General features: G+C 44.1%; 106 protein-coding genes and 2 other annotated features (2 of these 108 only partly in view). Of the genes, 95 read left to right on the top strand and 11 right to left on the bottom strand.

The annotated features are described in order from the left end of the window. From WCV65_RS14670 to yihA, 10 genes are all read left to right on the top strand, one after another. A protein-coding gene (locus WCV65_RS14670; protein WP_338777466.1) for a 2-isopropylmalate synthase crosses the window boundary here: on the top strand, nucleotides 1-298 show its 3' portion. Its footprint begins 1,247 nt before the window's first position; 298 of the gene's 1,545 nt are visible here — the last part of the coding sequence; its start codon lies beyond the left edge, outside the window; it ends in the stop codon at nucleotides 296-298. 19 nt (nucleotides 299-317) lie between these two features. Next, complete coding sequence (gene leuB / locus WCV65_RS14665) at nucleotides 318-1,430, top strand: 3-isopropylmalate dehydrogenase (RefSeq protein WP_338777464.1); 1,113 nt, start codon at nucleotides 318-320, stop codon at nucleotides 1,428-1,430. 25 nt (nucleotides 1,431-1,455) lie between these two features. Beyond that, the gene (gene leuC / locus WCV65_RS14660) at nucleotides 1,456-2,898 is read left to right on the top strand and encodes a 3-isopropylmalate dehydratase large subunit (protein WP_338777462.1); all 1,443 of its coding nucleotides are present in this window, start codon (nucleotides 1,456-1,458) and stop codon (nucleotides 2,896-2,898) included. Further along, nucleotides 2,873-3,463 (top strand): 3-isopropylmalate dehydratase small subunit, encoded by a 591-nt coding sequence (gene leuD / locus WCV65_RS14655; RefSeq protein ID WP_338777460.1) that lies wholly within the window; start codon nucleotides 2,873-2,875, stop codon nucleotides 3,461-3,463. The genes leuC and leuD overlap by 26 nt, the downstream gene beginning before the upstream one ends. Before the next feature lie 132 nt (nucleotides 3,464-3,595). Continuing rightward, nucleotides 3,596-4,627, top strand: coding sequence for a tetratricopeptide repeat protein (locus WCV65_RS14650; RefSeq protein ID WP_035410762.1), 1,032 nt, complete (start codon nucleotides 3,596-3,598; stop codon nucleotides 4,625-4,627). Between the two features lie 173 nt (nucleotides 4,628-4,800). Next, nucleotides 4,801-6,087 carry a trigger factor gene (gene tig / locus WCV65_RS14645; RefSeq protein WP_338777455.1) on the top strand — a complete coding sequence of 429 codons (1,287 nt, stop codon included), beginning with the start codon at nucleotides 4,801-4,803 and terminating at the stop codon, nucleotides 6,085-6,087. Nucleotides 6,088-6,530: 443 nt separating this feature from the next. Next, entirely contained in the window at nucleotides 6,531-7,796 is a 1,266-nt protein-coding gene (gene clpX / locus WCV65_RS14640) for an ATP-dependent protease ATP-binding subunit ClpX (protein ID WP_035410756.1), read from the top strand. Between the two features lie 258 nt (nucleotides 7,797-8,054). After that, nucleotides 8,055-9,701, top strand: coding sequence for an ATP-dependent protease LonB (lonB, locus tag WCV65_RS14635; protein ID WP_035410753.1), 1,647 nt, complete (start codon nucleotides 8,055-8,057; stop codon nucleotides 9,699-9,701). 183 nt (nucleotides 9,702-9,884) lie between these two features. Next, nucleotides 9,885-12,209, top strand: a complete 2,325-nt coding sequence (gene lon, locus WCV65_RS14630) for an endopeptidase La (RefSeq protein WP_035410752.1) — start codon at nucleotides 9,885-9,887, stop codon at nucleotides 12,207-12,209. Beyond that, nucleotides 12,206-12,796, top strand: coding sequence for a ribosome biogenesis GTP-binding protein YihA/YsxC (yihA, locus tag WCV65_RS14625; RefSeq protein WP_338777449.1), 591 nt, complete (start codon nucleotides 12,206-12,208; stop codon nucleotides 12,794-12,796). Before lon ends, yihA begins: the two co-directional genes overlap by 4 nt. Nucleotides 12,797-13,182: 386 nt before the next feature. Here yihA and WCV65_RS14620 read toward each other — a convergent pair whose 3' ends face one another. Continuing rightward, the gene (locus tag WCV65_RS14620; protein WP_338777447.1) at nucleotides 13,183-13,665 is read right to left on the bottom strand and encodes a DUF5668 domain-containing protein; all 483 of its coding nucleotides are present in this window, start codon (nucleotides 13,663-13,665) and stop codon (nucleotides 13,183-13,185) included. A gap of 247 nt (nucleotides 13,666-13,912) precedes the next feature. On the opposite strand from WCV65_RS14620, the gene hemA reads away from it, so the two are divergent. The 8 genes from hemA (at nucleotide 13,913) to ysxE (ending at nucleotide 22,533) form a co-directional block, all read left to right on the top strand. Beyond that, nucleotides 13,913-15,265 carry a glutamyl-tRNA reductase gene (hemA, locus tag WCV65_RS14615; RefSeq protein WP_338782310.1) on the top strand — a complete coding sequence of 451 codons (1,353 nt, stop codon included), beginning with the start codon at nucleotides 13,913-13,915 and terminating at the stop codon, nucleotides 15,263-15,265. A gap of 15 nt (nucleotides 15,266-15,280) precedes the next feature. Beyond that, nucleotides 15,281-16,111 (top strand): cytochrome c biogenesis protein CcsA, encoded by an 831-nt coding sequence (ccsA, locus tag WCV65_RS14610; RefSeq protein ID WP_035405355.1) that lies wholly within the window; start codon nucleotides 15,281-15,283, stop codon nucleotides 16,109-16,111. Nucleotides 16,112-16,141: 30 nt separating this feature from the next. Further along, complete coding sequence (gene hemC, locus WCV65_RS14605; protein WP_338777443.1) at nucleotides 16,142-17,077, top strand: hydroxymethylbilane synthase; 936 nt, start codon at nucleotides 16,142-16,144, stop codon at nucleotides 17,075-17,077. Next, entirely contained in the window at nucleotides 17,074-17,847 is a 774-nt protein-coding gene (locus WCV65_RS14600; protein ID WP_338777441.1) for a uroporphyrinogen-III synthase, read from the top strand. The genes hemC and WCV65_RS14600 overlap by 4 nt, the downstream gene beginning before the upstream one ends. Nucleotide 17,848: 1 nt before the next feature. Beyond that, nucleotides 17,849-18,826, top strand: a complete 978-nt coding sequence (gene hemB / locus WCV65_RS14595; RefSeq protein WP_035405352.1) for a porphobilinogen synthase — start codon at nucleotides 17,849-17,851, stop codon at nucleotides 18,824-18,826. Between the two features lie 25 nt (nucleotides 18,827-18,851). Next, nucleotides 18,852-20,138 carry a glutamate-1-semialdehyde 2,1-aminomutase gene (gene hemL, locus WCV65_RS14590; protein ID WP_035405351.1) on the top strand — a complete coding sequence of 429 codons (1,287 nt, stop codon included), beginning with the start codon at nucleotides 18,852-18,854 and terminating at the stop codon, nucleotides 20,136-20,138. A 297-nt stretch (nucleotides 20,139-20,435) separates the two neighbouring features. After that, nucleotides 20,436-21,452, top strand: a complete 1,017-nt coding sequence (gene spoVID / locus WCV65_RS14585; RefSeq protein ID WP_338777437.1) for a stage VI sporulation protein D — start codon at nucleotides 20,436-20,438, stop codon at nucleotides 21,450-21,452. 64 nt (nucleotides 21,453-21,516) lie between these two features. After that, nucleotides 21,517-22,533 (top strand): spore coat protein YsxE, encoded by a 1,017-nt coding sequence (ysxE, locus tag WCV65_RS14580; RefSeq protein ID WP_338777435.1) that lies wholly within the window; start codon nucleotides 21,517-21,519, stop codon nucleotides 22,531-22,533. A gap of 21 nt (nucleotides 22,534-22,554) precedes the next feature. On the opposite strand, the gene WCV65_RS14575 is transcribed toward ysxE, so the two are convergent. Continuing rightward, nucleotides 22,555-22,746, bottom strand: a complete 192-nt coding sequence (locus WCV65_RS14575; protein ID WP_035405347.1) for a hypothetical protein — start codon at nucleotides 22,744-22,746, stop codon at nucleotides 22,555-22,557. A gap of 161 nt (nucleotides 22,747-22,907) precedes the next feature. Beyond that, nucleotides 22,908-23,141, top strand: a binding site (T-box leader). Between the two features lie 45 nt (nucleotides 23,142-23,186). Between WCV65_RS14575 and WCV65_RS14570 the strand changes: the two genes are divergently transcribed. The 4 genes from WCV65_RS14570 to WCV65_RS14555 all read left to right on the top strand — a co-directional run bounded on the left by WCV65_RS14570 (nucleotide 23,187) and on the right by WCV65_RS14555 (nucleotide 30,825). Then, nucleotides 23,187-25,832: a valine--tRNA ligase gene (locus WCV65_RS14570; protein ID WP_338777433.1), complete on the top strand. Its 2,646-nt coding sequence runs from the start codon at nucleotides 23,187-23,189 to the stop codon at nucleotides 25,830-25,832. A 62-nt stretch (nucleotides 25,833-25,894) separates the two neighbouring features. Continuing rightward, complete coding sequence (locus tag WCV65_RS14565; RefSeq protein WP_338777432.1) at nucleotides 25,895-27,214, top strand: folylpolyglutamate synthase/dihydrofolate synthase family protein; 1,320 nt, start codon at nucleotides 25,895-25,897, stop codon at nucleotides 27,212-27,214. A gap of 78 nt (nucleotides 27,215-27,292) precedes the next feature. Continuing rightward, entirely contained in the window at nucleotides 27,293-29,002 is a 1,710-nt protein-coding gene (locus WCV65_RS14560) for a sensor domain-containing diguanylate cyclase (RefSeq protein ID WP_338777431.1), read from the top strand. Nucleotides 29,003-29,160: 158 nt separating this feature from the next. Then, a complete protein-coding gene (locus WCV65_RS14555; RefSeq protein WP_338777430.1) occupies nucleotides 29,161-30,825 on the top strand; it encodes a vWA domain-containing protein in 1,665 nt (554 codons plus the stop codon). Nucleotides 30,826-30,871: 46 nt separating this feature from the next. Here the strand turns inward: WCV65_RS14555 and WCV65_RS14550 are convergent, their stop codons facing one another. The 3 genes from WCV65_RS14550 to WCV65_RS14540 are packed head-to-tail and all read right to left on the bottom strand — an operon-like array spanning nucleotide 30,872 to nucleotide 33,760. Next, entirely contained in the window at nucleotides 30,872-32,617 is a 1,746-nt protein-coding gene (locus WCV65_RS14550; RefSeq protein WP_338777429.1) for a hypothetical protein, read from the bottom strand. 17 nt (nucleotides 32,618-32,634) lie between these two features. Beyond that, nucleotides 32,635-33,252 carry a prepilin-type N-terminal cleavage/methylation domain-containing protein gene (locus WCV65_RS14545; RefSeq protein WP_338777428.1) on the bottom strand — a complete coding sequence of 206 codons (618 nt, stop codon included), beginning with the start codon at nucleotides 33,250-33,252 and terminating at the stop codon, nucleotides 32,635-32,637. Next, nucleotides 33,236-33,760 (bottom strand): prepilin-type N-terminal cleavage/methylation domain-containing protein, encoded by a 525-nt coding sequence (locus WCV65_RS14540; RefSeq protein WP_338777426.1) that lies wholly within the window; start codon nucleotides 33,758-33,760, stop codon nucleotides 33,236-33,238. Before WCV65_RS14540 ends, WCV65_RS14545 begins: the two co-directional genes overlap by 17 nt. Nucleotides 33,761-33,897: 137 nt before the next feature. Between WCV65_RS14540 and WCV65_RS14535 the strand changes: the two genes are divergently transcribed. The 33 genes from WCV65_RS14535 (at nucleotide 33,898) to pheA (ending at nucleotide 64,941) form a co-directional block, all read left to right on the top strand. Then, nucleotides 33,898-35,427: a hypothetical protein gene (locus WCV65_RS14535; RefSeq protein ID WP_338777424.1), complete on the top strand. Its 1,530-nt coding sequence runs from the start codon at nucleotides 33,898-33,900 to the stop codon at nucleotides 35,425-35,427. A 29-nt stretch (nucleotides 35,428-35,456) separates the two neighbouring features. After that, a complete protein-coding gene (locus tag WCV65_RS14530; RefSeq protein WP_338782308.1) occupies nucleotides 35,457-36,281 on the top strand; it encodes a PRC-barrel domain-containing protein in 825 nt (274 codons plus the stop codon). 14 nt (nucleotides 36,282-36,295) lie between these two features. Beyond that, nucleotides 36,296-37,684, top strand: coding sequence for a VanW family protein (locus WCV65_RS14525; protein ID WP_338777422.1), 1,389 nt, complete (start codon nucleotides 36,296-36,298; stop codon nucleotides 37,682-37,684). A gap of 15 nt (nucleotides 37,685-37,699) precedes the next feature. Then, nucleotides 37,700-39,367, top strand: coding sequence for an ATPase, T2SS/T4P/T4SS family (locus WCV65_RS14520; RefSeq protein ID WP_338777420.1), 1,668 nt, complete (start codon nucleotides 37,700-37,702; stop codon nucleotides 39,365-39,367). Nucleotides 39,368-39,382: 15 nt separating this feature from the next. Then, nucleotides 39,383-40,423 (top strand): type IV pilus twitching motility protein PilT, encoded by a 1,041-nt coding sequence (locus WCV65_RS14515; protein WP_035405334.1) that lies wholly within the window; start codon nucleotides 39,383-39,385, stop codon nucleotides 40,421-40,423. Then, complete coding sequence (locus tag WCV65_RS14510) at nucleotides 40,423-41,628, top strand: type II secretion system F family protein (protein WP_338777418.1); 1,206 nt, start codon at nucleotides 40,423-40,425, stop codon at nucleotides 41,626-41,628. The genes WCV65_RS14515 and WCV65_RS14510 overlap by 1 nt, the downstream gene beginning before the upstream one ends. A gap of 104 nt (nucleotides 41,629-41,732) precedes the next feature. Further along, a complete protein-coding gene (locus WCV65_RS14505) occupies nucleotides 41,733-42,176 on the top strand; it encodes a prepilin-type N-terminal cleavage/methylation domain-containing protein (RefSeq protein ID WP_338777417.1) in 444 nt (147 codons plus the stop codon). A gap of 86 nt (nucleotides 42,177-42,262) precedes the next feature. After that, nucleotides 42,263-43,030 (top strand): prepilin peptidase, encoded by a 768-nt coding sequence (locus WCV65_RS14500; protein WP_338777415.1) that lies wholly within the window; start codon nucleotides 42,263-42,265, stop codon nucleotides 43,028-43,030. Between the two features lie 44 nt (nucleotides 43,031-43,074). After that, nucleotides 43,075-44,082, top strand: a complete 1,008-nt coding sequence (gene pilM, locus WCV65_RS14495) for a pilus assembly protein PilM (RefSeq protein ID WP_338777413.1) — start codon at nucleotides 43,075-43,077, stop codon at nucleotides 44,080-44,082. A 1-nt stretch (nucleotide 44,083) separates the two neighbouring features. Further along, nucleotides 44,084-44,707, top strand: coding sequence for a hypothetical protein (locus WCV65_RS14490; RefSeq protein WP_338777411.1), 624 nt, complete (start codon nucleotides 44,084-44,086; stop codon nucleotides 44,705-44,707). Then, nucleotides 44,691-45,509, top strand: a complete 819-nt coding sequence (locus WCV65_RS14485) for a hypothetical protein (RefSeq protein WP_338777409.1) — start codon at nucleotides 44,691-44,693, stop codon at nucleotides 45,507-45,509. The genes WCV65_RS14490 and WCV65_RS14485 overlap by 17 nt, the downstream gene beginning before the upstream one ends. A 100-nt stretch (nucleotides 45,510-45,609) precedes the next feature. Continuing rightward, complete coding sequence (locus tag WCV65_RS14480) at nucleotides 45,610-46,590, top strand: SPOR domain-containing protein (RefSeq protein WP_338777407.1); 981 nt, start codon at nucleotides 45,610-45,612, stop codon at nucleotides 46,588-46,590. Nucleotides 46,591-46,719: 129 nt separating this feature from the next. Beyond that, entirely contained in the window at nucleotides 46,720-48,243 is a 1,524-nt protein-coding gene (locus WCV65_RS14475) for a spore germination protein (RefSeq protein ID WP_338777405.1), read from the top strand. Continuing rightward, nucleotides 48,240-49,433, top strand: a complete 1,194-nt coding sequence (locus tag WCV65_RS14470; protein ID WP_338777403.1) for a Ger(x)C family spore germination protein — start codon at nucleotides 48,240-48,242, stop codon at nucleotides 49,431-49,433. Before WCV65_RS14475 ends, WCV65_RS14470 begins: the two co-directional genes overlap by 4 nt. Further along, entirely contained in the window at nucleotides 49,423-49,581 is a 159-nt protein-coding gene (locus WCV65_RS14465) for a hypothetical protein (RefSeq protein WP_338777401.1), read from the top strand. Before WCV65_RS14470 ends, WCV65_RS14465 begins: the two co-directional genes overlap by 11 nt. A gap of 5 nt (nucleotides 49,582-49,586) precedes the next feature. Further along, the gene (locus WCV65_RS14460) at nucleotides 49,587-50,687 is read left to right on the top strand and encodes an endospore germination permease (protein ID WP_338777399.1); all 1,101 of its coding nucleotides are present in this window, start codon (nucleotides 49,587-49,589) and stop codon (nucleotides 50,685-50,687) included. Between the two features lie 109 nt (nucleotides 50,688-50,796). Further along, entirely contained in the window at nucleotides 50,797-51,378 is a 582-nt protein-coding gene (locus WCV65_RS14455; RefSeq protein ID WP_338777397.1) for a Maf family protein, read from the top strand. A gap of 33 nt (nucleotides 51,379-51,411) precedes the next feature. Further along, nucleotides 51,412-52,101: a DNA repair protein RadC gene (gene radC / locus WCV65_RS14450; RefSeq protein ID WP_035405317.1), complete on the top strand. Its 690-nt coding sequence runs from the start codon at nucleotides 51,412-51,414 to the stop codon at nucleotides 52,099-52,101. 115 nt (nucleotides 52,102-52,216) lie between these two features. Further along, a complete protein-coding gene (locus WCV65_RS14445) occupies nucleotides 52,217-53,239 on the top strand; it encodes a rod shape-determining protein (RefSeq protein WP_035405315.1) in 1,023 nt (340 codons plus the stop codon). Nucleotides 53,240-53,460: 221 nt separating this feature from the next. Further along, nucleotides 53,461-54,348, top strand: coding sequence for a rod shape-determining protein MreC (gene mreC / locus WCV65_RS14440; protein ID WP_338777393.1), 888 nt, complete (start codon nucleotides 53,461-53,463; stop codon nucleotides 54,346-54,348). Continuing rightward, a complete protein-coding gene (gene mreD / locus WCV65_RS14435; protein ID WP_035405311.1) occupies nucleotides 54,345-54,860 on the top strand; it encodes a rod shape-determining protein MreD in 516 nt (171 codons plus the stop codon). Before mreC ends, mreD begins: the two co-directional genes overlap by 4 nt. A gap of 67 nt (nucleotides 54,861-54,927) precedes the next feature. Then, nucleotides 54,928-55,611: a septum site-determining protein MinC gene (gene minC / locus WCV65_RS14430; protein WP_338777391.1), complete on the top strand. Its 684-nt coding sequence runs from the start codon at nucleotides 54,928-54,930 to the stop codon at nucleotides 55,609-55,611. Nucleotides 55,612-55,613: 2 nt separating this feature from the next. After that, nucleotides 55,614-56,417 (top strand): septum site-determining protein MinD, encoded by an 804-nt coding sequence (gene minD, locus WCV65_RS14425; protein WP_338777389.1) that lies wholly within the window; start codon nucleotides 55,614-55,616, stop codon nucleotides 56,415-56,417. A gap of 501 nt (nucleotides 56,418-56,918) precedes the next feature. After that, nucleotides 56,919-57,704: a M23 family metallopeptidase gene (locus WCV65_RS14420; RefSeq protein ID WP_338777387.1), complete on the top strand. Its 786-nt coding sequence runs from the start codon at nucleotides 56,919-56,921 to the stop codon at nucleotides 57,702-57,704. Then, nucleotides 57,697-58,563, top strand: a complete 867-nt coding sequence (locus WCV65_RS14415) for a M50 family metallopeptidase (protein ID WP_338777385.1) — start codon at nucleotides 57,697-57,699, stop codon at nucleotides 58,561-58,563. The genes WCV65_RS14420 and WCV65_RS14415 overlap by 8 nt, the downstream gene beginning before the upstream one ends. Nucleotides 58,564-58,621: 58 nt before the next feature. Continuing rightward, nucleotides 58,622-60,082: an Rne/Rng family ribonuclease gene (locus tag WCV65_RS14410; RefSeq protein ID WP_338777383.1), complete on the top strand. Its 1,461-nt coding sequence runs from the start codon at nucleotides 58,622-58,624 to the stop codon at nucleotides 60,080-60,082. 42 nt (nucleotides 60,083-60,124) lie between these two features. Continuing rightward, nucleotides 60,125-60,215: a sequence feature (ribosomal protein L21 leader region), on the top strand. Nucleotides 60,216-60,231: 16 nt separating this feature from the next. Then, the gene (rplU, locus tag WCV65_RS14405) at nucleotides 60,232-60,540 is read left to right on the top strand and encodes a 50S ribosomal protein L21 (protein ID WP_035405301.1); all 309 of its coding nucleotides are present in this window, start codon (nucleotides 60,232-60,234) and stop codon (nucleotides 60,538-60,540) included. An 11-nt stretch (nucleotides 60,541-60,551) separates the two neighbouring features. Then, a complete protein-coding gene (locus WCV65_RS14400) occupies nucleotides 60,552-60,890 on the top strand; it encodes a ribosomal-processing cysteine protease Prp (RefSeq protein WP_035405300.1) in 339 nt (112 codons plus the stop codon). A gap of 12 nt (nucleotides 60,891-60,902) precedes the next feature. After that, nucleotides 60,903-61,196, top strand: coding sequence for a 50S ribosomal protein L27 (gene rpmA, locus WCV65_RS14395; protein WP_035405299.1), 294 nt, complete (start codon nucleotides 60,903-60,905; stop codon nucleotides 61,194-61,196). Nucleotides 61,197-61,592: 396 nt separating this feature from the next. Next, nucleotides 61,593-62,141 (top strand): Spo0B C-terminal domain-containing protein, encoded by a 549-nt coding sequence (locus WCV65_RS14390; protein ID WP_035405297.1) that lies wholly within the window; start codon nucleotides 61,593-61,595, stop codon nucleotides 62,139-62,141. Nucleotides 62,142-62,171: 30 nt separating this feature from the next. After that, nucleotides 62,172-63,461, top strand: coding sequence for a GTPase ObgE (obgE, locus tag WCV65_RS14385; protein WP_338777377.1), 1,290 nt, complete (start codon nucleotides 62,172-62,174; stop codon nucleotides 63,459-63,461). A gap of 160 nt (nucleotides 63,462-63,621) precedes the next feature. Further along, the gene (locus tag WCV65_RS14380) at nucleotides 63,622-64,065 is read left to right on the top strand and encodes an ACT domain-containing protein (protein ID WP_211562402.1); all 444 of its coding nucleotides are present in this window, start codon (nucleotides 63,622-63,624) and stop codon (nucleotides 64,063-64,065) included. 15 nt (nucleotides 64,066-64,080) lie between these two features. Further along, on the top strand, nucleotides 64,081-64,941 hold the full coding sequence (gene pheA / locus WCV65_RS14375; RefSeq protein WP_338777375.1) for a prephenate dehydratase: 861 nt from the start codon (nucleotides 64,081-64,083) through the stop codon (nucleotides 64,939-64,941). A gap of 256 nt (nucleotides 64,942-65,197) precedes the next feature. Here pheA and WCV65_RS14370 read toward each other — a convergent pair whose 3' ends face one another. Further along, nucleotides 65,198-65,734 (bottom strand): transcription repressor NadR, encoded by a 537-nt coding sequence (locus tag WCV65_RS14370; protein WP_338777372.1) that lies wholly within the window; start codon nucleotides 65,732-65,734, stop codon nucleotides 65,198-65,200. After that, complete coding sequence (locus tag WCV65_RS14365; protein WP_338777370.1) at nucleotides 65,731-66,882, bottom strand: IscS subfamily cysteine desulfurase; 1,152 nt, start codon at nucleotides 66,880-66,882, stop codon at nucleotides 65,731-65,733. The genes WCV65_RS14370 and WCV65_RS14365 overlap by 4 nt, the downstream gene beginning before the upstream one ends. Before the next feature lie 91 nt (nucleotides 66,883-66,973). Between WCV65_RS14365 and nadB the strand changes: the two genes are divergently transcribed. The 14 genes from nadB to WCV65_RS14295 all read left to right on the top strand — a co-directional run bounded on the left by nadB (nucleotide 66,974) and on the right by WCV65_RS14295 (nucleotide 79,483). Further along, nucleotides 66,974-68,503 carry an L-aspartate oxidase gene (gene nadB, locus WCV65_RS14360; protein ID WP_338777367.1) on the top strand — a complete coding sequence of 510 codons (1,530 nt, stop codon included), beginning with the start codon at nucleotides 66,974-66,976 and terminating at the stop codon, nucleotides 68,501-68,503. Continuing rightward, on the top strand, nucleotides 68,500-69,345 hold the full coding sequence (nadC, locus tag WCV65_RS14355) for a carboxylating nicotinate-nucleotide diphosphorylase (RefSeq protein WP_338777365.1): 846 nt from the start codon (nucleotides 68,500-68,502) through the stop codon (nucleotides 69,343-69,345). Before nadB ends, nadC begins: the two co-directional genes overlap by 4 nt. After that, on the top strand, nucleotides 69,342-70,442 hold the full coding sequence (gene nadA / locus WCV65_RS14350; protein WP_338777363.1) for a quinolinate synthase NadA: 1,101 nt from the start codon (nucleotides 69,342-69,344) through the stop codon (nucleotides 70,440-70,442). The genes nadC and nadA overlap by 4 nt, the downstream gene beginning before the upstream one ends. A 480-nt stretch (nucleotides 70,443-70,922) precedes the next feature. Further along, complete coding sequence (gene safA / locus WCV65_RS14345; RefSeq protein ID WP_338777361.1) at nucleotides 70,923-72,455, top strand: SafA/ExsA family spore coat assembly protein; 1,533 nt, start codon at nucleotides 70,923-70,925, stop codon at nucleotides 72,453-72,455. 258 nt (nucleotides 72,456-72,713) lie between these two features. After that, nucleotides 72,714-73,313, top strand: a complete 600-nt coding sequence (locus WCV65_RS14340) for a YhcN/YlaJ family sporulation lipoprotein (RefSeq protein ID WP_338777359.1) — start codon at nucleotides 72,714-72,716, stop codon at nucleotides 73,311-73,313. 149 nt (nucleotides 73,314-73,462) lie between these two features. Next, nucleotides 73,463-73,993, top strand: a complete 531-nt coding sequence (locus tag WCV65_RS14335) for a BofC C-terminal domain-containing protein (RefSeq protein WP_338777356.1) — start codon at nucleotides 73,463-73,465, stop codon at nucleotides 73,991-73,993. 129 nt (nucleotides 73,994-74,122) lie between these two features. After that, the gene (ruvA, locus tag WCV65_RS14330; RefSeq protein ID WP_338777354.1) at nucleotides 74,123-74,725 is read left to right on the top strand and encodes a Holliday junction branch migration protein RuvA; all 603 of its coding nucleotides are present in this window, start codon (nucleotides 74,123-74,125) and stop codon (nucleotides 74,723-74,725) included. Between the two features lie 10 nt (nucleotides 74,726-74,735). After that, entirely contained in the window at nucleotides 74,736-75,740 is a 1,005-nt protein-coding gene (gene ruvB / locus WCV65_RS14325; RefSeq protein WP_338777351.1) for a Holliday junction branch migration DNA helicase RuvB, read from the top strand. After that, the gene (locus tag WCV65_RS14320) at nucleotides 75,733-75,933 is read left to right on the top strand and encodes a DUF2905 domain-containing protein (protein ID WP_035405285.1); all 201 of its coding nucleotides are present in this window, start codon (nucleotides 75,733-75,735) and stop codon (nucleotides 75,931-75,933) included. The genes ruvB and WCV65_RS14320 overlap by 8 nt, the downstream gene beginning before the upstream one ends. A gap of 22 nt (nucleotides 75,934-75,955) precedes the next feature. Then, on the top strand, nucleotides 75,956-76,984 hold the full coding sequence (gene queA / locus WCV65_RS14315) for a tRNA preQ1(34) S-adenosylmethionine ribosyltransferase-isomerase QueA (RefSeq protein WP_338777350.1): 1,029 nt from the start codon (nucleotides 75,956-75,958) through the stop codon (nucleotides 76,982-76,984). A gap of 54 nt (nucleotides 76,985-77,038) precedes the next feature. Then, nucleotides 77,039-78,190: a tRNA guanosine(34) transglycosylase Tgt gene (gene tgt / locus WCV65_RS14310; RefSeq protein ID WP_338777347.1), complete on the top strand. Its 1,152-nt coding sequence runs from the start codon at nucleotides 77,039-77,041 to the stop codon at nucleotides 78,188-78,190. Between the two features lie 37 nt (nucleotides 78,191-78,227). Continuing rightward, the gene (gene yajC, locus WCV65_RS14305; RefSeq protein ID WP_338777345.1) at nucleotides 78,228-78,506 is read left to right on the top strand and encodes a preprotein translocase subunit YajC; all 279 of its coding nucleotides are present in this window, start codon (nucleotides 78,228-78,230) and stop codon (nucleotides 78,504-78,506) included. After that, entirely contained in the window at nucleotides 78,506-78,742 is a 237-nt protein-coding gene (locus WCV65_RS14300; RefSeq protein WP_338777342.1) for a hypothetical protein, read from the top strand. Before yajC ends, WCV65_RS14300 begins: the two co-directional genes overlap by 1 nt. 9 nt (nucleotides 78,743-78,751) lie before the next feature. After that, nucleotides 78,752-79,483 carry a hypothetical protein gene (locus WCV65_RS14295; protein ID WP_338777340.1) on the top strand — a complete coding sequence of 244 codons (732 nt, stop codon included), beginning with the start codon at nucleotides 78,752-78,754 and terminating at the stop codon, nucleotides 79,481-79,483. Here WCV65_RS14295 and WCV65_RS14290 read toward each other — a convergent pair. Next, nucleotides 79,464-79,838, bottom strand: a complete 375-nt coding sequence (locus WCV65_RS14290; protein WP_035405276.1) for a TIGR04086 family membrane protein — start codon at nucleotides 79,836-79,838, stop codon at nucleotides 79,464-79,466. The two genes, WCV65_RS14295 and WCV65_RS14290, sit on opposite strands and share 20 nt — an antisense overlap. A 165-nt stretch (nucleotides 79,839-80,003) precedes the next feature. Here WCV65_RS14290 and WCV65_RS14285 point away from each other — a divergent pair, with 165 nt between their 5' ends. Continuing rightward, a complete protein-coding gene (locus WCV65_RS14285; RefSeq protein ID WP_035405274.1) occupies nucleotides 80,004-80,651 on the top strand; it encodes a DUF421 domain-containing protein in 648 nt (215 codons plus the stop codon). Between the two features lie 2 nt (nucleotides 80,652-80,653). Here the strand turns inward: WCV65_RS14285 and spoVB are convergent, their stop codons facing one another. Further along, on the bottom strand, nucleotides 80,654-82,228 hold the full coding sequence (gene spoVB, locus WCV65_RS14280; protein ID WP_035405273.1) for a stage V sporulation protein B: 1,575 nt from the start codon (nucleotides 82,226-82,228) through the stop codon (nucleotides 80,654-80,656). Between the two features lie 142 nt (nucleotides 82,229-82,370). Here spoVB and WCV65_RS14275 point away from each other — a divergent pair, with 142 nt between their 5' ends. Together WCV65_RS14275 and secDF are read left to right on the top strand one after the other, a co-directional pair. Continuing rightward, the gene (locus WCV65_RS14275; RefSeq protein ID WP_338777338.1) at nucleotides 82,371-82,664 is read left to right on the top strand and encodes a post-transcriptional regulator; all 294 of its coding nucleotides are present in this window, start codon (nucleotides 82,371-82,373) and stop codon (nucleotides 82,662-82,664) included. A 36-nt stretch (nucleotides 82,665-82,700) separates the two neighbouring features. Then, nucleotides 82,701-84,947, top strand: coding sequence for a protein translocase subunit SecDF (gene secDF, locus WCV65_RS14270; protein ID WP_338782306.1), 2,247 nt, complete (start codon nucleotides 82,701-82,703; stop codon nucleotides 84,945-84,947). 36 nt (nucleotides 84,948-84,983) lie between these two features. On the opposite strand, the gene WCV65_RS14265 is transcribed toward secDF, so the two are convergent. Continuing rightward, on the bottom strand, nucleotides 84,984-85,109 hold the full coding sequence (locus tag WCV65_RS14265; RefSeq protein WP_035405269.1) for a DUF4023 family protein: 126 nt from the start codon (nucleotides 85,107-85,109) through the stop codon (nucleotides 84,984-84,986). A gap of 153 nt (nucleotides 85,110-85,262) precedes the next feature. Between WCV65_RS14265 and WCV65_RS14260 the strand changes: the two genes are divergently transcribed. From WCV65_RS14260 to dtd, 23 genes are all read left to right on the top strand, one after another. Beyond that, on the top strand, nucleotides 85,263-86,174 hold the full coding sequence (locus WCV65_RS14260) for a cation diffusion facilitator family transporter (RefSeq protein ID WP_338777335.1): 912 nt from the start codon (nucleotides 85,263-85,265) through the stop codon (nucleotides 86,172-86,174). After that, nucleotides 86,171-86,518, top strand: a complete 348-nt coding sequence (locus tag WCV65_RS14255) for a lipopolysaccharide assembly LapA domain-containing protein (protein WP_338777333.1) — start codon at nucleotides 86,171-86,173, stop codon at nucleotides 86,516-86,518. Before WCV65_RS14260 ends, WCV65_RS14255 begins: the two co-directional genes overlap by 4 nt. Before the next feature lie 173 nt (nucleotides 86,519-86,691). Beyond that, nucleotides 86,692-88,407, top strand: coding sequence for a hypothetical protein (locus WCV65_RS14250; RefSeq protein WP_338777331.1), 1,716 nt, complete (start codon nucleotides 86,692-86,694; stop codon nucleotides 88,405-88,407). Continuing rightward, nucleotides 88,401-89,399, top strand: coding sequence for a dienelactone hydrolase family protein (locus WCV65_RS14245; RefSeq protein WP_338777330.1), 999 nt, complete (start codon nucleotides 88,401-88,403; stop codon nucleotides 89,397-89,399). The genes WCV65_RS14250 and WCV65_RS14245 overlap by 7 nt, the downstream gene beginning before the upstream one ends. A gap of 11 nt (nucleotides 89,400-89,410) precedes the next feature. Beyond that, entirely contained in the window at nucleotides 89,411-90,841 is a 1,431-nt protein-coding gene (locus WCV65_RS14240) for an extracellular solute-binding protein (protein ID WP_338777329.1), read from the top strand. 121 nt (nucleotides 90,842-90,962) lie between these two features. Next, a complete protein-coding gene (locus tag WCV65_RS14235) occupies nucleotides 90,963-93,860 on the top strand; it encodes an Ig-like domain-containing protein (RefSeq protein WP_338777328.1) in 2,898 nt (965 codons plus the stop codon). A gap of 261 nt (nucleotides 93,861-94,121) precedes the next feature. Next, nucleotides 94,122-96,263 (top strand): heparinase II/III family protein, encoded by a 2,142-nt coding sequence (locus WCV65_RS14230; protein ID WP_338777327.1) that lies wholly within the window; start codon nucleotides 94,122-94,124, stop codon nucleotides 96,261-96,263. 59 nt (nucleotides 96,264-96,322) lie between these two features. After that, a complete protein-coding gene (locus WCV65_RS14225; RefSeq protein ID WP_338777326.1) occupies nucleotides 96,323-96,937 on the top strand; it encodes a DUF624 domain-containing protein in 615 nt (204 codons plus the stop codon). Nucleotides 96,938-96,993: 56 nt separating this feature from the next. After that, on the top strand, nucleotides 96,994-97,971 hold the full coding sequence (locus WCV65_RS14220) for an ABC transporter permease subunit (RefSeq protein ID WP_338777325.1): 978 nt from the start codon (nucleotides 96,994-96,996) through the stop codon (nucleotides 97,969-97,971). Nucleotides 97,972-97,993: 22 nt separating this feature from the next. Next, on the top strand, nucleotides 97,994-98,869 hold the full coding sequence (locus WCV65_RS14215) for a carbohydrate ABC transporter permease (protein ID WP_338777324.1): 876 nt from the start codon (nucleotides 97,994-97,996) through the stop codon (nucleotides 98,867-98,869). A gap of 58 nt (nucleotides 98,870-98,927) precedes the next feature. Next, nucleotides 98,928-100,481, top strand: a complete 1,554-nt coding sequence (locus tag WCV65_RS14210; RefSeq protein ID WP_338777323.1) for an extracellular solute-binding protein — start codon at nucleotides 98,928-98,930, stop codon at nucleotides 100,479-100,481. A 134-nt stretch (nucleotides 100,482-100,615) separates the two neighbouring features. Next, entirely contained in the window at nucleotides 100,616-101,554 is a 939-nt protein-coding gene (locus WCV65_RS14205; RefSeq protein WP_338777322.1) for a Gfo/Idh/MocA family oxidoreductase, read from the top strand. After that, nucleotides 101,551-103,251, top strand: a complete 1,701-nt coding sequence (locus WCV65_RS14200; protein ID WP_338777320.1) for a hypothetical protein — start codon at nucleotides 101,551-101,553, stop codon at nucleotides 103,249-103,251. The genes WCV65_RS14205 and WCV65_RS14200 overlap by 4 nt, the downstream gene beginning before the upstream one ends. A gap of 12 nt (nucleotides 103,252-103,263) precedes the next feature. After that, nucleotides 103,264-104,505 carry a DegT/DnrJ/EryC1/StrS family aminotransferase gene (locus WCV65_RS14195; RefSeq protein WP_338777319.1) on the top strand — a complete coding sequence of 414 codons (1,242 nt, stop codon included), beginning with the start codon at nucleotides 103,264-103,266 and terminating at the stop codon, nucleotides 104,503-104,505. 21 nt (nucleotides 104,506-104,526) lie between these two features. Continuing rightward, a complete protein-coding gene (locus WCV65_RS14190; RefSeq protein ID WP_338777318.1) occupies nucleotides 104,527-105,381 on the top strand; it encodes a class II fructose-bisphosphate aldolase in 855 nt (284 codons plus the stop codon). Next, nucleotides 105,381-106,322, top strand: a complete 942-nt coding sequence (locus tag WCV65_RS14185; protein ID WP_338777317.1) for a 1-phosphofructokinase family hexose kinase — start codon at nucleotides 105,381-105,383, stop codon at nucleotides 106,320-106,322. The genes WCV65_RS14190 and WCV65_RS14185 overlap by 1 nt, the downstream gene beginning before the upstream one ends. 27 nt (nucleotides 106,323-106,349) lie before the next feature. Beyond that, nucleotides 106,350-107,384, top strand: a complete 1,035-nt coding sequence (locus tag WCV65_RS14180) for an SIS domain-containing protein (RefSeq protein ID WP_338777316.1) — start codon at nucleotides 106,350-106,352, stop codon at nucleotides 107,382-107,384. Nucleotides 107,385-107,400: 16 nt separating this feature from the next. Continuing rightward, nucleotides 107,401-108,306, top strand: coding sequence for an ROK family protein (locus WCV65_RS14175; protein ID WP_338777314.1), 906 nt, complete (start codon nucleotides 107,401-107,403; stop codon nucleotides 108,304-108,306). A 119-nt stretch (nucleotides 108,307-108,425) separates the two neighbouring features. Further along, entirely contained in the window at nucleotides 108,426-108,977 is a 552-nt protein-coding gene (locus WCV65_RS14170; RefSeq protein ID WP_338777312.1) for a histidine phosphatase family protein, read from the top strand. A gap of 294 nt (nucleotides 108,978-109,271) precedes the next feature. Beyond that, a complete protein-coding gene (gene recJ, locus WCV65_RS14165; RefSeq protein ID WP_338777310.1) occupies nucleotides 109,272-111,626 on the top strand; it encodes a single-stranded-DNA-specific exonuclease RecJ in 2,355 nt (784 codons plus the stop codon). Between the two features lie 16 nt (nucleotides 111,627-111,642). Continuing rightward, nucleotides 111,643-112,155, top strand: a complete 513-nt coding sequence (locus tag WCV65_RS14160; RefSeq protein ID WP_035405241.1) for an adenine phosphoribosyltransferase — start codon at nucleotides 111,643-111,645, stop codon at nucleotides 112,153-112,155. 259 nt (nucleotides 112,156-112,414) lie between these two features. Next, nucleotides 112,415-114,613 carry a bifunctional (p)ppGpp synthetase/guanosine-3',5'-bis(diphosphate) 3'-pyrophosphohydrolase gene (locus tag WCV65_RS14155; protein ID WP_035405240.1) on the top strand — a complete coding sequence of 733 codons (2,199 nt, stop codon included), beginning with the start codon at nucleotides 112,415-112,417 and terminating at the stop codon, nucleotides 114,611-114,613. Between the two features lie 17 nt (nucleotides 114,614-114,630). Next, on the top strand, nucleotides 114,631-115,086 hold the full coding sequence (gene dtd, locus WCV65_RS14150; RefSeq protein ID WP_035405239.1) for a D-aminoacyl-tRNA deacylase: 456 nt from the start codon (nucleotides 114,631-114,633) through the stop codon (nucleotides 115,084-115,086). Between the two features lie 54 nt (nucleotides 115,087-115,140). On the opposite strand, the gene WCV65_RS14145 is transcribed toward dtd, so the two are convergent. After that, nucleotides 115,141-115,343, bottom strand: partial view of an SH3 domain-containing protein gene (locus WCV65_RS14145; protein ID WP_338777304.1) — the end only. It continues 1,513 nt past the right edge of the window; only the last 203 of its 1,716 coding nucleotides appear in the window; its start codon lies off the right edge, out of view; the stop codon is at nucleotides 115,141-115,143.

Raw genomic sequence — 115,343 nt, 5'->3', positions numbered from 1 at the left:
GACCGTCATTCAGGAAGCCGCCACCGGGGCAGGAAGTGTAGAAGCGATTTACAACACGCTGGAACGCTGTATTGGTGCACCGGTCCATTTGAAGGACTACCGCATTCAATCGAACAGCAGCGGCAGAGACGCACTTGCAGAGGTTTATGTGAAAGTTGAATTTAAAGGAATTGAAACGAGTGGACGCGGAATGGCGCAGGATGTACTGGAAGCGTCGGCGCGTGCTTATGTAAATGCTGTGAACCGGGTGCTTTTGTTCAGTCAGGAAGAGCAGGAAGCCATCAAGATGCCAGTCTAAACGAAATGGGGGATGAATCATGAAGAAAACAATCGCAATGCTGCCGGGAGATGGAATCGGAAAAGAAGTGATGCAGGGTGCACAGGAAGTCTTGACCGTCATTGCCGAACAGTTTGGCCATGAATTTATCTTTACATCCGGATTAATTGGCGGTTCCGCCATTGATCAGCGGGGAATTCCGCTTCCTCCTGAAACCCTTGAGCTTTGCCGGAACGCGGACGCTCTTATGCTTGGCGCAGTAGGGGGACCGAAATGGGACGGGGAGCCTCCGGAAAACAGACCGGAGAGAGGATTGCTTGCGCTTCGCAAAGAGCTTGGCCTATATGCTAATATCCGGCCTGTGAAAGCATATGAGTGTCTGACGGATCACAGCCCCTTTAAAAAATCGGTGCTGGATGGAGTGGATTTCGTTATTGTCCGGGAATTAACCGGCGGTTTGTATTTCGGGAAACCGAGTGAACGTTCCGGAAAGGGCGGAGCGGAATCAGCGGTGGACACTCTTTTTTACACGAAGGAAGAAGTCAGACGGATTTTAACAGCTGCATTTGAAATGGCAGCCAGCCGAAGGAACAAGGTCACGTCCGTAGACAAGGCCAATGTGCTGGAATCGAGCAGAATGTGGAGAGAAACCGCTGAAGAAGTGAAGGCGGGCTATCCGGATGTCGAGCTTGAACATATGCTGGTCGACAATGCTGCCATGCAGCTTATTAAAAATCCTGCTCAATTTGATGTTCTCGTGACGGAAAATATGTTTGGCGATATTTTAAGCGATGAGGCTTCCGTATTAACAGGATCGCTCGGGATGCTTCCTTCTTCAAGCTTATCGCTGAACGGCCTCCATCTATATGAGCCGGTACATGGATCCGCTCCTGATATAGCCGGGGAAAATAAAGCCAATCCGCTCGCGATGATCTTATCGGCTGCCATGATGCTTCGCACTTCCTTCGGTATGGAGGAGGAAGCAAATGCGGTTGAACGCGCCGTCCAGCTTGTTTTGGATGCGGGAAAACGAACCGGAGATCTGGCATTTGAGAACGATCATCCGCTTACTACAGATGAAATGATTGCTGAAATTAAAGAAGGACTGGCCGATGATAATGCCATTCTTCATATTATGGAAGCTTACGCTTAAAAGCTGAAAAAGGAGGAGGAGAAACATGAAACGAAGAACGCTTTTTGAAAAACTGTGGGATCAGCATGTTGTCTATAAAGAAGAGGGGAAACCAGATCTTCTCTACATTGACCTGCATCTCATTCATGAAGTAACCTCTCCGCAGGCATTCGAAGGACTTCGGACAAAAAACAGGAAGGTTAGAAGACCGGATCTGACCTTTGCTACCATGGACCATAATATTCCTACCGTCAATCGGACCGTTATCAAGGATGAAACTGCAAGAAATCAAATTAGTGCTCTGGAAAGGAATTGCCGGGAGTTCGGAGTGGAGCTTGCCGATATGGAAAGTGAAGATCAGGGGATTGTTCATGTCATTGGACCTGAGCTCGGATTGACTCTTCCCGGGAAAACAATTGTATGCGGAGACAGCCACACTTCAACACACGGTGCATTTGGGGCGTTGGCATTTGGAATTGGAACGAGTGAAGTGGAGCACGTTTTTGCAACCCAGACGCTTTGGCAGCAAAAGCCAAAAACCCTGAACATTCAAATTGACGGGGAACTGGGAGAAGGGGTTACGGCAAAAGACGTAATCCTTTATATCATCGGGAAATACGGGGTGCGTTTCGGAACGGGGTATGTCATTGAATACAGCGGAAGTGTTATCTACAGCCTTTCAATGGATGAGCGGATGACCATTTGCAACATGTCCATTGAAGCAGGTGCCAGAGCTGGATTGATTGCTCCTGATGAAACGACTTTTTCTTATATAAAAGGCAGAAAGTACGCGCCTAAAGGCGAAGCGTTTGAACGGGCAGTCGAACAATGGAAGCAGCTTGCCTCAGATGAAAGAGCTGTTTACGATAAAACAGCCGTCATTCATGGAGATGATATCGGACCGATGATCACATGGGGGACGAACCCGGGAATGGCTTTATCTGTTGACAAGCGTGTTCCGGTGCTTGATTCCTATTTAACAAAGGAAGAAAAGCGGGAAGCAGAGCGCGCCTATTTTTATATGGATCTCACTCCGGGCCAGCCGCTTGAAAATCTTCCCGTTCAGCACGTTTTCATCGGTTCCTGCACAAACTCCCGTATTCATGATCTTAGGGAAGCTGCGGCCTTTGTACAGGGAAAAAAAGTAGCCTCAACGGTTAGGGCTATGGTCGTCCCGGGTTCTGAAGCAGTCAAGCGCAAGGCGGAAGAAGAGGGACTTGATGCCATATTCACAGCAGCAGGCTTTGAATGGAGGCATTCAGGCTGCAGCATGTGCTTAAGTATGAACGATGATGCAGTTCCAGAAGGAGAACGGTGCGCATCTACGTCCAACAGGAATTTTGAAGGACGTCAGGGAAAAGGGGCACGCACTCATTTAGTAAGTCCGATTATGGCCGCTGCGGCAGCGGTTTACGGGCAGTTCACAGATATACGGAAAATATCGGATAAGGAGGGAGATCACCATGCTTCAGCCGTTTCTTCTTCATAAAGGAAAAGTTGCAGTTCTCGATCGAGACAACGTCGATACAGATCAGATTATTCCGAAACAGTTTTTAAAACGGACTGAAAGAACGGGCTATGGCAGATTTGCCTTCTATGACTGGCGCTATAAAGGGGATTATGAGCCAAATCCTGATTTTGAATTAAACAGGCCTGAATTTGCGGGAGCGACGATTTTGGCTGCCGGAGAAAATTTCGGGTGCGGATCCTCGAGGGAGCATGCGCCATGGGCCTTAGGCGATTACGGCTTCAAAGTCATCATTGCCCCGTCCTTTGCAGATATTTTCCATCAGAACTGCCTGAAAAACGGCATTCTTCCGATTCGACTGGAAAAAGAAAAAATTACGGAATTTATGGAAAAAGCGAATAGCGTGGGAGTGGAGCTCACCGTTAATTTGGCCGACCAGATAATCTGGGCGGATACAGGATTGGCAGCCGCCTTCGAAATCGATCCCCACTGGAAGGATATGCTGATCAATGGAAGAGACGAAATCGCTTATACACTCATCCATGAGGACAGAATTCGCCAATTTGAAGAAAGCCGGATTGTATAATGGGAGATAGGTGCAAAGCAGTTACTGCTTTGCACCTTTTTGCTGGCTGCAGCCGAGACTCCTTGCTGCTTGTGTTCCGTTCACCACATTGGTAAACTTGTAACAAAAATGAACGCGGAGTTGGTCTGATTCATGAGTGAAGACAAAAAATCAAAGATCATTCCATTTCCAAACCTGAAGGAGCGCCTCGTCGACAAGGGGATGGAAGCTTTGAAAAAGAAACAGTTCCAGGATGCACTGGAATTTTTCTCGGAAGCAAGAAATATGGATGAAGATCAGGCTGAAATACAGCTTGGAATTGCTTTGTGCCTTATGGAAATGGGGGAGCTGCACGAAGCAGGCAAAGTATGCAAAAAAATGCTGAATGAAGACATCGGCCAGTATTTTACTGTGCTGCAGGTATATTTGACGATTCTAATTCAGCTGAGGGAATATAACGAAGTCCAAACGACAATCGAAGCCGTTTTACAGGAGAATCAGCTTCCGGCAGAAAGTGCAGAGCAATTTTACAGATTGCTTGATTTTAGCCGCCGGATGAGCGGCTCTGAGCAGGATGCCGGATTGGAAGAAGAGGAGTCTTTCAGCTACGAGCCTGATGATTGGACAGAATCAGAAACATTTATGGCGGATCCCTCCCGGCAGATTGAATATATTCAATCGATCCGTGACCGGAACGTAGCAAAGCATATGCCTACACTGAGATCTCTTTTGGAGCATACTCATGCACACCCGGTCATTAAAACAATGATTCTGCAGGTGCTCATGGAGCATGAGGTGGAAAAAAGCGTTACGATTGAGAAGTTTGAGGATGTGCTGACCGTTGTGCCTGCTTCTTTGTCAGACCTATCTGATACACCTTTTGCCAAAAAGGTGCTAATTTTACTTGATGATGTACTTGGAGCTGAAAACCCGGCTCTATTTGAAGCGGTAAAAGAGCTGTGGATCCGTCACCTGTTTGTTCTGTTCCCTTTCCTGCCAAAGCCTGCTGATGCTTCCCTTTGGGCTGCAGCTCTTCATAAGGCTGGTTATGAAATGCATGGAATCGATATTGATGAAGAGGAGATTGGAAATATGTATCGCATTCCTCCTTTTCAGCTGGCAGATGCTTGCAGCAGGATCTTTCAGATTGAAAAAATGTCATATCTGGATCATGGGCCTGTCTAATTTAGAAAAATATTGGAATAGGTTGAAACCAAGTCATTCTGTGTTATAATGAAATGGTTTCATATCGTGATGTGGAGCGGAAAACGCTCGATTTACATAATGCAGCTGATGTTGCTGCTGATTTAATGAATCATGAAACTAACCACATACTATAGATTTTTGGAGGGAAACGCATGTCTGCTAAATGGGAAAAACTTGAAGGTAATCAAGGGATTTTGACTGTTGAAGTGGATGCTGAAACTTTCGACAACGCTTTGGACGAAGCATTTAAAAAAGTCGTACAGCAAGTATCCATTCCTGGCTTCCGCAAAGGGAAAGTTCCGCGCAGCCTGTTTGAACAACGTTTTGGAGTAGAATCATTGTATCAGGACGCACTCGATATTCTTCTTCCGGTTGAATACGGAAAAGCAATTGACGAGACTGCAATCGAACCAATCGACCGCCCTGAAATCGACATCGATTCAATGGGTAAAGGTGAAACACTTACTTTCACAGCAAAAGTAACAGTGAAGCCTGAAGTGAAACTTGGGGATTACAAAGGCCTTGAAGTTGACAAGGACGATGCTGAGGTAACAGACGAAGATGTAGATCAGGAATTAAAGCAGCTTCAAGAGCGCCAAGCTGAGCTTGTTGTGAAAGAAGATGGCAAGATTGAAGATGGAGACACAGTTGTAATGGACTTCGAAGGCTTCGTAGATGGTGAAGCATTTGAAGGCGGACAAGCGGACAACTATTCTCTTGAAATTGGATCCGGTTCTTTCATTCCAGGTTTCGAAGAGCAGCTTGTAGGACTTGAGACAGGTGCTGAGAAAGATGTGGAAGTAACATTCCCGGAAGAATACCACGCTGAAGAGCTGGCTGGAAAAGCGGCTACATTCAAAGTGAAAATTCATGAAATCAAAGCGAAGGAACTTCCAGAGCTTGACGATGAATTCGCTAAAGATGTTGATGAAGAAGTAGAAACACTTGAAGCGCTAAAAGCTAAAACGAAAGAGCGCCTTCAGGAAACACGCAAAACTGAAGCTGAAAACAAGCTTCGTGACGCACTTGTAGAAAAAGCTGCTGAAAATGCAGAAGTAGAAATTCCGCAAGTGATGATCGACAGCGAAGTAGAGCGCATGATGAAAGAATTCGAACAGCGCCTTCAAATGCAAGGGATGAACCTTGAACTGTACTTCCAATTCTCCGGTCAGGATGAAGAAGCACTGAAACAGCAAATGAACGAAGATGCTGCGAAACGTGTGAAATTCAACCTTACTCTTGAAGCGGTAGCTGCAGCAGAAAACCTTGAAGTAACGGATGCCGAAGTGGATGAAGAGCTTTCTAAAATGGCTGAAATGTATAACATGCCTGTAGAAAGCATCAAACAAGCCCTTGGTTCAACCGACGCTGTGAAAGAGGATCTTAAAATCCGCAAAGCCATTGATTTCCTAGTGGAAAACAGCAAAAACGCTGCATAATATATATTAGCTGACAGGGCGCGATTAGATCGTGCCCTGTTTTCTAAACAAAAGCTTTTGCAGAAAATGGCGACACATACTTAGAAGCAGGATCATTCCTAATTAATTGAAAACATGCTAAAATACATATACATACATCATTACATATCCCTTTCAGGGAACTCCGTGATTTACCTGCCGCATAAGTATGCAAAAGATGTTTTTTCTTCAAAATTTAGGGTAGGATATAGGAAAGCATACATAGCAGCAATTGATCTTCAAACATCTTAATATCCATCACCGCAGTGTTTATGTTAAAATGCAGTACATACTTGATTGACTTGCGATTCCTATACCTTATCGGAGAACAGCCCTCACGGATTATCTCTGTAAATGTACCATTTGTATTCGCTGATGGACGGGGTTTTGATCGTATGAAGAGATAAAGAATAAGGGGTGAAATAATGTTTAAATTTAATGATGAAAAAGGACAGCTTAAATGTTCATTCTGCGGAAAGACACAGGATCAAGTACGCAAGCTGGTAGCTGGACCGGGTGTTTATATATGTGACGAATGCATCGAGCTCTGCACGGAAATCGTTGAAGAAGAGCTTGGTACAGAAGAGGAAGTTGAATTTAAAGATGTTCCGAAACCTGCTGAAATCAGAGAAATTCTTGATGAGTATGTAATCGGACAGGATGCAGCGAAAAAATCATTGGCTGTAGCTGTATACAATCACTACAAGCGAATCAATTCTAGCAGCAAAATTGATGATGTTGAGCTTTCAAAGAGTAATATTGCCATGATCGGACCTACTGGGAGCGGTAAAACCCTACTTGCTCAAACATTAGCCAGAATTCTGAATGTACCATTTGCCATTGCGGACGCTACTTCTCTTACAGAGGCTGGGTATGTTGGGGAAGACGTAGAAAATATCCTTCTTAAGCTGATTCAGGCAGCAGACTATGATGTAGAAAAAGCTGAAAAAGGCATTATCTACATTGATGAAATTGACAAAGTGGCACGAAAATCTGAAAATCCATCGATTACTCGCGATGTTTCAGGTGAAGGCGTTCAGCAGGCATTGCTGAAAATTCTTGAAGGAACGGTTGCAAGCGTACCTCCGCAGGGCGGACGCAAGCATCCGCATCAGGAGTTTATTCAAATCGATACAACAAACATTCTCTTCATTTGCGGAGGAGCGTTTGATGGGATCGAACAGATTATCAAACGCCGTTTAGGCAAGAAGGTAATCGGTTTTGGATCAGATAATACGAAAGAAGAGCTGGATCAAAAAATGCTTCTTTCTAAAGTCCTTCCAGAAGATTTGCTTAAATTCGGTTTGATTCCAGAATTCATCGGCCGTCTTCCGGTTATTTCAAGCCTGGAGCCGCTTGATGAAGGTGCGCTTGTTGAAATTTTGACAAAGCCTAAGAATGCCCTTGTTAAGCAATATCAGAAAATGCTTGATCTTGATGGAGTAGAGCTTGAGTTTGAAGAGGAAGCCCTGCTCGAAATCTCCAAAAAAGCCATTGAGCGTAAAACCGGAGCCCGCGGCTTAAGGTCCATTATTGAAGGACTTATGCTGGACGTTATGTTTGAACTGCCATCCCGTGATGATATTGAAAAATGTGTCATTACCGGAGCAACGGTTTCTGATCAGGTTCCGCCAAAGCTTGTTACAAATGATGGAACAGTGATTGAAAAAGATAAAAAGACTTCAGCTTAATCGCTGATATAAAGCCCGGGGCCTCCCGGGCTTTTTTATGTTTCTTAAAAAGATTCCTGCTTGTATTCCTCCTTATGTTACGGTCTCTTCCGCATCAAATAATCAGCTGTAAAACTCATCATTTCCGACTGTAAATCTTTAAGCTTCGGGTTTATTCCTTTGCGGAGGGGGAGATACTAAATGGAGCAAGAAGCAGCAACATGGCTAAGAGAGGATGACTCTTTTACATAGAAAAAGGAAGCGGCAGGAGGGACCAATATGAGTTGGACAAGCATCGCACTGTTCGTGCAATTGTTTTTCGGCATTATCATCGGCCTGTATTTTTGGAATTTGCTTAAAAGCCAAAGGACTCAAAAGGTTTCCATAGACAGGGAATCGAAAAAGGAAATGGAACAGCTTAGGAAGATGAGATCCATCCGTTTAAGTGAACCGCTATCGGAAAGAGTGCGTCCGAAGACGTTCGCAGACATTGTTGGACAGGAGGATGGCATTCGGTCCTTAAGTGCAGCGTTATGCGGCCCGAATCCTCAGCACGTGATTATTTATGGGCCTCCAGGAGTTGGGAAAACAGCGGCGGCAAGGCTTGTTTTAGAGGAAGCAAAACGAAATGGAAAATCGCCATTCAGGCCATCCGCAGTATTTGTAGAATTAGACGCGACCACAGCAAGATTTGATGAGCGGGGAATCGCCGATCCACTCATCGGCTCTGTTCATGACCCGATTTATCAAGGAGCAGGGGCAATGGGACAGGCTGGAATTCCTCAGCCCAAGCAGGGAGCAGTCACCCATGCGCACGGAGGAGTCTTGTTTATTGATGAAATTGGCGAGCTCCATCCTATCCAAATGAACAAGATGCTTAAAGTTCTGGAAGATCGAAAGGTTTTTCTGGAAAGTGCCTATTACAGTGAAGAAAATTCAAACATCCCAACGCATATCCATGATATTTTCCAAAATGGCCTGCCGGCGGATTTCCGTTTAATCGGAGCAACCACGAGAACTCCGAATGAGATTCCCCCTGCAATTAGATCCCGGTGTGTGGAAGTGTTCTTCAGGGAGCTTGACCAAGCAGAGCTGTCCATTGTAGCCAACAAAGCAGCTGTTAAAATTGGTATGAACGTGTCACCACAGGGAATTGATTTGATGACCTCCTATGCGAGAAATGGACGGGAAATCGTCAATATGATGCAAATTGTTGCGGGCATGGCGATGAATGAGGACCGGGGTGAGGTGACCGTTAAAGATATTGAGTGGGTCATCCATTCCAGTCAAATGTCACCGAGATTTGACCGGAAAATCGGTCTCGAAGCCAAAGTTGGTCTAGTAAACGGCCTTGCGGTACATGGTCCTAATACAGGCTCCCTCTTAGAAATTGAGGTAATGGTTCTCCCTGCGAAAGATAAAGGCAGCGTAAACATTACAGGCATTGTGGAAGAAGAAAGCATTGGGGACCGTGGAAAATCGATTCGGAGAAAGAGTATGGCAAAAGGGTCAGTGGAAAACGTGATTACCGTCCTTAAGTCTATGGGTGTGGATGCGGAGAACTTTGAAATTCATGTTAACTTCCCTGGCGGCGTTCCGATTGACGGACCTTCAGCGGGAATTGCCATGGCGGCAGGTATTTTTTCAGCGATCCACAAAATCCCCATTGATCATACCATTGCGATGACTGGCGAAATCAGTATTCATGGTCATGTGAAGCCCATCGGCGGCGTTGTCCCGAAAATAAAAGCGGCAAAGCTTGCCGGTGCAAAACGAGTCATTATTCCGGCAGAGAACAGTCAGTCCATATTGGAAGACATACCTGGAATTACCATCATACCCGTATCGAATTTTCAGGAAGTCCTGGATCATGCACTGCTTGATCCGCCTGCTGAATTTTTGCTGAACGAGAAAAAATCAGTTTGAGTCTGCATATAGTAAATAGCGGTGAACCTCCAGGCAGCCTGGGGGTTTTCCTGTGCATAGAGAAGGCAGGTTCACTCGATGGGCAAAAATTAAACATCCAAATAGACACCCTATAAAGAATAAGTTAGAATTAGACAAGAACTCGCACATACTCTATCAAGAAAGAGACGGAGGTGCATAGGTATGGCGAATAATAATAAGGCAACCATTCCTTTGCTTCCATTAAGAGGGCTATTGGTCTACCCAACCATGGTTCTTCACTTGGATGTCGGCAGGGATAAATCAGTTCAGGCGTTGGAAACGGCCATGATGAACGATCACATGATATTTTTAGCTACACAAAAGGATATTTCTATAGATGAACCTGCAGAGGACGATGTGTACCGTGTAGGAACATATACGAAAATAAAGCAGATGCTGAAGCTTCCGAATGGAACAATCCGTGTGCTTGTTGAAGGCTTGGAAAGAGGAGAGATTCATTCTTTCCAGGAAGAAAATGATACGCTCATGGTTACGATTGAGACTTTGACGGACTCATCGAAAAAAGACGTGGAAAGTGAAGCGCTCATGAGAACGCTGCTTGAATACTTTGAGCAGTACATAAAGCTTTCCAAAAAGGTATCTGCGGAGACCTTTGCTTCTGTTGCAGACATAGATGAACCGGGCCGTGTGGCTGATCTTGTTGCATCCCATTTGCCTCTGAAGCTGAAGGAAAAACAGGAAGTCCTGGAGACTGTGGATATAAAAGACCGCCTGCACAAGGTGATCAGCATGATCAATAACGAAAAAGAAGTGCTGAACCTTGAAAAGAAAATTGGCCAACGGGTTAAGCGGTCAATGGAACGGACCCAAAAGGAATACTACCTGCGCGAGCAAATGAAGGCCATCCAAAAAGAATTGGGCGACAAAGAGGGCAAAACGGGTGAAGTCTCCCTGCTGGCAGAAAAGATTGAACAGGCTGGCATGCCAGAAGAGATAAAAGCTGCAGCCGCAAAGGAACTCGATAGATATGAGAAGGTCCCTTCCAGTTCAGCTGAGAGCGCCGTCATCCGCAATTATATTGACTGGCTGCTATCTCTTCCTTGGTCAAATGCAACGGAGGATCGTCTTGATTTAAGAATTGCTGAAAAAATTCTCGATGAGGACCATCATGGACTGGAGAAAGTGAAAGAGCGGGTTCTGGAGTATTTAGCCGTTCAAAAGCTGACAAACTCGCTTAAAGGGCCGATTCTTTGTCTTGCCGGACCTCCTGGGGTCGGGAAAACATCACTTGCCCGCTCGATTGCAAAATCACTGAACCGGAACTTCGTGAGGATTTCTCTTGGCGGTGTCAGAGATGAATCTGAAATTCGAGGCCATCGTCGGACCTATGTTGGAGCAATGCCGGGCCGTATCATCCAAGGAATGAAAAAAGCCGGCAGCATTAATCCGGTCTTCCTTCTGGATGAAATCGATAAAATGTCCAGTGATTTTAGAGGGGATCCTTCTTCAGCTCTGCTTGAAGTTCTCGACCCTGAGCAAAACCATAATTTCAGTGACCATTATATAGAAGAAACCTATGATCTATCGAAAGTTATGTTTGTTGCAACAGCGAATAACCTTGCAACGATTCCGGGTCCGCTCCGCGACCGCATGGAAATCATTACGATTGCGGGATATACAGAGCTTGAAAAAATCCAAATTGCTAAAGACCATTTAATGCCGAAGCAGCTCGAAGCTCACGGTCTGAAGAAGGCCAATCTTCAGGTGAAGGAAACAGCTCTTCAGAATATCGTGCGGTATTATACAAGAGAAGCGGGCGTGCGCGGAATGGAGCGCCAGCTTGCAGCTATTTGCCGTAAAGCGGCTAAAAAGATTGTTTCAGAAGAAAAGAAAAAAATTATTGTTACGGATAAAACGCTTCAGGATTATCTCGGGAAACAGATTTTCCGTTACGGCCAGGCAGAGATCGAGGATCAAATCGGAGTTGCCACCGGACTCGCTTATACAACGGTTGGAGGCGATACCCTATCAATTGAAGTATCCTTGTCCCCCGGAAAAGGAAAACTGATTTTAACCGGTAAGCTTGGAGATGTGATGAAGGAATCCGCTCAGGCTGCCTTTAGTTTTATCAGGTCCAGAGCAGAGAAATTGAATATTGATCCTGAATTCCATGAAAAGAATGATATCCATATTCACGTTCCAGAAGGAGCTGTACCAAAAGACGGGCCTTCAGCCGGTATTACAATGGCCACCGCTCTCATCTCCGCTCTTACAGGAAGACCTGTGAGGAAAGAGGTGGGAATGACAGGAGAAATCACCCTGAGAGGCCGTGTGCTTCCGATTGGCGGGTTGAAGGAAAAATCGCTGTCAGCCCACAGAGCCGGATTGAAAAAAATAATTTTGCCCAGAGAAAACGAAAAAGACTTGGAAGATATACCGGAAAGCATTCGCAACGATCTGACCTTTGTTTTAGTGTCCGACATTGAAGAAGTGCTTAAACATGCATTGACTGGAGAAACGAAATGAAAGTAACCTCATCAGAAATTGTAATAAGTGCTGTAAAACCCGAGCAATATCCAGATGGAGGTCTTCCCGAAATTGCGCTTGCAGGCAGGTCGAATGTTGGGAAATCCTCCTTCATCAACAAACTGCTGAATCGTAAAAATCTGGCCAGGACTTCTTCTAAGCCCGGGAAGACGCAAACCCTGAACTTCTATATTATTAATGAAGTGCTTCACTTTGTGGATGTACCGGGATACGGTTTTGCAAAAGTGTCCAAGAGTGAACGGGACGCATGGGGAAGAATGATCGAAACGTATTTAACGAACCGGGAAGAATTAAAGGCGGTCGTCCTTATTATTGATGTCCGTCACAAACCGACAAAAGATGATATCATGATGTACAATTTCCTTAAGCATTATGGGATCCCGGTTATTGTTGTCGCAACGAAAGCAGATAAAATTCCGAAAACGAAGTGGCAAAAGCACGTAAAGATCGTGGAAGAGGAACTGGACCTTGCTGAAGAAGACTCCATCGTACTATTCTCCGCTGAAACCGCCAAAGGCAAGGAAGAAGCGTGGGGAGCCATTAAGAGGCTGACTGGAGTCAAATAAGAGATTGGTCTTAAGTGATTTTCGCAGCTCCCGCTGGATTCAGAATTCACCAACTAAGATTGTTCAATATAAAAAACTACCCCCGGGAATGCTCCATGACAGCGTCCCGGGGGTTTTCATTTCCATACTGACAGGCATGTTTCTTTAAAGCCTGAGAAGCAGCTTTTTTCTTTTTTTCTTAGTCTCTGTTAAAGCCCGATGTTGATTTTAAACACCTGTTGATTGGAGTGGAAGGTGCGAGACTCCTGCGGGAGCAGCGGGACAGGTAAGACCCCGCAGTCGCGAAGCGAGGAGGAGGCTTACCGCCCGCCCCGCGGAAAGTGAGCGCCTGCAGCGGAAATCAACAGCCAAGTTAAAAAGAGCTTTTTCTTTAAAGGAATATTTTCTTATTTTTTCCTGAATAATAAGAATAGCCCGGCTGCTAAAAACAGGAACGGCCAGAATTTTTCGGCATAGCCAATTCCCTGCTGAAGCTGGCTGAAGGTATCCGCTATCTGCTGGAAATAATGAATAAACAGTCCTGCAAGGAGAACGACCGCTCCGGAAGCATACCCGCTTTTGGCTTTAAAAGAAGCGAGAAGCAGGGACGCTCCGACAATGATGGTGATGCCGGCCGGATGATTAGGCCAAGCTGGATTTTTTCCTGACATTAGAAAATGAATACCTAATCCGGTCATAATCAATCCCGTCACCAAGTATGTATCATCCTTTCCTGCCAGGCTGGTTAGAAGAAAGACGGCTCCGAACATCAGAATGAGGGTCTGCCAGCTGTTTTGTTCCGGAAAAAGCACAATGTTCAGCTTTTGCAGCAGAAAATAGGCTCCGATCATGATTAAAAAGTAGGCTGGAAATGCTGGTCGCTGTTTCATGGGTCACCTCAATTAAATAGACTCTCTCTTGAAAGAAAGCGCTTTTTTTGGTAATGTACATGGTGGAATACATACGTTTTTAGAATTTCTGTTTCATACTCTGTTCACATTTTAACAGAAGCACACTTTTCTATCATGTTATAATATAAATTAGAGAAGAAGTAAATGATTAGACAAAGAATTATTTTTACTTTAGAATAATTATTGTTATTTAAGTACTAGAGAAGATAGGGGGGTATTGAAGAAAGTGCATATTTTAGTTGTAGGCATAAATCATAAGACTGCCCCTGTTGATATACGTGAAAAGCTCAGTTTTGATCCAGCTGAACTTGGGTCTGCCATGAAAAAATTAAAAACGCAGAAAAGCGTTCTTGAAAATATTATTGTTTCAACGTGCAACCGCACCGAGGTATATGCTGTAGTGGATCAGCTCCATACCGGCAGATATTATCTGAAGGCATTTTTAGCAGAGTGGTTTGATCTTGAAATGGAGCAGTTCGCCCCGTTTCTGACTTTTTATGAGAATGATGGAGCTGTAGACCATCTTTTCCGCGTTTCATGCGGCCTTGATTCCATGATTGTAGGTGAAACTCAAATTTTGGGACAGGTGCGCTCAAGCTTTCTCGAAGGGCAGGAACTGCAGACGACAGGCACTGTTTTTAACTATCTGTTTAAAGAAGCGGTCACGCTTGCCAAAAGAGCTCATTCTGAAACAGAAATCGGTACCCATGCCGTGTCCGTAAGCTACGCAGCTGTTCAGCTTGCTAAGAAGATATTTGGAAGTTTATCCGCAAAGCGCGTCCTGATTCTCGGTGCAGGCAAAATGGGCGAACTCGCTGCCCGGAACCTTCACGGAAACGGCGTCAGTGATGTAACAGTTGTGAACAGAACGTATGAAAAGGCAAGGCAGCTGGCAGATAAATTCAGCGGCAAAGCGAAAAGCTATTCAGAGCTTAGAGCCGCCCTTGAAGAGGCAGACATTGTCATCAGCTCAACAGGAGCAAAGGATTTTGTTGTTACGAAAGAAATGATGGCGGAAGTTGAAAAGCAGCGCAGAGGAAAACCGCTATTTATGGTGGACATTGCTGTTCCCAGGGATATAGATCCTGCAATCAATGAACTGGAAAGTATTTTTCTATACGATATTGACGACCTTGAAGGAATTGTTGAGGCTAACGTGCAAGAGCGGAGAGCAGCTGCTGAACGGGTTGGTTTAATGATTGAATTGGAAATCGTGCAGTTTAAGCAATGGCTTAATACACTTGGAGTCGTTCCGGTCATTACAGCGCTCCGCGACAAAGCTTTGTCAATTCAGTCGGAAACGATGCAAAGTATTGAACGGAAAATGCCGGACCTGTCAGAGCGGGATATTAAGCTTTTAAATAAGCATACAAAAAGCATCATCAACCAGCTGCTCCGCGATCCCATCCTAAAGGCGAAGGAACTTGCGGCGGAACCGGATGGCCATGATGCTCTGGAGCTATTTGCAAATATTTTTAATATTAATGAACAGGTCAAACTGCAAAAAGAAAAAAATAGTCAATCTGAGCGCGCTATCGAATCTCAAACCGTTCAGCACGTTTCCTATCCATCTTATTAGAAAGGGTATGGCTAAATGATTGGGTTGGACCTGAACCGGCTAAATGAAGCAGCGGTCATTATATATGCTTGCTGTGTACTCTTCTATTTTATTGATTTTGTTCATACGAACCGGAGGGCAAGCAAAATTGCCTTCTGGTTGCTTTCTATTGTTTGGCTGCTGCAAACAATTTTTTTGTTTTATGAAATGGCCGTATTTGGGACGTTTCCGATTTTGAATATAGTAGAAGGCTTATATTTTTATACATGGGTGCTCGTGACGCTTTCACTCGTTTTAAACTGGATGCAAAAGGCTGATTTCATTCCCTTTTTCACAAGTGTGCTCGGATTTATCATGCTTGCCCTGCATACCTTCGCCATTTCTCAAAATCAGCCTGGACAGCTTTCAGAGCAGCTGATTTCAGAACTGTCCATTATCCATATTACGATGGCGATCTTATCGTATGGAGCGTTTTCGCTAAGCTTTGTTTTTTCCATGCTGTACTTGCTCCAATACAGGCTTTTAAAGAAAAAGCAATGGGGGAAAAAGCTCATTCGGATCAACGATTTGTCGACCCTTGATCACATGGCATACCTATTGAATGTAACGGGAGTTCCGATGCTGCTGCTCAGTTTAATCCTAGGTTCAATATGGGCCTTCATCAAGGTGCCGGATTTTCAATGGTATGACCCGAAGGTAACGGGCTCGTTTGGAGTCATTATTGTATACAGCATTTATCTGTATATTAAAATTGTTAAGGATCAGCAGGGAAAACCGATTGCTTTATGGAATGCAGCAGCTTTCCTTGTATTGCTTATTAACTTTTTCTTGTTTGGAAGTTTGTCCCGTTTTCACGTGTATTCATAGATTTCGGGAATGGAGATTGGGAGGATACACATGAGGAAAATCATTATTGGATCCAGAAAAAGCAAGCTCGCACTAACACAGACAAATTGGTTTATTCGGAAGCTTCAAGATTTAGGACTTCCATATGAGTTTGAAGTAAAAGAGATTGTAACAAAAGGCGACCGTATATTAGATGTAACCTTATCGAAAGTTGGCGGCAAAGGGCTGTTCGTTAAAGAAATTGAACAGGCTATGTTTGATGGTGAGATCGATATGGCTGTTCACAGTATGAAGGATATGCCGGCTGAACTGCCGGACGGACTGACCATTGGCTGCATCCCTAAGCGGGAGGACGTAAGAGACGCCATTATCTCAAAGAATCACCGCAAGTTTTCTGAGCTTCCTGCAGGGGCTGTTATCGGGACAAGCAGCCTAAGGAGAAGCGCCCAGCTCTTATCCATCAGGCCGGATCTGGAGATTAAATGGATCAGGGGCAATATAGATACACGTCTAAAAAAGCTGCAAACGGAAGATTACGATGCCATTATTTTAGCAGCAGCCGGACTTTCCAGGATGGGCTGGAGCCGGGATACCGTTACGGAGTATTTAGATCCTTCCGACTGCTTGCCGGCTGTCGGCCAGGGGGCGCTTGCAATTGAATGCAGAGAGAGCGATTCGGAGCTGCTTGAAATTCTTTCAAAGGTATCCGATGCTGAGACTGTTAAAACAGTGAAAGCGGAAAGAGCTTTTCTGAAAGACATGGAAGGCGGATGCCAGGTTCCAATTGCCGGGTATGCCGTTCTTACCGATAATCAGCAAGTACAGCTGACGGGACTTGTAGCTGATCCTGATGGCAAAATCATTTACCGTGAAACGATGACAGGATCCGAACCGTCAGACCTTGGGAAAAGGGTTGCCCGCAAGCTTGAAGAGCAGGGTGCTAAAGAACTTATTTCCCGGGTAAAGGAGGAGCTGGATCCATCATGAATAAAGAGAAGCCGCTTAGTGGAAAAAAAATCTTGGTTACAAGAGAAAAAAACCAGGCGGCTTCTTTTGCGCGCCTAATTGAGGAGAAGGGTGGTTCACCTGTTGTTATTCCTCTGGTTGCTTTTGTTGCCGCTGATGATGAGATACGGATTTTGGAGGAACTGGGGAGGCTTCACACGTACCAGTGGATTGTTTTTACAAGTGTAAACGGAGTCCGGTTTTTTGACTGCTTCATGAAAAAGGGAGGATTTCCTTTACCGCAGAAAATCAGGATTGGCGCAGTAGGGGAAAAAACAGCCCGGTCACTGGAAACAATAGGGATGAAACCGAGTATGATTCCCAAAGTATTTTCGGGAGAAATGCTGGCTGAAGAAATGGCACAGACTGCAGCCTCGGACGACCGCGTTCTCATTATAAGAGGGAGTCTGTCAAATCGGGCTGTCTATAAAAGAATGAAAGAAAAGGGAATTGAAGCTGCAGAATTAATTCTATATAAAAATCAGCCTGTACCCGGCCGGAACGGGGAACTTCCCCTCCTGCTTGAGGCAGGGAAAATAGATTACGCCACGTTTACAAGCCCGTCCATCGTGCACTCCTACATGCAGAATACGGAAGGGCTGAGCGCACGGGAACCGGTTTTTGTCTGTATTGGAGACGTGACAGCTGAAACACTGAAAGATTACGGGTATGATGGGCTTATAGCAAGTCCTTTTACTATTGAAGGAATAGTAGAAAGAATCATTGCACATGTAAATGAGGAGGAATCGTAACATGGATTTACAGTTTGCCAGACATCGCAGACTTCGTTCAAGCGAAGGGATACGGGCGATGATGAGAGAAACGTTTTTAAGACCGGAAGATTTCATTTACCCGATTTTTGTCGTAGAGGGTGAAAACAAGCGGAATGCGGTAGCGTCCATGCCTGGCGTTGAGCAGGTATCGCTTGATCATTTAAATACTGAAATGCAGGAGCTTGTGGATTTGGGAATCCGCTCGGTGATTGTTTTCGGGGTTCCAGATCATAAGGATGCTGTAGGATCCGAAGCATACCATGATCATGGGATCGTTCAAAAAGCAATCCGTCAAATTAAAGAGAGCTTTCCTGATTTAGTTGTTGTAGCGGATACTTGCCTATGTCAATATACGGATCATGGTCATTGCGGAGTCATTGAAGAGGGGAAAATTCTCAATGATCCTTCTCTTGATTTGCTGGCCAGAACAGCGGTCAGCCAGGCTAAAGCGGGTGCTGACATTATTGCCCCTTCCAATATGATGGACGGATTCACAGCAGCGATTCGCAAAGGCCTTGATGAGAATGGTTTTGAAGATGTCCCGGTTATGTCTTATGCCGTTAAATATGCGAGTGCTTTTTACGGTCCTTTCCGCGATGCTGCACACAGTACACCTCAATTCGGAGACCGCAAAACGTATCAAATGGATCCGGCTAACCGCTCGGAAGCAATGAGAGAAGCAGAATCTGATGTAATGGAAGGTGCGGACTTCCTGATTGTGAAACCGGCTCTCTCCTACCTTGATATTATGCGCGATGTGAAAAATAGCTTTAATCTCCCGATTGTTGCCTATAATGTTAGCGGAGAGTATTCCATGATTAAAGCAGCTGCCCAAAATGGATGGGTAGACGAAAGAGCCATTGTTCTGGAAAAACTGACAAGCATGAAGCGCGCTGGCGCGGACTTGATTATAACGTATCATGCAAAGGATGCAGCCCGCTGGCTGAAGGATCAGTAACGATAAGGAAAGGGGCCCGAATACAATGAGAAGCTTTGAAAAATCCAAGCAGGCATTTAAGGAAGCTCAAGGACTAATGCCAGGCGGTGTAAATAGTCCGGTTCGAGCATTTAAATCAGTGAAACTTGATCCGATTTTTATGGAGCGCGGCAAAGGCTCCAGAATTTACGATATTGACGGTAATGAATATATTGATTACGTTCTGTCATGGGGTCCGCTCATTCATGGACATGCCAATGATCAGGTTGTTGAATCCCTTAAAAAGGTCGTAGAATCAGGAACGAGCTTTGGCGCGCCCACTCTTGTTGAAAACGAACTGGCTAAGCTCGTTAAAGAACGGGTTCCCTCGATTGAAATCGTCCGTATGGTAAGCTCCGGTACTGAGGCAACGATGAGCGCGCTCCGCCTCGCACGGGGATACACGGGACGCAATAAAATCATTAAATTTGAGGGCTGTTACCATGGACATGGAGATTCACTCCTGATAAAAGCAGGTTCAGGAGTGGCTACTCTTGGTTTGCCGGACAGCCCCGGCGTGCCTGAAGGGGTAGCAAAGAATACCATTACGGTTCCTTACAACGACCTGGAAAGCATCCGCACGGCGTTTAAAGAATTCGGAGATGATATTGCCGGAATCATTGTTGAGCCGGTTGCAGGAAACATGGGCGTTGTGCCTCCGCAGCCCGGGTTCCTTGAGGGACTCAGGGACGTAACGAATGAATATGGAGCGCTCCTTATTTTTGATGAAGTGATGACGGGCTTCAGAGTCGGCTATCATTGTGCCCAAGGCTATTTTGGCGTAACACCTGACTTGACTTGCCTTGGAAAAGTAATCGGCGGAGGACTTCCGGTAGGAGCTTATGGGGGCAAGGCTGAAATTATGGAACAAATTGCTCCGAGCGGCCCTATTTATCAGGCAGGGACACTTTCAGGCAATCCGCTCGCTATGACAGCGGGACTGGAAACCCTGAAGCAGCTTACGCCGGAAAGCTATCAGGAATTTGCACGAAAAGCGGATCTCCTTGAAGAAGGACTGTCTGCAGCAGCAAAAAAATACGGAATACCGCATACCATTAATCGTGCCGGATCCATGATTGGGATTTTCTTTACGAATGAGCAAGTCATCAATTATGATAAAGCGAAAACTTCAAATTTAGAGTTCTTTGCTTCTTATTACAGGGAAATGGCAATGGAAGGCGTATTCCTTCCTCCATCCCAATTTGAAGGGCTGTTCCTGTCAACTGCCCATACAGATGATGATATCAGCAAAACGATTTCAGCTGCAGAGAAAGCATTCAGCAGGCTGAAGTAAAATAAGAGCTGTCCAGGCTTAGTCTGGACAGCTTTTTTATTATAGTATGATGCGGATTTTTAACACCTGTTGATTGGAGCAGGATGCAAACGCCTCCCGCGGGAATCTAAAGCCAAGTTAACAGAGCTATTCCTTCAAAGACTGGAGCTTAATTTTGTTCTTTTCCCTTACGCTGTTTGACAGCTTCTCAAAACCAGCTAGTAGTTACGCCACATTGGGTTCTTTTTTCCTCACGGCACTCATAAAGTGAAAGTGTCATGATTCTATGTGTTAGTTTCAAGAAGGGAGGAAAACAGCTTGTCACAGGATGCAGCATTGCGATTTTCTGTAGAAGAGTCTGTTTGGTTTCAAAAAGGACAGGAAGTGTTTGAACTTTTATCGATATCCCTGGATCCGAATATAGCGATTGAAGAGCATGATCAGTATGTTTCCATTAGAGGAGCCCTTCAGCTGACGGGAGAATATCGTGCGGTTCTGAATCCGGAGAATGACGATAAGGAATTTGAATTTTCAGCAGCGCGCTTTGTTAATGAGGTACATGTCAGGGATGACGGCACGCATGAGCTTTTGCACCGGTTTCCAGTCGATATCACGATTCCTAAAAACAGAATTGAAAAGATTGAAGATGTTTATGTGTCCATTGATTCGTTTGATTACGATTTGCCTGAAGCGAAATGCTTAAAGCTGTTTGCGGACTTGTCTATAACAGGTATAGGTGAAAATAGCAGGGAATCGGAAGAGGTACAAGCAATTCATGAAGTTCGGGAAGAGCAAGCGGAGCAGTCTCATGAAGCTCTTTACAGGAGTGAAGCTGTCCAGCATGCAGATGAAGAAACGCACGAAGCAGATGTGAGAACGGAAGAGGAAAAAGAAGCGGCTTTCCAGGAGCTTTATGCCTTCAGAAGTGAAGAAGAGGCGCTATTGGATGAACAGGCTGAAGAAGAATATCCGGAGATTGATGTGGAGGTTCGAAAACAGTCCTTTGAATATCAGGAAATCCAGCCATTGTATGAAGAACCTGCAGGTAAAGAAGTGTCAGCTGATCACCGGTCGGAAGCAAGAGAACCGCAAGCATCCGCAGGTGCACAAAGTGAAAACTCGTTATTGCTGACAAAATTGTTCGGCCGTGAGGAAGATGAAGAACTGACCAGGCTTAAGATTTGCATCGTGCAGCAGGGAGAAACCATTGATTCTATTTGCGAGCGCTACGCTTTATCCGCGCAGCAGTTAATCAGGGTTAACCATCTTCCAGCAGATAAAGAGGTCTATGAAGGGCAGACACTTTACATTCCCCAATACGCCAGCAGCAAGTAAAGGCAGTTTAAAGCTGAGGCTCCTCAGCTTTTTTTCATCATCAAACAAATAAGTGGTGAAACCAATGGAGGACTTACAGGCAATTCTTGATCAGTACCAGGTAAAACTTGAATTTGCGGAACAGCATAGTCCGCGGCTGATTAAAGTGTATTCCCCTCAGGGAACCTTTGCTTTAAAAAAGCTGAGAGCTTCAAGATCCGCCCAGTTTGCGGAGCGGGTCCGTTCTGTTTATGAAGCAGGCTATACGAATCTTATTCCCATCTACCGCAACTTGCATAATCAGCTGGTTACATCCGGAAGAGAGGATTACTATTATCTCATGCCCTGGCTCCCGGATTCACAGTCTGATGAACGCAGTGCAAGACATGATTATTTATTTAAAGAGACAGCAAAGCTTCACAGAAGAACGCTGCAGGAAGTCAAATTAACGGGCGGAGAAGCGGAAGCGAGTTTTGAAGCCACCAAAAAAAACTGGGAAGACCAAAAAAACGCGTATGAAGCGTATGTAGAAAAATGTGAAAAACAATGGTATCTTTCCCCGTTTGAGCTTCAGGCTGTCACGTACTTCGTTGAAGCTGCTAGGGCAACTGATTTTGCAATTGAAAGGCTCGAGGAATGGAATGAAGCCATGAAAGAAAAAGAGACGGCAAGGACTTCAATTATTCATGGGAGCTTGTCCGTTCAGCATGTAGTGTATGATTCCAGTGAGAAAAGCTACTTAATCAATTTTGAAAAAGCCCATCGAGCGGCGCCGATGAATGATCTCCTCCAATTCTATTATAAAACGTTTAATACGTATCCAATCCGCTGTGAGGAATGTGTGGATTGGTTTTATACCTATCAAAAGGATTTTCCGTTTAGGGAGGAAGAGATGCCGCTTTTTATCAGTTACTTATCCTATCCTGAGGCACTATACCGGGCTGTCCTATCGCCTGGGGATCAAAGAGATAAAAGATCCCAGCTTCAGCAAAACAGGGATTTGATAAAAGCGTACTGGTATTTTAAAAATAACGAATACTTTGTGATGCGGCTTGTCGATATTGAAAATAAGAAAAAGGCTGAAGCACAGGCTGAGGGATGACAGGTCCCTCTTTTTTTGTGCCTATAGCCAGCCCATATGAAAAGCTAACGCGAGGAAAATCAGAGCAGCAAGGAGAAGAACATCAAAGCCGGTGGGGAAAAGAAGAGTCCGTATACCCTGAAAAATCGTAATCGGAATGATAAATTGTACGGCAGTCACCCTCAGCTCTTTAACCCAAGGAGGTACTGTGTAGGAATTAAACCGTTTTCGCATTCGTATTCACCTCCCATTATGAGTTATAATCAGTTTATGTACATATGTCCCGGGTGTGCTTGCCTTGGATTCGAGTATAAAAATATAAAAAAACGGGGAAGATGTTGACGAAAAAAACATTTTTATAATACTATTATGGATAGAACATGAAAAGAATATGTTGAAATGCATGGATAGGGAAGAGTACAGGCATACCGCGCCTAAAGAGAGGGAAATCATCTGCTGAAAGATTTCTCAGGATTGCGGAACTGGAAGGTCGCCCTTGAGCAGTTTTCCTGAACGATTAAGTAGGGAAAGCCGGCGCAGGCCGTTAATTCGTCTAAGAGCATGGGAGCAGGCTTTATTTTCCCATGAAAAAAGGTGGTACCGCGAAATCAGCTCCTTTCGTCCTTTTGGATGGGAGGAGTTTTTATTTTGTCAATTTTTAGGAGGAACCGGAAATGAATGAAAATCAGCAGCCCAATCTGCCAACGAAATACGATCCAAATGCAGTAGAGCAGAACCGCTACCAATTTTGGCTGGACGGAAAATATTTTGAGGCAGAAAATGACCAGGAAAAACAGCCTTACACAATTGTAATCCCTCCGCCAAACGTAACTGGAAAGCTCCACCTCGGACATGCCTGGGATACAACCCTTCAGGATATTCTGACTCGGATGAAGCGCATGCAGGGGTATGACGTGCTCTGGCTTCCGGGAATGGATCATGCCGGTATTGCGACACAGGCGAAAGTTGAAGCGAAGCTAAAAGAAGAAGGTAAATCCCGGTACGATCTTGGACGCGAAGCATTTGTTGAAGAAACGTGGAAATGGAAGGAAGAGTATGCTTCCCATATCCGCGAGCAGTGGTCAAAGCTTGGACTAGGGCTGGATTACTCCCGTGAACGCTTTACTCTTGATGAGGGGCTTTCAAAAGCAGTTAGGGAAGTATTTGTCACGCTTTACAACAAAGGACTGATTTACCGCGGCGAATACATTATTAACTGGGATCCGGCAACGAAAACAGCTCTTTCTGATATTGAGGTTATTTATAAAGATGTTCAGGGTGCGTTTTATCATATGCGCTATCCTCTTACAGACGGATCCGGGCATATTGAGATTGCAACAACCCGTCCGGAAACGATGCTTGGGGATACAGCAGTAGCGGTTCACCCTGAGGACGAGCGCTATAAGCACCTGATTGGAAAAATGGTTACTCTCCCAATTACCGGCAGAGAAATTCCGATTGTTGCTGATGATTATGTGGATATGGATTTTGGGTCTGGAGCGGTTAAAATTACACCTGCCCACGATCCGAATGACTTTGAAATTGGAAACCGGCATAATCTGCTTCGCATTCTCGTTATGAACGAAGATGGAACGATGAATGATAAAGCAGGCAAATATGAAGGAATGGACCGTTTTGCCTGCCGCAAGCAAATTGTGAAGGATCTGCAGGAGGATGGTATTCTTTTCAATATTGAAGATCATCCGCACTCAGTTGGACACAGCGAACGAAGCGGTGCTGTAGTTGAGCCTTATCTTTCCACACAGTGGTTTGTGAAAATGCAGCCGCTGGCTGATGCAGCAGTTAAACTCCAATCCTCTGACGAAAAAGTCAATTTCGTTCCGGAGCGGTTTGAAAAAACATACCTGCACTGGATGGAAAATATCCGAGACTGGTGTATATCAAGACAGCTATGGTGGGGACACCGCATTCCAGCCTGGTATCACAATGAAACGGGTGAGGTTCACGTTGGACATGAGCCTCCATTCGATCCGGAAAACTGGAAGCAGGATGAAGACGTACTCGATACATGGTTCAGCTCCGCACTTTGGCCGTTCTCGACAATGGGCTGGCCGGACACTGAATCCATTGACTATCAGCGCTTCTACCCGACTGATGTTCTTGTAACCGGCTATGATATTATTTTCTTCTGGGTATCGCGGATGATTTTCCAGGGTCTCGAGTTTACAGAGCAGCGTCCATTCCAGGATGTTCTGATTCACGGACTTGTAAGAGATGATCAAGGCCGTAAAATGAGTAAATCTCTAGGAAACGGTGTAGACCCGATGGAAGTAATCGACCAATACGGAGCCGATTCGCTGCGGTACTTCCTTGCAACCGGCAGCTCGCCTGGACAGGATTTGCGCTTCAGCTTTGAAAAGGTTGAGTCCACTTGGAACTTTGCCAATAAAATTTGGAACGCATCCCGTTTTGCTTTGATGAACATGGAAGGATTGACATTCGATCAAATCGATATAACCGGGAAAAAATCAGTAGCGGATCAATGGATTCTAACACGCCTGAACGAAACCATTGAACAAGTAACGAAGCTTGCTGACCGCTATGAATTCGGAGAAGTCGGCCGTGTTCTATACAACTTTATCTGGGATGACTTCTGTGACTGGTACATTGAAATGGCTAAAATCCCATTGTACGGGGAAGACGAGGCGGCAAAGCATACGACTCGATCCATTCTCGCTCACGTACTGGATCAGACTCTGAGACTGCTGCATCCGATTATGCCGTTTATCACAGAGGAAATCTGGCAGAGCCTTCCGCATGAAGGAGAATCCATTACGGTTGCCAAATGGCCTGAAGTAAAACAGGAGCTAAGCAACGATCAGGCGGCAAGCGATATGAAGCTGCTGATGGAAATTATCCGTTCAGTCCGGAACATCCGTGCGGAAGTAAATACGCCTATGAGCAAAAAAATCCAGCTGAAAATCAAAACGAAGCAAGAAGAAGTAACACATCAGCTTGAGAACAACCGCTCTTACCTGGAACGCTTCTGCAACCCAAGCTCGCTTGAAATCGGAACAGATTTGCCATCGGAGGACAAAGCGATGACAGCCGTCGTGACGGGGGCAGAACTCATTCTTCCGCTAGAAGGCTTAATTAATATGGAAGAAGAAATAAAACGCCTTGAAAAAGAACTGGATAAATGGACGAAGGAAGTAGAACGTGTCCAGAAGAAACTGGGGAATGAAGGCTTTGTGAAGAAGGCACCTGAAAAGGTCATTGAAGAAGAGCGTGCGAAGGAAAAAGAATACGTCGAAAAACGGGATTCCGTTTTGGCGAGAATTGCAGAATTGAAAGGCTAAAGCTTTTAAGGTGATCATCATCAGGATGGTCACCTGCTTTTTTATCCTAGTGAGGTGGTAAGATGCTGAATACATATGAAGAAGCACTGAATTGGATTCACTCCCGATTAAGGTTCGGAATTAAACCAGGTCTAGACCGCATGATTGGAATGATGGAGAAACTCGGGAATCCTCATACAAGAATTCCGGTCATCCATGTAGCAGGTACGAACGGGAAGGGTTCAACGGTTTCCTATATGAGGTCCATATTAAATGAAGCGGGGTATAAGGTAGGTACCTTTACGTCCCCTTACCTGGAGACCTTTAATGAAAGGATTAGCATGAATGGATATCCAATCAGCGATGATGACCTTGTCCGGCTGGCAAATGCTATAAAACCTGCGGCAGAAAGAGTGGAAGCAGAAACAAACGAAGCACCGACAGAATTTGAAATCATTACGGCTATGGCTTTCCTTTATTTTGGAGAATTCAATCGTCCTGATTATGTCCTGCTTGAAACCGGCCTTGGAGGAAGACTGGATTCTACGAATATAGCAGAACCGATCCTATCCATTATTACAAATACGGGATATGATCATATGAACATCCTTGGGGATACGATTGAGGAGATTGCGTCTGAAAAAGCCGGAATAATTAAATGGAAGACTCCGGTTGTGACAGGTGTGGAGAAAAGCAAAGGGCTTGAACAGATCCGGAAGAAAGCGGCGGATGAAAATGCCGAAGTGTACGTATTAGGTGATGATTTTCAAACAAGTGAGGTTCAGTCACACACTGAAGGTGAAACATTCTCTTTTACCTCTCCATTTGGAAACTGGGAGGATCTCCAAATTACCATGTTCGGAGTTCATCAGACCATGAATGCGTCGGTTGCGCTCGCCGCGCTTTCCCTATTAAGAGAAAAAGGGCTCATTCAGCTATCAGATGAACAGATCAGAAAAGGATTATATACTGCAAAATGGAGCGGGAGATATGAAGTAATCAGCCGCTACCCTCTTATCGTTATAGACGGTGCACATAATCTTGAAGGTGTGGAAAGTCTGACGAAAACATTAAAGGGTCACGAGAGCGATAAAACCATTCATATGCTATTTACGGCGCTTGAGGATAAAGAATATGACAGAATGCTGTATGAATTAGAAAAAACGGCGGATTATCTCTATCTTACCGAATTTGAATTTCCCCGGGCTGCTTCCAGCACATCCCTTTACAACGCCTGCCGGACAAAAAATAAAAAAATAATAGCAGATTGGAAATCATTTTTAAATGAGTTTCCTAAGAAGCTAAAAAGCGATGAAATGCTGATTATATGCGGATCTTTGTACTTTATTTCTCAGGTTCGACAATATCTGCTGGCAGCTGAAAAGAAAATTTTAGGCGAATAGACCTAAAAAGTTAACACAACCGTCAGAAAATTTGCTAAAATATAGAACAAACAGAGGACGGCTGAAGGAGGGGCTGCGTTGGATAAACGTCTGCAGATCACCTTATGGTTAACATGGGCTATTATTTCGCCAATTATCTTATATTTAACGTATCAAATCTGGCCGCCTGATATAGCAGGAGAATCGGTAAAGGACTTGTTTCTTTTCCTCATCCTGATGTGTGCGGTAGCTTTAATGCCCATTGTAGTAAATGGCACACCCGTCTTTTTTGTAGAAGGTGTTTCACTTGCTGTCTTTTTATACTTTGGATTGTTTGCAGAAATGGTCATGATTCAGTTTGCAATGATTGTTCTCCTTTTGAGATTGCGCATCGGCTGGAAGGATCTGTACAGGTATCCTGTTAACTTTCTCATGTTCATGATCATCTCCTTAGTGAGCGGTGCAGTATATGAATGGATGGACGGAGGGCATGGCTCTCAGGAACTGACACTTTGGTTTATTGCAAGTATCCTTATTTACGTCGTGGTATCCCTTTTTGTGAATCACTTAATTTTAAACAACATCATTTGGAGATATATTTACAAAAGAAAAGCCCCTTTCTTTTCAAGAGATTTCCTATGGGAAGCATTTGCCGCAAGCATTGTATCCCCTTTTGGATTTATTCTTTATGTCCTATACGGACAGCTTGGTTCCCTGGCTCTTTTTTATGTAGGACTTCCAATCGTTGTGATTTCCATCATGCTGAATCATTACTATGTCGCGAAGCATATCAATGTCTATTTGCAAAAAGCAAGTGAAGTCGGTTATCAGCTAACAGAACGATTGAAAGTCGATGATGTTCTGGATGTGTTTCTCGAAAAAATAACGGATATGATTCAGGTTGATTATGCTTATATCATCGATGTCGTGGACCAGACCTCCCTTAAAATTATTCGTCAAATTGAGGATGGAAAACATAAAAAATCTCCGGAAAAATCCGTTTCATTAAATGAAGGAATCAGCGGGTATGTGTATGCGAGAAAGAAGAGTTTTCTCTTTCATAAACGAACGCAGTGGGACCACCTGAGCAAGTACATCCCTAAAGCAGCCCAAAGTATGATGGCTTTTCCGGTTTTCCGGCATCAGCAAGTGGTAGGCGTTGTCATTCTGGCTTCGAATAAAAGAAGGAAATTTGAAAACCATCAGCTAATGATCGTGAATCTGCTGATTGCTCATCTCGCTGTAGCCATTGAAAATGCCCGGTACCATGAAGAAACAGTTAAGCAGTCCATTCGGTGCTCGTTAACCGGCCTGTATAACTATCGTTTTATGGAAACGGAGCTGGAAAGAGAATTTCAAAGAATTAAAAACGGAACCTTATCTCAGCTGGCTCTGATTCTTCTCGACCTTGATCACTTTAAACAGGTCAATGATACGTACGGACATCAATCTGGAAACGAAGTACTGACCCAGCTGGCAAACCGCATCGAGAAATTTTTCGGAAGCAAGGGAACAGCAGCAAGGTACGGCGGGGAAGAGTTTGTAGTCCTGCTGCCCGAAACGGATAGAAATGCAGCTCTCGCCCTGGCAGAAGGCCTGAGGAATGAAATTGCAGGCAAGCCTTTTCTTATTGAACAGGATTTGGAGGGGCAGTCTAAACAGCAGATCTTTATCACAGCAAGCATCGGTATTGCCCAAGCTCCGTTTGATGCAGATGATGCGTTGTCCCTCGTCCGCCATGCTGACAGGGCCATGTACACAGGGGCCAAGCAAGCAGGCAGGAATAAAGTAGCTGGATACACAAAATAAGCATAAATGAACCGGTCTGAAAAGGTCCGGTTTTTTTGTCGAAAAATTAATATTCAGTTTATAGGAAAAAATGATTATATCATTCAATTAATTTGGTATAATGTGAATGTCAAGACAAAGTTTTACATTTATGATGAGTCTATAGGAGGAGCATTCCGATGATTAAACGGATATTTGCCGCTATTTTACTAATGTCGCTGGTTATTTCGCAATTCATATTACCTAGTCAATTTGCTTCTGCTGAAGCTGGCATATCGATTGAGTCTTCGGTGAGTGCTACTCCGGATAAGACACAAATTGGTTTTGGTGCAAATGCATCTTCTTCTATTCTAATAACAGTAACTCCTAAAGGAGAAGCTCCGAAGACGGAGAGATCGCCTATTGATGTAGTCTTTGTTTTCGATAAGTCCGGTTCGATGAATGAACTTGTTAACGGCAAGTCGAAAATGCTCCATGCAAAAGATGCTATGGCCGCAGCGCTTACTACTTTTAACGAAAATAACCGCAGCAGAACAACTAAAGACCGTTTCGCACTTGTCGCATTTGATTCCGGAGTCAGTGATGCGAACTCCCAATTTGTTTTGAACTCTAACACAGCTGAAATAACGACTAAGGTTACAGCTATGCAAGCGGAAGGTGGAACGAACTACACCAACTCCCTTGAGAAGGCGAGATTGATTTTGGAACAGGGAAAGGATTCCCCAAACCGAAAACAATATATAATATTTATGACGGATGGTAAGCCTACCAATTCAGAAAAAGTGATTCAAACTAATAAATCATATAAAGAATTTATCGAAGTGAATGATTACTACAGCCGATTCGGCTACAGTTCGTTAGCAGGCAAGTATTGGTCAAATCTCGTAACTTATTTTAAGGATGGCACTTACGTCATAGGAGATTCAACCAACCGAAGCCAAAGTATTACAGGTCAGAAAAAGCAGTATTTTGATACAAATCCAGGCAGAAATTACGTAGTCGTAGAGCATAACGGCAAGTATTATATTGAACAAAAAACATCAGGAGCGGTCCAGGCTGATATTACCACTCACATTAATGAACAAGCTCAGCTAATCGCTGACAAGGGTATCATCCTTGATTCTATAGGTTTTGGCGATGCACGGAATGGAGCCCAGATTGATATGGATTTATTGGAAGACATATCAATAAAGAGCAAAGGGGAGGCCATTAATGCTGTCGGTAACGATATTGTGAGTATATTCCAAACAATTTCAAAAAATATCTCTTCTACAAAACCAGTCTTATCGAACGGATACGTATTGTTCAATTTACCGGACGGGGCATCGCTGCAGCAAAGCTCTCAAGCAACAAAGCTATCAAATGGCCAGTACAAAATGACTCTTCCAACAATTGAGTATAATCCGAAGCCTAATCCAAGTCAGCTTAGTTACACGCTGCCGCTATCATTTAAAAAAAGCGGAACCTATCCGATAGACTTTGAGATTGTCTTCAATGGAGGAGATTATACACTTAACAAGAAAGTTACAATAACCGTATCCGAAATTCCTGTTAAAGGTGTAGTCTTTGCCCCAATTAAAATTAATGTAGGCGAAACAGTGGTACTTAATTCTTACCTTAAATTTGATCCGCTTGATGCAACGAACCAATATATTGAAAGCATGAAAAAAGGACCGACAAATGCATTTAAGCTGTCTGTTGAAAATGGTTTGTTCAAGGCAACTGGCATTACACAAGGTTTTGATTCAATTGAAGCGATTGTTAAAGATGGTCAAACTCAATTGAATGCTGCCGGAACCATCATTGTAGAGGATCCGAATAATTCAAATGGACTCAAATGGTGAAATGATTCAAGATAAAAGGCCTTCCCATCCGGGAAGGCCTTACTTATTACCTGTTAATTAAAGTATCATCCATAATAACCTGGTACTTATCTACTCTTGGAAGAGCATCCATTTGGTCAATAAGGACACTCGGATCGTGAGTTACGGAAAATCTCGAAGCCTGGTTTTTTTGTATAACGGGATCTTGAATATAATTTTTAAGCACCTGAGCACGGGTGATAGAATTTTGCCTAATGGCATTGATTGTCAGGCTATCCCGAGCGAATATCCCCCCATTAATGTTGAAAATAGAGCCCACTCCGTAAAGCTCGGCGGCGCCATCCGTATATAGGAAAGCATCAAGGGGTTCAATTTGATCACGATCCTTAAATTCGTTAATTCTGGAGACGGATAAGTCTCCATGTGACATAACGACGAGCTGTTTACCCTGTATACCTTTTATGTTTGTATTAGAGATAGAGGTTTTACCAAGTACGTAAACAGTGGAGTCTGCGAGTACCTCATCATCCTCAATTGTTTCTGGCTTTCCTGAAGCATTTGTCTGATTTCCTTTTATCGTTAAATTGCCGGTGACGAAAAGATTGCCTGATAGTATTATTGGAGTGTCAGTGCTTGCTAATATTTCTAAGTCTCCGTTTACTATCATCCATTTTTCATCGGCAAGCTCAAAGCTTGTTTGAATCGTTAATGGCACAAGGTTTTTTAAAATGTCGTAGCTTTTAAGTCCCTTTTTCTTTATATCTGTATAAATAATGTTCTGTCCCTGGCTTTTATTAATTATATTAATTTCATTTAGGTTGCTTAGCTGATCATCTATTAGTTTTAAAGAATTGGAGCATGATCCTTTAGATGGTACTGGCAGCGCTGAAGAAAATAGCCATGCAAGTAAATTTGTTTCACAAGGCTTTACTAATTTTGAAATAGCAGCTGAAATAGCTTCTTCAGATTGAAAGGCGCTTTCTGTAAAATCAGTGACGGAACCGACCTTGTTCAGGATCTGGGCGAGGGTGTTTTCAAAATTTACGGGAATGTAATCCTCTGTATCCTTTTGAAAAACAGTGTTGGAATTCTCCTCAAAATACGTTTTTAAAAGGGTATAATCAGAAAGATTTGTTTTTCCGTTAATGCTTGTCCGTATAATTGCTTTGCCATTAACCTTTGGATATCTGGTGTCCTTGGAAGAAGGCACTCCGTTAACGGATGAAGCGTCATAGTATTGGGCTATATTTTTTGTTTGTAATTTATCAGTATAGATATTTCCATTAAATTCAGACGCCCCATTCAAGTACATTTCTCCATTAGGACCGGTGCCGGCAGCGTAATTTAAAAAAGAAGGGGTGGGGGAGAGAAACACTTTTTTTGTAACGGTTTTTTTTCGGTTCCCATCTTTTGCTGTATAGGAAAATTCATAGGCTCTTGTTAAATACTTAGTAGCATTTATTTTATATAGTGTAGTTAAATCCTCTATTTTTAATGGATTATCCTGGCCGGATATTGAAGTGCTCTGCAATAAATCTGATTTTAATGTGCCAAGTCTTGCATTAATAGCTGCAATATCCGTTACACTGGTTAGCTTAAATTGCGATTGATCCGTTACTTTATTTCGAAACTGGGCAATGACCTCATTTAAAGCTCTTGAAGCTTTCGCTGTAAGCTCAATGTCCCCAACCCTTATTTCCGTTCGTTTCGTTCCTCCTAGAGACCCCGCCACTATAGTCAGCCCGAGTACGGTGAATACAAGGGAAACGACCATTACGGTTAGTAACGCCTGACCTTTTTGATTTTTTAACATACTCGTTTCCTCCATGCTTAGAATCCAAATTGGCTTTTAAGTGTCATTGGTTTAACCGTCATATTTTTTTCTTCGGTGAAGTTAACATTTTGAATTTGAATGGACATTTCTATTAGTCCGGATTTGCAGGAGCCAGATCCGTCTGTTGACTTTTCAATACAGAAGATATTTGCTGATTCCTCCGGCTTGACAGGTACAAGTAATTCGTAGGGAGATTGTGTAAGAATGGCAGTTTCTTTTTTTCCATTTTGATCAACTATTTTCTTGACCTCTTTACCAAAAATAAAAGTTGTTGTGGTGATTTCTGAAGATTTCTGCTCAATAAAAATTCCGTCCTTGTTCTCGATTGATTTGTTTTGAACAAAACGCAGGCAGGGGGTACCGTTTTGCTCTGTAGAACATAGTTCAGCATTGTCGATTTTCGACTGATTCACAACATCTAATAGGTCGGACAGCACATAATCAGCCTCATCCCGCAGTTGAACCTCTACACTGGTTTTTTCATAGGTTTTAATACCCATAATAAAGACATTATAAAAAACCGTTATCACAATTCCTGATATCACTAACACGGCTAAAACCTCGATCAGTGTCATCCCACGATCATTGTTCCATTTATCAGCGGTTTTTTTCATTGGCAATGTACCCCTCTAGCTGTGTTTTAGTGTTATCCCATGAAACGATCACGTTGACGGGGATCAATGAATTCCGCAGTTTTTCATCAGTATGTCTTTTAACTTCAACCTTTACCGAAAACTGGCGGTTATTTAATATTGGAGTAAAATTTAATGCACATCTTGTTGTTTCTTTTCCGTTAAGCGTAATCTTCTCTGTTTGATTCAGTACCTTTTCTCCATTTGCCAGCGTATCCTTTTCACAAGAAGGGGATTCAATGACCGTTGCCCCGGTCTCCTTCACATAAAAACTATTTATATTACTAAAGCTTTGCTTTTCCATATAATTAATCATGTTTCGGGCTACATAAATGCCAAGTGTTTTATCTTCATTTTTATTGGAAAAATTTAATGCCTGATTGAAAAATTGCAGCATTCCGATGGTCAGGACACTGAAAATAGTAATGGAAATAAGTACTTCTATTAATGTAAATCCTTTTTGATCGGAAGAAATAATTCTCTCAAACATATGATTCCCTTCTTTCAAATTCAATAAGTTTATTATACAATAAATGATAGTCGAATATTGTCCATTTCAGGGATTTTTTTACACGTTTAATTGATTAATAGTTCTTTATGCATGAATCTTTCGGCTGAGGTGATAAATTGGATTTTATTAGTTGGAATTTTATTTTGTACTTACTTGCAGGTTTGCTGATTTGGGTTCCTGTATTTCTTTTGATCCCCTTCCCACTAAGAGCGGAAGGAAAGTGGCTGATTACAGCCGTTTCATTTTTATTGGCTTTGATGTACTTAGCGGGATCTCAGGTTATGCCTATATGGCAGTCTGTTCTCGTAACAGCATTATTGCTCGGAATGGCAGCCTATTTTATTCATCAAAAAGGAGCAAAATTTCTTGCTGCTGAGGGTTATGATCATACAGATGAAGATCTGTACGAAGAATCTCCTTTCGAAAGAGAAGAAAGCAATCAGTATCCTGAGTATGAGCAATTTCATAATCAGAATGATGATGTAAAAACAAACGAGGATGAAATAATTGATCTTGATTGGTTTGAAGAAAAACCTGATGATCAGGAGCGTAGCCTCGTGGAAGATGAAAATGAAGAAATCCTTGAAACCGACTGGTATATTGAAGAAACTGCTTCAAGCGAGGAAGAATTTGCTGACAAAACGGAAACTTCTGTTCCATTTGACTCTGATCCAGAGTTATTGGAAGAGTGGTTTGAGAGTCATCCAGATGAAGAAGAATCCGGTGTTACAGTGGATGAAGAAGACTTAGATTCATTAAATGGCCGAAGCTTCTTAGAGGAACTTTCGGAAAATAATTTTGATCAGGAAAAAGAGGAGAGCCTATACGACAACCTCGATACCGGGGAGGGAACCTCATTAAATTCTATATCAGAAAAAGATGCTGTTTTAATAAAGGAAATTGCTCCAGTAAGTGCTGCTGACGTTTTAATGGAACTTGCAGGAGAGCCGGAAATAGACTTCACCGAGGAAGAAACAGAGAAAAGAGAAGCAGAAATAACCGACGAAGAAATGAAGGGTTTTGCTTCTTGGTTTGAAGAGGATGCTGTTAAGGACGATCTTCCGGTTTATGATTTGGACTTGGATGTACTTCAGCCCATTACGAATGACGCCATTTCTGACGAAGAAGAACTTTCTGTTGGAAAAGCGGCTGAAGCAGAATCTGTCATGGCATTTGATTCTGATAGTAAATCTGCTGAAGAGGAATTTGAACAAGAGGAGGCTGTTGAAGAAAAAGCAGCTGAACTGCAAATTCCTGAACTGTATGTTCAAGATATCGAAGAAAACACTGACACTGGCGATTCGGGAGATGCTTATGAAGAGCGAGAAGTGGAACAACCTCTTGAAGAAGCTGTATCTATTCAGAAATCGATGCCGGATGAATTTCTAGAAGTTTTATACAATCAGCTTCTTGAGTTAAAAGAAACTTCTCTTGGCTATGAATTTAATGCGATAATGGATAAGGTGCTGACTTCTACTATAGGAATCCGGGAATATTTTGTTTTTGTGCAATTATATTTAACTTATTTAGAGGAAAAGGGACAGGAAATAGAATTTCAAAATGTTTATATGGAAGCAATGGAATATCTGGAATCCTATCCATACTTAAAAGAACAGCTATCCTGGACGAAAAAGCAGCAACAATGAATCTATTAATCTATTGGATGTGGTGAATGATGAAAAAAAGTATTGAAATAGTCGGATTGCCAATCGTTTGTATTACTGAAGGAACAGAGGCTGGAGAAGTGAAATCTTTGGTAATCAATCCGGAAAAGGGAACGGTTGATTTCCTTACGGTTGAGCATGCAGAGTGGCAGGTAAGCGTTAAAGCGATTCCATTTAAGAAGATTGTGGGAATCGGAGAATATGCGGTAACAATTGAATCAGAAAATTCTATTATTGATTTAAACGAAATTCCCATTGCCAACCAGCTTGTGAATAAGCGGATTAAAATAAATGATACTCGTGTTATGACTCGGAAAGGCCAGTTATTAGGAGAAGCAAAGGAATTTTTTGTTGATGAGGATAACGGATTAATTCTTGGACTCCAAATCGGCCATAAGGAAAAGCAGGTGACCATTGCATCAAGTGATGTAATGACCTTCGGAAAGGATATTCTTGTCGTAAAAGAGGATGTTCATTTCCATTCGGCACCAGAGGAATTGGCAGGGCAAAACGCTATCGAACCAGAAGAAATTGTTGCAGTAACCATTCCTGTATCGGAAATGCCTGCTCCAGCTCCTGCAGAGCCTGAGATTGTGTCAGAACCTGTATTTACGCATGAGCCCAAGTCTATGGGATATGCGTCCCAGCCGATGAATGATATTAAAGAAAAACAGCTTCAGCTTCTTGAAGGCAAGAGAGTTTTAAAAGATATTTATACAAAATCGGGGCATATTCTGGTGAAAAAAGACAGCCTCCTTACAGCGGAAGCGATTCGCCATGCTCAAGAAGAAGGTCCTGGAATAATTGTTGAATTATCAATGAACGTTGAAATGTGAGGAGTAATGAATCGGTGAGAAACTCAAAGCTTTTAAAGGTATTCCTCGCCCTCCTTATTTGTACCGCCTATTTGACCGGGTTTTCCTACGCAGGTGAAGCTGTGTGGGATTACCTGAGTAATGGTGACCGGTTTAAACCTAACACGCAAATTGCCTCCATAGATATATCGGGTCTGCCTCAAAGAGAAGCAGCACAAAAAGTAGAGGACTCCATAAAGGATTGGCGCAGTGCTAATCCAATAAAGCTGACTTTCCTCAAGCAGGAAGAAATTCTTCCGGAAGCAGCCATTCAATTTAAAGTAGATGAAAGTGTTCGCAATGCAGCAGATGGCCAGCCTTCCCAGCTTGAAGTTTCTTTGGACAGCATGCTCGTTGATCGTATTTTAACTGATTTAGCTTCAAATGACGCCGCTCAAATTGATATGGACCAAATTAAAAAGCAGTTAACAGAATCAGCTGCAAAGCTTGAAGCTGGACTGCACTATCATTTAGAAAAATATGTTGCAGGTGAAGAGCAGATTATTCACGAGGCAAGTTTGCCTGTCCCTGTTGACGATCCGGAAATACTCAAGTTTGTCAAATCCAATCCTTCAATAAAAGTGAAAGCATTATCTCAATGGTCCCTAGTGGAGCAATTCCCCGAAGCGACTAACCAGGATTCGCTCGGAATGATCGCTTCAGCTGTTTTTAAAACGGTGCTTGGAACAAATTTTGTTGTTGTAGAAAGGCACACAGGAGTAGTTGCCCCGCCTTACACCGATCCGGGATTTGAAGCAAAGATTATCCCTAAAGAAATGGATTTAAAAATTTTCAACCCAAATCAGACAGATTACACTCTCGTTTTTGAAATTTCTGGAGAGAACCTGGCGGTTAAGATATCCGGGAAACCTCTTTTATACACATATGAACCGGTTATTGCGGAACCTGAGTATTTCCCTTTTAAACAAATTATTCGTTACAATACTTCTCTTTCTGTAGGGGAAGAGAAAAAAATTCGCGATGGTGCGGATGGAATTTTAGTTAAAGTGACAAGACGGGTAACGGATCAGCAAGGCTATCCGCAGGGGATTGAAGAAATCGCAGAAGATTTTTATCCTCCGATTCATGAAATCCTTGAAAAACGCTATTATCAGCCGATTGAAGTAGTAGATGAGGTTATTAATAATTTATTAAATCCTGAGACTGGTTTACCTGAAGGGACCACCGTGCCAGCAGGGCCTTTGAACCCTGACAGCCTGCCGGCAGCAGAAGTACAGCAGCCTCCTGCAAGTGAGCAGCCTGCTGATGAAACAAATCAGTCTGAAGAAGAGAAAGCTGTTCCAGCTGAAAATTCGCAGTCTGATAAGCAGCCGGAAGCACAAGGTGAAAATACTGCTTCAGAAGAAGAGCCCATTGAAAAATAAAACAGGCGGGGGCGAATGAATTTGACCACAACCCGTAAACGGCTAGGCGATCTTCTTGTAGAAGCCGGCCTCATCACGGAAGAACAGCTGAATCAGACTCTTTCAGAAAAGCAAAAAGGCCAGAAGATTGGTGACGCATTAGTAGAGAGAGGATTCATGACGGAACAGCAGCTGATTGAAGTGCTGGAATTTCAGCTTGGTATTCCTCATATCAGTCTCTATAGATATCCATTTGATCAAAAAATTATGAATATTGTTCCTAAAGAAATGGCAAAACGAAACCTGGTTATTCCACTCAAGAAAGATGGAGACAAGCTTTTCGTTGCCATGGCTGACCCAATGGATTTTTATACAGTCGATGATTTGCGCTTAGCGACTGGGTTTCAGATTCAGACGGCGATTGCTTCCAAGGACGATCTCAATAAAGCTATTTCAAAATATTATGAGTCTGATGATAGTATGTCAGACTTTATGGATCAAATATCTGTTGAAGAAAAAGTAGAGGAAGAAACGATTACCGGAGATGATTCCCCAATCGTCCGCATGGTCAATCAGATCCTGCAAAGTGCTGTTCAGCAAAAAGCTAGTGATATTCATATTGATCCGCATGAAACGAAAATATTGATCCGCTACCGTGTAGACGGGGTTCTGAAAAATGAACGGACGCTGCCAAAGCACATGCAAAGCGTCCTGACAGCCAGAATAAAAATCATGTCGAATCTTGATATAACCGAGCATCGGGTTCCTCAGGATGGAAGGATAAAAACCGTTATAAACCTGAATCCATTGGATTTGCGTGTTTCTACACTTCCCACTGTTTATGGCGAGAAAATTGTAATGAGGATTTTGGATTTAGGCAGCACACTGAATGATTTGGACAAACTCGGCTTCAACAGTCTGAACCTTCAGCGATTTAATAGTCTAATTGAACAGCCGACCGGCATTGTCTTAATAACGGGGCCAACGGGATCAGGTAAATCATCCACTCTCTATGCGGCCCTTAACAGGCTAAATAGTGAAGCAGTAAATATTATTACGATTGAAGACCCTGTTGAATATCAGCTGGAAGGGATCAACCAGATCCAGGTCAATGCCAATGTGGGAATGACGTTTGCAAAAGGACTTCGATCGATGCTGCGTCAGGATCCGAATATCATTATGGTCGGGGAGATCCGGGATCGCGAAACAGCGGAAATTGCTGTAAGAGCCTCGCTGACCGGGCATCTTGTGCTGAGCACGCTTCATACGAATGATTCGCTTGGTACGGTTACCCGTCTGATTGATATGGGAGTGGAACCTTTTCTAGTGGCGTCCTCTCTGACAGGCGTCGTGTCTCAGCGGCTTGTCAGGAAGGTTTGCCGGGATTGTGCAGAGGAGCAGACTGTGACAAAGCGGGAAGCAGAAATTTTTGCCCGCAGAGGACTCCGTATTGAAAAAACAGCTAGAGGCAAAGGCTGCGGGATGTGCAACATGACTGGCTATAAAGGAAGAATTGCCATCCATGAGCTTTTAATGATTGATGATGAGATGAGACGGCTCATTTTAAACAACGAACCGTTCTCTGTCCTTCGTGATTTAGCAGTGAAAAACAAAACCATCTTTTTGATTGACGACGGCCTATTAAAAGTGAAGCAAGGGCTTACGACAACAGAAGAAATTCTCCGGGTTGCGATGCCGGAATAAAAGGTGAAGGCCTAAATGAAAAGTCAAATTGATTCCATTTTAACAACTGCCTACGAACGCCAGGCGTCTGATATTCATTTATCCGTTGGCGTGCCTCCTGTCCTTCGAATAAACGGAGACTTGATTAAAATGGGGGATAAACCGCTAATGCCGGCTGATACGGAAGGCATGGCCAAAGCGATCATTTCGAAAACAAAATGGGCCCTTTTTGAGGAAAAAGGGGAACTGGACTTCTCTTACGGAATTCCCGGTATTTCAAGATTCCGGATCAATGCCTTCAGACAGAGGTCGTGCATCTCTCTTTCCATCCGAATTGTACCAAGAACCATTCCATCGATAGATTCAATGGAATTGCCTCCGATTCTAAAAGATATGGTGGACAAGCCCCACGGACTCTTGCTCGTAACCGGTCCGACAGGGAGCGGCAAGTCTACTACACTTGCAGCCATGATTGATTATATGAATAAAACAATCCGCAAACATATCATCACACTTGAAGATCCGATTGAGTATTTGCACAAGCATCAAAAATGCGTGGTTGAGCAAAGAGAAGTCGGATTTGACACGACTACATTTGCAACAGGGCTAAAAGCTGCATTGCGGCAGGACCCAGATGTGATTCTGGTCGGGGAGCTTCGCGATTTGGAAACCATTCATACAGCGATTACTGCTGCGGAAACCGGGCATCTGGTGCTGGCCACGCTCCATACATCGTCGGCATCTACGACCATTGACCGAATGATCGATGTGTTTCCAGCCAATCAGCAGCCGCAAATCCGGCTTCAGATTGCATCTGTGCTGATCGGTGTAGTTTCTCAAAGGCTTTTTCCGACCGCCGATCGTAAAGGAAGAAGAGCGGTAACTGAAATATTATTGAATAATTCAGCTGTTGCCAATCTGATTCGCAATGAAAAAACACATCAAATTCCAAGTGTAATCCAGACAAGCCGTGCACAGGGAATGCATTCGTTTCAAAGCAAGCTCGAAGAATTTGTGAAAAGCGGAATTATTGAAAGGGAAACCGCATTGCCATACATGCAGGGAGCGGTGGAGTAATGGGAAGATATCAATATGAAGGCCGCGATAAAAAAGGCAAAGTGAGCGGGAAACTGACCGCTCCGTCTAAAAGAGAAGCTGTTTTAAAGCTTGGTGAATCAGGAATCCGGGTTACGAAGCTAAACGAAGTACCGGAAACCTTTTTGACTAAGGACATCAGCATCGGGAACCCGGTTAAGCTTCAGGATTTCGTCATTTTTTTGCGTCAATTCTCCACACTTCTGAAAGCGGGAATATCAGTTGTTGACTCTACAAACATTCTCGCAAAGCAAACCGAAAGCAAGGCGCTTCGAAGAGCGCTTGAGCAGATGGAGGAAGATATGAGGTCAGGAAATCCTCTATCTGCCGCATCGTCCAAGCACAGCAAAATATTCTCGGGTATGTTTGTAAATATGATTCGAGCCGGTGAAGCGAGTGGAAACATGGATGAAACGCTTGAAAGGCTTGCTGAACACTATGAAAAACAAAACAGGACAAAGCAGAAAATCCAATCTGCCCTTGCCTATCCGATGGCCGTAGCTGTGGTTGCGGTTGGAGTAGTCATTTTCCTTCTGTTATCTGTTGTGCCTACGTTTGTTACGATGTTTGAAGGGTTTGGGGCAGAGCTTCCTGTTATTACGCAGGTTGTGCTCAATGCCAGTAATTTTATGCAGGTTTACTGGTGGGTATTGCTCATTATATTCGCCCTTTTAACAGCAGCCTTTGTAGTTATGAGGAAAACCCCAGCAACTCGCTACTATCTGGATTTAGTGGCCTTAAAGCTGCCGATTTTCGGGAAAATGATTCAAAAAGCTGTCCTGGCCCGAATGACAAGAACCTTGAGCTCTCTTTTTTCAAGCTCGGTCCCGATTCTGCAAGCTATGGGCATCGTTGAAAAAGTGGTGGAAAATGAAGTGATTGCAAAAGTCATTGCCGAATCAAAAATATCACTGGAAAATGGCTACTCCATAACGGAACCAATGCGGAAGCACTGGGCCTTTCCCCCGCTGATCACACAAATGATCGCAATCGGCGAAGAAACCGGTTCACTTGATTCAATGCTCGGGAAAGTAGCCGACTTTTATGAAGAGGAAGTTGAAACCAGCACAGACCGGCTTAAATCAATTATTGAACCGCTAATGATCGTACTTCTAGCTGGAATTGTAGGTACAATAGTCATAGCGATAATAGTCCCGATGTTTGATATTTTTAATCATGTCAAGTAAAAATATTTGTCAAAAATATCTATCGGAATGCCTAAGGGTGTTGTATAATAAATCTAGTGAATTGGGTTAAATTTACTAACTAAAATTAGGGGGATACCTGTACCATGTTTAAAAAAATGTTTAAGAATCAGCGCGGTTTGACACTGATTGAATTGTTGGCTGTTGTCGTTATCCTTGGAATTATCGCTGCAATCGCTATTCCCGCAATTGGCGGAATTATCAGTAATTCAAAGAAAGATGCACACATTGCAAATGCACAGCAAATGGCTAACTCTGCGAGAATGCACATTGCTGCAAACAAGCTGGAAGTTCCTACTACTATTACTTTGAAGTCTCTATTAGATGATGGACAAATTGAAGATATTAAAAATCCAAGCGATAAAGGATACAATACTACAACTTCAGTTGTTGCGGTTACTAAAAATGCAACTACCAAGGCTCTTGAGTTTAAAGTAACTCTTATTAGTGATGCTACAGCCAATCCACCAACATACATTAACGCTAAAGAAGTGAAATTACTCACTAGAGAAGACGTACAGAATCCATAGAATGGATAAGTCCTCCCCCGGGAGGACTTAATCTTTCTAATTCCCCCCACCTAAACCCTAAATCCCAACAAGAAGGTGAACCCATCATGATTCTCCCACTCATCATCCATACATATCTCTTTATCCTTGGAGCGGTTCTTGGTTCCTTCTTTAATGTTGTTGGTCTTCGTGTTCCTGAAGGACAATCTATTGTCCGTCCCCGTTCGGCTTGTCCAGGTTGCAGTCATCAGCTGTCTGCGAAGGAATTAGTGCCGATTTTCTCCTATTTATTTCAAAAAGGTGCTTGTGCAAACTGCAGAAAACCGATTTCACCTATTTATCCTCTGATGGAACTTCTTACGGCTATTCTTTTCACGATATCACCGCTTTTGGTGGGATGGTCAAAGGAATTGACGGTCGCTCTAACTCTTATCTCTCTATGCTCGATTATTATGGTATCTGACATCCGCTATATGATCATACCGGATAAAGTGCTGCTTGTTTTTCTCCCGCTTTTACTGATTGAGCGGATTTTTATCCCTCTCCATCCTTGGTGGGATCCGATTGCCGGTATCCTGTTAGGCGTTTTTATCCCGTTCGTCATTATCCTTGCAAGCCGGGGAGGTATGGGAGCGGGGGATATGAAGCTGCTTGGGGTGCTTGGAGCAGCACTTGGATGGAAGCTCGTTCTTCTCGCATTCTTTCTTTCCACGCTTTTTGGGACTGTTGCCGGTTTGTTCGGTATGGCGGCTGGAAAAGTAAAGAGGGGAAAGCCTTTTCCTTTCGGACCATTTATTGTTCTAGGGGCCCTTGTTTCTTATTTCTGGGGTGAAAGATTGATAGACTGGTATGTATCGGTATTCATATTCTTTTAAATTCTCCCGGATTAACCGGGTAATTTTGACAAAGGAGCTTTTGCATGAAACTCTCTCTATTCCGTCCCAGAGCATCTGTTGCCAATTTGCTTTTTACCGACTATTCTATTCAATACCTTGAGCTCAAGTCTTTAGATCCTTTGGAAATCAGCGGATTTGGAGAGCACTTTCTTCCGGAAGGGATCATTAGCAACGGCCGGATTCAGGATTATGATAAGCTTTCCCTGATTCTTGAAGAATGCAAGCAGGAATGGTCGCTTAAACGAAAAAAAATTAGATTTATTGTACCGGACTCATTTGTTGTTGTGAAAAAGGTAGAAGTTCCAGATGATATTCTTGAAGATGAGATGAAGGGGTATTTATACACAGAGCTTGGAAATAGCATTCATCTCCCTTTTGAAGATCCCATATTTGACGTGCAGATTATCGACCGCTCCGGTAAAAGCAAGGATGTTTATTTGTTTGCTGCTCCAGAAGCAGCGGTTCAGGATTACGTCAGGTTTTTAGATCAGCATCGATTAATGGCTACAGTGGCCGATATCTCCCCGCTCTGTTTATTTAGACTTCATAACAAATTGCAGGGAAAGCAGCCTGGTTTAGAAAGCAGTCTTCTTATCCAAACCAATATGAAATCAGTGACGTTCTCGATTTTCGAACAGGATGAACTGCTCATGATGAGAAGTCTTCCGATTGCTGTTCAAATTAAGGATTGGGACTGTCAGTATTTATCCGCATCCGGGGAATATTTTAAACTTACCCATAAAACTCAAACCTATGAGGAAGTCTTATCCGTTTTCGAAGACAGTCTGCGTGAGATTGAACGGGTTATGAATTTTTATCAATATACTCTTCATGAGGGCAACCGTAAAATTGATAGAGTCTTCTTGGCGGGTGACCATCCGTTAATAAAGGAGCTGTCAGAAAAAATTACGGCTGCAGCAGGAATGCCTGTTACCAGTATTTTAAGAGAGTCGATTTACACACCATCAAATGAGGCATTGCCCGGGAAATTTGACGTTTTGCTCGGTCTTGCGCTAAAAGAGGTGGAATAGCATGCTTGCCGAAATTAATTTACTGCCTGAAAGAAAGCGTAAAAACTATGCTTCACTTCTGGTAATGGGGCTGCTGGCACTTACAGCTATTTTATTATTATTGTTTATGCAAAATCAATTCAGCTCGGAAGAAGCAAAGGTCCAGCGTTTAAAACAGGAGGACCTGGCTCTTCAGGAGCAGCTGGCTGTTACAGCTGAGACTGACGGTGCTGGAAGCGGAAGTGCCTTTACCACGCTGGCGAATGCTGTCACTTGGACAGAAGATTATCCGGTTGAATTTGTTCCTATTATGGAGGACCTGAAAGGGAGGCTGCCGAATAGCGGCTACTTTCAATCACTTGGATATACAGAAGCGAATAAATTAACCCTTTCTATTCATTTAGAGGAATCCAGAGAAGCCGCATTCTATTTAAACCGTTTAAAAGAGATCCCTTATTTTCAAACAGTGAAGCTGACGGAAATGAGTACACAGGAACAGGTCAGCGCGGCAAATGAAGATGAGGAAGAATCAGCTTCACTGAAAACACAAAAGCCGTATCTTGCTACGTTCGAATTGGAGCTCAATCGTGCAAAGTGGAAAGAAATACAGGAGAAGGGGGACAAGCAGGATGATTCAGTTCAATAGGAAGCATCTCATTGCTGCTGTCTTATCCCTTGCGATTTTAGGCGGCGCCTATGCTGCTTTTCAATCACTGATCCTAAGTCCGATCGCTAAGCAGCAGGAGTCCTATCAAAAAAACATTGCAACTACTGAAGAGCTTTTGTCTCCGACAAGCACGAGTGGAGGAGCGAATGCTATTCTTGATCAGTATTCTCTTGCTGAACTGCAGATGGAGGTACCGAATAATCGCTTTGAAGAACAGTTTCTGCTCGATTTAGAAAAAGCTGAAACACTTTCAGGGAGCACCGTTAAATCGGCTTTGTTTTCTGATCAGGATTTTACAGATCAAACAGCAGATCAGAAGAAAGAAGAAGAAACAGCTGCTGCAAGTGCAGATGCAGGGGAAGAAACTTCAGGTGCAGCGGCTTCAGAAGCTCCCGCAGCAGACAGCAGTTCCCAGGAAGGTTCGGCTGGTGAGCCTGCAGCCGATCTGCCCGCCCTTCCGGCAGGAATGAAAAAAGTATCCATTACTGTTAATTTGGAATCTGAAGATTACAGCGGAGTAAAGCGATTTTTAGAAACATTGGAGTCTTTAAAGAGAATCACTCAAATTGAATCAGTAACAATTACGAACACCGAATCGGCTGGGAAGGAAGAAACGGCCGACGTCCCTCTCAAATACGACGTCATCGTCTCCGCCTACTATATGCCGGACCTTGAAGATCTAAAAGACCAGCTGCCTCCATTTCCAAATTCAGATCCCGGCAGTGTTATTGATCCGTTCAAATCGCCATCGGACGAAAACATTGGCGAAACGACCGAATAGTTGGCGAAAACCTTTTCGAACAAGACGACAAATGTCTTGTTTTTTTTTGATTTCGCTGTGCTAGCATGGAGGAAAGTTGCCATATGGGGACGGTGATGGAATGGACAAGCAGCAGAATAAAGGGCGTACCATTAAGATTAGGATGAATGGTGAACCTGAACGTGGAAAAGACTCCGTCATTCCCTTCACTTCATGGGAGGAGAATGCTGCAAGAGAAGCTGCCGCATCGGCAGAGCGGGAGAAGGAGGAGTTTCAGTGGATCCTGCCTGATGATGAGGGAGATGTATATGAAGAAGATCCAAAAGTGATCGTTCAGAAGAAGGAGAAGAAAAAGGGGTTTTCTTTCCCTTCGGATACAAAAGGCGTACAGGATCGGCTTATTCCGATTAAACAATTTTTGTTTACGGTTATCGTAGCGGTCGTATTGGGAATTTCATTCGGATTTATTGCATTGAATGTCATTTCCAATGATGATATGCCCGCAGCTGCCAACCCGGCAGATGGCGGGACAGATCCGGGTGTTGAGCCGGCACCTTCTCAGTCCGGAGAAAAGCCATCTCCAGCTGCCATTCCGTCCGCAGCGGGAAAGATCGGAACTTATGTTGTCCAAAACGGAAAATTTTCATCGCGAGCCTCAGCTGAAGAGGTAGCGGGTGAGCTTAAGAACAGCGGTTATGCGGCTGTGGTCAGGGAAGAAAATGGTGCTTTCTTCGTTTATGGAGGTATTGGGTTTTCTAAGGAAGAAACAAGTGCATTGAGCAAAGCTTTTCAGGAAAAACAGGTGGAAGCATGGGGTGGAAAACAGACAGAGTGGCCGGTTGCAAGCACCGGGGATTCGTCGGAAGCCCTGCAAAAAGCGGCCGCCAGCTTATCAGCTGTATCTCTTCAAATCATTTCTGGAGGAAAACCTGAATCTGACCAGATTAAGGCGGCATCAGAAGGCATCAACCGTGTGAAAGAGGATTCAGCTTTGAAAAAAAATCTGTTATCCGCGGCTAAACAGCTTTCCATGGATACATCTTCTGCAAGCGGCTGGAAAGCGCAGCAATTTATTTTGGACGGGCTGAATGCGGGGAAATGAATGAAGAGGACACTTCAAATAGGGAGTGTTCTTTTTTTTTGCCTTCAGCGAGAGGGTGTGAATCGTGAATAAGGTAATATTTGTGAAGCATACTGAGGACATCAAGCTTTTTGGAGAGGAGCGGTTCCATTGCTGCGTTCTAAAAGTAAAAGAGACCGGATTAAAGAATTGGAAGAAAAGCGTTTGGGCTGGGCTGCTCTTCCAATTACGGAAAGAATGGCTGAAAATGAGGCGGTCATTTCACGTTTGTTCGGAAAAAGTGATGATCTTGTCATCCAGACTTATCCCCGGGAATCGTTCTCTTTTATGGTGGTTTACCTTGAAAATATGGCAGATCGCAAGCAAATTGAAGAATTTATCGTGTCTCCTATTTTGAATCAGGTACAGGAAGGCGTTCCTGCAAAGAAAGGCTGGATCCAGAATACGGTAAGCACTTCGGCTGGATTAAAGACCGCTGTTCATTTTGCAGATGTGGCCGATCTCATCATAAGAGGCGGGGTTGCCCTATTTATGGACGGGCAATCCTTTGCATATACAATCCCTTTAACCTCCTGGAAGAGCCGGACCATTGAAGAGCCTCAGTCTCAAACGATGGTTCGCGGACCACGTGAGGGGTTTGTGGAGATGATTGCGGATAACATCCCCCTTTTGAGAAGAAGGATATCGACTCCGATGCTTTACTTTGAATCATTAAGGGCAGGGAAAATTACGCAAACGAAAATCGTAATAGGGTATATTGAAGGGCTAGTAGATAAAAAGGTTTTGAACCATATCCGTTCAAAATTGTCGATGCTTGAAACGGATAAATTATTTGAAACAGGCATGCTCGAGGAACTGCTTAAAGAAAATAAATTAACCCCTTTTCCTGTTTTTTTATCTACGGAGAGGCCTGACGTGGCAGCCTCTGCTCTTACGGAGGGGAAAGTCATCATTATGATGGAGGGAACCCCATTTTGTATTATTGCCCCCGCTACCTTTTGGGCTTTTTTTCAGGCGGCCGAGGATTATTACCAAAATTATGATATCGCTTCTCTCGTCCGTATTATCAGACTGATTGCCTATGCGATCGGACTCGCTTTTCCTGCTGCTTACATAGCTGTAACTACATTTCATCAAGAGCTCATTCCTTCAGAACTCCTGATTAGTCTTGCTGCTCAACGGGAAGGGGTGCCATTTCCGGCATTTGTAGAAGCTCTGTTAATGGAGGTTATTTTTGAAATTCTCCGTGAGGCTGGAGTCCGGATGCCGAGACCGGTCGGATCTGCTGTTTCAATCGTTGGAGCAATTGTAATCGGTGAGTCGGCCGTTGCGGCAGGACTTGTTTCACCGGCCATTGTCATCGTCGTTTCCTTAACTGCGATATCCAGCTTCGTTGCTCCATATTATTCTTTTTCAGGAGCAAGCAGGCTGCTGCGATTTTTATTAATGGTCATTGCTGCGACGCTTGGAATTTATGGAATGATCATTTTTTTTATCGCATTAGTCATTCATTTAGCTTCCCTTACCTCAGCAGGGGTCCCGTATTTTCAGCCATTTGCTCCCTTCAGTCTGGATCAGCAGAAGGATGGCTTTTTAAGGATGCCGCTGTGGATGACAAATACAAAACTGTATAAGCGGATTCAAAAGAAACAGGAGAGCGGGGGATCAGCATGAGGAAATGGCCGCTCATTTTGTCGCTCCTTCTTCTTCTCACCTCCTGCGGAAGGATCGAGCTGAATGAACTGATTATCGTATCAGGCCTTGGATTTGATGTGAGTCCGGAAGGAATGAGCATGTCGATTCAGCTTGTTAATCCTGGTGCGACCGCTAAATCTAAAGGCGCTACTGAATCCGGAGGCGCAGGCGGAGCTGTTTACACTTACACAATCAGCGGCAGTTCCATAACGGAGATCATGGAGAAGGCACGGAATATGTTTTCGAGAAAAATTTACTTTGCCCATCTTTCCGTTATTTTAATTGGAGAGGAATTTGCGAAAAGCAAAGGATTACTGCCAATTTTGGATTATTTGGAAAGGTTCTATCAAATAAGAGACAACGTCAATGTCTTTGTAGCGAAGGAGAGTACTGCCAAGGAATTATTCTCTGTTTATATTCCCATTCAAAATATGCCCTCTCTTTCCATAGCCAGAAGAATTGATGTATACGGCGGCAGCATGGGGCTGCAGAAGGGAGTGGAGCTGCAGGATATTATCCGCTGGAATTACGGGGGATATACGGAGCCGGTTATACCGGGAATCAAAAAAAAGATCCCCGAAGCGGATGCGGCTCAAACGGCAGTGCTGGATGACATTGATGGGAACCAGAAGATGTTTGAAATGACCGGATTTGCTTTTTTTAATGATGATAAGCTGGCAGGATGGTTTACTCCCGGCGAATCGAGAGGATGGGCCTTTCTCGGTAATAACGTGGATGGATTTGAAACGACCGTGGAGTGCCCTGGATATCCTGATGAAATAATCGGCGTCAAATTTAAAGAAACAAAGGGAAAGCTGGAAAATCTGTCAACAGATCCTCTGTCTTATAAAGCTACTTTGTCAGCTGCTGCGGAGGTTCAGGAGGTTACATGTCCGATTGCTCTTGAAAATGGAGCGCAGATTAAACAAATTGAAAAAAAAGCAGAGGAAAAGCTTCAGCGGGAAATGCAGCAAGCTTTTCAAACAGCAGTAAAAAATAATGTTGATATGCTTGGTCTCCGACAGCTGCTTTATGAAAACCGTTATTCTGAATGGAAAAAAATAAAAGACCAATGGGATAAAAAATTTAAAATGGCTCAGCTTGATACTTCTGCCGATATAACCATTCAGCAAACGGGCCTGAGGTTGAAAAGTGTCTATGAAAAATAAAAAATATACGCTGACGCTTACTGGTTTTTGGCTGATTACAGCAAGCTACGGGGTGCTTTCCTTTTTCCATATGGATGTCTTCCCCATAGATGATTGGATTATTTTTGTCATGGATCCTGTATACAGACTGATGTTTGGAGGGAGCTAATCATTATGAATCATGTTATTTCCAAGCAGCAGTTATTTTTATTGGTCATCAGCTTTGTAACGGGCAGCTCCATTTTAATGGCTCCTGGTCTAACGGCTACATTTGCAAAAAATGAAGCATGGGTTTCAACCGTCACAGCCAGTGTGATGGGGCTGCTTCTGAATTTCCTGCTTATATGGCTTATGAAGAAATATCATTATGCTTCTATTTTCGAAATTACTGAAAAGGTTTTGGGGAAGGTTATGAGCTTTTTTGTAAATGGGATGATTATTTTTTATGCCCTGAATCTGGCCGCATATATTGTGAGGAATTTAAGCAATTTTATGACGACATCGATCAGCCCGGAGAGCAGTCCAGCCAGTTTTCAGGTGCTAATTCTGCTGATTGCCATGTACTCCGTTTTCTTTGGATTGAATAACCTGGCCAGAGTTAATGAATTTATTACACCAATTACGCTGGTATTGCTTGCAGCTTCTCTTGCTTTGGTTCTTAATCAGTTAGAATTTTCTAATCTCAAACCGTTTTTCTCAAGAGGGGTTATGCCTGTGTGGCACGGCGCATACACGATTCTTGGCTTTCCTTTTATCGAAATTATTATCATGTCTTCCTTTTTTACGTATGTTAGCAATAAAAAAGGGCTGGGCAGAACATATTTAACTGCAATGTTTATAGGGGGGGCGGTTCTTGCCTTAACGGTATTAATGAGCATTGCGATCCAAGGCTATGACCTGGTAATCCGCCAAACGTATTCTACATTTGAGATGATGAGGGATATTACGATTGTCAGGCTGTTTGAGCGGGTGGAAGTCCTGATTGGGGTTTTTTGGATATTTGGGATATTTGTGAAAATCTCATGTTGCATTCAGGCGGCTGTTCTCGGATTTAAAGCGTTGACTAAGCATACTACCTACAGGCCATTTATGATTCCTTCCATACTTTTCGTGTGGATTATGTCCAATCAGGTACACTTGAATATTGTAGATTTTAATAATTTCGTCCTTAAATACTGGACTTTATGGTGGTTTGCGTTATATGTGCTTTTTGTCTTATTCCTTGCCGCGGGTCTACTTCTTGGTAAGCATAAGAGCTTTCATAAGACCACCTGAAAGTGAGTTTTTTAAGAATGAAATCTCTTTTTGAAAAATTGTGCTTCCCCTGTCCTTTTGATACGATACACCTGTATCTCCCTAAGAATCATGAAAGGATGGACGGCATATGCACGCGCATCTCGAACAGCACCTTATATTAGCTTCCGGTTCTCCTAGAAGGAAAGAACTGCTTGAAAGTCTGAACATCCCATTTAACGTAATGATTACCGATGTAGACGAAACGATAGAGCCTGGACAGTCTCCGGAGGATGCCGTCATGCAATTAGCGCGCAGGAAAGCATGGCATTCGGCAGACTCTTTTCCAGACTCCTTTGTATTGGCTGCGGACACCATTGTCGTCTTGGACGGTCAAATTCTTGGAAAGCCAGAAAACGAGCAGGAAGCAGTTAGAACTCTCAGTCTGCTATCTGGAAAAAGTCATCACGTATTGACGGGTGTCTCTATTTTTAAAGGTAAAAAGGAAAGAAGCTTCTATGTTTCGACGGAAGTGACCTTCTGGGAATTATCAGGCGAAGAAATCAAAACGTATGCAGAAACCGGTGAACCGCTCGATAAGGCAGGATCCTATGGAATACAGGGTCTAGGAAAAGCCTTTGTTAAAGAGATCAGAGGAGATTATTTTTCTGTGGTCGGTCTGCCGGTATCAAGAGTTATTCGGGAATTGAGAGAGATAGGATTTACGATCTAGACAGATGAGCGCTCTAGGGGACAGGAGGAACTAATGAATGTACCGCTGCTTAAAATCCGTGATTTCCCTGCAGAAGAAAGACCGAGAGAGAGACTTTTAAATGATGGGCCGGGCAGTCTTTCAAATCAGGAGCTGATCGCCATCCTATTAAGGACAGGCTCGAGCAGTGAGTCTGTTCTTCAGCTCTCCTCAAGGCTGCTTTCTCATTTTGAAGGTTTGAGGCTGCTAAAGGATGCATCGATTGAAGAAATGACTGCTATATCAGGAATTGGACAAGCGAAAGCTGTTCAAATAATGGCAGCCATGGAGCTTGGAAGAAGAATTCTGCAGCTTTCAAGCGAGGATCGTTACGTTATTCGATCTCCACAGGATGGCGCGAATTACGTAATGGAAGAAATGAGATTCCTGACACAGGAGCACTTTGTTTGTCTTTATCTCAACACAAAGAACCACGTCATCCATAAACACACCGTTTTCATCGGAAGTCTGAACGCATCGATTGTTCATCCAAGAGAAGTGTTTAAAGAAGCGTTCAGAAGATCCGCAGCTTCTTTTATCTGTATCCACAACCATCCCTCCGGAGACCCGTCTCCAAGCCGAGAAGACATCGAAGTTACGAAAAGATTATCAGAATGCGGGAAGATGATTGGAATTGAATTACTTGATCATTTAATCATCGGGGACAGAAAATTTATCAGCTTGAAGGAAAAAGGGTATTTGTAAACTGAAATTCACTTTTTTTTTTGACGATTTACGTTATAATAAGGTTTATGAGTTTTTTCGTTAAGGTTCATCCTTATTACAAAAAGTGATTCGTTTCAGAAAGGGAGATACATGAATGTTTGGAATTGGTACTAGAGACCTTGGGATAGATTTGGGTACAGCAAATACCCTGGTGTTCGTGAAAGGCAGAGGAATCGTTCTCCGTGAACCTTCTGTTGTTGCAATGCAAACAGATACCAAGTCCATTGTTGCTGTTGGAAATGATGCTAAAAATATGATCGGACGTACACCTGGAAATGTCGTGGCACTCCGTCCTATGAAAGATGGCGTTATTGCAGATTACGAGACGACTGCTACAATGATGAAATATTACATAAAACAAGCGACGAAAAACAAAAGTCTTTTTTCAAGAAAGCCTTACGTAATGGTTTGTGTGCCATCAGGCATTACGGCTGTTGAAGAACGAGCTGTTATTGATGCAACAAGACAAGCTGGCGCACGTGATGCGTATACGATTGAAGAGCCATTCGCAGCTGCAATCGGTTCAAACCTGCCTGTCTGGGAACCGACAGGAAGCATGGTTGTGGATATCGGCGGGGGAACGACGGAAGTCGCCATTATTTCCCTTGGCGGAATCGTAACAAGCCAATCAATCCGTGTGGCAGGCGATGAAATGGATGATGCGATCATCAACTACATCCGCAAAACGTACAACCTTATGATTGGTGACCGGACAGCGGAAGCGATTAAAATGGAAGTTGGATCTGCCGGTACTCCTGAAGATGTCGAGAATATGGAAATCCGCGGCCGTGACCTGCTTACCGGATTGCCGAAAACAATTGAAATTACGGCTAAAGAGATAGCAGAGGCTCTGCGTGACACGGTTTATACGATCGTTGATACGGTTAAAAACACGCTGGAAAAAACTCCGCCGGAACTTGCTGCAGACATTATGGACCGCGGAATTGTCCTGACTGGGGGCGGAGCACTGCTGCGCAACCTGGATAAAGTAATTAGCGAAGAAACGAATATGCCTGTACTGATTGCTGAAAATCCACTGGACTGTGTGGCAATTGGAACAGGAAAAGCACTAGAACATATTCACCTATTTAAAGGAAAAACAAAAAACCTCCGTTAATTTTTTCGGGCGCAGTTAAAGCTGAATGCTGATTTAGACACCGTGCTGATTAAAACGATCGGTGCGGTACAGCAGCTTTGCAGCGATCGCTCATAAGGCGGAAATAAAAGAAGTTTAACAGAGCCATTTTTAAAAGATTCGGTGCCTCATCAGGGGCGCCGAATGCTTTTAGCCGGGACATTGCGAGGATTAGGAATATCAAACGTTAAGAGGTGTAAATGATGCCGCCTTTTTTTATGAACAAACGGCTTATTCTGCTTCTGGCAAGCGTCATTTTGCTCGTAGCATTGATCGGCTTCTCTATTAAAGGCGACCGTGAATTGTCATGGCCAGAGAAGTTTGTTAAAGATTCTACCGGTTTATTTCAAACAGTTTTTCACAAGCCTGCTCAATTCTTTGGCGGGACTTTTGAAGAAATCGGCAATTTAAAGGATACATATGAAGAAAATAAATATTTAAAATCAAGAATTGAGCAGTATGCAAGCCTTGACTCAGAGGTTCAGCGTCTTAGAAAAGAAAATGACAGGCTGCGGGCCGATGTGGGTGCGAAAACAGATTTAAGCAAATTCGAACCGATCACTGGTACGCTGATTGCAAGAAATCCTGACCGCTGGTATGAATACATTACGATTGACCGAGGCAAACAGAATGGTGTAACGGAAGACATGGCGGTTATGACATCCAAAGGACTAATCGGGAAAATAAAAAGTGTTGATGCCTTTACTTCAACCGTCCAGCTTTTAAGTGCTCAGGACCGTGTCAATCAGGTTCCGGCAATTGTTAAGGGCAAAGAAAATATATTCGGTTTAATTGCAGGATACGATGAAAAAAGAGAAATGCTTCTATACAGAAACATCAATACGAGCATGGACATAAAAAAAGGCGATAAAGTTGTAACTGCAGGGAATGGCGGAGTGTTCACATCGGAACTTTCGATTGGAACAGTGGAAGATGTCCAGCCTGATTCTTACGGTTTAACGAAAATGGCCTATGTAAAACCGTCCGCTAATTTTTATGATGTTGAAAATGTATTTATCATCAAGCGTGCAGCTTCTGTCCCTCCAGAAGGAGATGTAAGTGACGGCGATGCGGAGGAGGAAGCCAAGTGAGACGTTTTCTCCTCCCTGTCGTTGTCTTGTTTTTTTTCATCATGGAGAGTACCGCAGCTGATTTAATACTCATTCCATCTTTTTCTGAAGACATGTTCTATGTTCCCAGATTTACCCTGCTTCTTTTAATTTTTATATCTGTTTATGTAAGAGACGGACTTGCGATCACTTATGCGATTATATTTGGACTGCTGCACGATATTGTGTATACAGAGATTCTTGGAGTCTATCTATTTGCTTATCCGTTTTTGACCTATCTTTCCGGAAGAGCACTGAAGATTCTTCAGAACAATGCCTTTGTTGTTTTGCTTGTCGGTATGCTGGCAATCAGTATACTCGAATTTTACGTTTACGGGATCCAGCTTATTATTAGCCTGAATCCGCTTAATTTCTATGAATTTGCCAATCGCAGACTCCTGCCGACGCTGGCTGTGAATTCCATCGCGGGTCTTGTGATTATTTATCCGTTAAAATCGTTTCTCACAGGTCTAAAAAGACAGACTGAGGATTAAACGGTTCAGCAAAAAAAGGAGATTTAGCGGGGTTTGTCGAATTTGTAGTGTTATTGAGGTGAACATCGTGAAAGCCCAAAAACAGCAGTATGTAACAATAAAAGGAACAAAGGACGGCCTCACTCTATATTTGGATGATGCTTGCACCTATGAAACACTCATTCTTGAACTGGAAGAGATGCTTTCCTCTAAACAGTATGTGCAGGAAAACGGGCCATTAATCGGAGTAAGTGTGAAGTCGGGTAAACGTCTCCTTTCGGAAGAACAGCAGCAGATGGTGAAAACAACGATCCGCAAAAAGAAGAATCTTGTGGTAGAAAACATTGAATCTGATGTCGTTACGAAAGAAGAGGCAAACAGACTGAAAAAAGAAGCGGAAGTTGTAAAAGCCGCGAGAATTGTCCGGTCTGGACAGGTGCTTCAAGTGGAAGGAGATCTCCTGTTAATTGGGGATGTCAACCCTGGAGGCACAGTGATTGCAAACGGAAGCATCTTCGTTTTAGGTGCTCTGAGAGGTACAGCCCATGCAGGCTATAATGGAAACAGCAGGGCAATCATTGCTGCATCTGTCATGGCGCCAGCCCAGCTTAAAATTTATGATTCTCTTAATCAGTCTCCTGAGCGTATTCATGTAGAGGAACACGGGATGGAGTGTGCGTACATAGATGATGAAGGGCAAATGAAGAGAGACCGATTGCAGAATGTAATGTATGTAAGACCTGATGTAACTACGCTCGAGGGGGGAATGTAGCCGTGGGAGAGGCGATTGTTGTAACCTCTGGTAAAGGTGGAGTTGGCAAAACAACCACCTCCGCCAATTTAGGGACGTCCCTGGCCATTTTAGGCAAAAAGGTTTGTCTAGTTGACACGGATATCGGTTTGCGGAATCTGGATGTAGTCATGGGACTTGAAAACCGTATTATCTATGATCTGGTTGATGTGGTGGAAGGGCGATGCAAAATCCATCAAGCACTTGTTAAAGACAAGCGGTTTGATGAGCTGCTGTATTTGCTTCCTGCAGCCCAGACAAGTGATAAGTCCGCGGTATCACCTGAACAGATGAAAAAGCTTATTGACGAACTGAAGCAGGATTATGATTATATTGTGATCGATTGTCCTGCAGGCATAGAACAAGGCTTCAAAAATGCTGTTGCCGGTGCGGATAAAGCAGTTGTGGTCACCACACCTGAAGTATCTGCAGTGAGGGATGCAGACAGAATTATCGGGCTTCTTGAGAAAGAGGACATAGAGCCTCCGAAGCTCGTCATTAACAGGATTCGCACTCATCTCGTGCAAAATGGAGATATGCTTGACGTTGATGAAATTGTCGCCCATCTGTCCATTGACCTGCTGGGCATTGTTGCAGATGACGATCAAGTGATTAAGGCATCAAACAGCGGTGAACCGATTGCATTGGATCCGAACAACCGCGCATCGATTGCGTATCGTAATATTGCAAGAAGAATTCTCGGGGAATCGGTTCCCCTTCAAATTCTTGATCAGCAAAATTTAGGCTTTATGGATAAAATCAAAAAGTTTTTCGGAGCACGCGTGTAGTGTGACGGATAATAACATTTGCAGAAGCAGGCAGCTCTTAACGGGGCTGCTTTTTTCATGTGATAAAAAAAGTGATTCTCTAGCTGAACTGAGTTGTCCATCCTGAGCAAGCGTCCTCTGCTTTTCTATGTTGTCCAGCTCCGGACGCTGTGCCGCAGGGCCAATTCACTCCCTCGGTCGAGGGCCTTCACGATGAAGGCCCGTTCAGCGTTGCGACAGGACGTCGCGCATTTAGCTGAACAACCTAACTTGGGCGCCTCTCGGTCGAGAGCTCCACCGTCTCTCACAGCTGAGCAAGCGCCCTCCGCTTTTCTATGTTGTCCAGCTCCAGCGGCTAGCCCTTCGGCCGCTTCACCGGTCCAGTCAAAGTCAAAGAGCGACTTTGCCAGTCCCGGTTCCACCGTCTCTCAGGCCTGAGCAAGCCGCCTCCGCTTTTCTTTTCATATTTATGCGGGACGAGTCATAGACTTGTACAAACTGACATTAAAAGGGTGGATGAAGATGTCCAGAAGGGCCGACGAAATCAGAAAGCGGATGGCAAAAAGAAAAAAGGCAAAACCTTCTGCGGAAAAAGCAGAAATTCCGGTAACGTGGAATAAAGAGGCTGTGATTGAAGAAGAAGAGAAGTATACAGGGATTATTCATTCGTATGAGGGAGGACCTGACACCCTTAATGAAACGGGACACCCGCTGTTTAAACCCCAGATTTTCCTCTTCAAACTGTTTCTTTCAGCCTGTTTGGTCCTCGCTATGGCAGTGATGTTTAAAGATCATAGTCCAAAGCTAGATTCAATCCGAAGTACGGTTGAAGCTTCTCTCCAGCAAGAATTCCAATTTGCTGCAGTATCCTCCTGGTATCAAAAGCAATTCGGTCATCCGTTAGCCTTGTTTCAGGCAGATGAGATTTCCCTTGATCCTCCTGCTGCCTCAAAGGGGGAATATGCTGTTCCTGCTTCAGGGAAGGTCACTGAAAACTTTCAGGTAAATGGGCAAGGGGTTCTGATTGAGACCGATCGTGAGACCGTGGATGCGATTGATGAAGGGGTCGTCGTTGAAGCGGGAGAAAAACCGGATACAGGTCTTACGGTTGTCCTTCAGCATGCAGATGGAAGCGAATCATGGTATGGAAATTTGGAAAAAGTGGATGTGTCTCTTTATGACACAGTGGTCACAGGGAAAGAACTTGGCACCATTAAAGTAAATGAAAATAAAAAAGGGACGTACTATTTTGCGATAAAAAAGGGAGATAATTTTATCGACCCGAAACAGGTGATTCCTTTTGATTAAATACGGATCTCTTTTAAGAAAAATTCACATTCACCCTCTTCTGTGGGTAGTAATGGCCATCAGTGCGGCTACCGCTCAATTTAAAACGCTGGCTATATTGCTTGCCATTGTTCTTGTTCATGAGCTTGGCCATGCTGCATGTGCCCTATATTTTTCATGGAGAGTTAAATCCATCGTGCTTCTTCCATTCGGAGGTGCGGCTGAAATGGAGGAGCATGGGAACCGTTCAATAAAAGAAGAACTGGCGGTTGTGCTTGCCGGACCGCTGCAGCATTTTCTCATGCAGGGGGGAGCCTGGCTTCTCTTGAGCGGAGGGCTTTTATCTGCCGGTGATTTCTCCCTGTTTACTTACTATAATCTTTCTATTTTGCTTTTTAATTTGCTTCCTATTTGGCCGCTTGACGGGGGGAAACTATTATTTATAGCTTTTTCGCTGTTTAAGCCGTTCCCTGCAGCCCATAAGTGGATGCTGGCTTTTTCGATATGCGCTCTCGTTTTATATTTGGCCGCGGTCCTGATATTTTTCCCATTTCAGCTGAATTTATGGATGATCACAATCTTTTTATGTTTTAGCCTGTATACAGAATTTAAGCAGCGCCGTTTTGTTCACCTGAGATTTCTAATGGACAGGTATTATGGCAGCCAAAAATCCATACAAAAGTTAGTTCCTCTTGAAGTGGAATCAGAAGAAAATATTTTGACGGTCATGTCCAGGTTTAAGAGAGGCTGCAAGCATCCAATCATCGTTTACAGGCAGGGGACTAAATGGTCTGAGCTGGATGAGAATGAATTGCTTCACGCTTTTTTTTCTGAGAAAAGAACAAATTCCAAGGTGGAGGAGCTTGTTTATGCGTATTGACTTCCCTTTTGAAACGTGAGTAAATGGGGAAAATGATGATTGAAAAAGAGGGAATCCGTTGAAAACGCTACTTATTCAAGCCAATCTGCCTGAAAAGCGCATTGCTTTATTTGAGAATGGAAAACTGGCAGATTTAAAAATAGTAAAATCCGGTCAAAAAGGGAAAGCGGGCAGCATTTTTTTAGGGAAGGTTGAAAAAGTCGTTAAAGGGATGCAGGCGGCATTTATCGATATTGGACTCGAACGGAACGGGTTTATACGCATCGAGGATCTGCCTGATTACCGGCTTTCGGATCAGCAAAAGCCAATCTCCTCTTATTTGCATGAAGGCCAGAAGCTATTGGTCCAAATTAAAAAAGAAGGAGACGAGTGGAAGGGGCCAGCCCTTACCGCCAATATAGAATTTCCCGGGAGCTCGCTCATCTACATGCCCTATGGAGGAAAGGTTACGGTATCAAGGAAAATTAATGAAACCGGAGCCGTTAAGCTTAAAGAATGGGGCAGCGAAATACTTGATAATGGAGAAGGTGTATTGCTTCGCACGGCAGCAGCTTCCCTGCCGGCAGATGAACTTAAAGAGGAACTGTACAGGCTGAGAAGGGAATTCAAGGAGCTTCTTCCATCTCCTTCTTCTAAAGCTCCTGCACCGCTAAAGGAAGCTGGCGACTTGCTTGAAACGATATTAACTGAACGCTCCATTTCAGCCTATTCAGATATACACTGTGATGATGTGTATTTAGCGGAAAACCTGAGAGAGCGCCTTCCAGATGAGTGTGAGACAAACGTGCACCATTCAAAAGAAGGTGCTGAGATATTTGAAACGCTGGATGCGGAAATACATAAGCTTCAAAAGAAAGCGGTCTGGCTTAAAAATGGAGCCTATCTCCTTATTGAGAAAACCGAAGCGCTTCACGTTATTGATGTGAATTCCGGGAAGTTTACCGGAAAGGACTCGCAGCGCCAGACGATACTTGATACGAATAAGGAAGCCGCTCTTGAAGCGGCAAGGCAAATCCGCCTGAGGAATTTAAATGGAATTATCCTGATTGACTTTATTGATATGAAGGACACGTCTGACCAGGCTCGTATTTTGCAGGTGATGCAAAAGCAGGTTGAGCGGGATCGGATCCAAACCCGCATTATCGGCTTTACCGAGTTAAATCTTCTCCAGATTACGAGGAAGAAAACGAGTGAGGATCTTGATACTCTGTTAACAGAGCCTTGCCGCGTCTGCAATGGAAAAGGCAGAGTCGATTCTGCAGAAACCGTTGCCTTAAGGCTTGAAAGGGAACTGAGGCAATACCGGTACATGGAAGATGAAGCAATCTGGGTCCATGCGGAGCAGGGAGTAATGGCGATTTTGGATCGCAGCGTCCGGGATCTTGAAAAGGAGCTTCATTTTCGTATATTCATAACTGCCGGTGATTGGGAGAAGCCGGGATATGAGCTTAGGCATATCGGAGATGAAAAAGATATTCGGGAGCGAATCCCACAACAGGAAAAGAACATTGACAAATAGATTAAACTTCTGGTAATATTCTTATGTTACTGTTTGTAGCACCCGTGGCTACAACCGCTCGGATGCAGGTAGTAAGTGGTTTCGATGATTTTCATCTTAATTCACCTGTACACTGGCGAGTCTGAGTATCAAATAGGAGGTGCAGTGGAATGTACGCAATTATTGAAACTGGCGGAAAGCAAATTAAAGTAGCAGAAGGCCAAGCAGTCTACATTGAAAAAGTGGCAGGCGAGCTAGGTGAAACTGTTACATTTGACAAAGTTTTATTCGTAGGCGGCGACGACGTTAAAGTTGGAAGCCCTCTAGTATCCGGAGCAACCGTTACAGCTAAAGTTGAAAAACAAGGCCGTGCGAAAAAATTGGTTGTTTTCAAATACAAAGCGAAGAAAAACCAGAAGAAAAAGCAAGGTCATCGTCAGCCATACACAAAAGTTGTTATTGAAAAAATCAACGCGTAAGGCTTGATCCTATGATAAACGTTACGGTAAACCGATCTGCAGGGGGAGCAATTCAGTCCTTCTCTATGTCGGGGCACGCTCAATTTGATGAAACTGGAAAAGATCTTGTATGTGCAGGCGCATCCTGTGTGGTGTTTGGAGCGATTAACGCGGTCCATGAACTCGCAGGCATCGAGCCTATACTGGAAATGGACCAGAAGCAGGGACGTATTATTTTTGAATGGCCAGATGCTGTTTCAGAGGAAGCCATTCAAAAAGGACAGCTGCTCATCGAAGGAATGGTCGTATCCATTAAGACCATAGAAGAACAATACGGAGAATACATCCGTGTGACCATTTTAGAAAAGTAGGAGGTGAACCTCATGTTCTTAAAATTGGATATTCAATTTTTCGCTTCCAAAAAGGGAGTAGGTTCCACAAAAAACGGCCGTGATTCACAATCGAAACGTCTTGGCGCTAAACGTGCTGATGGACAATTCGTAAGTGGCGGATCGATCCTTTACCGTCAGCGCGGTACAAAGATTTATCCGGGTGAAAACGTTGGCCGCGGCGGTGACGACACTCTATTTGCTAAAGTTGACGGCGTAGTTCGTTTCGAACGTTTAGGCCGCGACCGCAAAAAAGTGAGCGTGTACCCTGCAGCTCAAGAAGCTTAATTCAACCGAAACTCTAGCTGAATAAGAGCTAGAGTTTCTTTTTTTTATTGCTTTTTATCAAGTTGACAGAGCTTATTAGCAGGTTCTTTCCAGACAGCATAGCCGCTCGGGCACCTCGGGACTTGCAGCAGGCAAGATCCTCCTGCAGGATCTTGTGAACATAACAGAACACCCTCACCGTGCGCTTGCGCTTTTGTTGTGAAAATTTGATAGATGGGCAGGCAATCCTCTTGAGACCCCCCTAAATCCTTATTTTCTTTAAAACCGTTTCTTTTCCGCGCATAGGTTTGCTATAATTTCATCAGGCAATCTTTTCAGATTAACGAATTTACATGGTTATACGGCACAAATTGATTAGAATCATGCTCCTAAAAGAATAGAAAGAGTGGAGTGCAAATGACTAAAGGTAGCAAAAACTGGAATATGGTTGATGTCATTAGCCACTACCGGCATGACTGGATGAACCGGCTGCAGCTGATTAAGGGCAACCTGTCTCTTGAAAAATATGAACGAGTAAATGAGATTATGGAAGAAATTATTATTGAAGCCCAGCAGGAGTCCAGGCTCTGCAATCTTAAGGCTCCAGAATTGGCTGGAAATTTAATCAGCTTTGGCTGGGAGCGCCACTTATTTTCAATAGAGTATGAAATTGTCGGGGATACATTTCATCTGGACAGTCTCGATCGAAACTTGAGCGCCTGGTGCAAAGACTTTTTTGCGCTGCTGGATCAGTGTGCTGGTGACAGATGTGAAAATCAGCTCGTGCTTACGATTGAGATGTCGGAAGAATTGGGACAGGTCCGTTTCTTTTTAGATTTTCATGGCATGCTAAATGATATGCAGAGCTTGCATACATACTTCATGAAGCTGCCCGATCATCAACTCTCAGAACTAACGATAACAGCTGAAGAATTTACGGCGGCTGTCATTTTCTATACGAAGTAATCGTGCATCACAGAACGGAGGAAAGACATAATGTTTGTGGATCAGGTCAAGATTTATGTAAAAGGCGGCGACGGAGGCAATGGAATGGTTGCGTATCGCCGTGAAAAATATGTTCCGGACGGAGGACCCGCCGGCGGTGACGGAGGCAAGGGAGCAAACGTCATTTTTGAGGTGGAAGAAGGCTTAAGAACCCTGATGGATTTCCGTTATCAGCGTCATTTTAAAGCGGAACGCGGGGAGCATGGCATGTCTAAAAACATGCATGGCCGAAATGCGGAGCAAATGATTGTAAAAGTTCCGCCTGGCACCGTGGTTATGGATGACGATACGAAACAGGTCATAGCCGATTTAACTGAGCACGGCCAGCAGGCAATCATTGCAAGAGGAGGAAGAGGCGGACGCGGTAATACCCGCTTTGCTACACCTTCCAATCCGGCACCTGAGATTGCCGAAAACGGAGAGCCGGGTCAGGAGCGCTACATCGTGATGGAGCTTAAGCTCCTTGCAGATGTTGGACTTGTCGGTTTCCCGAGTGTTGGTAAATCCACACTTCTATCCGTTGTATCAGCGGCAAAGCCAAAGATTGCCGATTACCATTTCACAACGCTTGCTCCAAACCTTGGAATGGTTGAGACTCAGGATGGACGCAGCTTTGTTATGGCGGATCTTCCAGGCTTAATTGAAGGAGCACATGAAGGAATCGGTTTAGGGCATCAGTTCCTAAGACATATTGAAAGAACAAGAGTCATTGTTCATGTGATTGATATGTCCGGCCTTGAAGGGCGTGATCCTTATGAGGATTACTTGACAATTAATGATGAACTGAAGCAGTACAATCTGCGTTTGACAGAGCGTCCTCAAATTATTGTGGCAAACAAAATGGATATGCCGGATTCAGAAGAAAACCTAAAAATCTTTAAAGAAAAGCTCCAAGATGATTATCCAGTGTTTGCTGTTTCAGCAGCTACAAGAGATGGAATCCGCGATCTGCTGTTTAAAATTGCAGACACACTTGAGAATACACCGGAATTCCCGCTTTATGAAGATGAAGAAGATCCGGGTGTTCACCGTGTAGTTTATACACTTGAAGAAGAAGAAACACCATTTATCATTACAAGAGACAGTGCGGGAATTTTTGACGTTACCGGAGAAAAAGTCGAACGTCTCTTTAAGATGACGGACTTCAGCAGAGAAGAATCTGTCCGCCGCTTTGCGCGCCAGCTGCGTACGATGGGCGTAGATGATGCTCTTCGCAAAAAAGGAGCCAAAGACGGAGATATCGTCAGACTTCTTGAGTTCGAATTTGAATTTGTTGATTAATAAATGTACCCTATATATGCGGGTTTTTACTGTCCGCTTTTGCGGTATATAAAACGGAATGTCCAGGCAATTTGCCTGGACATTATATATATTTGAAAGTCCGCTAAGGATACAGTGCTATCCTTATCTTCGCCAACTTTTTAATGGAGGAGTGATAGGATTGAAAGAAGAAACTTTTTTTCTTGTCCGTGAGGATGTTCTTCCTGAAGCTATGAAAAAGACACTTGATGTGAAGAAGATGATGGAAAGAGGAAAGGCAGGATCGGTAGCGGAAGCCGTACAGCGGGTCGATCTTAGCCGAAGTGCATTCTATAAATACAGAGATGCCGTTTTTCCGTTTCACACCGTTGTAAAAGAAAAAATCATTACGCTCTTTTTTCAGCTTGAGGATCGATCCGGAACATTGTCAGAGCTTCTAGGCCTGGTAGCTAATGCGGGGTGCAACATCTTAACGATTCATCAAACCATTCCTCTTCAAGGCAGAGCCAACGTAACGCTTTCTTTGAATATTAATGGAATGAACGAAGATATCAATCATTTAATTTCTCGATTTAAGAAAATGGAGTTTGTCGATAAGGTAGAAATACTTGGATCAGGGGCTTAAGGAGAGTTGGTAGCATTGAGTTATCGTATTGGATTTTTAGGACCTAAAGCAACATTTACCCATTTGGCCGTTTCGAAGTTTTTTCATGAACAGATTGAGCAGATTCCATATGCCACCATTCCGGCTTGTATGGATGCCGTGGCTGTGGGAGATGTGGACTTCTCGATTGTTCCTCTTGAAAATGCAATTGAAGGCTCCGTGAATTTAACGGTCGACTACCTCGTTCATGAACAGCCGCTTCATATTGTAGGGGAATTGGTCGTCCCTATAAATCAGCATTTTATGGTGCATCCTGACCGTGAATCTTCATGGCAGCAGGTAGACAAGATTGTATCTCATTCTCATGCAATTGCGCAATGTCACCGGTATTTGCATAACGAATTTCCGCTGGCAGAGCATTCTTATGCAGCTTCGACAGGGGCGGCTGCTCAATTTGTAAGCACTCATCCTGGAGAAAATGCAGGAGTTATTGCGAATGAAATGGCGGCAGAGGTTTATGGACTGTCCATTGTGAAGCGGGACATCCATGATTATCATTACAACCATACATTGTTCGCTATTTTGCATCCATCTGCGTCCGAGAAGCCTCCAACCTTGCCTGGTTATGAAGGTAAGGATAAAACCACCATTATGGTCACGCTTCCTTCAAACCAGTCAGGTACGCTTCACCAGGTGCTCTCCGCGTTTGCGTGGAGAAAACTGAATATGTCCAAAATTGAATCAAGGCCGATGAAGACCGGACTAGGAAACTATTTTTTCCTTATAGATTTGGAGCACGCCATGGACAGCGTTTTAATTCCCGGTGCTGTAAATGAGCTGGAGGCGCTTGGCTGCGGTGTGAAAGTTCTTGGCAGCTATAAAGCGTTTTATGCCTAAACTGAAAAGAGACAGGCCAGAATGCAGTTTTTAAAGCTGCTTTCGCTGTTTGAAATTAGATTGGTTTTGGCTCATTTCCGCTGCAGGATCCTCGGCGCCAGGAGGATGCAGGGTCTCATCTGTCCCGCTGCTCTTAGCAAATGTCTCGCACCTTCCGTCCAATCAGCTAACCCTTAAAAATACGAAACCCCCGGAATGCTCACTGCGTCCCGGGGTATTTCAATTTCAATCATTTTCTCTACAGACAGCCTCTTTGTTACTCATCCTTTATTAAAAACCCCTTATCATTTAAAGCCTGGCAAACATCATCCAATACAGATTCCGAATCCGCAGCGATCGTATGCATATGCACGCCTTCTGTTAGCTGGGAGAGATAGAAGGACTGGCTGGATGTTATTTTTTCAATAAACTCTGCTACTTCCTTACGATTGTGAACCATGATCGAAGCTGTAAGATCCCCGTATACGGGATGCTCTACCGACACATCCTTTATTGCTGCTCCATGATCCACGATGACCCTCATCTCTTCGGCAGTTTGTTCTGGGCTATGCAAGCAGGCAATTAAACGCTCTGCATTTTTAGCAGGGGTTTGCGATTGCATATAAATATACCCTTGGCTTGTTGCGATAATCGGTTCAGACTTTGCCTTCAATAATGAAATATCCTGAACAATCACCTGCCGGCTAACATTCATTTTTTTGGCTAGGCCGCTTCCTGTCTGAGGGACAGGACTTGTTTTCAGCAGCTGCAGGATCTGCTGTCTTCTTTCTTCTCCATAAACTTTAGAGGTCAATAGTACTCCATCCTTTCTGCTGCTCTCTTACAATACTTCTCTAGAATCGATTCCAGCCGTTCAAAGTGGGAATCTTCCGTTCCTCTGCCCGGAGAAATTCGAATAAAGCAATGAGCTTGTTCCTCTGATATGCCAAGAGCGAGCAGAGCTTGAGAAGGCTTCGTCATTCCCGAGTGACAGGCACTGCCTGTTGATAGTGCCACCCCGTTTTGGCTGCATGCAAGCATGGCATATTGGCCTTCCGTATGGGATAACAGGCACCCGATAATTGCCGGGAGCTGAAATTTCTCATCCATTGCCTCAATGGTCATTCCAATATTTTTCTCCTCAATAAAGGATACTAAACGCTTCCTGTATTCTCTCATTTTCATCTGTTCTCTGTCCATTTCTTTTACCGTTTCCATTGCTGCAACGGCAAAGGAAACAGTACCCGGAACATCAACAGTGCCTGGACGGAATCCATTTTCGTGGGCCGTTCCATTAATGGCCGGCTTCCACGCCACTTTTGGCGAAATATACGATGCACCCATTCCTTTTGGTCCGTGAATTTTATGGGCTGAAACGGTTACCGAGCTGATTCCCCATTCCTCGGCCAAAATCGGTACCTTTCCAAAAGTCTGAACGCAGTCGGAGTGAAATAAAATCTCATTTTTTTGTGCATGCACCGCAATTTCTTTTATATTGTGCATGATCCCTGTTTCAGAATTTGCATGCTGGACCGTAATCAATGCTGTCCGTTCTGAAACAAGCGGTTCGACCTCGCTCCATCCAATCATTCCCCCGGTACCGGGCTCAGCCTCTTTAATCACATAGCCTTTATTTGTTAAGTCATGAAGGTATGTTCTTATAGAGGCGTGCTCCATACCTCCCATAACGATTTCCTTTTTATTTGGGTCCGCTCCATTAAGGAGGGACGTTAATGCCAGTACGTTGGCTTCGCTTCCGCTTCCGGTAAAATAAAGGCCTTCTTCTGTCCCGCCAAGCAAAAAAGCAATTTTCTTCCTTGATGCTGAGAGCCACTCAGCTGCCCGTCCGCCTTCTTCATGGAGACTTTGGCTGTTTCCGTAAACCGTTTGAGCAGCTTTGATATAGGCTTCAAGCGCTTGCTCGCTCATTGGGGCAGTGGCTGCATAATCGAAATAAATCAAGATGGTTCCTCCAGTCAAAAAAACTCTTGTGCTTATTTTAAAGTTATGTAAAGATAGGTGTCAAGACACATGTAAAGCAAGGTGGGAAAATATGCGGCAGACAGACGTGCTGATTATTGGCAGCGGGATAGCAGCTTTGGCCGTTGCTTATTATATTTGTGAAGGATTGAACGTAACGATTGTTACGAAAGGATCTGTAACAGATGGGAATTCGTCCTTAGCCCAAGGCGGGATTGCCGCTGCACTTTCTGAAAAAGATTCCGCGAAACTCCATTATGAGGATACAATTCAAGCCGGTGACGGACATACAAACCCTTTTGCAGCGAAACAGCTTACAGAAGAAGGGAACAAGATTCTTTTAAACCTCCTTCGCGAAGGATTGCCAGCAGACAGAGCGGGGGACGGTTCCCTGAAGCTTGGGATGGAAGGAGCTCACAGATTAAACCGGATTGTACATGCAGGCGGCGACGAAACAGGAAAAGCAATGGTCCAGTTTCTTGCCGGACGTATAACTGGAAAGGTGAGCATCGCGGAACAAACGATGGTTACAGAACTGCTTATTAAAGAAAACACCTGCTATGGTGTGCACGTCCTTAATCCGGATGGAAGGACAGAAGCTATTTACGCTTCTGCTGTTGTACTGGCAGCTGGAGGCTGCGGAACCCTCTACCGGCATACTTCCAATCATAAAAATTGTACTGCGGATGGAATCGCCCTTGCCTATAGAGGAGGGGCCATACTTGCAGATATGGAGTTTGTCCAGTTTCATCCTACGATGCTCTATTTAGAGGGAGCGGTAAAAGGGCTTGTTTCGGAAGCTGTTCGCGGAGAAGGCGCTTTTCTGCAAAATTCTGCTGGAGACAGAATCATGGAGAACGTACATCCGCTGGCAGATCTTGCACCGAGAGACGTAGTTTCCAGAGAAATTTTCAGAAGAATCCAGCAGGGAGAATCCATATTTTTAAACATTAAAAGCATTCCTCAATTCGAAAAAAGGTTTCCTGGTATATCGAAAATGTGCAAGAAGCATGGCGTACGACTGCAGGACGGACTGATCCCTGTCATGCCAGGCATGCATTTTTTTATGGGTGGTATTAAGACCGATCTGAATGGCAGAACAAGCATCCTTAGGCTGTATGCAGCAGGTGAAGCGGCTTGCACAGGCGTTCATGGCGCAAACAGGCTTGCAAGCAATTCCCTTCTTGAAGGCCTGGTGTTTGGCAAAAAAATAGCAGAGGATGTAAGAACAGTCCAACCACCCAATTCTTTTCCAATCTTCAACCCGGAGCTGCCTCCCAAGTACACGGTTACAAAAAAGGATGCAGCTGATATGATGGACCGATTCGCCGGAATTGAACGAAATGAAGAGGGGCTAAGGGAGCTAATTAACTGGTTTAAAGCTGCTAAAGAAAAGAGCGAGCAGGCGGATGAGCTTTCACCAGATGTCTTTGAATTGGCGAACATGATGACGGCCGGTGAATTAATTGCCAAGGCTGCCTTGCAGCGGACAGAAAGCAGGGGCTGTCATTTCAGGTCAGACTTTCCATTAAAAGAAGCGGATTGGAAACGAAAAGAACTGCTATGGAAAACGAATAAAACAGCTTTAGGAGTGATGGTGTGAATGCATTAAAAGTGAAGGAAAGCATTCGTCATTTTTTATTGGAGGATCTTGGTGACCGGGATCTTTCTGCGAGCGGGATATTCTCTGAAAGTGATCGGGGAGAGGCTGTCATTCTTGCAAAGGAAAAAGGCATTTTTTCAGGGGAAGCCGTCTTAAAAACTGCTTTTTCACTGCTTGATGATCAAATAGACGTCCAAATCCTTAAAAAGGACGGGGAAACGGTAGAACCAGGAGAACCTGTTGCAGAAATTGAGGGGAAAATTATTTCAATCCTCAGTGCCGAACGGGTAGCATTAAATCTCATTCAAAGGATGAGCGGGATTGCGACAGCAACCAGGGAAGCCATCATGCTTTTGGATAGTCCGGATACACAGATATGCGATACAAGAAAAACGGCACCCGGACTGCGGATGTTCGATAAATATGCCGTTAGATGCGGAGGCGGACGAAATCACCGCTATGGCCTCTATGATGCGGTCATGATTAAGGATAATCACATTTCGTTTGCAGGAAGCATCAAGGAAGCCGTAATAAGAGCCAAAGATGCTGTCGGCCATACGGTGAAAATTGAAGTGGAAATAGAGAATGAAAATCAGCTTTTGGAGGCGATTGAGGCAAAGGCGGATATCATCATGTTTGATAACCGTTCTCCTGAGGAAGTCAAACAATTTGCTGAAATAACGCCTGATTCAATCATTACAGAAGCATCCGGCGGCATAACTCCAGAGAACCTCCACACCTATCGAAACACGGGTGTCAGCTATCTATCACTTGGGTACCTCACCCATTCTGTTCAAGCGCTGGATTTTAGTTTATTAATGAAGCAGGGGGAAGAAAAATGAGTCTTATGGATGTGCTAAACGAAGAAGCCGTTTCGCTGATTCCTGAAAAGTACAGAACATGGTCAACGGAGGAAATTGAGAAAAGAATTAGGGAGATTAAAAAAGAATTCGGGAGCAGGCTATTTATTCCGGGTCATCATTATCAAAAGGATGAAGTCATCCAATTCGCAGATTGCACCGGTGATTCCCTTCAGCTTGCCCAGGCGGCCGCAGACAACAAGGAAGCAGAGCACATCGTTTTTTGCGGTGTTCATTTTATGGCCGAGACGGCAGACATGCTGACTGGTGATCATCAATATGTGTATTTGCCTGATATGAGAGCAGGCTGCTCCATGGCTGATATGGCAAATATCAAGCAGACCGAGCGTGCATGGGAAAGATTGACGGCTCTCTATGGAGATACCATCATTCCGCTTACTTACGTCAACTCCACAGCAGCCATTAAAGCCTTTGTAGGAAGGAATGGGGGAGCATCCGTGACTTCCTCCAATGCGAAAGAAATTGTGAAATGGGCATTACAGCAAAAAAAACGCATCCTTTTTTTGCCCGATCAGCATTTAGGAAGAAACACAGCCTTTGATCTTGGAATTCCCTTGGACCATATGGCAGTTTGGAACCCGATTTCAGAAACATTGGAGGGTCCTGCCGAGCAGGCAACAATCCTTCTTTGGAAAGGGCATTGCTCTGTTCATGAGAAGTTTACAGAAAAAAATATTGCTCATATCAGGAAGACAAAACCCGATATGAAAATTATTGTTCACCCTGAATGTACACACGAAGTCGTTCAGCTAGCTGATCTGGCCGGATCCACTAAATACATCATTGAACAGATTTCGGCGGCAGAGCCTGGCACGAAATGGGCGGTCGGCACGGAAATGAACCTCGTTAACAGACTGATCTCTTCCAATCCGGATAAGGAAATTGTTTCACTGAATCCTTATATGTGCCCGTGTTTAACGATGAACAGAATTGACCTGCCGCATTTGTTGTGGTCCTTGGAAGCTATTGCAGAAGGTAAAGGAGTAAACAGAATCATCGTTGAGAAAGAGGAAGCAAAACAGGCAGTGCTTGCCCTGAACAGAATGCTCTCTATATAATTTGATTGCCACAAAAGCCCATGCGCCGCATGGGCTTTTTAAATTTCTACCTCATGATCTTTTTTTGTATAAGGTGATTTGTCCAGCTCCAGCGCCTAGCCCCTCGAGGTCATAAGCCACTCACCCTACGGAAGTAAGATCGCGTTCCTCCGGCTGATTATCTTATGCTTGTCGGGAGCCCGCAGGATGCGGGTCAGCTCTGCGTTGCGACAGGACGTCGCGCACTTAGCAGAACTTCATCCCTTGCGCTTTTTTTTGTGCCACGGACAAATGTGGAATTTATTCAAAAAAAGTGGCACATTTATCACGGTTTTTGCGTTTTATAATAGGGAAGTTTCAGTGGGGAAAACAAGGACTTACGGCTGGGCATTTTTCAAAGAAGGCATATTCGCTCCTTTTTCCGCATAACTTGTGGTGAAGAATAACGGCAATTAGCCTGTATGCTTTTACTATACAGTTAATGCATAGGAGGGGGAACTTTTGAAAATCCATATCGTTCAAAAAGGGGATACATTGTGGAACATCGCTAAAAAATATGGAGCAGATTTCGAAGAACTGAAAAAAATGAACTCTCAACTAAGCAATCCCGATTCCATAATGCCTGGAATGAAAATTAAGGTACCTACAGGAAGCGTTCCAGTAAAGAATGAAACTCAAATTAATTTCAATTCGAAAAAAGAAACACAAAAGCCTATAAAAGAGCAGCCGGTTCAGCAGCCTGCAAAGGAAAAACCAAAAGAAGTTCAAGCAGCAGAAGAACCTAAAAAAGAAAAACCAATTACTCCATTTATGCCTAAAATGCCAAACATACCTCAGCCTGTTTACCCTGAAATGGATATTAATAATTATTATATGGTGAATATGTCAATGCCGCCGAAGCAGCCGCAGCTGCCTCAAAAGCCGGCGAATGTTATGCCGGAAATGAAAAAGCCGGCAAATGTCATGCCGGAAATGAAGAAGCCGGCTGAAAAGCCAAAAGAGAAGACAGCTGCACAAGGGGCACAAAAGGCAGTTTCACCAGCCAAGAAAGAGGAGGCAACCAAGAAAATGGAGAAAATGCCGAACATGCCTAATATGCCTTATTCTGCACCAACAGGAGTAATGGGAGCAACGCAGCCATCCATGCAGCAGCCAATGTACGGCGGACCGCAGCCTGGATATGGAATGCAGGCCCCAATGTATGGAGCTCCATACGGATATGGCCATCATGGCCACCATCATCACCATCATCCAATGCCGTATTGGTGTGTGCCATCTCCAATGCCTTATGGCGTCGGTGGGGCAATGGATGAAAACATGCCAAATGTGATGGGTGCCATGGATGAAAACATGCCGAACGTGATGGGGGCCATGTCCCCGAATATGCCAAATGTGATGGGTGCGATGTCCCCGAATATGCCGAACGTAATGGGGGCCATGTCTCCGAATATGCCGAACGTGATGGGTGCAATGGATGAAAACATGCCGAATGTGATGGGCGCGATGTCTCCCAATATGCCAAATGTAATGGGCGCTCAAAGCATGCCTCAAATGATGCCGCAAATGGCTCCGCAAGGATATTCGCCATATCCTCCTGGATGCACACCGGCCTCTCCTGTAATGCCCGGTTCAGGGTTTGGCCCGGGGGTAATGGGTGCTTATGATCACAATATGCCGAACGTGATGGGTGCCATGGATGAAAATATGCCGAATGTGATGGGCGCGATGTCGCCTAACATGCCCAACGTGATGGGTGCGATGAATGAAAATATGCCGAACGTAATGGGTGCTATGTCGCCTAACATGCCGAACGTAATGGGTGCGCAAGAAGGCAAGAATAAACAGCCGCAGACTGGCGGTGCCTACGGCCAAATGCCACCGCAGGATTGTGGATGCGGCGGTTCCCAAGGGTACGGAATGCAGCCGGGCTACGGAATGCAGCCAGGATATGGAATGCAGCCGGGGTACGGAATGCAGCCAGGATATGGCCAAATGTTTGGACGCCCTGATTTTTACAATGTGGATGAGGATTAATTTTAATGGTTCGAGACGATTCCAATCGTCTCTTTTTTTTTACATATTTAAAAAGCAGGCGCTGTTCAAGCATGGTGTGGATTGGTAACACCTGTTGATTAGAGTGAACGCCTGCAATCAACAGTCAGTTTAAAGGCGCTAAAAAATACAAGGCCTTTGATTAATGGAGGGAACTGTCAAGATTAAAACTTTCTGTTCAGAGCAACCTAACCAAGAGCACATTTCGCTCAATTGGTATAAAAACAGGGGGTAGTCATCTTGATAAGAAAGACCATCCAATACGGATCTCTGGCTCTTCTAGCAGGTGTGCTTACAGCTTGCAGCAATGGTAAAGACAATGCAATGGATTACAATGACAACACACAGCCAATCGGCATGTACTCAAACGAACATGATGGAAAAAACAAGGATCATGCTGACAACGATGGCCCGATCACTGAAATGATGGACGGAGATCGCAATGATCGCCCGACCAGAGTGTCAAATACCCGTAAAGAAAATGGATATTATAACGAGAGTGATCAGAAAATAGCCGAAAATGTTTCAAATAAAATTTCCAAAATGAAAAATGTTGATGAGGCCAGAACAGTTGTGACAGAAGATAATGTGATTGTAGCCGTTGATACAAACGATAAAAACAATAAAAATGTGAAAAACGCCATCTTAAAAGAAACAGAAAAATTGGCACACGGCAAAAATGTGGATGTCTTTACAGACGAAGGGTCCTTCAACAGAGTTAAGCAAATTGATACGAATATTAAAAATAACAAACCGCGAAAAACCATTGATGCCGATATTAAAGATTTTATGAAAAATACCGGCAAAACCATTCAGCGCACGCTTAATCCGAATCGCTAAAACCAGGGCCATCCCTGGTTTTTTCTTATGACTAAAACTTCCATGAATGGTCACACTATGAATGTGGCAATCATGGAAGTTTTTTATTAGCATTAGTTTCCTGCATGCTGGGAACCCGTATAAATCTGATAAATAGTGAGGTGGACTTGTTGCTGACACGCAAGCCGTTTGTATATGTTCAATTGTCGCTCATCACCTTGATCACCTTATTTTGTACAGTAAACGTTCAGGCATTGGAACGGCACACAGCGGATGAAAAAGCTGTAAATTCCATTACTTTATACCTGGAAAGAGCCTACCTTGATGGAGAAGTGAGCGTAGAGATAAAAAGGGAACCGTATGGCTCCCTGTCCCATTTGCTCGACCGCTATCCGGGATGGATGCCAGTGGAGAAAAGCGGAATGAAAATTGTCCTGAGAAAGAATATGAATGATATATCTCCTCTTATGAAAGCTAACGGATATTTTGGCCTGAATAATAAAGGGATACTATCTATATTTGATGGCAAACCGAGCGAGGAAGGAAAAGTCATCCAATCATTTTTCCAGATAGATGTAGGTAAGCTTGAAACAAAAAGACATATAGAGCTGGAAAATGGAATCAGAGTGGCGAGCAGGAAGGATTATCTGCACGTTATCGAAACATTTAAACAATACGGAACGCGTTCTGCAAAAAAATAGCGTACTCGAATTTGCCTGCCATTTCGCAGGCTTTTCATTTTGCACTGTGAGAACATATGTTAACGTTTCTAGTTCTTGGCCGCGCCTTTTTGTGATACAATGAAGTACAGTTGTAAAGAGGTGAAAAAGGTGATTGAATTTGTCCGCGGGAAGATTGATTACATATCTCCCGAGTATATTGTGATTGACCATACTGGCATCGGCTATAAGATATTTGCTCCCAATCCGTTCGTCTATACAATGGGAACAGAAACAACCATATATACATACCAGCATGTCAGAGAAGACATCCTTGCTTTATACGGATTTAGAACAAGAGAGGAAAAAGCCCTTTTCACGAAGCTGCTGAACGTAACAGGAATTGGCCCTAAGGGAGCGCTTGCGATCCTGGCATCAGGAGATCCGTCTCAAGTGGTGCAGGCAATCGAAGCAGAGGATGAGGTCTTCCTTGTTAAATTTCCTGGAGTGGGAAAGAAAACGGCAAGACAGATTATTCTTGATTTAAAAGGCAAGTTAGGCGATGTTGCCCCCGAATTTGCTCCTTCCTTATTCAATCATACCGTGTTTGCAGAAAAAGATGAGGCTTCAAAAGCTCTCGCTGAGACCATTGAGGCTCTCAAAGTTCTCGGGTATGGAGAGCGGGAAATTAATAAGGTTGTTCCAGCTTTGAAAGATGAAGCACTGTCAACCGATCAGCTGGTGAAAAAAGCGCTGCAAAAGCTGTTAAAGTAAGGTGATGACAATGAATGACCGGCTTGTGTCCGGAAGTGCCGAAAATGAAGAACAATACTTGGAGCTTAGTCTGCGTCCGCAAAGGCTCAGTCAATACATAGGACAGGATAAGGTAAAAGAAAATCTGGATATCTTTATCCAGGCTGCCAAAATGCGCGGAGAAACTCTTGACCACGTCCTCCTATACGGTCCGCCGGGTCTCGGTAAAACGACTTTGGCTGCCATTATTGCAAATGAGATGGGCGTAAATCTCAGAACGACTTCGGGACCGGCTATTGAAAGACCCGGCGACCTGGCAGCGATTCTAACTGCGCTAGAGCCTGGAGATGTCCTTTTTATTGATGAAATCCACCGTCTGCACCGTTCCATTGAAGAAGTTCTTTATCCTGCAATGGAGGATTTCTGCCTGGATATTGTCATTGGCAAAGGACCGGAAGCGAGATCCGTCAGGCTCGATCTGCCCCCGTTTACATTAGTGGGAGCTACAACAAGGGTGGGGCTTTTAACTGCTCCGTTAAGAGACCGGTTCGGTGTCCTGAGCAGGCTTGAGTACTATAGGGAGTCAGAGCTCTCAGAGATTGTAGAACGGACAGCGGATATCCTCCAAATTGGCATTGATCCTCATGCTTCCGCTGAAATCTCAAGAAGATCGAGAGGAACACCAAGAATTGCAAACCGGCTATTACGCAGAGTCCGTGATTTTGCACAGGTGCTCGGTAAAGAAGCAATTTCAGAGGAGCTTTCATCTGAAGCACTTGAAAGGCTTCAAGTAGATAGATTGGGCCTGGATCATATTGACCACAAGCTGCTGACGGGGATTATTGAAAAGTATAGAGGAGGTCCAGTCGGACTGGACACAATTTCTGCGACAATTGGAGAAGAATCACATACGATTGAAGACGTTTATGAACCCTATCTTTTGCAGATCGGGTTTTTGCAAAGAACATCCAGGGGAAGAATGGTAACCGATGCGGTTTACAGACATTTTAATCTGGAGGTTCCGGAACATGACTGAAATGCCTAAACTGCTGATGATTATTGGGGCCGTTTTGTTTTTGGCCGGCCTGTTTATGCAGGCAATTGGGAAACTGCCCGGAGACCTTGTCTTCAAGAAAGGGAATACAACCTTTTTTTTCCCGATTGCAACCTCCATTATCATCAGCATTTTGCTAACCGTTCTTTTTTCTATTTTTGGACGATTTAAATGACAAGAGAAAAACAGGTGATAACATGAAAGTAGAATTATTCGATTTTGACCTTCCCGAAGAACTCATTGCGCAGGTTCCTCTTCAAAAAAGAGATGCTTCCAGGCTGATGCATCTAAACAAAGAAACCGGCGAAATCAGCCATGGGCAATTTCCCGATATTACCCGTCATCTTCAGCCCGGAGACTGCCTCGTCCTGAACGACACCCGTGTTTTGCCGGCAAGACTTTTCGGAATGAAGGAAGACACAGGAGCAAAAATTGAAGTGCTTCTGCTGAAGCAATCTGAGGGTGATACATGGGAGACCCTGATTAAACCTGCTAAACGTGTAAAGGAAGGCACGATTATTACATTTGGAGACGGAAAGCTGACAGCCAAATGTTTAGAAGAACAAGAGCACGGCGGCAGAACGCTGCATTTTTCCTATGAAGGAATCTTTTATGAGGTTTTGGAGTCGCTTGGAGAAATGCCTCTGCCTCCATATATAAAAGAGCAGCTTGATGATAGGGAACGCTATCAAACCGTCTATTCAAGAGAAGCCGGCTCCGCTGCTGCACCTACAGCAGGCCTGCATTTTACAGATCAAATTCTTTCTGAACTTCAGGAAAAAGGGGTATCTGTTGCGTACATCACGCTTCATGTAGGACTTGGAACTTTCCGGCCGGTGAGCGCTGAAACTGTAGAAGAGCACGAAATGCATGCCGAATTCTATCAGATGACAGAGGGAACGGCCCGGCTGCTTAATGAGACAAGAGCAAACGGGGGACGGATTATTACGGTTGGGACCACTTCAACCCGCACCCTAGAAACGATTGCTTCTGCTGCAGACGGCAAATTCCAGGAAGAAAGCGGCTGGACAAGCATCTTTATCTATCCCGGTTATGAGTTCAAAGGAATTGACGGCATGCTGACCAACTTCCATTTGCCAAAGTCCTCTCTTATTATGCTGGTCAGCTCACTAGCCGGCAGAGAGAATGTAATGAACGCTTATGAGACGGCAGTTCGTGAAAAATACCGATTCTTCAGTTTCGGAGACGCAATGCTCATTTTATAAAAAGAAAATTTAGGCTACACTGAATAAAAGGCTACACATAGAGGAGGAGAGACGGTGACAGCTTCATCATCACCGATACGGTACGAATTTATCAAAACATGCAAGCAGACAGGTGCGAGGCTGGGAAGAGTTCATACTCCCCACGGCTCCTTTGATACACCAGCATTTATGCCGGTTGGCACACTTGCAACTGTAAAAACGATGTCTCCCGAGGATCTGAAAGGGATGGGCTCCAATATTATTTTAAGCAACACCTATCACCTGTGGCTCCGTCCGGGAAATGAAATTGTTAAAGAAGCCGGCGGTTTGCACAAATTCATGAACTGGGATCGAGCAATTTTAACGGATTCAGGCGGATTTCAAGTATTTTCCCTTAGTGAATTCCGGAAAATTGAAGAAGAAGGTGTTCATTTCCGCAACCACTTGAACGGAGACAAGCTGTTCCTTTCCCCGGAGAAAGCGATGCAGATTCAAAATGACCTTGGCTCAGATATTATGATGGCGTTCGATGAATGCCCTCCATATCCTGCTGAGTATGAGTACATGAAAAAATCTGTCGAACGGACCAGCCGCTGGGCTGAAAGATGTCTCAATGCGCATGGGCGTCCAAACGATCAAGGCTTATTCGGTATCATTCAAGGCGGAGAGTACGAAGAGCTTCGCAAGCAAAGTGCAAAAGACCTTGTATCCATGGACTTCCCTGGATATGCAGTCGGAGGATTATCTGTAGGTGAACCGAAGGACGTTATGAACAGGGTCCTTGAATTTACAACCCCTTGGATGCCTGATAACAAACCCCGATACTTAATGGGAGTTGGATCTCCTGATTCACTCATTGACGGAGCAATCAGAGGAATCGACATGTTTGACTGTGTCCTGCCTACGCGAATTGCCCGCAACGGAACCTTAATGACAAGCACAGGCCGTCTCGTCGTAAAAAATGCGAAATACGCAAAAGACTTCGGTCCAATCGATGAAAACTGCGACTGCTACACGTGTAAAAATTACTCACGTGCCTATATTCGACACTTAATAAAGTGCGAAGAGACTTTTGGTATCAGACTTACGTCTTATCATAATCTTCATTTTCTGTTAAAATTAATGGAGCAAGTTAGACAAGCGATTCGAGAAGACCGTCTTGGCGACTTCAGAGACGAGTTCTTTGAACAATATGGATTCAACAAACCGAACGCTCGCAACTTCTAAACTTTGAAAGGGGTGAAAGAAAATGGGTGGTAATTCCATGACAACGATTTTATCGTTAGTTTTAATGTTCGCGATTTTTTATTTCCTTTTGATCCGTCCGCAGCAAAAACAGCAAAAGACCTTCCGCCAAATGCAAAGCAGTTTGCAAAAAGGGGACAAGGTTGTGACAATTGGAGGGCTTCACGCGACGATTGAATCAATCGATGAAGAAAAAGCTGTACTAAAGGCTGGCGACGGCTCCCGTTTAACATTCGAACGCAGAGCAATCCGCGAAGTAAAAGAGAAATCCGTACTGGCAAAAACAGAGGAAGCTTAATGCTTTCTCTTTTTTTATTGTTTTTTGACTGTTCGTTTTACGTTAACCAAGAAATTCTAGGCAACGAGCTGGAAAAGCGGATTTCCAGGCAAGAATGCCAGGCAACGAGCTCAAAAAGCGGATTGCCAGGCAAGAATGCCAGGCAACAATCCGGAAAAGCAGGATGCCAGGCAAAAATGCCGGGCAACGAGCTGAAAAAGCGGATTGCCAGGCAAGAATGCCAGGCAACGAGCTGAAAAAGCGGAATGCCAGGCAAGAATGCCAGGCAACGAGCTGAAAAAGCGGAATGCCAGGCAAGAATGCCAGGCAAAGTCCTCGAAATGAGTGATGCCAGGCAAGAATGCCAGGCAACGGCAAAACGGATTGCCAGGCAAGAATGCCAGGCAACGGACCAAGAAAGCGGATTGCCAGGCAAGAATGCCAGGCAATGGACCAAGAAAGCGGATTGCCAGGCAAGAATGCCAGGCAACGGACCAAGAAAGCGGATTGCCAGGCAAGAATGGCAGGCAATGGACCAAGAAAGCGGATTGCCAGGCAAGAGTGCCAGGCAACGAACCAAGAAAGCGGATTGCCAGGCAAGAATGCCAGGCAACGGACCAAGAAAGCGGATTGCCAGGCAAGAATGCCAGGCAACGGACCAAGAAAGCGGATTGCCAGGCAAGAATGCCAGGCAATGGACCAAGAAAGCGGATTGCCAGGCAAGAATGCCAGGCAACAATCCGGAAAAGCATGATGCCAGGCAAGAATGCCAGGCAAAGTCCTCGAAAAGAGTGATGCCAGGCAAGAATGCCAGGCAACGGCCCGATAAAGCGGACTGCCAGGCAAGAATGCCAGGCAACGAGCCGGAAAAACAGAATGCCAGGCCACGACCCCTAAAAACCGGATTGCCAGGCAACTATTCTCCCCCCACCATAAAAACACCAAAAAACCCGGCATCCGCCGGGTCTCCCACTTCCATTAATCCGATGACATATTAACTCCGATCATTCCGCCCAGCATAGCCATTGCTAAAAATCCTGCGTGGTATAAAAATTGCATAGGTTTTAGCGTTGATCCGAATCCAAGGAATTGGAAGAGCAAAATAATGAGTGTAAAACAAAGTGCCGTAATGCCTCCGAGTATCCAGCCGCGTTCTTTTCCTTTGCCTCCGGCGATAAATCCCCCAATGAACAGGGTGATGAAGGAGAGGGCCAGGAGAATCCACCGTATTGAGCTTTCCGTCATGCCTGTGAATTTAAGGAGCAGTGAGAAGATAAGGCTGATTGCCAGAGCGGCAGCAAAAATAGCAACAAGTCCGCTTAGTATAGCTTTTCCCCATTTTTTTGTTTCCATAGTAAGCATCTCTCCCTTTTGGCGCATGCTTGTTTATGCTCGTCTTTTCTTAAGGTATTCAGAAGAAAGGGTGATTAGAATCATTCATTGGAAGAAACTTTGCCGCATGGATTGAAAAAGGCCTGTACAAACTAGAGAAAGCATTGTAAGAAGGGAGAAGCATGGATGGAGATTTATTTAATTATTATCGCCCGGACGGTTTTGCTGTATTTTTTGATTATCATTATTTTCCGTATGATGGGGAAGCGGGAAATAGGCGAGTTAAGTATTTTGGATCTGGTGGTTTTTATTATGATTGCGGAGCTGGCAGTTATGGCGATCGAAAGTCCAAAGGATCCCCTTATGCATTCCGTCATATCCATGCTGCTGCTTTTAGGGATTCAGTACGGTTTGGCTCTTTTGTCTTTGAAGAGTGAAAAAGTCCGTCAGCTTATCGATGGCAAGCCTACAATCATTATCAGCAAAGGGAAGATAGATGAGAGGGCGATGAGGTCCCAGCGGTACAATTTTGATGATTTAATGACTCAGCTTCGTGAGAAAAACGTACGAAACCTCGGGGATGTAGAGTTTGCGATTTTAGAAACATCAGGAAAGCTGAATGTTTTCACAAAGCAGGAAGGAAAGCCTATGCAGAACATTGATTTGGCGCTCATCATTGATGGAGCGATTCAGCCTGCCCACCTTGAAAAAATAGGGAAGACGGAGCTGTGGCTTAGACAGGAACTCCGCAAGTTAGGCTATCAGGAGCTGCAGAACATCTCTTTTTGTACGTATTCCAACGGTGTGTTTTACGTAGATGTGTCAAATGTCTAGATTCAGCGAGGATTTGGAATAAGCTTTGCCAGGGCGGGGCCAAATAGCGGTACCCGCTTCAGTTCTTCCTTTAAAACAAGCTTGAATTGAATTAAAAGGATTACATATATTCCTGTACAGATGGCTATTGCCGCTAGAAGGCCAATGACGCTTCCGAAATTTTTCAGCCAGCTGTAGTAAGCATAATAGCCTGCAGCTCCGGTGATGACCATTGCTGCAAAACTATACAAATATTCTCTTACATAAATGGTCAGTGAAACGACTTTAATAACGGTTGCTAAATGCAGCAGGGTCACAGTCATGATGCCAATGACAATAGCAAGCGCGGCTCCTTTAATGCCCATTTCGGGTCGAGCTGAGAGGACAAAAATCAGAGCCGTTTTAATTAATGCCCCGATTAGACTGTTAATCATAGCGGCGCGTGCAAGGTTTAAGGCTTGGAGGACTGCCTGCAATGGCCCCTGGATGTAATTGAAAATGAAAAATGGGGCCATTAATTTAACAAAAATGGCGGCATCTGCATTTCCGTACATTAAGTTCATCAGGGGATCAGCATAAATATACAGCACAACAGCTGCAAGCCCGCCCGTTACCAGGGACAGTCTTAATGCTTGACGGAGCCTGTGTTCGACCAGCTTCTTCTTGTTTTGAGCCATTGCTTCACTAATGGCCGGTACGAGAGAGGTGGAAAGGGAAAACGTGATAAAGGAAGGAAGCATGAGCAGCGGCAGGGCATAGCCTGCCAGCTCTCCGTATTGCCTTGTTGCCATGGCCGTGCCTATACCTGCAAGTGCCAGACTTTGAGAAACGACGATGGGTTCGAAAAACCATGAAACCGAGCCGATCATCCTGCTTCCAGTCGTTGGAACCGCTATTTCCATTAAATTTTTAAATGTATCTTTGCCGGATTTAATAGACTGAAAAAAATTTTTCCGGACTCTGATTTTCTTTTTAAGCTTAAACATAAAAAAGAGATAAATAAGAGAAACAAGCTCTCCGACTACAGCTGAAAACATAGCTCCTGCAGCGGCATATTCTATTCCGTATGGGAGAAAAGCCGTAGTGAAAACCGCAATGAGCGATATCCGGATAATTTGTTCCAGGACCTGTGAATAGGCAGCTGGCTTCATGTTCTGTTTTCCCTGGAAGTACCCTCTCAATACCGAAGAAACGGCAACGATCGGGACGACCGGTGCAACCGCCATAAGGGGATAGAGTGTTCTTGGATCTGTAAAAAGATGCTCCGATAAATAGGGTGCGGAAAGTAATATGACCGGAGTGAAAAAAATGCTCAAGCTTCCTGTAACTGCAAGGGATACAGCGAGTATTTTTTTTATGCGTTTTTGATCTCCCTGTGCATCAGCTTCAGCAACAAGTTTGGATATGGCAACAGGAAGTCCGAATTGGGTGATGGTAATAATCAGCACAAGTGTAGGGACTGCCATCATGTAGAGGCCGACCCCTTCCTGGCCTACAAATCTTGCGAGAACAATTCTGTTAATGAAACCAAGAACTCGGGTAATGAGTCCTGCCGCAATTAATATGATCGTTCCTTTTAAAAATGTTTGCTTGGACATGCCCTTCCCTGCCTTCTCAAATAGCTTGTTTTCATATACAATTACTATATGACTGTGAGATGGCCAAGCATGACAAGTTTTAGAAGCATAGGTCTATCGTATGGCATACAGCTTATAAGGATTGTTAAAGGAGCGTGCGCAAATGGAGAAACATCCTGCGGAACTGTACAGACATCATGTCAGGCCTTTTATGAAAAGCAAGCTGGAAGAGTTTATGATATTAGGCTATGATCATGTCTCAGAGCAGGAATTGTGGACATACTTGTTGAAAAAGAAGTGGAAGTCTAAAGAAGAATTAATGATTTATAAAATGGTGAGTGACATCATGTCTGTTAGAGCAGGAGAATTCATGAATTTTGCGGCCGTAGAATCGTATAAAGCACCTAATTGGTTCGGAAGCGAAGAAGGCACCAAAATGCTTGAAGAATTGCTGTAACGGACGGGTTCAAGTAGCTAAGGAGGATACATAATGATCAAGCGGGGGCGCATCCTTGCGTTTTTTCTCATTACTGTTTTAGTTGGAGTTATTATTGGATTCAGAACACCGGAAGTAACAGGAAACATTCCAAGGGGACTTGATCTGCAGGGCGGATTTGAAGTGCTTTATGATGTATCGCCAGCAAACAAAGGGGATGTCATTGACAGGGAAGCTCTAGTCAGTACGGTGCGTGCCCTTGAAAACCGTGCAAATGTACTCGGTGTAAGCGAGCCGAATATTCAGATCGAAGGAAAAAGGATCCGTGTTCAGCTTGCTGGTGTTAAAGATCAGAACAAAGCACGCGAGATTCTGTCCACGCAGGCAAAGCTTACATTCAGGGACGTGAATGACAAGGAATATTTGAATGGTTCCGATCTTGTCCAGGGTGCGGCAAAGCAAACCTTTGATCCTCAGTCCAATCAGCCTGTCGTTTCCGTCAAGCTGAAGGATAAATCAAAATTCAAGGATGCTACAAGCAAGATTGTAGCTATGCAGCCGGAAAATCAACTGGTCATTTGGCTGGATTATCAGCCGGGAGACAAATATAAAGAAGAAAGAGGAAAGGCCAAACCGAAATTCCTTTCCGATCCAAACGTTAATGAAGTTTTCGACACAACCGATGTTGTCATTACAGGGCAATTTTCCATAAAAGAAGCACAGGAGCTTGCAAACCTGCTGAATGCCGGGTCTCTGCCGGTCCAGCTTGATGAAACGTATTCAACCTCCGTAGGAGCTAAATTCGGGGAGGAAGCGCTTCAGTCAACTGTGCTCGCAGGAATCATCGGAGTAGCAGTAATCTTCCTGTTTATGCTTTTCTATTATCGTCTTCCAGGAGCGATTGCGGTCATCACATTAAGTGCATATATATTCGTTATTCTTCAGATTTTTGATTGGATGAATGCAGTTCTGACATTGCCTGGTATTGCCGCCCTTATTCTAGGGGTTGGGATGGCTGTCGATGCGAACATTATTACGTATGAACGGATTAAAGAAGAGCTGAAGCTTGGTAAATCCGTGCGCTCTGCCTTTAAGTCTGGAAACAGACGCTCATTCATGACGATTTTTGATGCAAACTTAACCACCATGCTTGCCGGAGCAGTCCTGTTCTTTTTCGGAACCAGCGCCGTTAAAGGCTTTGCAACGATGCTTCTTGTCAGTATTATTGCAAGCTTTGTAACTGCTGTATTCCTTTCAAGAATTCTGCTTTCCCTGCTGGTGGAAAGCCGCTGGCTCGATAAGAAAAAGTCATGGTTCGGCGTGAAAAAGAGTCAAATGCTTGAGATTTACGAAACGGATAAATTTACGGATCCGCCGACACGCTTTGATAAAGTGGATTTCCTAAAATACCGTAATGGCTTTTTCGCTTTCTCAGGAATTACGGTGGCAGCCGGACTTATCATCATTCTGATATTCAAGCTGAATCTTGGGATCGATTTTACAAGCGGTACGCGGGTTGAAATTGGTTCTGAAAAGCCAATCACAGCTGAACAGGTTGAAACAGAACTGAAGTCCATTGATATGGAAGCCGATGAAATTGTCTTAGCCGGTGCAAACAATGACACGGCTGTAGCAAGATTTGTCGGAGTTTTGAGCAAAGAGGAAATTGCAAAACTGAAGGATCAGTTTGCGAAATATGGCAAAGAACCGACAGTAAGTACCGTTTCTCCTGAGGTTGGGAAGGAACTCGCTCAGAATGCTTTCTACGGTATTTTGCTTGCCTCTCTCGGAATTGTTATTTATGTAGCCATCCGCTATGAGTGGAGAATGGGACTATCAGCCATCGTCGCTTTGCTTTATGATGCATTCTTTATCGTTGCTTTCTTCAGTCTTACACGCCTCGAAGTTGATATCACCTTCATTGCGGCAGTTCTGACGATCGTTGGTTATTCGATTAACGATACCATTGTAACCTTTGACCGGATTCGCGAGCTTCAAAGAAAAACAAAGGTAAAAACGATCGAGGATTTAAGTATGATTGTAAACAAGAGTTTGCAGCAGACGTTTACACGTTCAATCAATACGGTCCTGACCGTTGTGATTACAACAGTGGCACTCATGATTTTCGGAAGTGACTCGATCCGCAATTTCTCGATTGCCTTGCTTGTCGGGTTAATCTCGGGGGCATATTCTTCTATCTTTATCGCCGCACAGCTATGGCTGATTTTGAAGAAGAAAGAGTTTGTCAAAAAGAAAGACGATCAAACGAAGGAATTGCATTCGAATCAGCACCCGGAAGTGTAACAAAAGCGAGGACCGCCAACTGTGCGGTCCTCTTTCTTATTCTTTATGGGTTTTGCTCGGAGAGTCCTTGCCAGCGTTCCCTTTTCCCTGATGTTTTCGATTTGCTTCATCTTTTTCCTGACGTTCGTGCAGGTTATTTACAAATTCATTTGTTTTTTCCATCATCTATCGCTCCTTTCTATGACAGGCAGATTCAATGATAATATGTCCCATTATGTAAAAAATACGATGGAACCCAGTTCACGCTCATTCATTCCTCTTATAAAGGATAAGATAAGAAGAGATGAAATTGACCGGCATAAGAGGAGGGACTTAATGAATAAGGATAATCGGTTTAAACAGGTGCAGATCGCAGCTGTCACTGGTATTGCCGCAAACCTGCTCCTGGCCGTATTAAAAGGGGTGATCGGTTTTATTTCAGGTAGTAAAGCCTTGATTGCCGATGCGGCAATGTCCGTCACGGATGTAGCTGGATCTGTAGTCGTGCTGTTCGGAATCAGGCTTGCCAAAAAGCCTCCAGATGAAGATCATCCTTACGGACATGGAAAAGCTGAGTCGATTGCGGCAGTCGTTGTAGCGGTTCTGCTTACGCTTGTTGGATTTGAAATCGGCAAAACCTCATTTGAGGCGTTTTTTAAACCGGCTAAAGCTCCCTCACCAATTGCGATTGCGGCAGTCGCGGCAGCTATTGTCATTAAGGAAGTGATGTTTCAATATAACTACAGACTGGGTAAAAGATTGAAGAGCGATGCTTTAATTGCCAATGCCTATGATCATCGTTCAGACGTATTTGCTTCACTCGCCGCTCTTATTGGAATTCTCGGAGCAATCGCTGGTTCCTGGTTTAAGATTGATTGGCTTTTGTACGCCGACCCTTTTGCGGGAGTAGCTGTTTCTATTTTAGTGCTTTTTACTGCCTGGAAGGTAGGAAGTGAAGCGATTCATGCTTCCCTGGATCATGTTATGCACGATGAGGATACAGCTGAAATGAAGGAAACCATTTTAAATATTGAGGGAGTAAAAAGGATTGATGAGCTTTTTGCCAGAGAGCACGGTCACTATGCGATCGTCGATGTGAAAATTTCCGTCATTGCGACGCTTTCGGTTTTGGAAGGACATGAAATCGCTAAGCGTGTGAGTGCCGCACTAATGGAATATGAAGAGGTGCAAAAAGTTTTTGTTCATGTTAATCCGTTTACCCCCATAGAGAGAGAGGAATTAGTTTGAAAAAACAATGGAGTTTATTGCTAGTCATCTTTTTTGCACTAATCGTAGCTGTTTTTGCGGTGATTAATGTGGAGCCTGTGGAAGTGGATTATTTGTTTGGCCAATCCCAATGGCCGCTCATATTAATTGTTCTTGGTTCTGTTCTCATGGGCGCATTAATGGCAGGATATTCAGGTATGAACCGGATCCGTTCTCTGAAAAAAGAGAATAAGGCATTAAAGAGGGAATTGGATGAAGTAAAAACTCAGCCAGCTCATAAAGAACCGCTGCCAGCAGAAGACCCTGTTCATGATGCCTTGCTCCCGAGCCGCACGGAAAGAAATCATATGACAGATAACAGCTGATAAGATCGGCTGTTTTTATTTTTACCTTGACAAAAGTTTTGAATTTTTAGAATATAAATCTATACATGTATACAACCTGTTTGCAAAAGAGGTGAAAGATTATCCTTTTAAAAAATTGGGGAGCTCCCGTTCAGCTAAGCGAAACAAGAACTGCGGCGGTGTGCAGAAATTCATTGGGGGAAGAAAGAATTGTAATTGCGGCTAAAGGCTTTATCCTTATCACGAATCCGAAAACAGGCAAAACACAGCAGCTTCAATTGGATAACAGGGAGTATCCTTATGTTTCTTTTGCCACGTCAGCCGGGCTGTTCTGTTCAGGAGCAGGTCCTGACTTTTACTGTCTCAATCCTTTTTCAGGAAAGTGGGTTTTTAAAGGCAGGGTGCAGGACGAAGCAGCAGTCTTTGCGATAACCGAGGGATGCAATGGATTTATTTATTTTGTTTCCTACCCCAATTTATTAGTGAGAGAATTTAATCCCGCCAAACCGAAGCTCAGGACTCTCCCTTCTTTACATGCTGAATCGGGCTACGCAGGAACCATGGCTTCTGGAAATGATGGATGGATTTACGCTGGAATTGGTACGGAAATCCCCTCCATCTCAGCCTTTCATCCTAAAACCGGTAAGCAAACAAGCATTTCTCAGCACACAGATGGAATTGGAACAGGCTATGTGAGGAAAGGAAACGACGGGAGAGTATACGCTCAGTATAAAAGCGCTGCTCTCAGATCCTGTGATCCATCCGAGCCTTGGATTGAGCTTAGCGGCGGAAATGTGCTGCGCCCCACCGTGGAGCCATTGGAAGGGCACGAATATTGGGGAGCGGGATTTCATACATGCCATGGCCAGCTTGCCGGTGCAGAAAAGTTAGAGTCGTTTGATCTGACAGAAAAAAAGCTCAAGCTTACGAATAAAATCATACAGGTTTCCTACGAGACACCTGGAGCTGAGCTCAGTACGCTCACGGCTGGTCCTGATGGCAAACTGTATGGAACAAGCATGCACCCTTTGATGCTTTTCAGAGCAGATCAAAAGGGAACAGAGCTATTAGGTAGCTTAGAACAGGGCGGAGGCGGAAATATTTGCACGTATGCCGTTCTTAATCAAGATACGATGTTTGGCAGTGCTTATGCGGGAGGGAAAGTGTATGAGTTCTCATTCAATAAGCCATATGCATTTAATGAAAACCCAAGGCTGATCCTGAAAGCGGATGCCGTCCACCGGCCGCGTGCTTCAGCTATTCACCCTTTCGAAAAGCAGCTGATTTTTTCCGGGTTCCCGGGCTATGGGAAAAGGGGTGGATCTGTTTGTGTGTATGATCCAGCCACGCGTGAGCTAACGACTATTTCACCTGAAGCGCTTTTACCTGATCAAAGCACGGTGAGCCTGGCGTTCGATGCTTCTGGAAACCTGTTTGGGTCAACAAGTGTCAGGACTCCCGGCGGCGCAGCGGAGCTTGCGGAGAGCGCTTCGTTGTACAAGATAAATTGGATGGCCAAAAAATTGGATAGAATGATTGTGCCTTTCCGCTATGAAAAGGAAATTCCGCATATATGTGTGTTTGGTAATGCCGGGCTGGGCATGACTCAGTCATCCATTCTGTTTCAGTTTGATTGTGACTCACTTGCTTCAGCAAACGTACTAGACTGGTTACCATATGGCCAGCCAGTCAGAGGCGGCTGTATTCAAAGGGGGAAAGAAGTATTCTTTTTGCTTGAACATGCTGTGGTCAAGGCGGATATCTCTTCAGCAGCAGCAGTTTATCTCAGCGTGAACGAGAGGATTACAAGCGGAGGAGCGATTATTGGTGACAGTCTTTATTTTTGTTCAGGAAATACGCTTTTATCGCTGGACCTTAACGGAGGTGAATGGAGCTGGGAAACATGTTGAGCGATTTGAAGGTGGCAAAGATTTTATCCACTCCATCATTAGAAGAGTGGGAGAGTAAGAAGCGTTCCATCATGTCCAGGTGGCTTCAAATCATTAATGAGAATAGCCAGCTTTGCAAACCGCTGTATGAAATCACAGACATGGCAAAAGAGGATGTGTATGTAAGAAAGCATCTGAAATATGCCACAGCTGATGGAGAGGAAGTACCCGCTTTATTATTACTGCCTGATGCTCCTGCGGAGAAACTGCCTGGAATTCTTGCTCTGCATCCCACAAACGCGAATGGGAAAAATGACATAGCCCATCCATCAGGACGCAAGGACCGGCAATATGGAATTGAGCTTGTAAAGAAAGGCTATGCAGTCCTGGCTCCGGACACGATTACAGCTGGAGAACGTATAGAAAAAGGGGATGAAGCTTTTCAAACGAAAAATTTCTATAGCCGTTATCCGGAACGGACAGCAGTTGGGAAAATGCTGGCTGATCACAGACAGGGAGCAGAGGTGCTGGCTTCTCTGAAGGAAGTGGATCAAGACAGAATCGGGGTAATCGGACACTCTCTCGGCGGCTATAATGCGTATTTTTTGGCTACTCTTGATCAGCGGATTAAAGCAGCAGTTTGCAGCTGCGGGTTTAGTATGTTTGCGGGGGACCCTGAACTTCACAGATGGGGAAAACGTGATTGGTTCAGCCATTTTCCTGTTATCAGCGAATGGATGGAACGGAGCGAGGTTCCATTTGATTTTCATGAAATTTTAAGCCTGTGCGCGCCTATGCCTTTATTTCTGTGGATGGGCAGGAATGATCCTGTTTTTCCTCATTGGAAAGAGGGTTTAAAAGGGATTATTGAGGTGCAAAAGGTTTATGATGTATTGGGACAAAACGATTCATTTGAATGGGTGATCGGCAGCAGCGGCCATGAATTTCCACCCGCGATCCGGGAGCACTCCTTTCAATTTTTAGACCGTCATTTAAAGTTTACGATCCACTAGGAGAGGTGCTCATGCAATTACGCAGAGAAAATGATTTTGAGAAAAAATATAATCAGTTCATCACTGAACTAAAGGATGAAATTGTCAGTACCCGAATCCGTAAAGGGGAATACCTTCTCCCTGAACATCAGCTTAGCCATAAATATGAGATCAGCCGGGTGTCAATCCGCAAAGGACTTGCCCAGCTCGTCGAGGAGGGGCTAATCGAAAAGATTCCCGGCAAAGGAAACCGTGTTACCCTGGATTCTGCCGTCAATACGACGGTAATCAGCCTTGCCTGGTATTCAACTTCCTATGAAGTGCAAAGCGCTAAGAAAATTATAAAGGAATTTGAGAATGCCCACCCTCATATAAAAGTGAATTTGAAAATTATGCCCGAAACGGAATATGTACCGCAGCTAATCCATTCTCTTGAGCAAGGAGAAGGACCGGATGCTTTTATCGTATCGGATTCCCAATTCCGTGAGTTCGCTGAAGCCGATAAAATTCAGCTGATGGATGCATATCAGTCACCAAACATGACAGAGAAAAACAGCTATCGCCAGGTTTTCGAGATGTTTTCTCATAATGGCAGTGTGTTTGCTACGCCTTTCCTATTTACTCCAGTCGTCATTTGCTATAACAAGTCTATTTTTGAAAATGCAGGTTTATCCGGTTTAAAAGAGATCGCTGACTGGGAAGAACTGCTGGATGCAGCTCAGAAAGCCACGAAAATATTGGAAGACCAGCATCTCGTAAAGCATTACGGATTTTGTTTTTCCTCTTCTTTTCACCGCTGGCCCGTGTTCGTCCTTCAAAACGGTGGCAAGCTAATGACTTCCAACCGCAGCCGCTTTACTTTAGCGGATGATGCAAACATAGAAGCGCTGCAATATTGTGTTGATTTGATGTACAAGCACCGGGTATCGCCGATTTTTACTCATGGGAGCAACCAGCTGGCAGAGGATATTTTCAATAAGGAAAAAGTGGCAATGATTCTCACGACTTATTATTATTTGAATGAGTTCAGAGATCAGCGCATCAAATGGGACATTCTTCCGCTTCCGAAAAAGGAGAGGAAAGCGACTCTTCTGCTGGGAGCCGGGATCGCGGTAAGTGCAAATTCTGCTGCAAAAGGGGCCTCTCAGGCTCTTGCCGACTTCATGGCAGGAGAAAAGGCTCAAAGGATTTTAAAAGAGAATGGCTGTACCATTCCTGCATTAAAAAAGGCAGCAGAGGACGATACCCTCCTGAACCCGGAGATCCATCCTGATAATTACAATGCTTTTAAGGAAGTCATGCCGTATGCTGTTCCTGTGAGCGAACTCAATTTAAATACGAGGGAAATGACCCTTCTCCAAAATGAATTAAATCTTTCATGGGCCTCTATGGAGAGTCCGAAAGATGCATGTGAACGAATTGAAAAGCTGCTGAATAGTCAATTAGACGGATGTGACCAATGATCCGGTTTTCTTATTTTCACCATTTTTCTGAAAATTTCGCCAAAAGAATTGACGAAGCCTTTCCAGTTCATTACATTTGAAAGAGTGCACGAGGAAAATACAGGAAGATTGGGAGGATACTATGTTGAAAGTCCGAAAGCTTCTTGACATTACATGCGTTGTTTTATTTTTTCTTGCAGCGGGTGGCATTCTTTTCCCGCATCATGCAAATGCGGCCGATGATGATATAGAGTCCATACAAATCGTTCCCGCGAAGATTAAGGTGAAGACAGGAGAGAGAAAGCTAGTAACGGTTTTAGCAAAAAAAGAAAATGGAAGCGTCACCATGGTCAGCGGCAGCTCTCTGAAGATAAAAGACAAGGAAGTTGCTATACTTGATGGACAGGCAGTGAAGGGAATCAGCCCTGGTAACACAGTGCTGACTGCCGAGTTCAAAGGGTTTAAAGCCGAGGCGGTGGTGGAAGTGATAAAAGATCAAAATCAGTCTGTCTATCAGACGGTTCTCGATTTGCCTGAACAGCTATCAACAGGAGCATATACACCTGCTCCACTCTCTATTTCCGCATCAGACATAAAGAAGCGGGGAGCTGATAATATTGATGTGCAAATCACGAAATTGTCCGGACCTGGCGATCTGATTGCCATAAATCGGGGAGAAAGAATAACCGCGATTAAGAATAAAGGCGACTTGTTAACCGAATTGGACTTAAAGAAGGATCATAGTGAAACATTAAAGACTGAATTCAGGTTTTCTAAAGCGGGATCTTACACATTTACAGTTCAGCTTACCAATCCTTATGGAGATGTGATTGCAGAAACAGTTAAGACAGCGGAGGTGCTCCCAGCTTTTCAAGATCTGGGTACCCAGATTGAAAAACTGATGGCGATGAAAGGTGCCTTCGGAAAGGATGAGAATGGGCGGTCCGTTGCTTACACGGTCCTTGCAGGAAGGCCTGCCCAGCTAGCAGTGACGGATGTTGAAACCGAAGAAATTAAACGGATTATTCCGCTTCCGGAAGCGGAGGCAGCATGGGCTGTGACCGTTGCTTCAGATGGAACGGTTTATGCAGGCTCTACTCCGAATGGTACTCTCTATAGATATGTTCCGGGAAGAAGCGAAGCAGAGGTTCTCGGCAAACCGGTGCCGAAGCAAACGGTAATCTGGGATTTGACAGCGGGAGAAAACGGGAAAATTTACGGCGGGACGTATTTTGACGGCCATGTTTTTGAATATGACCCGGCAAAAGGATTTACAGACTTTGGAGAAATGGTACCAGGTGAAGAATATGTGCGAAGTGTGGCTTACGATTCAGAGGAAAACGCTGTTTATGCTGGAGTCGGGGCACATGCCCATTTAATAAAATATGATATCAAATCCGGCAAAAAGACAAATGTTTTACCTGCTAAATACAAATCCTACATATCCGTTTATGACCTTCAGGTTCAGGGAGGGAAGCTGTTTATAAAGCTTGAGCCTGAATTTAAGCTGGTTGTAGCAGATAAAAAAACAATGGAAATTGATTATGAAACAACCGCACAGTCCAGAGGGGTTTCTCCACTTTCTCCAGATGGAAAAAGTGTATTCTATACGTCCTCAGGAATTCTCTATCGATACAATCTTGAATCGAAGACAGCAGAGTCCGTGACCTCAGGCGGTGCACAGGTGAATCTGGAACAGCCTGTAATCGGTTTCGGGTTCCAGCCCCTGTCAGAGGCTCCGTTCAGCGGGACCGCACTTGTAGGGTTTGTTGGTAATTATGAAGGACGCTTCTTTAAATACGGGTTAACAGACGGTGCTTTAAAGAAGACCGTACTCTCTTTACCGCCTCAGCCGACAAATATTTATAATATCCTCGGAGGGCCGGACGGTAAAATTTACAGCAGCGGATTCATTGGCGGTGACGTGGGAGTTTTTAATCCTCTTACCGGACTCACCAAGCAGGAAACAGGTCTTGGTCAAGTCGAAGGGATGACCTCCATCGGCAGTAAAATGTATTTCGGCGTTTATCCTGCTGCCAGAATTTACGAATACGACTCTTCCCTGCCGTGGAATCGCAGGACCAATATGAAGCTGCTATTTGACCTGCATGGGCCAAATGAACAAAATCGGCCAGTTTCCATGGATTCAATACCTGAGAGGAATGAAATTTATATAGGCTCGGTTCCGGATTACGGAAAGAACGGAGGTACCCTATCCATCTATAATCGCTCCTCAGGCCAGCTCAACGTAAACCGGAATATTGTACCGAACCAAAGTATTGTCTCAGTGAAGGCATCAAAAGGCCTCGTCTATGCCGGATCCAGTATTTTTGGAGGAACGGGGGCCGATCCCGTTGAAAAAGAAGCAAAGCTGATTACATGGGATCCGGCCTCGTCCAAAAAGACGAATGAAATCGTGCCGGTTCCAGGAAAAGTGTCAGTGAGCTACCTTCATGATGATGAACAGGGCAACATTTGGGGAATTGCACAGGATACTCTGTTTATTTACAATCCCGATGAGAAAAAGACGATTTATCAGGAAGTGAAATTCCCCGGTGTGCGCAGCTACCGTGTCGGCGGCATCATGAAGGAAGGGAAAGACGGTAACTTCTATGTAACGGTTGATCAGACATTTTATAGAATCAATAAGTCCACTAAAGAAGTGGTTCCTCTTAAACAGCAGGCAAAAAAATTAGCGGAGGATGCTATGGGGAACTTCTATTTCGCAGAAGGTGACGATTTGTCTACCGGAAACAATATTTGGCGCTATACGATCGAGGATCCTGTCATTCGTGCTGAGGCAGTTGATATTAAAGACAAAGGCGCTGTTCTTTCGCGTGGAGAATCGATCAAGCTGCAGACAGCAGTCGTCCCTGAATTTGCTGTCAATAAAGAAATTCAATGGTATTCAAGCAATAGCGGAGTGGCAAACGTAGAGCAGGATGGCACAGTGACCGCCTTGTCTGAGGGTGAAGCCGTTATTACAGCTGTCCTCCAAAATGGAAATAAAAGTGATGCTGTAACGGTTCAAGTTAAATAATGATGAGGGCGTGGAAAGCGCCCTCCCTCTGCTTTTCAAAAGGGCCATTTCTAAAAGATCGTATATATTTATATGTTGATCAGGAAAGTAAACGGCATAGGTTGATTGGCTGCAGTCCTGAAACACACTTCCAAAAATATGAAAAAGTCATTGAAGTTATCTGTAAATTGTGATAATTTATGGGTAGATACATAGATGGCAAGTCTTTTCATAGGATATTAAATACAAGTGAAATACATGTATGCAAAAGGAGGGATCGTCTTGAGTACAGGGAGATTCGAAGTGCTGGATATTAGCACGCTGGCAGTTGGAGAAAAAGCAGAGGTCAAATGTTTTTACTATCCGGAAGGAATGACTCCTGAAATCGACACAGATGCACCTGAACTTCTTTCAGTCTCAGACGGTCACCTCATTGCTCAAAAAGAAGGGGAAACGTTCTTTACGGTTAAAGGAAACGGGGAAACAGTAAGAAAAAAATTAAAAATTATCCCTTCAATCAAAAGTAATGTAAGCGCTTTAAATAAAAAGCTCCTTTCGCTATCCCCTGAATTAATGACTGACGGCTTTTCAGCGGAAGCTTGTCAAAAGGCTATATCTATAGCAGAAGAGTATTTAGAGGAAAGGGAGCTTTTAATTACATACGGCAAAGCATCACATACAATGACCGTTTCGATCCCTCTGCTTCAGCCGAATCAGCTGGAGGACCCTCCCGGATATAAGGAATATCCTTATTGGACGATGTTTTCCAGGAGGATTGAGGAAAGGATTAAAGGTTTGAGCATGGCCTATTGCTTAACGGAGCGAAAAGAGTTTGCTGAAAAAATTAACGAATATTTATTAGGGCTTGCAGGTTTTACCAGATGGTACGAATTTCCCCAACGCGGTTCAGAAGGAAATTTGAGCAACGCCCATTTCCTGATGGGGGCTGCGATCGGATATGATACCATCCGCCACTTGCTGACCGAAAGGGATGCGCGTTTAATTCGAAACGCAATTCTTACCCATGGAATTCGGCCGCTGGCTGCTGACTTTGACAACTTTGATAGACATAACATCGTTTGCTCCAAACAATGCGCACTTTTAATCGGTGCTCTCGTCATTTGGGAAGAAATCCCTCAAACAGAGACATATATAGAATTCGCCAAAAAATATTTACAGGTTTATTTGAACGAAAAATCAGTTTCGGAGGAAACAGAGGGCCTTTTATATACAGCAGTAGCGGTGCATCACCTATTATTCGCATCAGATGCATACCGTAAAAAAACAGGCGACAAAAGCTTAAGCAGTCACATGTATTTCAGCCGTGTACTCCCAGATCAATTTTTCTGGCTGATGGGTGCAGGAAATACTCCGGAACACAGCAACTTTTCGGATTCCTTCCATAAACTTGAACTTTCCGCCTTAATGTATTTCCTGGCAAGCCGCAACCATAACCCGGCAGCAAAATGGTATATTCAAAATTTTTGCAAAGATTCGCTTGAACAGCTTCACTATCCGGTTCCTTCCTTCCAGCCCCTTACTCCTGAAAAGTACTACACTAGACCGTATGTCAAAGTCTTTGAACCTATTGGACTCGCTGCACTGAGAACGGGCTGGGGCAAAGAGGATAGTGTTCTTTCCTTTACCTCAAGCCGTTCAGCCAGGGATCACAATCACTTTGATCAAAATAGTGTCATCCTGAATGCAGGGGGTGAATGGCTGCTGACAGATCCGGGTTATCAGGATTACGTTCCGGGGCCGGGAAATGAGTTTACAACCGGAACTATCGGACACAATTCCCTTTTGATAAACGGAAAAGGGCAAAGTCTGAGAGGCGGGGGAGCGATTGTATCACATGCTGCAAGAGATGGCTGGGGAAGGGTTTCAGGAGAAGCAGCTACAAGCTATGGCGGGCGGATTAATGGATTCCGGAGAACCATCATTTTTTCAGAAAAGTATGGGATTTATCTTATTTGGGATCAGGTTAAAAAAAAGAACAGACATGATCGAATATCATACTTGTTTCATACAAAATCCACAATCCGATCAGGCGGCAAACAAATTATTACAGGAGAATCATTGCCTGGGAAATCCTTGACCATTGAGGGGGATCATCATGCTGCAGAAGTGCTTTGGCCTAAGGAAAGGGTTAAGGCGGTTCATAAAGTATACCGTGGGGCAGAACAATATGGAACTTATCTCGAGGCTGAAAGCAGTGAGGAAACCATGTTAACTGTCATTATTCCGAGGTTTTATGGCAAAAACAGTGGCTGCAGCTTCAGCTGGCTGAAGAACGAAAATGAACTGAAGATTACGAAAGAAGGACTTTTTGAAGCATGCTTTGTTTCACTGCCGGACAAAGAATCGGATTCGTTGAAAATACGAATTGCCGGAGATTCAAATTCTGAAAATATCATTCTATAAAATCATTTCTATGATATATCAGCAGAAACCAGCATGGTCAGGAAAGGAGGAGATGGAATTTGGAAGGAATAAGCGGAAGGGTTATGGAGCTTTGTGATTGGGGCGTAAAATTGGCCTGGCTAAATGTGCTCTGGATCATGTATACGCTGGCCGGGCTTGTGGTACTTGGGATTTTCCCTGCTACAGCAGCTGCCCACCATACAATCAGGACTTTAATCAAAGGCGAAGATCAGAAGGCAGGCAAGGTGTTCAGGGAATATTACAGGAGAGAATGGAAGAATACAAACAAGCTGGGATACCTCTTTTTTTCAATAGGAGCCATTCTTTATATTGATTATAGTTTTTTTCGGTCATTTCCCTCCATTTACGCACTGCTAGCCTCATATTTATGCTTTATCCTGCTTGCTGTCTGGCTCTTTGGATTCATTACTGTTTTTTCACTTTATGTTCATTATGATATGAAAAGCTTTGGATACGTAAAAAATTCCATCTATCTTTTGTTAGGGTACCCCGCTACTTTCTTTCTGCTGGCAGCCGGACTTTTATTAATAGCGGTTATCTTGTTCTATATCCCTGGACTTTTGCCATTCTTCGCTATATCCGGACCGATTTTCTTTATTGAATGGGCTTGCAGCAGAAGGTTTCATAAGCTGCATCCGTCAAGAGCAGGGTAAGACCCTCTCTGAATAATAAAATACAAGTTCTATACAGGTATATAAGGAGGGATCACATGGAAAATCAGCCCGTACAAACCCCAGTCGTGCCTAAATTGAATGAAAAACTGCCGGTGCAAAAAATATCACTGGCTGCTAAGGCGAAACGATCATTTCTCAGACAGCGTTATTTATACCTGCTTCTGCTTCCGGGATTTCTCTACTTCCTGATTTATAAATACATTCCGATGCTTGGTTTGGTGCTTGCGTTCAAGGATTATAATCCGTTTCAGGGGATTATCGAAAGTCCATGGGTCGGCTTCGCACACTTTGAGAAAATTTTCTCAAACAGTGATGTTCTGCAAGTAATCTGGAATACATTAAGTCTCTCATTTCTCCAGATCGTATTCGCTTTTCCAGTTCCGATTATTTTAGCCATTATGCTTAATGAGGTAAGAAGCCAAACGTTTAAACGAATTGTTCAATCAGTCATTTATCTGCCTCACTTTTTATCCTGGGTGGTGGTTGTCGGCATTACCGTTATTTTCTTGAGAAGTGAAGGCCTCATCAACAGTATACTGATGGCGGCAGGTCTTGATTCGATTCCTTTCCTGACCAATCCTGCCTTTTTTCAGCCGCTTATCGTCCTTCAGGTGATTTGGAAAGAGGCCGGTTGGGGAACGATTATTTTCCTTGCAGCGCTGTCTGGAATTAATCCGCAGCTATATGAAGCGGCGATTATGGATGGTGCCGGACGTTTAAAGCAAATATGGTATATTACGCTGCCTGCTCTAAAGAGCACGATTTTGATCTTGCTGATTTTGAGACTGGGAAACGTTCTGGACAGCGGTTTTGAGCAGATTTTCCTCATGCTGAATCCATTTAATATGGATGTTGGAAATGTTTTGGATACGTTTGTGTATTTTAAAGGCATTCAGCAGGCGGACTACGGTTTTGCCACAGCCGTCGGACTGTTTAAAGGAGTGGTCGGATTGATCCTTGTGGTCACTGCCAATCGGCTTGCGAAGAGATTTGGTCAGGAAGGCCTCTATTAAACCATGAATGGATGTGAACGATATGCACCATCGCTCAATACCTGACCGGATTCTGGAAGGGTTCAATATGCTCGCACTGCTCCTGATAGGATTTGTGATGATTTTTCCTTTTCTTTATATTTTTACAGTCTCCTTTTCTTCCTTATCCGATTTTTTAAACAATGACTTTCTGCTTTGGCCAAAGCAATGGGTAACAGATGCTTATGAATACATCCTCAGCTCCCAAAACTTTTTAAGGTCGCTTGGAGTGACGGTTTTTATCACGATCGCAGGGACAATCGTGAATTTATTTTTTACAGCCACTATGGCATATGCTCTTGCCCGTCCGATTGCCGGTCAAAGATTCTTCATTCTGTTCGTGCTCTTTACCATTCTATTCAGTGCCGGAATGATTCCAACTTACCTTGTGGTCAAAGCTACCGGCCTTCTGAATTCGATTTGGTCGCTGATTATTCCGGTTGCAATCAGTCCTTTTTATTTAATTGTCATGAGACAGTTTTTCCTGAACATCCCTGAAGAGCTTCACGATGCGGCTTTAATTGATGGAGCGAATGAAGGGCAGGTGTTCTGGAAAATTGTCCTTCCGCTATCCAAACCTGCTCTTGCTGCGTTTGGCTTGTTTTATGCAGTGATGCATTGGAACAACTACTTTACTGGAATTCTTTACTTGAATGATCCGTCGCTTTGGCCGATTCAAGTGGTTTTGCGGCAGATTGTTGTCATCAATGAACCGAACTCGGCGCTTGGAAGTACAGCGGCAATGCTTGAAAGTCCCCCGCCTCCTGAAACCATACAAATGGCGGCAATCCTGCTTGCCACATTGCCAATTTTGCTTGTGTATCCATTTCTTCAAAAACATTTTGCTAAAGGGGTGATGCTTGGATCTGTTAAAGGTTGAAGAAAGGCTGCATTCAAGTTGATTTCATGGGTCAATTACCGTAAACGGAGGGATTGGGATGAAGAGAGCGAAAGGGTTAAGTCTTATATTAGCAGGCATTTTTCTGGCAGGAGGCTGTACGTCAAATGATACCGCTTCTAAACCGGCAGAGAACGAAAAGGATCCGAATAAAAAATATACGGTAACCGCCATTGATTTTCGTTTTGGGGATCCGCCTCCAAAAGATGGCGCCGGACTGAAAATGATTAATGAAAAATTCAATGTGGATTATCAGGTTCAATTCGTTCCGCAGGCTGATTATCAGGAAAAGCTTTCTGCAGTGGTAGCTTCTGGGGATGTACCGGACATGGTTGGGTTTGAAGCTGTGGACACAAGATTTGCAAAATGGGCCGGGCAAGGTGCATTTTTGCCTCTTGATGAATACATCGGGAAATATGAGACCCTGAAAAATGTTCCAGATCACATTTGGCAATCCATGAAGGTAAACGGAAAAATCTACGGGATTCCTACTTATTACCCTGAAGCGGACCTGACTCCGATTATCCGTAAGGATTGGTTGGATAAACTTGGGCTTAAAATGCCGAAAAACTATGAAGAGCTAAAAGCAGTAGCGTTAGCTTTCACCAAAAATGATCCAGACGGAAATGGAAAAAATGATACGTACGGATTTGCAATGGGAGAGAAAATCAACCCGGACTTTGACATGGGGGCTTATTGGAATGCAGAGTCCTGGCTGCACAAAGATAAAGACGGCAAATATATTCCGGGAATGATCTCTGATGCACGCAAAGAAATGATTCAGTTTTTTGCCGATCTTTACAAAGAAAAAGCCATCACGCAGGATTATGCGGTTCTAACATGGCCAGATACGAATAAGGAGTTCTTCTCAGGCAAAGCGGGAATTTTCGTTGGGGCGCCGAGAGGAATGTCCGAACCTTATTATGCCGGATTATTGGAGCTTCAGCCGAATGCAGAATTCGCTCCGCTATACCCATTTGCTGATCCTGATGGAAACACGGGATATACAGCCACTTCAGGCTACGGCGGTATTACTGCCATTTCAGCTGACCTGGCAAAGGATCCGGGCAAAATTAAAAAAATCCTTGAAATGATGGAATTTGGGCGCACCTTCTATCCGCGTGAACAACGGACACCTGAGAATAAAGAGTTTGACTGGTGGTGGGGAAATGAAGGAAAAGGATACACAATGCAGGATGGAACAGCGGTACTTGACCCGAATTTTGCCACAGAAGGAAAAACGCCTTCTACGTACTATGTAGATAATGCAATGTGGCCTCCAAATGAAGATGTGAATGAGTTCTACAAAGATTATAAAAATGAAAAAGTCTCCAAGCTTGCGAAAGAGCTTGAAGAAATGCACAAGTCTACAAAGCATTACATGAATCCTGTAAATGGTCTTGTCTCTGAAACGGCACAACAGAAAAAAGAAGAATTTGATCAGTTCCTTTTTGATGAACAGGCAAAAATGATTGCAGGTCAGCGTCCTGTTTCTGAATGGGATAAGATGGTTGAGGAATTTTTGAATATGGGCGGACAGAAAATGATTGAGGAGTACAATTCTCAAATTAAAGGTGGGGAGCACTGGAAGTAAGAGCAAAGGGGGCTGGGTTTTTATGAATCCCAAGCCCCTTTTTCTTCCTATACATGCAATTGACATGTAAGCCTCTCTGGAACATGAAACAAAAAAGCTGTGGAGAGTTGATTTTTGCTGGAAGGGGTGAGGGGATGCTGAACATTGCGATGATCGGACTTGATACGTCCCACGCAGAAATTTTTACTGATCTTGTTATGAATCCTGAAAATCCTCACTTTATTGAACGTGTTTTAATTAAGGCGGCCTATCCGGGAGGCTCAGGTGATCTTCCATTAAGTATAAATAGGGTGGAGCGTTATACATCGTTATTAAGAGATAGATATCACATTGAAATGACAGAAACACCGGAAGAAGCGGCAGGCAAATGTGATGCGGTTTGGATAACGTCGGTTGACGGGCGAATGCACGAGGAGCTGTTCCGTAAAATTTGTCCTTATGGAATTCCTGTATTTATTGATAAACCTTTTTCAGTCAGCTCCGATTCTGCCAAAAGAATAATCGATCTTGCAAAGAAATGGAACGTTCCGCTGATGAGCAGCTCTTCACTGAGGTTTGGCGAAAACCTTCAGACGTTTTTATCTGCATACAAGGGGCGCATTGACCATGCGGAATGCATCGGTCCGCTAACTTTTGAGATGACACAGCCTGGTTATTTCTGGTATGGAATTCATCTGGCTGAAATGCTCTTTTCCATTTTAGGAAAAGGGTGTGAGAGCGTTCAGGCAGCCGTAAGAGATGAGATGGAAATGGTCATGTGCGAGTGGAGCGGGGGCAGGACAGGAACTCTTTTCGGCATGAAAACCGAACAGGCTGATTTTGAAGCGGTTATTACGATGAAAGACAGTGAGAAGCATTTGAATTTGAGCAGGACTCAAAAACCGTATTATGCTTCCCTTCTCGACCAAGTCGTGAATTTTTCAAAAACAGGAAGACCAGTTCCGGAGAATGAAGAGACGCTTGAAATTATACACTTTATTGAAGCGGTTAATCTGAGCAGGAACCGCGGTGGCGAAAAAGTCGTTATTCAAACAAAGAAAGAGAGAACCGGCATGGGCAGGTGTGAGACATGAGGATGGCAAAAATCGGATTGCTGCTTGATGAGCAAGCCGCAGCGGATAAATGGACAAAACAGGAAAATGTTTTCGCTTTCTATATAAGAGAAGTACTGGACCATTTAGGAATCCCCTATCAGATTCTATCAAATCAAACCGATTCGTTAAAAGAGATGGATCTATTAATAGCGGGATTGCTGAATGAATCACGGCAGTCACTTGATGGCCTCCTCTCATTTGTAAAGGCAGGGGGAACGGTGATTCATTTATCGGATTCTCCTAAACTTGCAAGCTGGGCTGGATACAAGACGGAGTCCGGGGGAAATGGATACGGCTACACGCCAAAAGATCTGGGGCATCCAAAGCCTCTCCGGTTTTTAAAAACAAATACTTGGTATAAAGGGGCTCCATCGGGATGGAACGCGAAATCAGGATTTTTAGTGAGCGGATCCCCTAAAGGGCCTGTGCTGTCAGAGCTCTGGACGGTCATACACTCAGGGAGTGGAAAAATTGTTCACTGCCAGGCTGACATTCCGTACTCCATCGTGGGAATACAGCAGGGGATTGAACCGATTTGGAAAGATGGGGAGCCGGCTCCGGACGGAACGGCCGGTATTGATGATGGCCAGCTGAAGGCGGACGATAGCTTTACTTTGGACTGGAGCTTTGACAGGGCAGAGACCGAAACAGGGATGAACTATTTTTCTGAAGCTCATGCGGATAAATGGAGAGAAGTGCTCGTTCATAAGCTTGCCGAAATGGCTTTGGAAAAAGGGCTGACAGTCCCTTTCGCGGGAAGATGGCCTGAAGGAATTGAGCATATTGCGACCATTTCTCATGACAGTGATTTTAATTTGGAAGAATCGGCTGACATCACACTTTCTCTGTTAAAAGAATGCGAAGTTCATTCTACTTGGTGCATGATCGAGCCCGGGTATGAGAGGCCCTTATATGAAAGGATTAAGCAGGAGGGCCATGAGCTTGCCTTCCATTACAACGCGCTTGAGCTTGAGAATGGCCTGTGGAGCGAGAAAGAGTTTAAGCGGCAGCTGCAGGACTTGAAAAGCAAGGCAGATTTGAAAACGGTTTATACAAATAAAAATCACTATACCCGCTTTGAAGGCTGGGGAGAGCTGTTTGAGTGGTGTGAAAACGAGGGAATTCAAGTTGATCAGTCCAGAGGACCAAGCAAAAAGGGAAACATCGGCTTTTTATTTGGAACGTGCCTCCCTTATTACCCGATTGCCTGGCATACCGAAAATAATCGGCAGTATAACGTTCTCGAGCTCGGCTTTTTAACACAGGACCTTAATCATCATGCCCTTGCAGATACATCCGTGATTGATCCTTTTTTGGAAGAAGTGAAACGAATCGGCGGGGTTGCCCATTTTCTTTTTCATCAGCTTCATTTCCTCGAGCAGCCAAAGGTGTCGGAGGCTTTCAGAAAATTAGTGAAAACGGCCCGTGACCGCCGATTTGAATTTTGGACATCCAAACAAATTGCGATTTGGGAACGGGAAAGAAGAAAGATGAAAATTGAAGGAATTTCGGATTCAGGTGAACCGGCCGTATCTGGGACGGTGACCGGAGCAAATGCAGTCATATGGGTACCGGTGCCAAAGGAGGCACATTGGCATAAAGAGGCAGCCGAGATCCGCTACGGTCACTTATGCCTGAAGAAAATCCTCTCGCATACACAAGCACAAACGTCCTGAAAGGAGAACTCAATGGCCATTCAAACGGATTTCCTTGCCATTCATGGAGGAAAAAAAATAAAAACGGCACCCTTTGGCACAGGCAAGCGCTTTGGTCTTGAAGAGGCAAAGGAATTGCTTGAAGCGCTGGAACAGGATACCCTCTTTTATCACTTTGGTACAAAGGTGAAAACCTTTTTGCAGCATTTCAATGCTCTGTATGGAATACAGCATAGCGTTGCGGCTTCCTCAGGCACAGCAGCCATTCATGTAGCTCTGGGGGCTGCTGGAATTACCGCAGGAGATGAAGTGATTACAAGCCCGATTACCGACCAGGGGACGGTCGTTGGAATTCTTTATCAAAACGCAATACCCGTCTTCGCGGATTTAGAGCCTTATAGCTTTAATTTGGATCCGGATTCCATAGAGCGTATGATCACCCCTAAAACAAAAGCTATTATAGCGGTCCATCTCGCTGGAACTCCATGCCGGATGGATCAGATTATGGCGATCGCCAATAAGCATGGTCTGATTGTAATTGAAGACTGTGCACAAAGCTATCTCGCAAAGCAAAACGGCAGGCTAACGGGAACAATCGGCCATTTTGGGTGCTTTAGTACGAACGATTTCAAGCATATATCAACGGGCGACGGTGGAATGGTCGCTGTCAATCATCAGGATGAGGAAGTATTCATGCGCGCGCATGCGTTTGCCGATAAAAATTACTCCCGTTTTGATTCATCTGTTACCCGAAAAATCAGCTCGCTTGCTCCGAACTATCGAATGTCAGAGCTGCAGGGGGCAGTAGGAATCGCACAGCTGAAAAAACTTCCCGGCTTGTGCGCAAGAAGGACTGAGCTCGGGGAGATGCTCACGAAAATGATTGAGGGGATCCAAGGAATCCTTCCTCCCGATGTCCCGGCAAACAGCGTGTCGACCTACTGGTTTTACATGTTCAGGCTTGACCTGGATCTGCTGACCTGCTCGAGGGAAGAATTCTCTGAAGCTTTAAGGGAAGAAGGGATTCCCAATCAGGCTGGTTATATAGCGGAAGTCCTTTATAAGCAGCCTCTTTTTTCCAACCGGTCAGCTTATCCTGGAACCGAGTACCCATTCAGCTTAACGGAGCAAACGTATGAGGCCGGTAGCTGTCCTGAAGCGGAAAAAATCCTGGAAACGGCTATTAAGCTGCCGATGAGCGAATTTTTCACAAATCAGGATATGGAGGAAACAGGAAGAGCCATTGTAAAAGTAGCTGCGTATTACAAAAAATAATGGGCAACAGGAGGAATGAACGTGTCTTTTGTGACGCCAAAAGAAATCGTAATGGATGCTTTTGAAAATGGGTATGCGATTGGGGCATTTGCTGTTCATAACCTTGAAATCATGAAGGCTGTTATTCATGGTGCAGAGCGTATGAATTCACCTGTGATCCTTCAGACAACACCTGATACGGTCCGTTATATGGGGCTTGATTACACAGTTGCGGCAGTTAAAAGTTTAGCTGAAAAGGCGAAGATCCCTGTAGCTCTTCATCTTGACCACGGGGATACCTTTCAGATCGCGATGCAGTGCCTCCGGGCGGGCTATACGTCTATCATGATTGACGGTTCATCCCTTGATTTTGAAGAAAACATCCGGATTGTAAAAAAAGTAACCGAGGCTTCCCAGGCAATGGGTATTCCAGTTGAAGCAGAGCTTGGGTCCATTGCGAGAAACGAAGGGAACGGAGAAAAAACAGACCGGCTAATGTACACAGATCCTTCCTTGGCAGGAGAGTTTGCAAAGCTTACGGGAATCGACTTTCTCGCCCCATCTTTTGGCACGGTACACGGTGTATATGCAGACGAACCGGATTTGGATTTTCAGCTGCTTGAGGAAATTAAGGATGCCTCAGGAATTCCGCTGGTCATGCATGGTGCATCAGGTGTAAGTGATGAGGATATAAGGAAAGCAATAAACTGCGGAATTGCAAAAATCAATTATTCAACCGAGTTAAAGCTTGCGTTTGCAGCCGAGCTTAGACACTATTTGCAAAGTCATCCAACTGCATCGGATCCTAGAAAATATTTTATGTCAGCAAGGGAAAATGTCGAAGAGCTGGTGAAAGAAAAAATCTCGGTATTGATAGAAAAACAGCGGGTTTCATAATGATCACAACGATTACGCTGAATGCAGCTGCCGATCTGACCTATCTCATTCCGGGGTTCAGGAAAAATGAGATTAACCGGATTCAGCAGGTTTTTAAAGAACCTGGCGGAAAAGGGATTAATGCTGCCAAAGTACTCCACGCACTTCAGATCCCCGTTACAGCTGCAGGCTTTGCAGGAGGAGAAAATGGAAGGTTTATCATAGATGCATTGCTTCGGCGCTCTATTGATAGCCGCTTCACAGAAATAGAAGATGAAAGCAGGGCCTGTCACTCCATCGCAGATCCAGGCTGTGCCGGCATCCAAACGGAACTGCTGGAAAAGGGTCCCGAAATAACCCCTGCTGAATGGCATCGGTTTTTAGAAAAAGATTTGACGGAGCTTGCAGCTGAAAGTCAGTATGTTCTTTTTTCCGGAAGTCTTCCTGGCGGCCTCAATGAGGACTCGTACATCGAAGCTGCAGAAAGAGCCGCTGCCAAGGGAGCCAGGATTATTTTTGATACGGGAGGGAAGGAGCTGGAAAAAGCACTCCAGACAAAGCCTTTTCTAATAAAACCAAATCTCGGGGAGCTGGGCAGTTTATTTGGCAGGGATTATAACGCGATTGATGTGAAAGAGATTGCAAAGGATGTTAAAGCGGCATCCGATGCTGGTGCAAATGCGGTCGCTCTTACGCTTGGCAGCAGGGGCTCAATTTTTCACAGCAAGGGAATCACTCTATTTGCAACGGCCCCAAAGGTTCATGCCGTTAATCCGACCGGATGCGGTGATGCATTTCTGGCAGGGTTTACAGCGGCGCTTTACAAAGGCCGCTGCTGGAAAGAAGCCATAATCAGCGGGACAGCCGCGGGTGCTGCAAATGCGATGGAATGGACAGCCGGTACGGTCCGGATTGAAAACTATGAACATATTAAACATACGGTTCAGGTTTATAACCTGTAATTCACCCATTTACTTAGGAGGGTTAGCATGAATAGCTATACGCTGGATGAAATAAACGATCAGCCGGAAATAATGGAAAAAACCTTTCATTCTGTCAGCGAAAGGTCCTTTAAAGAATTAAAACCCGGAACGATTCTTCTTTTTACAGGGTGCGGAACCTCTTTTTATTTAGCCCACAGTGCAGCTAAATATTATCAGAAAATAACAGGCCGACCTGCAGCAGCAGTTCCGGCTTCTGAGCTGATTCTCTGTCCAGACGAAGCATTAGCCGACGATTCAGACTATCAGATTGCGGTCATATCAAGGTCCGGCACCACATCTGAGGCAGTAGAAGCTGTGAAAATGGTACGCGGCAGGAAAAATATATCGACTTTAGCGGTAACGTGCAATGAGGATTCTCCCCTTTGCATAAGCTGTGATGAAGCGGTTATTCTCTCTCACGTGAATGAAAAGAGTGTAGTGATGACCCAAAGCTTTTCTGCCATGCTGTATTCTCTTCAGCTTTATGCTGCACATATCGCCGGTGACCATGCTGCATGGAACGAATTAAAAACTCTTCCTGAAAAAATGAAAGAGGCTTTAAGTCTTTCAGAAAAGGTGAAGAAATTTTCTGAGAGTAAAGAATGGGAGAATGTAATCTACTTAGGCAGCGGAATGTATAATGGCCTTGCCAAGGAAGCCACTCTAAAGCTGAAGGAAATGACACAAACGGTATGTGAAAGCTATTGTTCTTTAGAATTCCGGCACGGTCCGATCTCGATAGCGGGTACGAAAACAGCGATCATTCTCCTTGGCTCCAGGTCTACGGTGAAATATGATTTGCCTCTTCTTGAAGATTGCCGGAAGCTTGGAGCAGCGGTGTATTATCTCGGACCGGACCTCCCGGAAGAGAACAGGGAGAGGGTAACGGAATCATTCGCCCTGCCTGCCGGAGCAGCCGATCATCATTCGGTTCTCGCCATGCCTTATGTTCAGAAAATAGCTTATTATAGGGCGAGATTTCTTAATCTTAATCCGGATCTGCCGAAAAACTTAACACAAGTGGTTCACATTCCATTATAGCTGGGAGGAAAATGGTATGGATTGCGCAATCGGACTGGACATTGGCGGATCCAAGATAGCGGCAGGACTCGTATTTGAGCCTGGGAAGTGCGGTTCAGTGACCATTCGCCCTTCTGCTCCCTCCAGTGAATCAGAAATGTATGAGCGGGTTAGGGAGTGCATTGGCGAAGTCATCGCCAAATCTGATATTCAACTGGAGCGGATTGCCGGCATTGGAGCAGGCTCACCTGGTTTAATTGATAGAGAAAAAGGGCTTGCTCTGTTTTCCAATAACCTTCCATGGAGGAGCTTTCCTCTCTCAGAAAAACTTCAGGAAGATTTCTGCATGCCGGTCTTGCTCGATAACGATGTTTGTATGGCGTCTTATGCGGAGTGGTACCATCTGGGCGGGAAAAAAAATGAAACGTTTGTTTTTATGACAGTAAGTACAGGCATTGCATGCAGCATCATTCATAACGGAGCTTTTTTTAGAGGGGCAGGAATGGCTGGAGAAATTGGAATGAATGTGGAGGAAGAGGACGGAGACGGCACTTTCATTTACCGGACACTGGAAGAGCTAGCTTCAGGATCAGCCATTTCCGAAAAGGTTAAAGCTTTCAGCGGGAAATTAATAGAGGAGAAAATGGAGCTGTTTGATTACCTCCTTGCAGGGGAGCAGGCAAAGGAAACGGAGAAAATGATTGCCCGTTTGGCCAAATCCGTTTATTCCATCATCTGTACGATTGATCCTCACCGAATTGTCCTTGGGGGCGGCGTTATTAACCGGAACCGCAGGCTTGCTGCTGAAATTTGCCGTGCGCTGGATGGGTACCGCTCCCTTCGGAATGAACCGATTTCAAAGCGAATATCAGTAAGCGCTTTAAAAGACACCGCCGGCTTAACTGGAGCGGGTCTTATGCTTCTGCATTCTCTTAAGGAATAATCCTTTCCTTTCCTGGAAGGATTATTTTTTATGGGGCATTAAAAAATCTTATTGAAAACAGTCTGCGCTCTCCCTTAATATGGTAAAATTTCAAAAAAGAGCTTGGGAGATTGATTGGTATGAAGGTAACGATTATTAGACATTTTAAAGTAGATTGTCCGCCTAAGAAAATGATGACATCAAAAGAGTTTTCTGAATGGTGCATCCGCTACGATCATTCTCCTATTTGCAAGCCGAATAACATAAAGACTGCAGAAAACTGGGACAGCTGCCACTCAAGCAATATGACAAGAGCCTCCGATACCGCCGCTGCTCTTTACGGCCCGGCTCATATCACTCCCTGCTTGAGGGAAATTCCGCTTTCACCTTTTTTTCAGACATCTTTCACGCTTCCATACTTCTTTTGGATCGTCTTCGGCAGGCTCGCATGGTTTTTCTCACATTCTTCTCAATCCGAAACGAGAAAACAGACAGCTGACCGGGCAGATCAATACATTTCTGAGCTGGAATCTCAAAACAGCAGGCATGTTCTAGTTGTGTCCCACGGATTCTTCATCTCTGTCTTAACTAGCAGACTGTTTAAACATGGTTATACCGGAAAAAGAGCCGTTCGCCTGAGAAATGGAGAAAGGATCGTTTTTGTAAAGGAGCAAGCTGATGATCTTATTTAGATTTATCTTAAAATAAAGACAGAAATAAATCCTGCTATGAATACGCATACCATGAGGAACCACCATGTTTCAGTTATCTCTTTTTTGGCTGACTGATCCTTATTCTTCATTCGAAAAAACCTCCAATATTTCTATAACTCTATAATAAATTATTTTACATAAATTATGAATTTTTTTCCAATTCTCATAAACTGCTTTAACGGCTGGCTATTCATTCTACTCCATCTTCAGCCCACATCCAGTTTGTATCGGCTACCTGCCTCAAGTATAATAGAGTAATTGAGGGGTGAAGAAATGTTAAAACCTAAAGCCCGATGGTCCGTCACAGGTGCGGATGCCGATAAGGCAGAAAAGTTAGCAGACAGCTTGAGAATCACGAATTTGGTTGCTTCTTTGCTTGTAAACAGGGGAATCGAAGAACCCGAGGCTGCAAAAGCATTTTTATATATGGAAGACCAGGAATTTCATGATCCATTTTTAATGAATGGAATGGAACAAGCTGCTGCAAGAATAAAAAGAGCCGTTGAAAATAAGGAAAAGATCTGCGTGTACGGTGATTATGACGCAGATGGTGTGACCTCAACCGTTGTGATGCTGGAGACGCTGAAGCAAATCGGAGCTGACGCAGACTTCTACATACCGAACCGGTTTACAGAGGGGTATGGTCCGAATAAAGAGGCATTTTTCAAACAAAAGGAAGCAGGCGTTTCGCTGATTATTACGGTCGATACCGGGATTTCTGCTGTAGATGAGGCAGAGTATGCAAAAGAAATCGGAGTAGACTTAATTATCACGGATCACCACGAAGCAGGTCCGGTTTTGCCTGATGCCCTCGCTCTAGTGCATCCAAAGCTGCCTGGCAGCGAGTATCCATTTAAAGAGCTTGCGGGAGTAGGGGTCGCGTTAAAGGTGTCTCAAGCTCTCCTTGGGACCGTCCAGGATTCATTTCTTGAGCTGGCAGCCATTGGGACAATTGCCGATTTAGTGTCTCTGCATGGAGAAAATCGGCTGATTGCGTTCAAAGGCATTGAATTATTGAAAAAGACGACTCGTCCCGGGATCAAAGCGCTGCTTCAGCAGGCCGCCTCGAAGGACAGCCAGCTTTCCGAAGAAACAGTTGGTTTTGCCATTGCTCCGAGAATCAACGCAGTCGGCAGGCTCCAATCGGCAGACCCTGCTGTAGAACTGCTGCGCACAGCTGATTCTCTTAAAGCTTCGGAACTTGCTGCTGAAATTGACGGTCTCAACCGCGAAAGGCAAAAAATTGTTCAGGATATTGCCCAAGAGGCAATTGAGATGGCTGAAACACACTATCCTCCGGAGGAATATCCCGTTCTTGTTCTTGCGAATAAAGGATGGAACCCCGGTGTAGTGGGAATCGTTGCCTCAAAGCTTGTAGATAAATTTTACCGGCCGGCGATTATTCTTTGTTTGGATGAAGAAGGGATGAAAGCGAAGGGTTCGGCAAGAAGCATTGCCGGGTTTGATCTTTTTAAAAATCTTTCGGAATGCCGTGAGCTGCTTCCTCATTTCGGGGGGCACCCGATGGCGGCAGGAATGACGCTTGCTGCAGAGGATATAGACGAGCTCCGGGAAAGGCTGAACATGCTTGCGAAAAATCAGCTGAAAGAAGAAGATTTCATTCCTTTAACAAAGGTCGATCTCTCCTGCAAATTGGAAGATGTGACTCTTTCAACGATTGAAGAACTGAATTTGCTCGCTCCATTTGGAATGAACAATCCCAAGCCCGTTGTTATGATCGAGGATTTAAAAGTGACCGGGATGAGGAAAATCGGCTCGAACCAGAATCATCTGAAGCTTACCCTTGAACAGGATGCTTCTCAGGTCGATTGTGTAGGCTTCGGTTTTGGGTACTTGCATGACGAAATTTCGCCCGTCTCCAAAGTGTCTGTCGTTGGCCAGCTTTCCGTGAACGAATGGAATAATTTCCGCAAGCCTCAATTTATGCTGCAGGATGCCGCAGTCGACGGGTGGCAGCTATTTGATCATCGCGGTGCCCGCCAGCTGAAAACCGTATTGGACCGGATACCAAATTCAAAGGCTCAGTTAATTGCGTTTAAAGAAGCAACGAGGCAGCAGCTCATCAAGGATGGGGCTGCATCTGACTGTCTCTTCGTTCAAAGCGCTGAAGAAGCGGAAAAAATAGATCTTACCGGACGATACGCTGTGTTTATGGATGTTCCGGAAGATCTTGATGCCCTGACAGCTCTTTTTGTACAAGGCATGCCTGAGAGAATATATGCTTTCTTCATCCAGACAGAAGACCACTTTTTTTCCACGCTGCCGACACGGGAGCATTTTAAATGGTTTTATGGATTCCTTGCAAAAAGAGGCAATTTTGACTTGAAAAAGCACAGTGCGGAACTTGCGAAGCATAAAGGCTGGACAGCTGATACAATAGATTTTATGTCTAAGGTGTTTTTTGAGCTGGATTTTGTTACAATAACTAATGGTCTGATTTCAATTAATCGACAAGGTGGAAAACGCGATTTAAGTGAATCGATTGCCTATAAAAAGAAAAAAGATCAAATGGAGCTGGAAAACAGGCTGCTGTATTCCTCTTACCGTGAGTTACTCGAGTGGTTTGATGAACGGATAAGCAGATCTTCTAAGCCTGTTCAAGTTTGAGGAGGAAAAACGAAAGATGGATTTAAAACAATATGTAACGATCGTCGAGGACTATCCGAAACCCGGAATCCGTTTCAAGGACATTACGACACTTATGGATAAAGGCGAAGTCTATAAATATGCTACAGATCAGATTGTTGAATTTGCCCGTGAAAAGCAAATTGATATCGTTGTCGGTCCTGAAGCGCGCGGATTTATTATCGGATGTCCAGTGGCATATGCACTGGAAGTAGGATTTGCCCCTGTGAGAAAAGAAGGAAAGCTTCCGCGCGACGTAATTAAAGTAGATTACGGCCTTGAATACGGCAAAGATGTTCTCACTATTCATAAAGATGCCATCCTGCCTGGTCAAAGAGTACTGATTACGGACGATCTGCTTGCAACAGGCGGAACAATAGAAGCGACGATTAAGCTTGTTGAAGAGCTTGGCGGAGTAGTTGCGGGAATGGCATTCCTTATCGAGCTCTCCTATCTTGATGGCCGCAAAAAGCTTGATGGCTACGATGTTATGACATTAATGCAATATTAAAATTTATTTGAGGAAAACTGGCCGCCTGCGGTCAGTTTTTTTCGAATAGCTAAAAAAGATGGATAAATAATTCAATGATAAAAATCTTTTTTAAAAACACAATGTAAGCGCAGACAAAGCCTGAAAATAAGGTGAAATACAACCATCTACTACCCCCGTAAACCGGATATCCAATCGAATTCTTTTCCTTACCCTTTACAGAACTCCTTTTTTTCACGATAATAGGTACAATAAAGTTTTCTTCAAAAAAGGTGATTCCATGGCGAATGAACAAGTCCTAACCGCTGAACAGGTGATCGAACGGGCGAAGCGGTATTTGGCTGACGACAATCTTGATTTTATCCGGAGAGCTTACGATTTTGCAGAGGAAGCACATCGTGAGCAGTACCGTAAATCCGGTGAACCCTATATAATTCATCCTATTCAAGTAGCGGGTATTTTAGTGGATCTTGATATGGACCCCTCCACTATAGCCGGCGGTTTTTTGCATGATGTGGTTGAAGATACAGATGTGACTCTGGACGATATCCGCAAGGCATTCAGCGATGAAGTGGCCATGCTGGTTGATGGAGTGACAAAGCTCGGAAAGATTAAATACAAATCCCATGAAGAGCAGCAGGCAGAGAACCATCGAAAAATGTTTGTTGCAATGGCCCAGGATATCAGGGTGATCCTGATAAAGCTTGCGGACCGTCTTCACAACATGAGAACACTTAAGCATCTGCCGCAGGAGAAGCAGCGGAGAATTTCAAATGAAACGCTGGAAATTTTTGCTCCTCTAGCCCATAGACTCGGGATTTCCAAGATTAAGTGGGAGCTTGAAGATACAGCTCTCAGATATTTAAACCCTCAGCAGTACTACCGGATTGTGAATTTGATGAAAAAGAAACGGGCAGAGCGCGAGGAATATTTGGACGAGGTCATTAATGACGTTAAAAACAGTGTGCAGGAAGTTCAGATTGCAGCTGAATTTTCCGGCCGGCCAAAGCATATTTACAGCATTTATAAAAAAATGGTTCTCCAGAATAAACAATTTAATGAAATATACGATCTGCTCGCAGTCAGGATCGTAGTTAACAGCATTAAGGATTGCTATGCCGTTCTGGGAATCATTCATACGTGCTGGAAACCAATGCCCGGCCGCTTTAAAGATTATATTGCAATGCCGAAGCCAAACATGTATCAATCCCTTCATACGACCGTGATCGGCCCTAAAGGCGATCCTTTGGAAGTCCAAATCCGTACGATGGATATGCACCACATTGCTGAATACGGTATTGCCGCCCACTGGGCATACAAAGAAGGAAAAGAATTGGATGACCATGCTTCTCTCGAAAAGAAATTGACATGGTTCAGAGAAATTCTTGAGTTCCAGAATGAATCCACAAATGCGGAAGAATTTATGGAATCCCTGAAAATCGACTTATTTTCTGATATGGTGTTTGTATTTACGCCAAAAGGAGACGTTATTGAGCTTCCATCCGGATCTGTACCGATTGATTTCTCCTACCGAATTCATTCAGAAATCGGCAATAAAACAATTGGTGCAAAAGTAAACGGCAAAATGGTGACCCTTGATTATAAACTGAAAACAGGGGACATTATTGAAATTCTGACCTCCAAGCATTCGTACGGACCGAGTCAGGATTGGCTAAAGCTTGCCCAGACTTCACAGGCTAAAAATAAGATCAGACAGTTTTTCAAGAAACAGCGCCGTGAAGAAAACGTTGAAAAAGGGAAGGAATGGGTCGAAAAAGAGATCAAGAACATGGATTTTGATTTGAAAGAGATCCTTGCTTCCGACAACGTTAAACGGGTTTATGAAAAATTCAATTTTGCCAATGATGAAGATATGTTTGCAGCAGTAGGCTACAACGGAATTACAGCTCTGCAAGTAGCGAACCGCCTGACGGAAAAATGGCGCAAAAAGCGCGACCTTGAGGAGCAGGAAAAAGCCGTTGAAGAAGTGGTGACTGAATCAAAGCAGTATCCTTCTCAGAAGAAGAGGGATGCCGGTGTAAGAGTTAAAGGCATTGACAACCTCTTAATCAGGCTGTCCAAATGCTGCAATCCGGTACCTGGAGATGAAATTGTCGGATTTATTACGAAAGGGCGGGGCGTATCCGTTCATCGTGACGATTGCACGAATATCCAGGCAGATGATGCAAAGGACCGGCTAATTCCGGTTGAATGGGAGCATCAGATTGACGGCAGGAAAGAATATAACGTTGAAATTGAAATCATGGGCTATGACCGCAGAGGGCTTCTGAATGAAGTACTTCAGGCAGTGAATGAAACAAAAACCAATATTTCTTCGGTCTCCGGCAGATCGGACCGGAATAAGGTCGCAACCATTCATATGGCTCTTTCCATTGCAAACATCAACCACCTTCATAAGGTGGTTGAAAGAATTAAACAAATTTCAGATATTTACTCCGTTAGAAGATTGATGAACTAAAGTGAGGGTTCTTTTCAATGAAGATTGTTCTTCAGCGTGTAAAGGAAGCAGAGGTTACTGTCGGCGGCAGCTCCACAGGGAAGATTGGCCGGGGGATTATGGTTCTTGTCGGTGTCACACATGATGACACGGCAGATGATGCGAAATACTTGGCTGATAAACTTGCGAACCTTCGAATTTTTGAAGATGATGAGGAAAAACTGAACCACTCGCTTCTTGATATAAAAGGGGAGGTTTTATCCGTATCGCAATTTACCCTTTATGGAGAATGCCGAAAAGGGAGAAGACCGAATTTTATGGCTGCAGCCAAATCGGACATAGCTGAACCGGTATATGAGCAGTTTAACGATGAACTGAGACAGCTCGGTCTGGTGGTTGAGACCGGAACGTTTGGGGCGATGATGGATGTTTCGCTTATAAACGATGGGCCTGTAACCCTGATTGTGGACAGCTCTGAAAGAGGAAAGAAATAGCATCAAAAAAGGAAGCCTCTGCGGCTTCCTTTTTTGATGCATTTTACAGTTTTGTTATTGCTGGCTGAAATAGTCTTTAAGTCCTTCCGTTATGCCGTGAACGGCATTTTTCTGAAAGGAGCTTGAGTTGACCGTCATTTCATCTGTGATGCTGCTTAAATATCCGAGCTCGATTAAGATGGATGGCCTGCTGTTTTCCCGTATGACATGGTAATCCCCGAAACGGACACCGCGATCTGCTGATCTTGTATTCTTAA

Source organism: Metabacillus sp. FJAT-52054 (assembly GCF_037201815.1).
Lineage (GTDB): Bacteria > Bacillota > Bacilli > Bacillales > Bacillaceae > Metabacillus_B > Metabacillus_B sediminis.
The sequence above is the reverse complement of the archived record's forward strand: the minus strand, read 5'-3'. Positions and strand labels throughout refer to the sequence as shown.

Coding starts and splice junctions, on each gene's coding strand:
- leuB (WP_338777464.1), top strand. CDS start 318: ATGAAGAAAACAATCGCAATGCTGCCGGGAGATGGAATCGGAAAAGAA.
- leuC (WP_338777462.1), top strand. CDS start 1,456: ATGAAACGAAGAACGCTTTTTGAAAAACTGTGGGATCAGCATGTTGTC.
- leuD (WP_338777460.1), top strand. CDS start 2,873: ATGCTTCAGCCGTTTCTTCTTCATAAAGGAAAAGTTGCAGTTCTCGAT.
- WCV65_RS14650 (WP_035410762.1), top strand. CDS start 3,596: ATGAGTGAAGACAAAAAATCAAAGATCATTCCATTTCCAAACCTGAAG.
- tig (WP_338777455.1), top strand. CDS start 4,801: ATGTCTGCTAAATGGGAAAAACTTGAAGGTAATCAAGGGATTTTGACT.
- clpX (WP_035410756.1), top strand. CDS start 6,531: ATGTTTAAATTTAATGATGAAAAAGGACAGCTTAAATGTTCATTCTGC.
- lonB (WP_035410753.1), top strand. CDS start 8,055: ATGAGTTGGACAAGCATCGCACTGTTCGTGCAATTGTTTTTCGGCATT.
- lon (WP_035410752.1), top strand. CDS start 9,885: ATGGCGAATAATAATAAGGCAACCATTCCTTTGCTTCCATTAAGAGGG.
- yihA (WP_338777449.1), top strand. CDS start 12,206: ATGAAAGTAACCTCATCAGAAATTGTAATAAGTGCTGTAAAACCCGAG.
- WCV65_RS14620 (WP_338777447.1), bottom strand. CDS start 13,665: ATGAAACAGCGACCAGCATTTCCAGCCTACTTTTTAATCATGATCGGA.
- ccsA (WP_035405355.1), top strand. CDS start 15,281: ATGATTGGGTTGGACCTGAACCGGCTAAATGAAGCAGCGGTCATTATA.
- hemC (WP_338777443.1), top strand. CDS start 16,142: ATGAGGAAAATCATTATTGGATCCAGAAAAAGCAAGCTCGCACTAACA.
- WCV65_RS14600 (WP_338777441.1), top strand. CDS start 17,074: ATGAATAAAGAGAAGCCGCTTAGTGGAAAAAAAATCTTGGTTACAAGA.
- hemB (WP_035405352.1), top strand. CDS start 17,849: ATGGATTTACAGTTTGCCAGACATCGCAGACTTCGTTCAAGCGAAGGG.
- hemL (WP_035405351.1), top strand. CDS start 18,852: ATGAGAAGCTTTGAAAAATCCAAGCAGGCATTTAAGGAAGCTCAAGGA.
- ysxE (WP_338777435.1), top strand. CDS start 21,517: ATGGAGGACTTACAGGCAATTCTTGATCAGTACCAGGTAAAACTTGAA.
- WCV65_RS14575 (WP_035405347.1), bottom strand. CDS start 22,746: ATGCGAAAACGGTTTAATTCCTACACAGTACCTCCTTGGGTTAAAGAG.
- WCV65_RS14570 (WP_338777433.1), top strand. CDS start 23,187: ATGAATGAAAATCAGCAGCCCAATCTGCCAACGAAATACGATCCAAAT.
- WCV65_RS14565 (WP_338777432.1), top strand. CDS start 25,895: ATGCTGAATACATATGAAGAAGCACTGAATTGGATTCACTCCCGATTA.
- WCV65_RS14555 (WP_338777430.1), top strand. CDS start 29,161: ATGATTAAACGGATATTTGCCGCTATTTTACTAATGTCGCTGGTTATT.
- WCV65_RS14550 (WP_338777429.1), bottom strand. CDS start 32,617: ATGTTAAAAAATCAAAAAGGTCAGGCGTTACTAACCGTAATGGTCGTT.
- WCV65_RS14545 (WP_338777428.1), bottom strand. CDS start 33,252: ATGAAAAAAACCGCTGATAAATGGAACAATGATCGTGGGATGACACTG.
- WCV65_RS14540 (WP_338777426.1), bottom strand. CDS start 33,760: ATGTTTGAGAGAATTATTTCTTCCGATCAAAAAGGATTTACATTAATA.
- WCV65_RS14530 (WP_338782308.1), top strand. CDS start 35,457: ATGAAAAAAAGTATTGAAATAGTCGGATTGCCAATCGTTTGTATTACT.
- WCV65_RS14520 (WP_338777420.1), top strand. CDS start 37,700: ATGAATTTGACCACAACCCGTAAACGGCTAGGCGATCTTCTTGTAGAA.
- WCV65_RS14515 (WP_035405334.1), top strand. CDS start 39,383: ATGAAAAGTCAAATTGATTCCATTTTAACAACTGCCTACGAACGCCAG.
- WCV65_RS14510 (WP_338777418.1), top strand. CDS start 40,423: ATGGGAAGATATCAATATGAAGGCCGCGATAAAAAAGGCAAAGTGAGC.
- WCV65_RS14505 (WP_338777417.1), top strand. CDS start 41,733: ATGTTTAAAAAAATGTTTAAGAATCAGCGCGGTTTGACACTGATTGAA.
- WCV65_RS14500 (WP_338777415.1), top strand. CDS start 42,263: ATGATTCTCCCACTCATCATCCATACATATCTCTTTATCCTTGGAGCG.
- pilM (WP_338777413.1), top strand. CDS start 43,075: ATGAAACTCTCTCTATTCCGTCCCAGAGCATCTGTTGCCAATTTGCTT.
- WCV65_RS14490 (WP_338777411.1), top strand. CDS start 44,084: ATGCTTGCCGAAATTAATTTACTGCCTGAAAGAAAGCGTAAAAACTAT.
- WCV65_RS14485 (WP_338777409.1), top strand. CDS start 44,691: ATGATTCAGTTCAATAGGAAGCATCTCATTGCTGCTGTCTTATCCCTT.
- WCV65_RS14480 (WP_338777407.1), top strand. CDS start 45,610: ATGGACAAGCAGCAGAATAAAGGGCGTACCATTAAGATTAGGATGAAT.
- WCV65_RS14470 (WP_338777403.1), top strand. CDS start 48,240: ATGAGGAAATGGCCGCTCATTTTGTCGCTCCTTCTTCTTCTCACCTCC.
- WCV65_RS14465 (WP_338777401.1), top strand. CDS start 49,423: ATGAAAAATAAAAAATATACGCTGACGCTTACTGGTTTTTGGCTGATT.
- WCV65_RS14460 (WP_338777399.1), top strand. CDS start 49,587: ATGAATCATGTTATTTCCAAGCAGCAGTTATTTTTATTGGTCATCAGC.
- WCV65_RS14455 (WP_338777397.1), top strand. CDS start 50,797: ATGCACGCGCATCTCGAACAGCACCTTATATTAGCTTCCGGTTCTCCT.
- radC (WP_035405317.1), top strand. CDS start 51,412: ATGAATGTACCGCTGCTTAAAATCCGTGATTTCCCTGCAGAAGAAAGA.
- WCV65_RS14445 (WP_035405315.1), top strand. CDS start 52,217: ATGTTTGGAATTGGTACTAGAGACCTTGGGATAGATTTGGGTACAGCA.
- mreC (WP_338777393.1), top strand. CDS start 53,461: ATGCCGCCTTTTTTTATGAACAAACGGCTTATTCTGCTTCTGGCAAGC.
- WCV65_RS14420 (WP_338777387.1), top strand. CDS start 56,919: ATGTCCAGAAGGGCCGACGAAATCAGAAAGCGGATGGCAAAAAGAAAA.
- rplU (WP_035405301.1), top strand. CDS start 60,232: ATGTACGCAATTATTGAAACTGGCGGAAAGCAAATTAAAGTAGCAGAA.
- WCV65_RS14400 (WP_035405300.1), top strand. CDS start 60,552: ATGATAAACGTTACGGTAAACCGATCTGCAGGGGGAGCAATTCAGTCC.
- rpmA (WP_035405299.1), top strand. CDS start 60,903: ATGTTCTTAAAATTGGATATTCAATTTTTCGCTTCCAAAAAGGGAGTA.
- WCV65_RS14390 (WP_035405297.1), top strand. CDS start 61,593: ATGACTAAAGGTAGCAAAAACTGGAATATGGTTGATGTCATTAGCCAC.
- obgE (WP_338777377.1), top strand. CDS start 62,172: ATGTTTGTGGATCAGGTCAAGATTTATGTAAAAGGCGGCGACGGAGGC.
- nadB (WP_338777367.1), top strand. CDS start 66,974: ATGCGGCAGACAGACGTGCTGATTATTGGCAGCGGGATAGCAGCTTTG.
- nadA (WP_338777363.1), top strand. CDS start 69,342: ATGAGTCTTATGGATGTGCTAAACGAAGAAGCCGTTTCGCTGATTCCT.
- ruvB (WP_338777351.1), top strand. CDS start 74,736: ATGAATGACCGGCTTGTGTCCGGAAGTGCCGAAAATGAAGAACAATAC.
- WCV65_RS14320 (WP_035405285.1), top strand. CDS start 75,733: ATGACTGAAATGCCTAAACTGCTGATGATTATTGGGGCCGTTTTGTTT.
- queA (WP_338777350.1), top strand. CDS start 75,956: ATGAAAGTAGAATTATTCGATTTTGACCTTCCCGAAGAACTCATTGCG.
- yajC (WP_338777345.1), top strand. CDS start 78,228: ATGACAACGATTTTATCGTTAGTTTTAATGTTCGCGATTTTTTATTTC.
- WCV65_RS14300 (WP_338777342.1), top strand. CDS start 78,506: ATGCTTTCTCTTTTTTTATTGTTTTTTGACTGTTCGTTTTACGTTAAC.
- WCV65_RS14295 (WP_338777340.1), top strand. CDS start 78,752: ATGCCAGGCAAGAATGCCAGGCAACGAGCTGAAAAAGCGGAATGCCAG.
- WCV65_RS14290 (WP_035405276.1), bottom strand. CDS start 79,838: ATGGAAACAAAAAAATGGGGAAAAGCTATACTAAGCGGACTTGTTGCT.
- WCV65_RS14285 (WP_035405274.1), top strand. CDS start 80,004: ATGGAGATTTATTTAATTATTATCGCCCGGACGGTTTTGCTGTATTTT.
- spoVB (WP_035405273.1), bottom strand. CDS start 82,228: ATGTCCAAGCAAACATTTTTAAAAGGAACGATCATATTAATTGCGGCA.
- WCV65_RS14275 (WP_338777338.1), top strand. CDS start 82,371: ATGGAGAAACATCCTGCGGAACTGTACAGACATCATGTCAGGCCTTTT.
- WCV65_RS14265 (WP_035405269.1), bottom strand. CDS start 85,109: ATGGAAAAAACAAATGAATTTGTAAATAACCTGCACGAACGTCAGGAA.
- WCV65_RS14260 (WP_338777335.1), top strand. CDS start 85,263: ATGAATAAGGATAATCGGTTTAAACAGGTGCAGATCGCAGCTGTCACT.
- WCV65_RS14245 (WP_338777330.1), top strand. CDS start 88,401: ATGTTGAGCGATTTGAAGGTGGCAAAGATTTTATCCACTCCATCATTA.
- WCV65_RS14240 (WP_338777329.1), top strand. CDS start 89,411: ATGCAATTACGCAGAGAAAATGATTTTGAGAAAAAATATAATCAGTTC.
- WCV65_RS14235 (WP_338777328.1), top strand. CDS start 90,963: ATGTTGAAAGTCCGAAAGCTTCTTGACATTACATGCGTTGTTTTATTT.
- WCV65_RS14220 (WP_338777325.1), top strand. CDS start 96,994: ATGGAAAATCAGCCCGTACAAACCCCAGTCGTGCCTAAATTGAATGAA.
- WCV65_RS14215 (WP_338777324.1), top strand. CDS start 97,994: ATGCACCATCGCTCAATACCTGACCGGATTCTGGAAGGGTTCAATATG.
- WCV65_RS14210 (WP_338777323.1), top strand. CDS start 98,928: ATGAAGAGAGCGAAAGGGTTAAGTCTTATATTAGCAGGCATTTTTCTG.
- WCV65_RS14205 (WP_338777322.1), top strand. CDS start 100,616: ATGCTGAACATTGCGATGATCGGACTTGATACGTCCCACGCAGAAATT.
- WCV65_RS14200 (WP_338777320.1), top strand. CDS start 101,551: ATGAGGATGGCAAAAATCGGATTGCTGCTTGATGAGCAAGCCGCAGCG.
- WCV65_RS14195 (WP_338777319.1), top strand. CDS start 103,264: ATGGCCATTCAAACGGATTTCCTTGCCATTCATGGAGGAAAAAAAATA.
- WCV65_RS14185 (WP_338777317.1), top strand. CDS start 105,381: ATGATCACAACGATTACGCTGAATGCAGCTGCCGATCTGACCTATCTC.
- WCV65_RS14180 (WP_338777316.1), top strand. CDS start 106,350: ATGAATAGCTATACGCTGGATGAAATAAACGATCAGCCGGAAATAATG.
- WCV65_RS14175 (WP_338777314.1), top strand. CDS start 107,401: ATGGATTGCGCAATCGGACTGGACATTGGCGGATCCAAGATAGCGGCA.
- WCV65_RS14170 (WP_338777312.1), top strand. CDS start 108,426: ATGAAGGTAACGATTATTAGACATTTTAAAGTAGATTGTCCGCCTAAG.
- recJ (WP_338777310.1), top strand. CDS start 109,272: ATGTTAAAACCTAAAGCCCGATGGTCCGTCACAGGTGCGGATGCCGAT.
- WCV65_RS14160 (WP_035405241.1), top strand. CDS start 111,643: ATGGATTTAAAACAATATGTAACGATCGTCGAGGACTATCCGAAACCC.
- WCV65_RS14155 (WP_035405240.1), top strand. CDS start 112,415: ATGGCGAATGAACAAGTCCTAACCGCTGAACAGGTGATCGAACGGGCG.
- dtd (WP_035405239.1), top strand. CDS start 114,631: ATGAAGATTGTTCTTCAGCGTGTAAAGGAAGCAGAGGTTACTGTCGGC.